Source organism: Shewanella sp. AS1 (assembly GCF_021412565.1).
Lineage (GTDB): Bacteria > Pseudomonadota > Gammaproteobacteria > Enterobacterales > Shewanellaceae > Shewanella.
Genome location: NZ_JAKCLJ010000002.1, coordinates 57,672 through 173,014, shown reverse-complemented (window position 1 = coordinate 173,014; position 115,343 = coordinate 57,672). Strand labels below are relative to the sequence as shown.

Annotated in this window: 99 protein-coding genes, 10 tRNA genes and 1 pseudogene (2 of these 110 cut by a window edge); 60 read left to right on the top strand and 50 right to left on the bottom strand. The window is 46.8% G+C overall.

The window, feature by feature from the left end; genetic code table 11:
- On the bottom strand, positions 1 to 247 hold the beginning of the coding sequence (gene queC, locus LZP69_RS04990) for a 7-cyano-7-deazaguanine synthase QueC (protein WP_234199088.1). Its footprint begins 440 nt before the window's first position; the window shows 247 of its 687 coding nt (coding positions 1-247); it begins with the start codon at positions 245 to 247; its stop codon lies off the left edge, out of view.
- 173 nt (positions 248 to 420) lie between these two features.
- Here queC and queE point away from each other — a divergent pair, with 173 nt between their 5' ends.
- Positions 421 to 1,089: a 7-carboxy-7-deazaguanine synthase QueE gene (gene queE / locus LZP69_RS04985; RefSeq protein ID WP_234199087.1), complete on the top strand. Its 669-nt coding sequence runs from the start codon at positions 421 to 423 to the stop codon at positions 1,087 to 1,089.
- 43 nt (positions 1,090 to 1,132) lie between these two features.
- Here the strand turns inward: queE and LZP69_RS04980 are convergent, their stop codons facing one another.
- The 4 genes from LZP69_RS04980 to LZP69_RS04965 all read right to left on the bottom strand — a co-directional run bounded on the left by LZP69_RS04980 (position 1,133) and on the right by LZP69_RS04965 (position 2,783).
- Positions 1,133 to 2,194, bottom strand: coding sequence for a PLP-dependent cysteine synthase family protein (locus LZP69_RS04980; RefSeq protein WP_234199086.1), 1,062 nt, complete (start codon positions 2,192 to 2,194; stop codon positions 1,133 to 1,135).
- Positions 2,195 to 2,450: 256 nt separating this feature from the next.
- Positions 2,451 to 2,535 (bottom strand) — tRNA-Tyr (locus tag LZP69_RS04975).
- A 40-nt stretch (positions 2,536 to 2,575) separates the two neighbouring features.
- Positions 2,576 to 2,660, bottom strand: a tRNA-Tyr gene (locus tag LZP69_RS04970).
- A gap of 38 nt (positions 2,661 to 2,698) precedes the next feature.
- Positions 2,699 to 2,783, bottom strand: a tRNA-Tyr gene (locus LZP69_RS04965).
- Positions 2,784 to 2,908: 125 nt separating this feature from the next.
- On the opposite strand from LZP69_RS04965, the gene LZP69_RS04960 reads away from it, so the two are divergent.
- From LZP69_RS04960 to LZP69_RS04950, 3 genes are all read left to right on the top strand, one after another.
- Entirely contained in the window at positions 2,909 to 3,421 is a 513-nt protein-coding gene (locus LZP69_RS04960) for a VC2046/SO_2500 family protein (RefSeq protein WP_234199085.1), read from the top strand.
- Between the two features lie 90 nt (positions 3,422 to 3,511).
- Positions 3,512 to 3,799 (top strand): DUF406 family protein, encoded by a 288-nt coding sequence (locus LZP69_RS04955; protein ID WP_234199263.1) that lies wholly within the window; start codon positions 3,512 to 3,514, stop codon positions 3,797 to 3,799.
- A gap of 160 nt (positions 3,800 to 3,959) precedes the next feature.
- Complete coding sequence (locus LZP69_RS04950) at positions 3,960 to 6,218, top strand: putative bifunctional diguanylate cyclase/phosphodiesterase (protein ID WP_234199084.1); 2,259 nt, start codon at positions 3,960 to 3,962, stop codon at positions 6,216 to 6,218.
- 57 nt (positions 6,219 to 6,275) lie between these two features.
- Here the strand turns inward: LZP69_RS04950 and LZP69_RS04945 are convergent, their stop codons facing one another.
- Together LZP69_RS04945 and LZP69_RS04940 are read right to left on the bottom strand one after the other, a co-directional pair.
- Positions 6,276 to 6,830, bottom strand: a complete 555-nt coding sequence (locus LZP69_RS04945) for a YchJ family protein (RefSeq protein WP_234199083.1) — start codon at positions 6,828 to 6,830, stop codon at positions 6,276 to 6,278.
- Between the two features lie 33 nt (positions 6,831 to 6,863).
- Positions 6,864 to 7,433, bottom strand: coding sequence for a YybH family protein (locus tag LZP69_RS04940; protein ID WP_234199082.1), 570 nt, complete (start codon positions 7,431 to 7,433; stop codon positions 6,864 to 6,866).
- 311 nt (positions 7,434 to 7,744) lie between these two features.
- Between LZP69_RS04940 and smrA the strand changes: the two genes are divergently transcribed.
- The 3 genes from smrA (at position 7,745) to LZP69_RS04925 (ending at position 11,430) form a co-directional block, all read left to right on the top strand.
- A complete protein-coding gene (smrA, locus tag LZP69_RS04935; protein WP_234199081.1) occupies positions 7,745 to 8,338 on the top strand; it encodes a DNA endonuclease SmrA in 594 nt (197 codons plus the stop codon).
- Positions 8,339 to 8,506: 168 nt separating this feature from the next.
- Complete coding sequence (locus LZP69_RS04930) at positions 8,507 to 9,145, top strand: TetR/AcrR family transcriptional regulator (protein WP_234199080.1); 639 nt, start codon at positions 8,507 to 8,509, stop codon at positions 9,143 to 9,145.
- A gap of 8 nt (positions 9,146 to 9,153) precedes the next feature.
- Positions 9,154 to 11,430: an acyl-CoA dehydrogenase gene (locus LZP69_RS04925; protein WP_234199079.1), complete on the top strand. Its 2,277-nt coding sequence runs from the start codon at positions 9,154 to 9,156 to the stop codon at positions 11,428 to 11,430.
- Between the two features lie 241 nt (positions 11,431 to 11,671).
- Here LZP69_RS04925 and pyk read toward each other — a convergent pair whose 3' ends face one another.
- Together pyk and LZP69_RS04915 are read right to left on the bottom strand one after the other, a co-directional pair.
- Positions 11,672 to 13,111 (bottom strand): pyruvate kinase, encoded by a 1,440-nt coding sequence (pyk, locus tag LZP69_RS04920; protein WP_234199078.1) that lies wholly within the window; start codon positions 13,109 to 13,111, stop codon positions 11,672 to 11,674.
- Between the two features lie 197 nt (positions 13,112 to 13,308).
- Positions 13,309 to 14,163 carry a MurR/RpiR family transcriptional regulator gene (locus LZP69_RS04915; protein WP_234199077.1) on the bottom strand — a complete coding sequence of 285 codons (855 nt, stop codon included), beginning with the start codon at positions 14,161 to 14,163 and terminating at the stop codon, positions 13,309 to 13,311.
- Positions 14,164 to 14,481: 318 nt separating this feature from the next.
- Here LZP69_RS04915 and zwf point away from each other — a divergent pair, with 318 nt between their 5' ends.
- The 4 genes from zwf to LZP69_RS04895 are packed head-to-tail and all read left to right on the top strand — an operon-like array spanning position 14,482 to position 19,162.
- Positions 14,482 to 15,954, top strand: coding sequence for a glucose-6-phosphate dehydrogenase (gene zwf / locus LZP69_RS04910; RefSeq protein ID WP_234199076.1), 1,473 nt, complete (start codon positions 14,482 to 14,484; stop codon positions 15,952 to 15,954).
- Between the two features lie 12 nt (positions 15,955 to 15,966).
- Entirely contained in the window at positions 15,967 to 16,665 is a 699-nt protein-coding gene (pgl, locus tag LZP69_RS04905) for a 6-phosphogluconolactonase (RefSeq protein ID WP_234199075.1), read from the top strand.
- 9 nt (positions 16,666 to 16,674) lie between these two features.
- Positions 16,675 to 18,501: a phosphogluconate dehydratase gene (edd, locus tag LZP69_RS04900; RefSeq protein WP_234199074.1), complete on the top strand. Its 1,827-nt coding sequence runs from the start codon at positions 16,675 to 16,677 to the stop codon at positions 18,499 to 18,501.
- 19 nt (positions 18,502 to 18,520) lie between these two features.
- Positions 18,521 to 19,162 (top strand): bifunctional 4-hydroxy-2-oxoglutarate aldolase/2-dehydro-3-deoxy-phosphogluconate aldolase, encoded by a 642-nt coding sequence (locus tag LZP69_RS04895; RefSeq protein WP_234199073.1) that lies wholly within the window; start codon positions 18,521 to 18,523, stop codon positions 19,160 to 19,162.
- A gap of 95 nt (positions 19,163 to 19,257) precedes the next feature.
- Here the strand turns inward: LZP69_RS04895 and eco are convergent, their stop codons facing one another.
- A complete protein-coding gene (eco, locus tag LZP69_RS04890) occupies positions 19,258 to 19,869 on the bottom strand; it encodes a serine protease inhibitor ecotin (RefSeq protein WP_234199072.1) in 612 nt (203 codons plus the stop codon).
- A 292-nt stretch (positions 19,870 to 20,161) separates the two neighbouring features.
- On the opposite strand from eco, the gene dmeF reads away from it, so the two are divergent.
- Together dmeF and LZP69_RS04880 are read left to right on the top strand one after the other, a co-directional pair.
- Positions 20,162 to 21,205, top strand: a complete 1,044-nt coding sequence (gene dmeF / locus LZP69_RS04885) for a CDF family Co(II)/Ni(II) efflux transporter DmeF (RefSeq protein ID WP_234199071.1) — start codon at positions 20,162 to 20,164, stop codon at positions 21,203 to 21,205.
- A 13-nt stretch (positions 21,206 to 21,218) separates the two neighbouring features.
- Positions 21,219 to 21,638, top strand: coding sequence for a MarR family winged helix-turn-helix transcriptional regulator (locus LZP69_RS04880; protein WP_234199070.1), 420 nt, complete (start codon positions 21,219 to 21,221; stop codon positions 21,636 to 21,638).
- A 51-nt stretch (positions 21,639 to 21,689) separates the two neighbouring features.
- Here the strand turns inward: LZP69_RS04880 and LZP69_RS04875 are convergent, their stop codons facing one another.
- Complete coding sequence (locus LZP69_RS04875) at positions 21,690 to 24,389, bottom strand: bifunctional acetate--CoA ligase family protein/GNAT family N-acetyltransferase (protein ID WP_234199069.1); 2,700 nt, start codon at positions 24,387 to 24,389, stop codon at positions 21,690 to 21,692.
- A gap of 352 nt (positions 24,390 to 24,741) precedes the next feature.
- Between LZP69_RS04875 and LZP69_RS04870 the strand changes: the two genes are divergently transcribed.
- The 5 genes from LZP69_RS04870 to LZP69_RS04850 all read left to right on the top strand — a co-directional run bounded on the left by LZP69_RS04870 (position 24,742) and on the right by LZP69_RS04850 (position 30,336).
- On the top strand, positions 24,742 to 26,427 hold the full coding sequence (locus LZP69_RS04870; RefSeq protein ID WP_234199068.1) for a ribulokinase: 1,686 nt from the start codon (positions 24,742 to 24,744) through the stop codon (positions 26,425 to 26,427).
- Positions 26,427 to 27,122, top strand: coding sequence for an L-ribulose-5-phosphate 4-epimerase (locus tag LZP69_RS04865; protein WP_234199067.1), 696 nt, complete (start codon positions 26,427 to 26,429; stop codon positions 27,120 to 27,122). Before LZP69_RS04870 ends, LZP69_RS04865 begins: the two co-directional genes overlap by 1 nt.
- A gap of 32 nt (positions 27,123 to 27,154) precedes the next feature.
- Positions 27,155 to 28,657: an L-arabinose isomerase gene (araA, locus tag LZP69_RS04860; RefSeq protein WP_234199066.1), complete on the top strand. Its 1,503-nt coding sequence runs from the start codon at positions 27,155 to 27,157 to the stop codon at positions 28,655 to 28,657.
- A 73-nt stretch (positions 28,658 to 28,730) separates the two neighbouring features.
- Positions 28,731 to 29,333 (top strand): beta-phosphoglucomutase family hydrolase, encoded by a 603-nt coding sequence (locus LZP69_RS04855; protein ID WP_234199065.1) that lies wholly within the window; start codon positions 28,731 to 28,733, stop codon positions 29,331 to 29,333.
- A 280-nt stretch (positions 29,334 to 29,613) separates the two neighbouring features.
- Positions 29,614 to 30,336, top strand: coding sequence for a FadR/GntR family transcriptional regulator (locus LZP69_RS04850; protein WP_234199064.1), 723 nt, complete (start codon positions 29,614 to 29,616; stop codon positions 30,334 to 30,336).
- 87 nt (positions 30,337 to 30,423) lie between these two features.
- Here the strand turns inward: LZP69_RS04850 and LZP69_RS04845 are convergent, their stop codons facing one another.
- Positions 30,424 to 31,359: a glycoside hydrolase family 43 protein gene (locus tag LZP69_RS04845; protein WP_234199063.1), complete on the bottom strand. Its 936-nt coding sequence runs from the start codon at positions 31,357 to 31,359 to the stop codon at positions 30,424 to 30,426.
- Between the two features lie 193 nt (positions 31,360 to 31,552).
- On the opposite strand from LZP69_RS04845, the gene LZP69_RS04840 reads away from it, so the two are divergent.
- The 8 genes from LZP69_RS04840 to LZP69_RS04805 all read left to right on the top strand — a co-directional run bounded on the left by LZP69_RS04840 (position 31,553) and on the right by LZP69_RS04805 (position 41,039).
- Entirely contained in the window at positions 31,553 to 33,289 is a 1,737-nt protein-coding gene (locus LZP69_RS04840) for an IlvD/Edd family dehydratase (RefSeq protein ID WP_234199062.1), read from the top strand.
- Between the two features lie 59 nt (positions 33,290 to 33,348).
- The gene (locus tag LZP69_RS04835) at positions 33,349 to 34,119 is read left to right on the top strand and encodes an SDR family NAD(P)-dependent oxidoreductase (protein ID WP_234199061.1); all 771 of its coding nucleotides are present in this window, start codon (positions 33,349 to 33,351) and stop codon (positions 34,117 to 34,119) included.
- A gap of 96 nt (positions 34,120 to 34,215) precedes the next feature.
- Positions 34,216 to 35,262, top strand: coding sequence for an aldose epimerase family protein (locus LZP69_RS04830; protein WP_234199060.1), 1,047 nt, complete (start codon positions 34,216 to 34,218; stop codon positions 35,260 to 35,262).
- Positions 35,263 to 35,339: 77 nt separating this feature from the next.
- Positions 35,340 to 36,281, top strand: a complete 942-nt coding sequence (locus LZP69_RS04825; RefSeq protein WP_234199059.1) for an ABC transporter substrate-binding protein — start codon at positions 35,340 to 35,342, stop codon at positions 36,279 to 36,281.
- Positions 36,282 to 36,318: 37 nt separating this feature from the next.
- Positions 36,319 to 37,824 carry a sugar ABC transporter ATP-binding protein gene (locus LZP69_RS04820; protein WP_234199058.1) on the top strand — a complete coding sequence of 502 codons (1,506 nt, stop codon included), beginning with the start codon at positions 36,319 to 36,321 and terminating at the stop codon, positions 37,822 to 37,824.
- A complete protein-coding gene (locus tag LZP69_RS04815; protein ID WP_234199057.1) occupies positions 37,821 to 38,918 on the top strand; it encodes an ABC transporter permease in 1,098 nt (365 codons plus the stop codon). The genes LZP69_RS04820 and LZP69_RS04815 overlap by 4 nt, the downstream gene beginning before the upstream one ends.
- Positions 38,918 to 39,880: a galactofuranose ABC transporter, permease protein YjfF gene (yjfF, locus tag LZP69_RS04810; RefSeq protein ID WP_234199056.1), complete on the top strand. Its 963-nt coding sequence runs from the start codon at positions 38,918 to 38,920 to the stop codon at positions 39,878 to 39,880. Before LZP69_RS04815 ends, yjfF begins: the two co-directional genes overlap by 1 nt.
- A complete protein-coding gene (locus tag LZP69_RS04805) occupies positions 39,873 to 41,039 on the top strand; it encodes a glycoside hydrolase family 43 protein (protein ID WP_234199055.1) in 1,167 nt (388 codons plus the stop codon). Before yjfF ends, LZP69_RS04805 begins: the two co-directional genes overlap by 8 nt.
- A 98-nt stretch (positions 41,040 to 41,137) precedes the next feature.
- On the opposite strand, the gene LZP69_RS04800 is transcribed toward LZP69_RS04805, so the two are convergent.
- From LZP69_RS04800 to LZP69_RS04790, 3 genes are all read right to left on the bottom strand, one after another.
- Positions 41,138 to 41,626, bottom strand: a complete 489-nt coding sequence (locus LZP69_RS04800; protein WP_234199054.1) for an Sbal_3080 family lipoprotein — start codon at positions 41,624 to 41,626, stop codon at positions 41,138 to 41,140.
- Positions 41,627 to 41,885: 259 nt separating this feature from the next.
- Entirely contained in the window at positions 41,886 to 44,261 is a 2,376-nt protein-coding gene (locus tag LZP69_RS04795; RefSeq protein ID WP_234199053.1) for a glycoside hydrolase family 127 protein, read from the bottom strand.
- 120 nt (positions 44,262 to 44,381) lie between these two features.
- Positions 44,382 to 45,779 (bottom strand): MFS transporter, encoded by a 1,398-nt coding sequence (locus LZP69_RS04790; protein WP_234199052.1) that lies wholly within the window; start codon positions 45,777 to 45,779, stop codon positions 44,382 to 44,384.
- Between the two features lie 203 nt (positions 45,780 to 45,982).
- On the opposite strand from LZP69_RS04790, the gene LZP69_RS04785 reads away from it, so the two are divergent.
- A complete protein-coding gene (locus LZP69_RS04785) occupies positions 45,983 to 47,032 on the top strand; it encodes an arabinan endo-1,5-alpha-L-arabinosidase (protein WP_234199051.1) in 1,050 nt (349 codons plus the stop codon).
- Between the two features lie 44 nt (positions 47,033 to 47,076).
- Positions 47,077 to 48,927 (top strand): family 43 glycosylhydrolase, encoded by a 1,851-nt coding sequence (locus LZP69_RS04780; RefSeq protein WP_234199050.1) that lies wholly within the window; start codon positions 47,077 to 47,079, stop codon positions 48,925 to 48,927.
- A gap of 276 nt (positions 48,928 to 49,203) precedes the next feature.
- Here LZP69_RS04780 and LZP69_RS04775 read toward each other — a convergent pair whose 3' ends face one another.
- Both LZP69_RS04775 and LZP69_RS04770 read right to left on the bottom strand, forming a co-directional pair.
- Entirely contained in the window at positions 49,204 to 51,159 is a 1,956-nt protein-coding gene (locus LZP69_RS04775; protein ID WP_234199049.1) for a glycoside hydrolase family 97 protein, read from the bottom strand.
- A gap of 98 nt (positions 51,160 to 51,257) precedes the next feature.
- Positions 51,258 to 53,993, bottom strand: a complete 2,736-nt coding sequence (locus LZP69_RS04770) for a TonB-dependent receptor (protein WP_234199262.1) — start codon at positions 53,991 to 53,993, stop codon at positions 51,258 to 51,260.
- 339 nt (positions 53,994 to 54,332) lie between these two features.
- On the opposite strand from LZP69_RS04770, the gene LZP69_RS04765 reads away from it, so the two are divergent.
- Positions 54,333 to 57,737, top strand: a complete 3,405-nt coding sequence (locus LZP69_RS04765; protein WP_234199048.1) for a LamG-like jellyroll fold domain-containing protein — start codon at positions 54,333 to 54,335, stop codon at positions 57,735 to 57,737.
- Positions 57,738 to 57,960: 223 nt separating this feature from the next.
- Positions 57,961 to 58,902 (top strand): SMP-30/gluconolactonase/LRE family protein, encoded by a 942-nt coding sequence (locus tag LZP69_RS04760; RefSeq protein WP_234199047.1) that lies wholly within the window; start codon positions 57,961 to 57,963, stop codon positions 58,900 to 58,902.
- Between the two features lie 90 nt (positions 58,903 to 58,992).
- Here LZP69_RS04760 and LZP69_RS04755 read toward each other — a convergent pair.
- Positions 58,993 to 59,069: transfer RNA gene (locus LZP69_RS04755), tRNA-Val, on the bottom strand.
- A gap of 32 nt (positions 59,070 to 59,101) precedes the next feature.
- Positions 59,102 to 59,178, bottom strand: a tRNA-Val gene (locus LZP69_RS04750).
- Positions 59,179 to 59,469: 291 nt separating this feature from the next.
- Here LZP69_RS04750 and LZP69_RS04745 point away from each other — a divergent pair.
- Together LZP69_RS04745 and LZP69_RS04740 are read left to right on the top strand one after the other, a co-directional pair.
- Positions 59,470 to 60,216, top strand: a complete 747-nt coding sequence (locus LZP69_RS04745; RefSeq protein ID WP_234199046.1) for a PepSY domain-containing protein — start codon at positions 59,470 to 59,472, stop codon at positions 60,214 to 60,216.
- Positions 60,213 to 62,060, top strand: a complete 1,848-nt coding sequence (locus LZP69_RS04740; protein WP_234199045.1) for a PepSY domain-containing protein — start codon at positions 60,213 to 60,215, stop codon at positions 62,058 to 62,060. Before LZP69_RS04745 ends, LZP69_RS04740 begins: the two co-directional genes overlap by 4 nt.
- A 43-nt stretch (positions 62,061 to 62,103) precedes the next feature.
- On the opposite strand, the gene LZP69_RS04735 is transcribed toward LZP69_RS04740, so the two are convergent.
- Complete coding sequence (locus LZP69_RS04735; protein WP_442800665.1) at positions 62,104 to 63,414, bottom strand: MATE family efflux transporter; 1,311 nt, start codon at positions 63,412 to 63,414, stop codon at positions 62,104 to 62,106.
- Between the two features lie 87 nt (positions 63,415 to 63,501).
- Here LZP69_RS04735 and LZP69_RS04730 point away from each other — a divergent pair, with 87 nt between their 5' ends.
- Positions 63,502 to 64,125 (top strand): riboflavin synthase subunit alpha, encoded by a 624-nt coding sequence (locus LZP69_RS04730; protein WP_234199043.1) that lies wholly within the window; start codon positions 63,502 to 63,504, stop codon positions 64,123 to 64,125.
- Positions 64,126 to 64,144: 19 nt separating this feature from the next.
- Here the strand turns inward: LZP69_RS04730 and LZP69_RS04725 are convergent, their stop codons facing one another.
- Together LZP69_RS04725 and LZP69_RS04720 are read right to left on the bottom strand one after the other, a co-directional pair.
- A complete protein-coding gene (locus LZP69_RS04725) occupies positions 64,145 to 64,345 on the bottom strand; it encodes a CPXCG motif-containing cysteine-rich protein (RefSeq protein WP_234199042.1) in 201 nt (66 codons plus the stop codon).
- 127 nt (positions 64,346 to 64,472) lie between these two features.
- Entirely contained in the window at positions 64,473 to 64,712 is a 240-nt protein-coding gene (locus tag LZP69_RS04720; protein WP_234199041.1) for a hypothetical protein, read from the bottom strand.
- 297 nt (positions 64,713 to 65,009) lie between these two features.
- Here LZP69_RS04720 and thrS point away from each other — a divergent pair, with 297 nt between their 5' ends.
- The 4 genes from thrS (at position 65,010) to rplT (ending at position 68,145) form a co-directional block, all read left to right on the top strand.
- Entirely contained in the window at positions 65,010 to 66,938 is a 1,929-nt protein-coding gene (gene thrS, locus LZP69_RS04715) for a threonine--tRNA ligase (protein ID WP_234199040.1), read from the top strand.
- A 3-nt stretch (positions 66,939 to 66,941) separates the two neighbouring features.
- On the top strand, positions 66,942 to 67,484 hold the full coding sequence (gene infC / locus LZP69_RS04710) for a translation initiation factor IF-3 (protein WP_326490249.1): 543 nt from the start codon (positions 66,942 to 66,944) through the stop codon (positions 67,482 to 67,484).
- An 88-nt stretch (positions 67,485 to 67,572) separates the two neighbouring features.
- On the top strand, positions 67,573 to 67,767 hold the full coding sequence (gene rpmI, locus LZP69_RS04705; RefSeq protein ID WP_011865828.1) for a 50S ribosomal protein L35: 195 nt from the start codon (positions 67,573 to 67,575) through the stop codon (positions 67,765 to 67,767).
- Between the two features lie 18 nt (positions 67,768 to 67,785).
- On the top strand, positions 67,786 to 68,145 hold the full coding sequence (gene rplT, locus LZP69_RS04700) for a 50S ribosomal protein L20 (protein ID WP_234199038.1): 360 nt from the start codon (positions 67,786 to 67,788) through the stop codon (positions 68,143 to 68,145).
- A 112-nt stretch (positions 68,146 to 68,257) separates the two neighbouring features.
- Here the strand turns inward: rplT and trxB are convergent, their stop codons facing one another.
- On the bottom strand, positions 68,258 to 69,211 hold the full coding sequence (gene trxB / locus LZP69_RS04695; RefSeq protein WP_234199037.1) for a thioredoxin-disulfide reductase: 954 nt from the start codon (positions 69,209 to 69,211) through the stop codon (positions 68,258 to 68,260).
- Between the two features lie 137 nt (positions 69,212 to 69,348).
- Positions 69,349 to 70,464, bottom strand: a complete 1,116-nt coding sequence (gene ald / locus LZP69_RS04690) for an alanine dehydrogenase (RefSeq protein ID WP_234199036.1) — start codon at positions 70,462 to 70,464, stop codon at positions 69,349 to 69,351.
- Positions 70,465 to 70,643: 179 nt separating this feature from the next.
- Between ald and lrp the strand changes: the two genes are divergently transcribed.
- The 6 genes from lrp to serS all read left to right on the top strand — a co-directional run bounded on the left by lrp (position 70,644) and on the right by serS (position 77,545).
- On the top strand, positions 70,644 to 71,147 hold the full coding sequence (gene lrp, locus LZP69_RS04685) for a leucine-responsive transcriptional regulator Lrp (RefSeq protein ID WP_234199035.1): 504 nt from the start codon (positions 70,644 to 70,646) through the stop codon (positions 71,145 to 71,147).
- A 180-nt stretch (positions 71,148 to 71,327) separates the two neighbouring features.
- Positions 71,328 to 73,877, top strand: a complete 2,550-nt coding sequence (locus LZP69_RS04680; protein WP_234199034.1) for a DNA translocase FtsK — start codon at positions 71,328 to 71,330, stop codon at positions 73,875 to 73,877.
- A gap of 29 nt (positions 73,878 to 73,906) precedes the next feature.
- Positions 73,907 to 74,533 (top strand): outer membrane lipoprotein chaperone LolA, encoded by a 627-nt coding sequence (gene lolA, locus LZP69_RS04675; protein WP_234199033.1) that lies wholly within the window; start codon positions 73,907 to 73,909, stop codon positions 74,531 to 74,533.
- Between the two features lie 8 nt (positions 74,534 to 74,541).
- Positions 74,542 to 75,873, top strand: a complete 1,332-nt coding sequence (locus LZP69_RS04670) for a replication-associated recombination protein A (protein ID WP_234199032.1) — start codon at positions 74,542 to 74,544, stop codon at positions 75,871 to 75,873.
- Positions 75,866 to 76,240 carry a fluoride efflux transporter CrcB gene (crcB, locus tag LZP69_RS04665; RefSeq protein ID WP_234199031.1) on the top strand — a complete coding sequence of 125 codons (375 nt, stop codon included), beginning with the start codon at positions 75,866 to 75,868 and terminating at the stop codon, positions 76,238 to 76,240. The genes LZP69_RS04670 and crcB overlap by 8 nt, the downstream gene beginning before the upstream one ends.
- 18 nt (positions 76,241 to 76,258) lie before the next feature.
- A complete protein-coding gene (serS, locus tag LZP69_RS04660; RefSeq protein WP_234199030.1) occupies positions 76,259 to 77,545 on the top strand; it encodes a serine--tRNA ligase in 1,287 nt (428 codons plus the stop codon).
- A gap of 116 nt (positions 77,546 to 77,661) precedes the next feature.
- On the opposite strand, the gene LZP69_RS04655 is transcribed toward serS, so the two are convergent.
- The 6 genes from LZP69_RS04655 to punR all read right to left on the bottom strand — a co-directional run bounded on the left by LZP69_RS04655 (position 77,662) and on the right by punR (position 80,907).
- Complete coding sequence (locus LZP69_RS04655; protein ID WP_442800661.1) at positions 77,662 to 77,997, bottom strand: TusE/DsrC/DsvC family sulfur relay protein; 336 nt, start codon at positions 77,995 to 77,997, stop codon at positions 77,662 to 77,664.
- Positions 77,994 to 78,275 carry a sulfurtransferase complex subunit TusB gene (gene tusB / locus LZP69_RS04650; RefSeq protein ID WP_234199029.1) on the bottom strand — a complete coding sequence of 94 codons (282 nt, stop codon included), beginning with the start codon at positions 78,273 to 78,275 and terminating at the stop codon, positions 77,994 to 77,996. Before tusB ends, LZP69_RS04655 begins: the two co-directional genes overlap by 4 nt.
- Positions 78,275 to 78,634 (bottom strand): sulfurtransferase complex subunit TusC, encoded by a 360-nt coding sequence (tusC, locus tag LZP69_RS04645; RefSeq protein WP_234199028.1) that lies wholly within the window; start codon positions 78,632 to 78,634, stop codon positions 78,275 to 78,277. Before tusC ends, tusB begins: the two co-directional genes overlap by 1 nt.
- Positions 78,635 to 78,646: 12 nt before the next feature.
- The gene (tusD, locus tag LZP69_RS04640) at positions 78,647 to 79,033 is read right to left on the bottom strand and encodes a sulfurtransferase complex subunit TusD (RefSeq protein WP_234199027.1); all 387 of its coding nucleotides are present in this window, start codon (positions 79,031 to 79,033) and stop codon (positions 78,647 to 78,649) included.
- Positions 79,034 to 79,168: 135 nt separating this feature from the next.
- Entirely contained in the window at positions 79,169 to 79,828 is a 660-nt protein-coding gene (locus tag LZP69_RS04635; RefSeq protein WP_234199026.1) for a Bax inhibitor-1/YccA family protein, read from the bottom strand.
- A 176-nt stretch (positions 79,829 to 80,004) separates the two neighbouring features.
- Positions 80,005 to 80,907 carry a DNA-binding transcriptional activator PunR gene (gene punR / locus LZP69_RS04630; protein ID WP_234199025.1) on the bottom strand — a complete coding sequence of 301 codons (903 nt, stop codon included), beginning with the start codon at positions 80,905 to 80,907 and terminating at the stop codon, positions 80,005 to 80,007.
- 118 nt (positions 80,908 to 81,025) lie between these two features.
- Between punR and punC the strand changes: the two genes are divergently transcribed.
- Together punC and LZP69_RS04620 are read left to right on the top strand one after the other, a co-directional pair.
- Positions 81,026 to 82,297 carry a purine nucleoside transporter PunC gene (punC, locus tag LZP69_RS04625; protein ID WP_234199024.1) on the top strand — a complete coding sequence of 424 codons (1,272 nt, stop codon included), beginning with the start codon at positions 81,026 to 81,028 and terminating at the stop codon, positions 82,295 to 82,297.
- An 89-nt stretch (positions 82,298 to 82,386) separates the two neighbouring features.
- Positions 82,387 to 82,477: transfer RNA gene (locus LZP69_RS04620), tRNA-Ser, on the top strand.
- Positions 82,478 to 82,710: 233 nt separating this feature from the next.
- Here LZP69_RS04620 and LZP69_RS04615 read toward each other — a convergent pair.
- The 3 genes from LZP69_RS04615 to LZP69_RS04605 form a co-directional block, all read right to left on the bottom strand.
- Entirely contained in the window at positions 82,711 to 85,881 is a 3,171-nt protein-coding gene (locus tag LZP69_RS04615) for an efflux RND transporter permease subunit (RefSeq protein WP_234199023.1), read from the bottom strand.
- A 6-nt stretch (positions 85,882 to 85,887) separates the two neighbouring features.
- Complete coding sequence (locus LZP69_RS04610) at positions 85,888 to 87,075, bottom strand: efflux RND transporter periplasmic adaptor subunit (RefSeq protein WP_234199022.1); 1,188 nt, start codon at positions 87,073 to 87,075, stop codon at positions 85,888 to 85,890.
- A gap of 324 nt (positions 87,076 to 87,399) precedes the next feature.
- The gene (locus tag LZP69_RS04605) at positions 87,400 to 88,209 is read right to left on the bottom strand and encodes an ecdysteroid 22-kinase family protein (protein ID WP_234199021.1); all 810 of its coding nucleotides are present in this window, start codon (positions 88,207 to 88,209) and stop codon (positions 87,400 to 87,402) included.
- Positions 88,210 to 88,706: 497 nt separating this feature from the next.
- Here LZP69_RS04605 and LZP69_RS04600 point away from each other — a divergent pair, with 497 nt between their 5' ends.
- The 4 genes from LZP69_RS04600 to LZP69_RS04585 all read left to right on the top strand — a co-directional run bounded on the left by LZP69_RS04600 (position 88,707) and on the right by LZP69_RS04585 (position 91,614).
- A complete protein-coding gene (locus LZP69_RS04600; protein WP_234199020.1) occupies positions 88,707 to 89,267 on the top strand; it encodes a GNAT family N-acetyltransferase in 561 nt (186 codons plus the stop codon).
- Positions 89,268 to 89,294: 27 nt separating this feature from the next.
- Positions 89,295 to 90,626, top strand: a complete 1,332-nt coding sequence (locus LZP69_RS04595) for an NAD(P)/FAD-dependent oxidoreductase (RefSeq protein WP_234199019.1) — start codon at positions 89,295 to 89,297, stop codon at positions 90,624 to 90,626.
- A 102-nt stretch (positions 90,627 to 90,728) separates the two neighbouring features.
- Positions 90,729 to 91,004, top strand: coding sequence for a hypothetical protein (locus LZP69_RS04590; RefSeq protein WP_234199018.1), 276 nt, complete (start codon positions 90,729 to 90,731; stop codon positions 91,002 to 91,004).
- A 292-nt stretch (positions 91,005 to 91,296) separates the two neighbouring features.
- Positions 91,297 to 91,614, top strand: coding sequence for a hypothetical protein (locus tag LZP69_RS04585; RefSeq protein ID WP_234199017.1), 318 nt, complete (start codon positions 91,297 to 91,299; stop codon positions 91,612 to 91,614).
- A 129-nt stretch (positions 91,615 to 91,743) separates the two neighbouring features.
- Here LZP69_RS04585 and gap read toward each other — a convergent pair whose 3' ends face one another.
- Both gap and LZP69_RS04575 read right to left on the bottom strand, forming a co-directional pair.
- Positions 91,744 to 92,754, bottom strand: a complete 1,011-nt coding sequence (gap, locus tag LZP69_RS04580) for a type I glyceraldehyde-3-phosphate dehydrogenase (RefSeq protein WP_234199016.1) — start codon at positions 92,752 to 92,754, stop codon at positions 91,744 to 91,746.
- Positions 92,755 to 92,971: 217 nt separating this feature from the next.
- Positions 92,972 to 93,734, bottom strand: a pseudogene (locus tag LZP69_RS04575) (DUF2989 domain-containing protein).
- Positions 93,735 to 93,979: 245 nt separating this feature from the next.
- Between LZP69_RS04575 and LZP69_RS04570 the strand changes: the two are divergent.
- The 6 genes from LZP69_RS04570 to LZP69_RS04545 all read left to right on the top strand — a co-directional run bounded on the left by LZP69_RS04570 (position 93,980) and on the right by LZP69_RS04545 (position 97,715).
- The gene (locus LZP69_RS04570; RefSeq protein ID WP_234199015.1) at positions 93,980 to 95,416 is read left to right on the top strand and encodes a glyceraldehyde-3-phosphate dehydrogenase; all 1,437 of its coding nucleotides are present in this window, start codon (positions 93,980 to 93,982) and stop codon (positions 95,414 to 95,416) included.
- A gap of 296 nt (positions 95,417 to 95,712) precedes the next feature.
- A tRNA-Gly gene (locus LZP69_RS04565) sits at positions 95,713 to 95,788 on the top strand.
- A gap of 15 nt (positions 95,789 to 95,803) precedes the next feature.
- A tRNA-Gly gene (locus tag LZP69_RS04560) sits at positions 95,804 to 95,903 on the top strand.
- 26 nt (positions 95,904 to 95,929) lie between these two features.
- Positions 95,930 to 96,003, top strand: a tRNA-Cys gene (locus LZP69_RS04555).
- A 47-nt stretch (positions 96,004 to 96,050) separates the two neighbouring features.
- Positions 96,051 to 96,136 (top strand) — tRNA-Leu (locus LZP69_RS04550).
- A 385-nt stretch (positions 96,137 to 96,521) separates the two neighbouring features.
- Positions 96,522 to 97,715 carry an amino acid aminotransferase gene (locus LZP69_RS04545; RefSeq protein WP_234199014.1) on the top strand — a complete coding sequence of 398 codons (1,194 nt, stop codon included), beginning with the start codon at positions 96,522 to 96,524 and terminating at the stop codon, positions 97,713 to 97,715.
- 185 nt (positions 97,716 to 97,900) lie between these two features.
- Here the strand turns inward: LZP69_RS04545 and yvcK are convergent, their stop codons facing one another.
- Complete coding sequence (gene yvcK / locus LZP69_RS04540; protein WP_234199013.1) at positions 97,901 to 98,797, bottom strand: uridine diphosphate-N-acetylglucosamine-binding protein YvcK; 897 nt, start codon at positions 98,795 to 98,797, stop codon at positions 97,901 to 97,903.
- 133 nt (positions 98,798 to 98,930) lie between these two features.
- Between yvcK and LZP69_RS04535 the strand changes: the two genes are divergently transcribed.
- A complete protein-coding gene (locus LZP69_RS04535; RefSeq protein ID WP_234199012.1) occupies positions 98,931 to 99,761 on the top strand; it encodes a glucosaminidase domain-containing protein in 831 nt (276 codons plus the stop codon).
- Positions 99,739 to 100,359, top strand: coding sequence for a DUF2987 domain-containing protein (locus LZP69_RS04530; RefSeq protein WP_234199011.1), 621 nt, complete (start codon positions 99,739 to 99,741; stop codon positions 100,357 to 100,359). Before LZP69_RS04535 ends, LZP69_RS04530 begins: the two co-directional genes overlap by 23 nt.
- A gap of 95 nt (positions 100,360 to 100,454) precedes the next feature.
- On the opposite strand, the gene ttcA is transcribed toward LZP69_RS04530, so the two are convergent.
- The 11 genes from ttcA to ccoN all read right to left on the bottom strand — a co-directional run bounded on the left by ttcA (position 100,455) and on the right by ccoN (position 110,449).
- Positions 100,455 to 101,405 carry a tRNA 2-thiocytidine(32) synthetase TtcA gene (gene ttcA / locus LZP69_RS04525; protein WP_234199010.1) on the bottom strand — a complete coding sequence of 317 codons (951 nt, stop codon included), beginning with the start codon at positions 101,403 to 101,405 and terminating at the stop codon, positions 100,455 to 100,457.
- 112 nt (positions 101,406 to 101,517) lie between these two features.
- Positions 101,518 to 102,450: a universal stress protein UspE gene (gene uspE / locus LZP69_RS04520; RefSeq protein WP_234199009.1), complete on the bottom strand. Its 933-nt coding sequence runs from the start codon at positions 102,448 to 102,450 to the stop codon at positions 101,518 to 101,520.
- A gap of 94 nt (positions 102,451 to 102,544) precedes the next feature.
- Positions 102,545 to 103,294, bottom strand: coding sequence for an electron transport transcriptional regulator EtrA (gene etrA, locus LZP69_RS04515; RefSeq protein WP_234199008.1), 750 nt, complete (start codon positions 103,292 to 103,294; stop codon positions 102,545 to 102,547).
- Positions 103,295 to 103,349: 55 nt separating this feature from the next.
- Positions 103,350 to 104,042: a sulfite exporter TauE/SafE family protein gene (locus LZP69_RS04510; RefSeq protein WP_234199007.1), complete on the bottom strand. Its 693-nt coding sequence runs from the start codon at positions 104,040 to 104,042 to the stop codon at positions 103,350 to 103,352.
- Positions 104,035 to 104,253: a cbb3-type cytochrome oxidase assembly protein CcoS gene (ccoS, locus tag LZP69_RS04505; RefSeq protein ID WP_234199006.1), complete on the bottom strand. Its 219-nt coding sequence runs from the start codon at positions 104,251 to 104,253 to the stop codon at positions 104,035 to 104,037. The genes LZP69_RS04510 and ccoS overlap by 8 nt, the downstream gene beginning before the upstream one ends.
- On the bottom strand, positions 104,250 to 106,649 hold the full coding sequence (locus tag LZP69_RS04500; RefSeq protein WP_234199005.1) for a heavy metal translocating P-type ATPase: 2,400 nt from the start codon (positions 106,647 to 106,649) through the stop codon (positions 104,250 to 104,252). The genes ccoS and LZP69_RS04500 overlap by 4 nt, the downstream gene beginning before the upstream one ends.
- Before the next feature lie 3 nt (positions 106,650 to 106,652).
- On the bottom strand, positions 106,653 to 107,144 hold the full coding sequence (locus LZP69_RS04495; RefSeq protein WP_234199004.1) for a FixH family protein: 492 nt from the start codon (positions 107,142 to 107,144) through the stop codon (positions 106,653 to 106,655).
- Between the two features lie 107 nt (positions 107,145 to 107,251).
- Entirely contained in the window at positions 107,252 to 108,220 is a 969-nt protein-coding gene (gene ccoP / locus LZP69_RS04490; protein ID WP_234199260.1) for a cytochrome-c oxidase, cbb3-type subunit III, read from the bottom strand.
- A gap of 2 nt (positions 108,221 to 108,222) precedes the next feature.
- Entirely contained in the window at positions 108,223 to 108,390 is a 168-nt protein-coding gene (locus LZP69_RS04485) for a cbb3-type cytochrome oxidase subunit 3 (protein WP_234199003.1), read from the bottom strand.
- A gap of 13 nt (positions 108,391 to 108,403) precedes the next feature.
- Entirely contained in the window at positions 108,404 to 109,009 is a 606-nt protein-coding gene (gene ccoO / locus LZP69_RS04480; RefSeq protein ID WP_234199002.1) for a cytochrome-c oxidase, cbb3-type subunit II, read from the bottom strand.
- Positions 109,010 to 109,021: 12 nt separating this feature from the next.
- Positions 109,022 to 110,449 carry a cytochrome-c oxidase, cbb3-type subunit I gene (gene ccoN / locus LZP69_RS04475; RefSeq protein WP_234199001.1) on the bottom strand — a complete coding sequence of 476 codons (1,428 nt, stop codon included), beginning with the start codon at positions 110,447 to 110,449 and terminating at the stop codon, positions 109,022 to 109,024.
- 262 nt (positions 110,450 to 110,711) lie between these two features.
- On the opposite strand from ccoN, the gene LZP69_RS04470 reads away from it, so the two are divergent.
- Complete coding sequence (locus tag LZP69_RS04470; protein ID WP_234199000.1) at positions 110,712 to 111,200, top strand: hypothetical protein; 489 nt, start codon at positions 110,712 to 110,714, stop codon at positions 111,198 to 111,200.
- Between the two features lie 199 nt (positions 111,201 to 111,399).
- The gene (locus LZP69_RS04465; RefSeq protein ID WP_234198999.1) at positions 111,400 to 112,497 is read left to right on the top strand and encodes a PQQ-dependent sugar dehydrogenase; all 1,098 of its coding nucleotides are present in this window, start codon (positions 111,400 to 111,402) and stop codon (positions 112,495 to 112,497) included.
- Between the two features lie 63 nt (positions 112,498 to 112,560).
- On the opposite strand, the gene LZP69_RS04460 is transcribed toward LZP69_RS04465, so the two are convergent.
- Both LZP69_RS04460 and rsgA read right to left on the bottom strand, forming a co-directional pair.
- Positions 112,561 to 112,953 (bottom strand): hypothetical protein, encoded by a 393-nt coding sequence (locus LZP69_RS04460; protein ID WP_234198998.1) that lies wholly within the window; start codon positions 112,951 to 112,953, stop codon positions 112,561 to 112,563.
- Positions 112,954 to 113,078: 125 nt separating this feature from the next.
- Positions 113,079 to 114,122, bottom strand: a complete 1,044-nt coding sequence (gene rsgA / locus LZP69_RS04455) for a ribosome small subunit-dependent GTPase A (protein WP_234198997.1) — start codon at positions 114,120 to 114,122, stop codon at positions 113,079 to 113,081.
- A 587-nt stretch (positions 114,123 to 114,709) separates the two neighbouring features.
- Between rsgA and LZP69_RS04450 the strand changes: the two genes are divergently transcribed.
- A complete protein-coding gene (locus tag LZP69_RS04450) occupies positions 114,710 to 115,168 on the top strand; it encodes a universal stress protein (protein WP_234198996.1) in 459 nt (152 codons plus the stop codon).
- A 9-nt stretch (positions 115,169 to 115,177) separates the two neighbouring features.
- Here the strand turns inward: LZP69_RS04450 and LZP69_RS04445 are convergent, their stop codons facing one another.
- A protein-coding gene (locus LZP69_RS04445; protein ID WP_234198995.1) for a DUF1428 domain-containing protein crosses the window boundary here: on the bottom strand, positions 115,178 to 115,343 show its 3' end. 191 nt of this gene lie beyond the right edge of the window; 166 of the gene's 357 nt are visible here — the last part of the coding sequence; its start codon lies off the right edge, out of view; the stop codon is at positions 115,178 to 115,180.

Here is a 115,343-nt window from a genome sequence, read left to right as displayed (position 1 = left end):
AGACCGGAATCGCGTCACGGGTTAACGCCGAGATCGCTAGTTCATTGAGCACAGTCACATCCAGCACTTTATGGCTGGCGACGCCCAATTTTTGGCCTAACTCTTTGGCTATCTCAATCTCCTGACGGTGGCGTTGGCCATAATCGAAGGTGATGGCGTGAACTTCATCGAATTGGTTAATGGCTTGAATCAGGCAAGTGGTGGAGTCTTGCCCTCCACTAAAAACGACAACGGCGATATTGGGCATAATGATCTATGATAGTCTGAATTTTCGATAGTTTAACTGACAGCGGCCAGCTTGCCAATTTCTTCGCTTTTGAGGTGCGATCCTACTAATACTTGATCTATAAGGTGATTGAAAAACTTGCTTGGCCGAGAAAAATCCTCTATAAAAGCCGACCCACTAGGATGAGGTAGATAATGAAGTATCCCGTAAATGAAGTATTTGAAACCATACAAGGCGAAGGCGTCTTCACTGGCGCCCCCGCTATTTTTGTGAGGTTACAAGGCTGCCCTGTGGGTTGTCCTTGGTGTGATACTCGCCATACCTGGGAGAAACTCATTGAAAACCGAGTCGAGCCGCAGCAGGTCATTCAGGTGGATGGTGAAGTAGGGCGCTGGGCAGAGCTGAGTGCTGAGCAGCTGTTAGATGAGCTCAAACGTAAAGGCTTTACAGCTAAGCATATAGTGATCACCGGTGGCGAACCTTGTCTGTACGATCTCACCGCCTTAACGCAACTGTTCACCGCGCAGGGATACCAGTGTCAGATTGAAACCAGTGGCACATTCGAGGTGCATTGTGATGAGCAAACTTGGGTAACAGTGTCACCGAAAGTCAATATGAAAGGCGGCTATGCCGTGCTTACCCAGGCTCTGGAGCGAGCCAATGAGATTAAACATCCGGTTGCGATACAAAAACATATCGATGAGTTAGATGACTTGCTTAAGCCGCTGGAGCTGAGCAATAAAACCATCTGTTTGCAGCCTATCAGTCAAAAGCCGCGTGCAACTGAGCTGGCGATGAAAACCTGTATCGAGCGTAATTGGCGCTTATCGATACAGACGCATAAATATTTGAATATCGATTAGAAAAGGGCTGCAACTGCAGCCCTTTTTGATCTCAATATTCACTTCAGCCAAGCTGACCTGTTTTATTAAAGGCTTCTAACTCTGCCTGATAGTGACCGATATCGCCGATATTGCAGTTCACCCACTGCTCGTTATAGTAAGTGTCCAGATAACGTTCACCACCATCACATAGCAGGGTGACGATAGAGCCTTTCTCACCTCTTGCTTTCATCTGAGTGGCCAGCTTTAAAGCACCGTAGAGATTGGTGCCAGTGGAGGGACCGGCTTTTCTGCCGATAAGCCTCTCCAGCCAGTAGATAGTGGCGATTGATGCAGCATCTTTCACTTTGATCATCTCATCCACCACACCCGGAATAAAGGAGGGTTCGACCCTTGGGCGCCCAATGCCCTCGATTTTGCTGCCCTGAGTGCAAGTGAGGCTGCTGTCGCCTTGATGGTAATAGTCAAAAAACACCGAATGCTCAGGATCGACCACTAACAGCTTAGTCGTTTCACGTTGATAGCGGATATAACGGCCTATAGTGGCCGAGGTGCCCCCTGTGCCTGGGCTCATGACAATCCAGCTCGGCACCGGGTGAGGTTCTCTTTGCATCTGCTCAAAAATAGAGTTGGCGATATTGTTATTACCCCGCCAGTCTGTGGCTCGTTCTGCGTAGGTAAACTGATCCATATAGTGGCCCGAAAGTTCATCGGCCAGGCGCTGGGATTCGGCGTAAATCTCGCTGGAATGATTCACAAAATGGCATTTTGCACCGTAAAATTCGATCTGCTGGATCTTCCTCTTGGCGGTACTTTTGGGCATCACAGCAATAAAAGGCAGTCCCAGCAACCGGGCAAAATAGGCTTCGGAAACCGCAGTACTGCCACTGGATGACTCGATAATCGGGGTATCTTTTTTTATCCAGCCGTTACATAAACCATATAGAAAAAGTGAGCGGGCCAGTCTGTGTTTCAGGCTGCCAGTGGGGTGGGTACTTTCATCTTTCAAGTAGATATCGATATCGGTTAGACAGGGGATATCGAGTTTAATTAAGTGGGTATCAGCACTTCGCTGATAGTCGGCTTCAATTTTTTCAATGGCCTGATTAACCCAGAGCTGATCCATTACCTCTTCCTTATGTTGCCGTTTCTTGTTGTTATTCGTATTGATCTTGGTGTTGTTATTATGTGTGCCACGGCAATATAGCATCTGGTTATGGATTATAACCATAAATCTAGTTCGGTAATAGGGGGCAGATTGAACTGTTTTATTGAGGCGAGATACCAATGAGAAAGTGGATCATACAGATAAGCTTGCTTGATCAGAAAAGCTGAGAAACGGTTAAAATATGTTGGAAGTGACGCGAGGAAAAAGAGAGAAATGGTGGAGGGAGAAGGATTCGAACCTTCGAAGGCGGAGCCGTCAGATTTACAGTCTGATCCCTTTGGCCACTCGGGAACCCCTCCACAGATAGTGATTTCTAACCCAGTGTTAAGCAAGATAAAGTGGTGGAGGGAGAAGGATTCGAACCTTCGAAGGCGGAGCCGTCAGATTTACAGTCTGATCCCTTTGGCCACTCGGGAACCCCTCCAACATATCTTTATCAATATCTTAGCACTTTGGCGCAAATGGTGGAGGGAGAAGGATTCGAACCTTCGAAGGCGGAGCCGTCAGATTTACAGTCTGATCCCTTTGGCCACTCGGGAACCCCTCCTTAATTGCGGCGGCCATAGTAGACAGAAACGGTGCGAGTGTAAAGGCCGAAATTCAAAATATTCCTAAAGAAATGCGTTAAATGGTCGATTAAGTGACAACAGACATTTTTATTGTTGTTTTTTTATGCAAAGCAATCAGTTATTGATCAATGAAGTCAATCTGGGAACCAGACTTAACCAGGCTGTGGGTATGGCCCGTCGAGGCGAGTTTGCCCTTTTGTTGGCTATGCTTTCAAATGATGTCTGCGATATGGCGCAGTTTCATCTGCAAGAGTGTGATAACAAACTGCAGGCACTAAGGCAAAAATTTCAGTTGCCACCGCCTCAACCTTATGTTGCCGATCTCAGTCTGAATGCTGTGGTAGACAATAGCGCCTGTTTTCATCACTCTCTTGAAGAGCAGAGTCATACATCCAATTTGACGGGTTTTCATCTTCAGCACTATTTAACTCCCGAAGCCTTGGTTGTCCGTGGCCGTGATTCACTCGACATGCATCAAGTCTTGACCAATTGCGATCCTGTGACACAGGCTCGCCATAAAGGGGAGGTGAACGCCGCTACCTATTTTGACCAAGATCAACATTTTTCAGAACAGTTAGTTGCCCAGCGGACGATGGCCAAAGCAATTTGTGTATAAGTTGAAGAAAGTCTCGCACTCAGTCTCGTTTTAGTTGCGCAGGCCCTCTATAATTATTCATAAATTTGCTTAAACACATTGGTGTAAATGATGAACAATATTGAGAAAGCACAGTCAGATCTGATTAATGACACCTGCAACGACTGTGGCAGTTATGCCGATATCGGCGCCGTCATCGATGAGCATGATACCTTGCTCACTATAGAAAGAGTGGGTTCTGATAGTCAGCAAGCCATTGCTGAGTTTGCCAAAGCTGCTCAGGCTAAGTTTGACGGTGTTAAAGTGGAAGTCGTTGATATTGAAGGTGGCCAACGGCTGATGCTCACTTTTGCTTTTAGCGCCGAAAAAATGATCTTTCAATTACAGCAGGGGCTGTAAAAACCGATAATTATTATTTGATGGCTAGCCAAGGGCATAGCTATAGAGTAAATTGCAATAGAGTAAGTTGTAATAATAATAAATATAAACAAGCAGTTATACTGTAATATAAAAATACTATTTTGGCGGTGATTTTTATTCTGCCAGCGATTAGGGATATATGGTTAAGCGCAAATATCAATATTTGCTTGAATCGATCATCAATTCGGTTGAGAAGCAAGAAGGCCAATTTAGCGAAACAGCCTTATTGAGTACCCGGCTACTGAACGAGCAATTGATGCTCACCTATGCAGGTGTTTGTGTCTTTTCCATCGAAAACAATCTTATCGACCAAATCGCTCATCAAGGTGGCAGCGTTGATGTTATCCGTCCAAGGCCAAGTGACTGCAGTGAGTATCTCGATGAGTTAAAGCTGCGCAGGGTGATTGACGCCCTTGATGTGGCAACCGACGCCAGACTCAATTGCCTTTATGACAACTACTTTTCCCAAAAGCAGATCAAGAGCGCCCTGGATGTGGCGATTCGCATCAATGGCCACCTCGAAGGCGTACTATTTCTTGAGAGTAGTGATCCCCGGGGCTGGAGCGAAAGCGAAATCCACATTGCAGCACAAGTAGCCGATCAGTTAGCCCTGACACTGGCAACCCAAAGGGCCTACGAGACTGATGAACGTTTGACGTTATTTCATCAGGCGATCGAGCATTCAGAACAAGTGAGCATGGTGTTAAACCTCAATACCGATATTGTCGAGTATGTGAATGGGGCATATCACACTATTTCCGGCATTTCAGAGCAAAAGGTCTTAGGCAGGCCAGTCACTGAACTTGATTTTTTCAAGCAGTCGCCGCAAGAGGCTTATAGCGCATTATCCCTTATCAAGTCTCATCAAGCGGTTAAGCGTGAAGCCCAGATGACACGCCCAGACGGCTCACAGTACTGGGTTCGATATAATGCGCGGCCATTCACCACAAAGCGCGGCAATGATTATGCGTTGATCACGGTAGAAGATTGCTCCGATGAGCGTAAGAATCAGGATGAGCTTGAGCGTTTGGCTTGGCGTTGCGCTTTAACTGGGTTATACAACCGAAGTTACTTTAATCAGGCGTTGGAGCATCAAGATTCCGGTCATCTTATTTTGATTGACCTTAAAGGTTTCAAGCGCTTTAACGACAGTTATGGTCATGGGAAGGGTGATCAGCTTCTCGTTGAAATCGCCAGGCGCTTAAAACATTTCGCTAGTGTAAACCATACCGATCTACTCGCCCGTGTTGGGAGTGATGAGTTTGCCTTGGTGATTCATGGCGCCGGGGATCTTGATGAGAAACAGCTATACGAGCGATTTATTCAACGTCTCTATCAGCAGTTGAGTCTTCCTGTGCTGATTGGCAGAGAAGGATTTGATGTCAAACCTGTGCTTGCCATAGTCTCATTAGCATCTTTAGAGCAACAGTTCTCCCCACTGACTTGCACCGATATTGCGCTGCAGTATGCTAAACAGAAACAGGGTGAGTTGATTCAGGTTTTTAATTATGCCTTGCTCAAATCATTCAAAGAGAGCGCCCAGATAGAGAGGGAACTTCAGTCAGCCCTTAAAGGGCGGGAGTTTGAACTTTATTATCAGCCGCTCAAAGATCTACAGTCAAAGCAGTATATCGGTGCCGAAGCATTAATACGTTGGCATCATCCTAAGAGAGGGATCTTATATCCCGGCGCGTTTATTGAAATTGCCGAGCAATCGGGGATTATAAATAGCATCGGTGAATGGGTGCTGGAGTCGGCCTGCAAACAGCTGAATCTGTGGCAGCGCCATGATCTGAATATCTCCATGCATGTGAATGTGTCAGCTCAGCAATTTTTCAGCACTAACCTCTATGATCAGGTATGGAAGCTCATCACGCGTTATCGCATTAAACCCAGAACCCTGATCTTAGAGATCACAGAAACTGAGCTGATGGAAGATATCATCTATGCGACTAACCTTTGCAAGGAGTTAGCCGAATTAGGTGTGGGCTTAGCCATCGATGACTTTGGCACGGGTTACAGCTCTATGCGTTATCTAAAGCAGTTCCCTATCTCTAAATTGAAAATTGATCGCTCGTTTATTTCCGATCTCAGTATCAGCCCGGAGAGCCGTGAAATTGTCAGCGCCATTATTGCAATGGCCTCGGCGTTAAATATCTCATTGACGGCCGAAGGGGTTGAAACCATAGAGCAGGAGCAGTTTCTCTCTAAGCTGCATTGCCATCATGCCCAGGGTTTTTTGTATAGCCCTGCGTTAAGAGAAGCGGATTTTAGTCAGTTTTTGGTGGCTCAGTCTGTTGCTAATGCTAGAGCTGGCGTCAGCCCTGATTCCAGAACTAACTCCAGAACTAACTCCAGAACTATCACCAGAGCTGTGCCCAAAAGTATCCCCGGTTAGTTTAACGTCTGGCTAGTAATAGTCACAAGCACTCATATTTATAGGCGCCCATACTCATCAAGCTTTGCGCGACAGGCAGCACTGCTTAAACTTTTTGCCGCTTTTACAGGGACAGGGCAAGTTGCGTGACGGCATCTCAGGCGGGCGTTGCTCTCCTGTGGTGTATAACCAACGCCCATTTCGCTTATGAAACTGCGATATTTCATGAATAGCCGTTAGGCCATCATCAAGGTACCAGGCATGGAATTCAACAACGGCTGTGTCACCAGTTTCCTGAAAATCGTTCACATCCAGTCCTATCCAATGGGTGTGGTTGTCACTATCGAGTAACCCTTTGGTTAATCCATTTAGATAGTCAGAGTCGTGTGTGCTGATCAGGTAGTCATGTTCTCTTAAGACAAATGCGCTGTAGCGACTTCGCATTAAGGTTTCAGCATCGGGAGCCGCTTGCCCCCTGTGATAGGGCTGACAGCACTGCTGATAAGCTAACGCGCCCTGTGATGTCTGTTTTCCGCATGGGCATAGCTCTTCTGGGCATAGCTCTGGACTTTGCTCTGGAGATAGCTCAGGGCTTAGCTCTGGACTGAGTTCTGAATTTTGGGTTATGGGCATGATCTATTCACTCAGGATGCAGTGATAGCGCTGCTAATTATGCTTAGTTTTAGAAAAATGGAGCCCAAAATAAAGATTGGGTGTGGGCTTTGCCTGATAGTAGAAATCGGGTTCGGCGCGGTTGTTGGTATCGACAGTGAGATACCATTTTCCATCGTTTTTCTTTTTCGACACATTTACAAACTTACCAGCAAACTCACTCACAGGTTCTTCGGTTTCTTTGGGGGGATGATAGCGGATCATGTAATAGCCGATATCGGTCGCACTGTTTTGGCTGATTTGACGTTCAATGACACGAAAGTCCACTTCGATATGGGCATTCTTATTCTTTATTTTACTGAAAAAGGCATTGTATAGGGCGATGATCTTGTCGCGGCCTATAGTGATATCTTTGCTTTGTTGCTCGGGTATGTAGCAGGCATTTTCAGCATAAATCGTTTTGATTATCTCCACATCCAGGCGCTCGAACGCCACAGTGAACTGGGCATAAAACTGATTCAATGCATCATCGTCACTGGTTTTGGCTTGAGCCATCATGGGCAAAAATAGCGAACTGACTAAGCCCGCAATTATGGCGATAACCATTAACTTGGTTAATTTCATTGACAAGGCGTCTCTAATGGAATTTGACACCACTATAATCCAAGGCCATTTGATCGGAAAGTTTTAGTTATTAACAAATTGTGTATCAGTGAGCAGCATAAGTTGGCCAATCGGCTTTATGGTGAAAAACTCGGCTATTGGACACTTGCTGCTTTTGTGTGCTTGTATTTGGGCTGCTTGCTGGTAATAATTTTGGTTCTTCGCAGATTAGGGTGAGCGCTTTTTATGAGCTTCTATCATACCTTTATATTGTGAGCTGCTATTGCAAACTTTCTATCGCAAACTTTCTACCGTAAAGCAGGGAGAGAATAATGGCCGAAGATGAATTGAATCTATTTCTCGATGCCATGGCTGATGTGGTACCTCTAGATGCAACCTCGAAAGTGAATCTTGTAACGGCGACAATTGATCAGCAGCAGGCTCAGCGCTATGCGGCCACGAAAAAGAGAGAGGCGTTGGCTAGATTGTCTCTGGAGCTAAGTGAGATCCCTCTGCGTGCACCCGATGAGATAATCTGTTATCGCAGTGAAGGGATCCAGTCTGGTGTGTTTAAACTGTTCCGCCAAGGGAAATACCAAAGCCAAGGTATGCTGGATATAAAAAACTCTGGGCTTTCCCGTGCTAGAGAGCAGCTCTATGATTTTATTGAGTCCAGTCAGCGCCAGGGACTGCGTAATGTGCTTATTATTCATGGTACAGGAGTCAACAATAAGCCTTTTCCCGCGCAGCTAAAGTCAGCTGTGGCAGCTTGGTTACCTCAGTTATCTGGGGTGATAGCATTTCACAGTGCGATTAAAGCGCAGGGGGGCGAGGGTGCGTTAATGGTCATGCTGATAAAGAGTGAGACGGCGCGGCTCAATACCCGTGAGCTAACCGCCAAAGGCGGGCATCTGCGGTTTATTTAACAGCGCGTTTTCATTTATCTTATGTGTTAATTTACGGCCATTTCAATCCACTGTTTTTCGTTTTATCCTTTCATGTTGCGTGACTTAAATTAGGTTAACATTGCTGGTTGACTTTGGGCGTACATCTGTTTAATTTAAACGCACGTTTAAATTAAACAGGGTTACACAATGGCAAACCGATCCGACACGAAAAGCAGAATATTGGATGCCGCAGAAAAATTATTTGCCGAGCGTGGATTTTCAGATACATCACTGCGCTTGATCACAAGTAAAGCCGAGGTGAACCTTGCATCGGTCAATTACCATTTTGGTTCGAAAAAAGAGCTTATCAGAGCCGTATTAGCACGCTATTTAGATCGTTTCATGCCCGATGCGGCCAATGAGATTGAGCAACTTAAACAAGCGGGCGAACCGTCATTACATGCTATTTTCTCTTCCCTGGTTAAACCTTTGCTTGAGCTTAATAAGTTCAAGGCCGAGGGCACTGGTACCTTCCTGCAGCTCTTGGGGCGGGGATATATCGAGAGTCAGGGGCACCTGCGCTGGTTTATCACAACCCACTATGGTGAACATCTGAGAAAGTTTGTTAAAGCTGTCACCGAAAGTACTCCCCACATTCCGCCTGCGGAGATGTTTTGGCGTCTACACTTTACCTTAGGTACGGTCGTTTTCACTATGGCATCGGCTGATGCACTCACCGAAATTGCTGCGGCGGACTTCAATGAACATAACGATATTGAGGCTGTTATTCGTAAAGTGATCCCATATCTTGCTGCGGGTGTTGCAGTTCCTGTGTCTACCCAATAGGGGGCGTTATGACGGTTTTTATTCTTATACTATTAGCAGTAATAGTGCTTTTGGGCGTGAAAAGTATTCGTCAGCAATTGATCACACGGCCCATTTTCTTCTTCTTTAAGAAAGTGTTACCCCAACTCTCCAGCACTGAGAAAGAGGCGATGGAAGCGGGAGATGTCTGGTGGGAAGCTGAGCTGTTCAGAGGAAAGCCCAATTGGGATACTCTGCATAGCTACGGTAAGCCAAGGCTGACCGAAGAGGAGAGATCTTTTATCGATAATCAAGTGGTGACAGCGCTCACCATGATAGATGATCACGATATCGTCAATAATCGCAAAGATTTACCCCCTGAGCTTTGGGACTATTTCAAGAAAGAGGGGTTCTTTGCCCTAATCATTCCAAAGCAATATGGCGGCAAAGCCTTCTCTGCTTACGCCAACTCAACCATAGTCAGCAAACTTGCCAGTCGCAGCGTGAGTGCAGCTGTCAGTGTCATGGTGCCTAACTCGTTAGGACCGGGCGAACTATTGACCCATTATGGCACCAAAGAACAGCGTGAACATTGGCTGCCTTTGCTCTCGAAAGGGGATGCGATCCCCTGTTTTGCATTAACTGGGCTGGAAGCGGGTTCTGACGCTGGAGCTATCCCAGATGAGGGCATAGTCTGTCGTCGCAAGTTCAATGGCGAAGAGGTGCTTGGTTTAAGTCTGACCTGGGATAAGCGCTATATCACCTTGGCACCCGTAGCAACTGTGCTGGGTCTTGCGTTTCAGATGAGAGACCCTGAGGGGTTGCTGGGTGATGAGCAGGAGATAGGTATCACCTGTGCACTCATTCCGACGGATCACCCAGGCGTCAAGATAGGCTCGCGTCATAATCCACTGCAACTGGCATTTATGAATGGCACCACTCAAGGTGAGGATGTGTTTATTCCTCTAGATTGGATCATAGGTGGTCCTCAATATGCTGGCAGGGGCTGGCGTATGCTGGTCGAATGTCTGTCTGCGGGCCGCGGGATCTCGCTTCCCGCATTGGCGACCGCCACTGGACATGTGGCCACTAAGACGAGCACGGCCTACAGCGCCATCAGGCATCAGTTTGGCATGGCTATCGGTCATTTCGAGGGGGTGCAGGAAGCCCTTGCACGCATTATCGGCAACACCTATCAGCTGGAGGCGGCTCGCTGTTTAACCACCACAGGGATAGATTTAAAAGTCAAACCTTCGGTTGTGACCGCCATTGCCAAATACCATATGACAGAGATGGGGCGCAGCGTTATTAATGATGCTATGGATATCCAAGCGGGTAAGGGGATACAACTTGGCCCCAAGAATTATCTTGGCCATAACTATATGGCGACACCCATTTCGATAACGGTTGAAGGTGCCAATATTCTTACCCGTAGCCTGATGATCTTCGGCCAGGGAGCCACTCGCTGTCATCCTTATGTGTTGGCAGAGATGGAAACTGTGGCGATGGAAGATCAGAGTGCCGCGCTGCAAAGGTTCGATAACCTCTTGTTATCTCACATGAGTTATGCAGCAAGAAACGCCTTCAGTGCCTTTTTTAGTGCTTTGACGGGAAGCCGGTTTAACAGTGCGCCCGTGAGTGGCTCGACCAAAAAATATTACAAATCTATGACCCGTTTGTCTGCGGCATTGGCCTTTATGACAGATTTTGCCATGTTGATCATGGGCGGCGATCTTAAGCGGAAAGAGATGCTGTCGGCGCGGCTTGGAGATGTTTTAAGCGAGCTTTATCTTGGTTCGGCAACGTTAAAACTGTTTGAGGATAATGGGCGTCAGCAGGATGATCTGCCCATAGTGCACTATGTGATGCAAACACGTTTGTACAATGCCGCTCAAGCCTTGCAAGGAGCGCTTAAAAACTTCCCTAATCGTCCGGTTGCTTGGTTGATGAGGGCGTTGATCTTCCCGCTGGGGAATCACTTTAATCAGCCTGAGGATAATCTCTCCGTAGAGCTGTGTAAGGGCTTGCTAAAGCCAGGCCCTGCAAGGGAGAGAATGACCTTCTTATGCCCTAATATCAAAGGTGATAAGGGCGGCATAGCCGAGGTTGAGCAGGCGTTTCTCGCTCAGGTGGCTTGTCAGCCCTTACATGTGAAGCTGAAATCGGCCCAGAAGTCAGGCAAGCTGTCGAAAAAACAGGCGGCTTTGTCTTTATATCAGGAGGCACTCGATAATGGCACTATTACAGAAAGTGAACATAAGCGTCTGGTAGAAGCAGACAGTTTGCGTAAAGTTGCTATCGCAGTGGATGATTTCAGTCAGTTGTAGTTATTAGCCTACAGTAAGTTTGTAATAGATCTAAAAATACTATTCAGAAATATAGAGACTTTAGAAATAGAAAAGGTACCTTTGAGGTACCTTTTTCATATCTTCACCATGGCTGTTGCAAGACCCTGATGGCTGTTAGCAAGACAATGTGGCTAATTACAAGTCACCAGACTGCTAGATGCCAGGACTTAATAGAGCCTTGTTTTATTCAACAGAGGCTCTCGTTTGGCACTCAAGAACCTTAAGCAACGACCAATACTTTACAAGTGTTGGTGCCACCGATAGTTTCCATCGCATCACCCTTGGTCATTAATACCAGGTCGCCACTTTTAAGGTAACCAGCCGCTGTGAGGGCTTCCAATGCTCTTTGAGCCAGGAGATCGGCACTGTGAACCGTAGAGTCAAAGTAGAAAGGCTGCACACCACGGTATAAAGCCATTTTAGCCAGAGTGACTTCATGGCGCGACAGGGCAAAAATTGGCAGCGCCGAGCTGATCCGTGACATCAGCTGTGGAGTCGCCCCCGATTCTGTCAGGGCAACGATAGCCTTAACACCTTCAAGGTGGTTAGCAGCGTACATGGTCGAAAGGGCAATCGTCTCTTCAACCGAGCTAAAACGCTCATCGAGACGGTGCTTAGACACCTGTACACTTGGGTGTGATTCGGCGCCAAGACAGACATTGGCCATAGCCAATACGGTTTCTTCTGGAAAATCACCGGCGGCAGTTTCTGCCGATAACATCACAGCGTCCGTACCATCAAGCACTGCGTTAGCTACGTCCATCACTTCGGCGCGGGTAGGCATTGGGCTGCTGATCATAGACTCCATCATCTGGGTCGCAGTGATCACGCTCTTGTTTAGTTGACGTGAACGGCTGATCAGTTTCTTCTGCACTGCCACCAGTGCCGCATCGCCAATCTCAACACCAAGATCGCCACGGGCAACCATCACAGCGTCAGACGCTAAAATCACATCATCCATCGCTTCATCGGAGGCAACGGCTTCTGCACGCTCAACTTTAGAGACGATTAAGGCGTTGCTACCTGCCTGACGGGCCAGTTCGCGAGCATAGTTTAGATCGGCGCCTGAGCGAGGGAAAGAGACGGCTAGGTAATCTACCTGAATATTGGCAGCAGTAATAATGTCCTGCTTATCTTTTTCAGTCAGCGCAGCAGCAGAGAGTCCACCGCCTTTCTTGTTGATCCCTTTGTTATTTGATAACGGGCCAGCAACAGTCACAGTCGTGAAGACTTTATTGCCTTCTACTTTTTCGACTTTTAACTGCACGCGACCATCATCGAGCATCAGAATATCGCCTAGGCTAACGTCCTGCGGCAGTTCCTTATAATCGATACCTACTTGATTTTCATCGCCTTGGCCTTTCTCAAGGTCGGCGTCTAAGATAAAGCTCTTACCTAAATCAAGCTGTACCTTCTTATTGTCCTTAAAGGTTGATACACGGATCTTTGGACCTTGCAGATCGCCTAATATCGCAACATGTACGCCAAGTTCTTTGGCGATGTTTCGCACGTCTGTAGCACGCTTAAGGTGATCTTCTGGTGAGCCGTGTGAGAAGTTGAGTCGAACAACGTTTGCACCCGCTTTGATAATACGACGTAGATTGTCGTCGCGATCGGTAGCTGGGCCGAGAGTGGTAACGATTTTGGTTCTTCGGAACATGTGATACTCCGTTTAATTTAAAATAACATCTGGCTTCATTTTAACAGACAGTCGTAAAAATTGTAGGAAAATTACAAACAAAATGACCTAGCTCAAGTTATTATTTTTGTGAGATACAACTCAATTAGAGCAATAATAGACCAAAAAAAAAGCGACCAGATAATTATGGTCGCTTTTTTATCGTTATAAAATGAGATTTAGAGGATCGGATCTTTATCGATACGTGATTCTTTTAATACCTCTTTAACCCGCTTGAGACTTTCTCTAAAACGTGGGCCGCGGCGTAGAGTAAAGCCGGTCGCGAGTACATCCACAATAACCAGCTGTGCCAGGCGAGAAGCCATGGGCAGATACATGTCTGTATCTTCAGGCACTTCCATGGTTACAGGCAGAGTACACTCGTTAGAGAGAGGCGAATTACGCGAGGTAATAGCGATAACAGCGGCTCCATTTTCTCTTGCAAGACGTGCTATATCAATCAAAGACTTAGTACGGCCTGTGTGAGAGATAAGTACCACAACATCGCCTTCACTGCTGTTAATGCAGCTCATGCGCTGCATCAACACATCGTCAAAACAGATCACTGGAACATTAAAGCGGAAGAACTTGTTTTGTGCATCGTGGGCAACAGAGGAGGAGGCGCCTAAACCAAAGAAGGAAATTTTCTTCGCCTGAGTCAGGATATCTACGGCTTTATTGATTGCAGCGGTATCCATGCTCTGTCTGGCAGTATCGAGTGCTGCCATTGATGATTCGAAAATCTTAGTTGTATAAGAGTCTGGGCTATCATCCTCTTCAACATGGCGGCTGACATAAGGGGTGCCGTTAGCCAGGCTCTGTGCCAGATGCAGTTTAAAGTCAGGGAACCCTTTGGTGTCTAAGCGACGACAGAAACGGTTTACCGTTGGCTCACTCACATCGGCCATCTTAGCTAAAGTCGCAATACTGGAGTGAATGGCTGTCTGTGGAGAAGCCAAGATCACCTCAGCGACTTTGCGCTCAGATTTACTGAATTGTGTTAGGCTTTTTTGTACCTTTTCTAGGGTATTCATATGCGTACATCCACTGGATAGTAATGTAATTATATTTATTCTTTTATGTCACTCAACAAACAAATAAAAGCTGCTAAAGTTTGCTATAGACAAGGAACCATGGTCGAACTGCGAAGCAAACTAACTACTATTTATAGTTAGTTAATATGAAAAATCATATCAGACTTTAGTGTCTTGTTACTAGTTTACTGATAGTACATTATTTACAAAATAATGGTGCAATAAATAAGTTATGTTGTTATATTACAACAATTATGCGAGACGATTCGGTTTTTCATCAAAATGATGAGGGATCGTGACTTAGGAGATTTGACCGCTATGGGCATGACATCAGCAGAAGCTAGGGCTTGTGATTTTGTACTGTTTGGAACCAAAGGCGATTTAGCTCGCCGTAAGTTGTTACCTTCTCTCTATCAGCTTGATAAGGCTGGTTTGCTTCATAAAGAAACTCAAGTGCTTGGCGTGGCAAAAGATGCCTTTAGCCAGGATGAGTTTCAAGAGTTAGTCGTAAAATCACTCAATAGCTTTGTCAAAGAGCCCTTATGTTCAGAAACGCTGGCTCGTTTTATTGAGCGTTGCTCCTATATAGGTACTAATTTTACCGAAGCCGAAGGATATAAAGCCTTCCATGAGGTGGTCGACCCGAGCAAACGAGTCATGGTCAACTACTTTGCCACGCCCCCGGCTATTTTCGGCGATATCTGTCGCTGTCTGCATGAACAAAATCTTATTACCCCAGAGACGCGCGTCGTCCTCGAAAAGCCAATCGGTTCGGATCTTGAATCCTCTAAAGTGATCAACGATCAGGTCAGTGCCTATTTCAACGAGAATCAGGTTTACCGTATCGACCATTATCTAGGTAAAGAAACGGTTCAGAATCTTATCGCTTTGCGTTTTGCCAACTCATTATTTGCCTCTAAGTGGGATAACCGGACTATCGATCATGTGCAGATCACGGTTGCCGAAGAGGTGGGTATCGAAGGCCGCTGGGGCTATTTCGATAAAGCCGGTCAGATGCGGGACATGATCCAAAATCATCTACTGCAGGTGTTAACCTTAGTTGCGATGGATCCGCCCGTGAATCTCGATGCCGACAGCATTCGCGATGAAAAAGTAAAAGTGCTCAAATCCCTGCGTAAGATAGATGCCGATAACATCTATGAAAATACCGTTCGCGGCCAATATTCATCAGGTTTCCTAAAAGGCAGTCCCGTACCTGGTTATTTGGAAGAGGAAGGCGCTAATACTCAATCTTATGCGGAAACCTTTGTTGCGCTGCGTGTCGACATAGATAACTGGCGTTGGGCTGGCGTACCATTTTATCTGCGAAGCGGAAAACGTATGCCAACCAAGAGTTCAGAGATTGTTGTTTATTTCAAGAATCCGCCCCATAACCTCTATCGTTCAAGTTATCGTAACCTGCCACCCAATAAGCTCACTATCCGTTTACAGCCCCATGAAGGTGTTGAAATTCAGATGATGAATAAGGTGCCGGGACTTGAGCAAAAACAGCGACTGCAAACCACTAAGTTGGATTTAAGTTTCTCCGATACTTTTAAAAATGATCGTATCGCCGATGCCTACGAGCGTCTGCTGCTTGAGGCCATGCTGGGTAATCAGGCCTTGTTCGTACGCCGTGATGAGGTGGAGCAAGCCTGGAAATGGGTCGATGGCATTATTCAGGCTTGGCTCCAGAGTAATGAGAAGCCTAAACCCTATCCTGCAGGTAGTTGGGGGCCAGTTGCATCAGTTGCTTTGATAGCCAAAGATGGCCGCTCCTGGGACGAGTAGGGGGGAATTCTGATGATTAAAGAATCTGTATTCAAATTATTTGATGATAAAAAAATGCTGGAATCGCAGCTGGCAGACCGCATCGCTGGGCAATTACAAGCGGCGATAGATGCCAGAGGCAAAGCCAGCCTGGTGGTTTCCGGTGGCTCGACCCCGCTAGCCCTGTTTGAGCTGCTCAGTCATAAGTCGATCGAGTGGGGCAGTGTTTATATCACTCTGGCCGATGAGCGCTGGGTCGATACACAGTCCGATGATTCCAACGAGAAACTGGTGCTTGAGCATTTATTACAAAATCGTGCAGCAAGCGCCAAGTTTCGTGGTCTAAAGAATATGTTCTCATCCCCAGAAACGGGGTGTGATATGACGATAGAACAGTTAGCTAACTTGCCGAAACCCTTCGACGTTGTAGTGGTGGGGATGGGGAATGACGGCCATACTTGCTCATGGTTCCCTTGTTCGGCGGAGATAGAGCAGGCGTTATCGACGAACGCTTTATGCTTGGCGGTCAACCCAACCACGGCACCCCATGCCAGGATCACCATTTCTAAGAAAGGCATACTCGCCAGCCGCCAAATTTATTTACACATAGTTGGTGAACAAAAGCTAGCCGTTTACCGCAAGGCGCTCGAAAGTGATGATGCGTTGACCATGCCGATCCGTGCAGTACTCGCGCAACGTCATACACCCGTTGATGTTTATTGGAGCGCTTAAGGAGTTTTTATGCACACAGTAGTACAGACAGTAACCGATAGAATCATTGAGCGTAGTAAACATACCCGTGCTCAGTATCTCAAAGCACTTGATGAGGCCAAGTTTAATGGTGTTCATCGCAGCAGTTTAAGCTGTGGTAATTTAGCCCATGGTTTTGCGGCCTGCAGTCCTGCTGACAAGAGTGCAATTAAGGCCTTAACCAAGGCCAACATAGGCATAGTCACCGCATTCAATGACATGCTTTCTGCGCACCAACCTTACGAAACTTATCCTCAATTATTGAAAGATGCCTGTCATGAAGTAGGCAGTGTCGCCCAAGTCGCTGCGGGTGTGCCAGCCATGTGTGATGGTGTGACTCAGGGGCAGCCTGGCATGGAGCTCAGTTTGCTTAGCCGCGAAGTGATCGCCATGTCTACGGCTGTGGGCTTATCCCATAATATGTTTGATGGGGCATTGTTACTTGGGATCTGTGACAAGATTGTCCCAGGCTTACTGATTGGAGCCCTCAGTTTTGGTCATCTGCCTATGCTGTTTGTACCAGCAGGGCCGATGCGTTCGGGGATTCCCAATAAAGAAAAGGCGAGAGTTAGACAGCAGTTTGCTCAAGGCTTAGCGGATCGCGCTGCATTGCTCGATGCCGAGTCTAAGTCATATCACAGTGCGGGAACTTGTACTTTCTACGGTACGGCAAACAGTAATCAGTTAATGCTTGAAGTGATGGGACTGCAACTGCCGGGTTCCTCTTTTGTTAATCCTGACGATCCACTGCGCGAAGCCTTAAACAAAATGGCGGCAAAACAGGTGTGTCGCCTGACAGAGATGGGCACTCAGTATACGCCTATCGGTGAAGTGGTTAATGAAAAATCGATTGTCAATGGCATAGTTGCACTCTTGGCAACCGGTGGTTCAACCAATTTGACAATGCATATAGTCGCTGCAGCAAGAGCAGCTGGCATTATTGTAAACTGGGATGATTTTTCCGAGCTTTCCGATGCCGTGCCGCTGTTAGCAAGGGTTTATCCCAATGGCCATGCCGATATCAACCATTTCCATGCTGCTGGCGGTATGGCGCTGCTGATAAAAGAGCTGCTTGATGCCAATTTATTGCATGAAGATGTGAATACTGTGGCTGGCTTTGGTCTGCGCCGTTATACCCAGGAGCCTCGTCTACTCGACAATGAGCTGGTTTGGGTCGAAGGGCCGAGCGAGTCACTGGATAAAGAGGTCTTGACCTCAGTATCTCAGCCTTTCCAGAACAATGGTGGTTTAAAACTGCTTAAGGGTAACCTCGGCCGAGCGGTGATAAAGGTTTCTGCAGTTGCTGAGCAGCACCGTGTTGTCGAAGCGCCTGCGCTGGTGATCGACGATCAAAACAAACTGGAGCAACTCTTTAAAGCTGGTGAGCTTGATAAAGATTGCGTGGTGGTGGTGAAAGGTCAGGGCCCTAAAGCCATAGGTATGCCAGAGCTGCACAAACTCACCCCCATTTTAGGCTCCCAGCAGGATAAAGGCTTTAAGGTCGCACTATTGACTGATGGCCGTATGTCCGGCGCATCGGGCAAGGTGCCGGCGGCGATCCATTTAACACCAGAAGCGTTAGAGGGTGGCCTTATTGCCAAAATACACGATGGCGATCTGATCCGCGTCGATGCGAATACGGGTGAAGTCAGCCTCTTGGTTGACCAGGCTGTACTCGATGCCAGGGAAGCCGAGCGCGTTAATCTGCGTCCTTCTAGTTACGGCATGGGGCGTGAGCTGTTCGCCGCCTTGCGTTCAAATTTCAGTAGTCCTGAGACCGGTGCTCGCAGCACAACGGCCATAGACGAAAATTATTAATCCTTGAGGAAGAGAAAGCATGGCTAAGAATAATTGGTCAATTCAACCAGAAGATATTTTTAAACGCAGCCCAATCGTTCCTGTGATGGTGATTAATAAGATTGAAGATGCGGTTCCCTTAGCCCGAGCCCTAGTCGCCGGTGGGATAAGCGTACTTGAAGTGACATTAAGAACTCCTTGCGCGCTGGAGGCCATCACTAAGATTGCCCAGGAAGTACCTGAGGCGATAGTAGGCGCCGGGACTATCTTAAATGAATTACAGCTAGCTCAAGCAGTAGAGGCGGGAGCCCAGTTTGTTATCACCCCGGGTGCTACCACTGAATTGCTTAAGGCGGCTATGTCTGGCTCTGTGCCTTTGATCCCTGGGGTTGCGAGCATCTCTGAGGTGATGGCGGGTATGGCTTTGGGTTACACCAACTTTAAGTTTTTCCCTGCAGAAGCCTCTGGTGGCGTTAATGCGCTGAAGGCTTTCGCTGGCCCGCTAAAGGGGATCCGTTTCTGTCCAACAGGCGGGATCAGCCCAAGTAATTACAAAGATTATCTGGCGCTCAGCAATGTTGATTGCATTGGCGGCAGCTGGATTGCACCAACAGATGCGATGGAGCAGGGCGATTGGCAGCGAATTACTCAGTTGTGTAAAGATGCGATTTCGGGTATTTAGGTCTTATTGCTGATTAAAAACCTCTGCTAACTTAGATTTAGCAGAGGTTTTTTACATTTTACATCTGTATGACAAAAGCTAAGTTGGCTATGCCGTTAATGGGTCGGCGCGACTCCAACTTGGGGTCTCATATTGGGTGAATAGTGATAATCTTCTTTGCTCTGCCAGATCTTGTATCTTAATACTGAGCCCTCTGGCAGATAAAACAGCTTAGGTAAGCGACTGTCGTAAGCTAAAGTGATGGCGTCAGGTAGAGCTATAAATTGGCTTTTTGTCATCTGCTGCAGGCAGGCCATTCTAGTACTTGCACCTAGCTTTAGGCTATTAAGGCGATAGTAGGGATAACCCCATCCAGGCAGACTCTGCTCTGTTATGTTGCCAATCAATCTGTGTTTATTGCAGTCAAGCTGCGCCGTGATGCCTATCTCAATTTCAATCTTATAGCGAGTTTCGTCAGCTAGCTTCTCTAAGGTAAGCAGATGTAGCTCCATGCCAGTATCGGGTATGGGGAACATCTTGATAGTATCTGGCAGCGCCTTAGTATCATGCGCGAAAACGTCGATTGTGATTGGGTTTGAAGGGTTTTGCTCTGGTTTAGGTAGTGTCCTGGCAAATGTCGAAGTGCTAAGGCAAATGAGTGCGGCGCTTAGACAAAACAGCGTGCTGGCTAAGGCAAGTTGTTTAAGTGAGATAAAGTAAGCTTTCATACTGACTCCTGTAGTGAACTGGGTTCTCTGTTTGTAACTGATTTTATATTCGCTTTTCAGCGTTACTTCTGACGAAGTACTTCTAATAAAATGCTTTTCAATTAAAGCGTTTCTCTTGAAGAGTTGGAGCTATAAACGCAGGAGTGAGTAAAAAGGGTTAAAGGTGAGTGTATATTTTTACTTTGATAGTCAAAGTAATTCATTTATGATTGTTTGACTTTCAAAGTAAGTGCGTCAAAGTAAGTACAGCAAAACAAGCGTATAAGTCGCATTCAATCTACAAGGATGGCATATGGCCCTTCAAAAACATGGTATCGAATCCTGGCAACACTCACATCAATTTGCCAAGATCAACAGTAGTGGTGAACGTAATACCCGATATGTGCTCTATTTGACTCTAGTCACTATGGTGGCTGAAATTGTCGCCGGAACGCTCTATGGTTCGATGGCGCTCTTGGCCGATGGATGGCACATGGGAACTCATGCTGCGGCGTTTCTGATCACCTTATTCGCTTATTACTATGCAAGAAAATATGCCGATGATCCCAAGTATGCTTTTGGCACGGGAAAGGTGAGCGTGTTGGGTGGATTTACCAGTGCGATAGCATTAGGCCTAGTGGCACTTTTGATGGTTGTTGAGTCGGTTAGCCGCTTATTAAACCCTGAAAACATTCATTTTAATGAGGCCATTTTGGTCGCCTTTATCGGCCTGACTGTCAATGTGGTATCTGTGTTTCTGTTGAAAGATCATCACAGTCATGATTATCATCACCATCATCACCATCATCACTCTCATGGACACCATCACCATGCTCACGCTCATAATGATGAGCATGAGCATGAGCATGAGCATGAGCATGAACACGGACATCATCACGGACATGACCATAATCTGAGAGCGGCCTATTTCCATGTGCTTGCGGATGCCTTGACGTCCTTACTTGCCATTGGCGCCTTACTCTTTGGTAAGTATCTGGGCTTAACTTGGCTTGACCCTGTGATGGGCATTGTCGGCGCCGTCATCATTACTAGTTGGGCATGGGGCTTAGTCAAGCAGACGGGCCCAATTTTGCTCGATGCCAGTATCGATCCAAAGTATGTTGAGAAAATTGTCCAATGTGTCGAAGATGAGAGGGATCATCAGGTGAGCGACATTCATGTGTGGCCTGTGAGTGCCGATCACCATGCTGCCGTGATCTCGATTGTGAGTCATGAGCCTAAATCGGCCGAGTATTTTAAAGCGAAACTCAGTCGCTTCAATCGTATCCATCATCTGACCGTTGAGGTCTTTACCTGCGATTGCTCGTCTCAATCGGCCGTTTCCAGTGTTAAATGATGGTGGAGGCGAGATGAAACAGGCACAAGATAGATTAAGCCATGAAATTGTAGAGTTTTATGAAAAGCTCTCCTCCTGGGAGGCTTCGGTGGTCAAAGACACAGGTTACTCGCTGCCCCAGATCCACGCCGTTGAGATCTTAGGGGCTAACGGCGCCATGCGGATGAAAGAGTTGGCTGAGAAGATGGGGATCACCACAGGCACCCTGACGGTACAGATAGACAAGATGGAGCAGGCGGGCTTGGTCATTCGCAAGGCCCATCAAGCCGATCGCCGCGCGATTCTTGTGGATTTAACTGACGTCGGTTTAGGGATCTATAAAGAGCATGACCAGTTGCATCATGGGCTGACTAATCAGATCACGGCCAAATTCAGTGATCAAGAGCTGCAGCTGTTATTGCAGTTCTTTGAACAGATGAATCGGGAGTTCTGAGTTTTACGCCACTTTCGTTTATTCTCCTTAGCTTATCGCTGAAATCTGTGCTTATTGGGCAGATTTTAGCGGCATATCCATCTTGATCAGCTGCTCTTCCATATCGAAGGTCACGGTAAAGCCAAGGCTCTTAGCCAGATTGGCCATATTGCGATTCTCGAACATAGTGAAACCCGTCAGCAGCTCTGTATCATTGGTCTTATAGTAGCTGATCAACTTTTCCAGTAATAGTTTTCCTATGCCAAGCCCTTGATGATCGCTGCGAACCGCCATGGCAAATTCGGCTTCGGTATTGTCAGGGTCTATCGATGCACGCACAGCGCCCAAGGTAATGTCATCCCCATCTTCACCTTTTGTGGTGGCAATAAAGGCCATCTCTCTGGCGTAATCTATCTGAGTTAATACTGCCATCTCCTCATGGGTCATCTTAGAACGCACACCAAAATAGCGTTTATATCTGTCCTCATCGGAGAGAGAATTATCGAACGCCAGGTGTTTGGGCTCATCCTCGGGCAAAATCGGGCGCAGCATGATCTCGAGCCCATTCTTTAAGGTGGCATACTGCTCCAGCTCTTTGGGATAGGGGCTAATAGCCAGGCGGTTAGTATTATCTGACGGGCAGGTTTGCAGCTGAATATTCACATCCAATAGGGTGATCTGCTCACCGGCGCACAGCACAGGATTAAGATCCAGCGCGGCAATTTCAGGGCAATCTATGATGAGGTGAGAGATCTGGGTCAGCATGACACACAGGGCATGCATGTTCAGTCCGAGCGGCAGGTGCCTGTCTTTTAGCTTATGACTTTTTAGTGCCTGGATCACCATATAACGTGCCAGCGCCATATTCAGTGGCGGCAGGGCAACGGCCGCGTCTGTGGTAGGTTGCCATTCAGAGCCTCCTTCACCGAGGAAGATGGCCGGGCCAAATACGGGATCGCTAAGAACCGCAACGCGGATCTCTTGTGCGCCTGCGGTCAGCGCCATTTTCTGTACGATAAGTCCCTCTATTGTGGCGCTCTGATCTAGGCTGTGGACCCGATTTATCATGGCATTCGCCGCCTGTTTGACCTCATCGGCACTGGTGAGATTTAGCATCACCCCTTGAACATCAGACTTATAATGGATATCCGGTGACTGCACCTTAAGGGCGACAGGGTAACCAATCTGCTCGGCAATGCTGACGGCATGCTCAGCATCCTTACTGAAATGGGTCTCTATGGTATTAAGGCCATAGGCGGCCAAGATTCGGCTCGACTCATGGGTCTCAAGTACCCGTTTATTCTTATCCAAGGCCTCATTGAGCAGTTGTCTGGCCAGGGTTGCATCTGTGGGAATGTTATCGGGAATAGATTGTGGTACTTCCTGAAGCAGCTTCTGATTGCGCCGAAATTCCACCATATGCATAAATGCCCCGACCGCACCTCCGGGTGTGCGGTAGGTGGGAATGCTCGCCTTATTAAACAGTTTGCGGGCTCGATAGGCAGAGTCTTCGCCACTCCAGTTAGTTAAGATATTGACCCTGTTACGGTTAGGATGGCTCGCTATCACATTAACAATCCCCTCCGCTATCTCCATGCTGTCTCCCAGTGCCGACGGCGAGTGGAGTATTAAGATGGCATCGGCTATGTTGGCATCCATTAGAATTTTAAGACTGTCGCAGTAACGTTTGGCATCGGCATCACCGCCGATATCGATAGGATTTTGCCCTGACCAAGTATTAGGCAATAAGTTGTCGAGCGCCTCAATGGTATCTTTCTCCAACAGGGCCGCTTTGCCTCCAGCCAGCATCAACTGATCGAGAGCCAGCACGGCAGGGCCACCGCCATTGGTTAAAATGGCGAGTCGCTCGCCCTGCAGCGGCGATGAGTGTGCAATCGTCTCCAAGGCGGCAAATAGCTCAACTAAATCATTGACCCTAAGCATCCCTGCGCGGCGAAATGCCGCTTCATAAACGGCGTCATTACCGCCAATTCCCCCCGTATGCAGCTTGGCGGCGGTTGTCCCCTCCATGCTGCGGCCAGATTTGATCACTAAGATGGGCTTGTTTCTGGCAGCAGCTCTCGCGGCAGAGAGGAAATGACGTTTCTCATTGATTGAGTCGATATAGAGCATGATGGCACTGGTGCGGCCATCGCGGCCAAGAAAATCCAGTAACTCGTCGAAATCTATGTCTGTGGCATCGCCCAATGAGATGAAAGAGGAGAAGCCTATGCCCTTATTATTGGCCCAATCGAGCACGGTTGTGCAGATGGCCGATGATTGAGACACGAAGGCGATTTTACCGGGCAGGGCACTGGTATGAGCCAGGCTGGCATTGAGCCCGATATTGGGTAGCATCATGCCAAGACTATTGGGGCCGAGTAAACGCATGCCGTAGCGTTTGGCATGGGCTCGGGTCAACTCGAGTAAATTATTACCCTCTTCATCCGATTGCAGTGCCATTGCTGAGGCAAGGATGATGGCGACCTTACAACCAAACTGAGCCAGTCGCTCTACTATGGCCGGCACTTTCGTTGCCGCTGTGCAGATAATGGCCAGATCGGGCTTCATCGGCAGGGCTTCGATGCTGGGGTAGGCAAGTACCCCTTGCACAGCTTCATATTTTGGGGTCACGGGCATGATGGGACCTGAAAAGCCACCGGAGAGCAAGTTACGCATCACAACATTGCCAGCACGATTTTTGCCATTGGATGCGCCAATAATGGCGACCGATCTCGGTTTAAATAAAGAGGGTAGGGTCCGTTGACTCATTTTTATCTCCCGTGACATCGCTTTGTAGAGACTAAGCGCCGCAAATGAGTGTAACTCAGTTAAACAATTTTCTGTAGAAATTTAACGGGATAACTAATTTTTTACTGAATGTACTTCTAAAACTAGTTCTGAATTTAGTGTAGGTAAATGTTGAAAGTCATTAGCTGGTTTGTTGGTTCGTTTCACGCACTAAGTTGACGTCATTAGCCCATGTCACAAGGGGCGAGTGCGTTTCACAAGGTCACAGATAATTCAAATGTTATAGGGTCGATTAAGAATAGTTAAAAATAGTATTTCAACCTAAATAAAATTATCGTAGTATTGTAGTACAATTATAGTTTGTTATTGTCATATGCATAATGTTATGGGGATAAAGATGTCTTATGCTTTAGGGTTAGATTTTGGTTCAGACTCAGTTCGGGCCTTGTTAGTCGATACAACAAATGGGGCAGAGCTTGCTACCCATGTTGTTTACTACCCACGCTGGAGTAAAGGATTGTATTGCGATCCTGTGTCTAGCCAATTCCGTCAACACCCCCTAGATTACACTGAATCTTTGATTGAGGCGGTTAATGGTTTGTGGTCCCAACTACCAGCTGGCGCCGCTGAAAAAGTGTGTGGTTTATGTTTCGATACCACAGGCTCGACGCCTATCGCGATTGATGAGCAAGGCGTAGCCTTAGCCCTAAAGCCTGAGTTTGCTGAAAACCCTAATGCCATGTTTGTGCTGTGGAAAGATCACTGCGCCATTAAAGAAGCTCAGGAGATCACTGCCGCTGCCAATGCCAACGACATTAACTATCTCAAGTATGAAGGCGGCATTTACTCTTCTGAATGGTTCTGGGCCAAGGCGCTTTATGTGCTGCGTCAGGACAAGAGAGTGCGCGATGCAGCTTATGCTTGGGTTGAACACTGTGACTGGATGACGGCGCTGTTAACCGGCACAAATCATCCTGACAAGTTAATTGCTGGGCGTTGCGCCGCGGGTCACAAAGTAATGTGGCACGAAAGCTGGGGCGGTTATCCACCTAATGATTTCTTTGTCGGCATCGATCCACTGCTCGATGGTCTGCGTGACCGTTTACCCAAAGAGACCCGAACTGCCGACACTGTCTGTGGCAAATTGACCGACGAGTGGGCGGAAAAACTGGGGCTGTCAACCGATGTAGTGGTCTCTTTCAGTGCCTTTGACTGTCACGCTGGCGCGATTGGTGCCAATGTTAAACCCGGCGTACTCACCAAAGTGATGGGAACTTCTACCTGTGATATCACCATCGCCTCTTATGAGGATATTGGCGATCGTTGTATCAAGGGGATCTGTGGTCAGGTCGATGGCTCTGTCATGCCTGGCATGATTGGACTCGAAGCAGGGCAGAGCGCCTTTGGCGATCTCTACGCCTGGTTCAAGAATGTCCTGTGTTGGCCACTGAAAAATGTGGCCACATCCACCATTGTCGATGAAGCGACAAAGGCTAAACTGGTAGAAGAGATCGAAGGGCAAATTTTACGTCAGCTTGGCGATGCGGCCAGTCAACTGCCTATTAGTGTTAACGACATTGTGGCCCTAGATTGGGTCAATGGTCGCCGTACACCGGATGCGGATCAATCGGTTGCTATGGCGATAAGTGGGCTGAACATGGGCAGTCAGGCGCCGCAGATTTTTAAAGCGCTAGTTGAAGCTACCGCCTTTGGCGCCAAAGCCATTATTGACCGTTTTGTCGAGGAAGGGGTGGCCATTAATCAGGTGGTAACCATAGGCGGGATCTCCAAGAAATCGGATTTCGTCATGCAAACCTGCGCCGATGTCTGGAACTGTCCAATCGATGTGCTTGAGAGTGAGCAGAGCTGCGCTTTAGGTGCGGCCATCTATGCCGCCACAGCCGCCGGTGTTTTCCCAAGTGTGCATGTCGCACAAGAGGTGATGGCATCGAAAGTGGTGAAAACCTATCAGCCTAATGCCGAAAACGCCGAGATTTATCAATCCCTTTATCAGGGTTATATCAAGCTAGGTCAATTTGTCGATGGGGGAGAAGCTTAATGTATTATCGTGAGTTAAGACAGCAAGTGTATGAAGCCAACATGGAACTCGAGAAGCGTAAGTTGGTGACTTACACCTTTGGTAACGTATCTCAGGTAGACCGTCAACATGGGGTGATCGCCATTAAACCCAGTGGCATACCCTATGAAGATTTAAAGGTTGAAGATATCGTTATCGTCGATCTGGAAAATAATGTGGTCGATGGTCACTTAAATCCCTCATCGGATACTAAGACACATACTTATCTGTATCGTCAGTGGGATAGCATAGGCGGTGTGACCCATACCCATTCGACCTATGCCACCGCTTGGGCACAGGCTCAGCTGCCTATCCCTTGTTATGGTACGACCCATGCCGATTATGTTTATGGTGAGATCCCTTGTACGGCTGTGATGCGTGACGATCAGATCGCTCGGGACTATGAAGAGGAAACAGGCGTACAGATTTTAGAATGTTTTGCCGATCGCACACCTAAAGAATCGCCTATGGTAATAGTGGCAGGACATGCGCCTTTTACCTGGGGAGACAGTGCCGCTAAATCAGTTTATCACGCCGTCTTGCTCGAAGAGATCGCGAGAATGGCATATTTAACCAAGACCTTAGCCCCAAGTGTGGGTGCATTAAAGCAAGGGATCCTGGATAAACACTATTTGCGTAAACACGGTAAGAACGCCTACTACGGGCAGTCAAAATAAGCCGTTGACCAGTTTAATTGGAGTAAAAGATCATGAATCCTATGTCTAAAAAGCAAGTCTGGTTTATCACAGGTTCTCAAGACCTGTATGGGCCAAAAGTATTGGAACAAGTGGCTAAAAATAGCCAGGAGATCGTTGCCGGTTTTAATCAATCAAGTCTGATCGGTACCGAGGTAGTTTATCAGCCAACGGTTAAGTCACCACGTGAGATCTATGCGGTCTGTCAGGCGGCAAACAGCGATGCAAACTGTATCGGTGTGATTTTGTGGATGCACACCTTCTCACCCGCCAAGATGTGGATCGCCGGTCTTAATGAGCTGAGCAAGCCATTTATGCACTTGCATACTCAGTTCCATGCTGAGCTGCCTTGGTCTGAAATCAACATGAACTACATGAATACTCACCAGAGTGCTCATGGCTGTCGTGAATTTGGTTTCATCGGCACCCGCATGCGCAAAGAGCGTAAAGTGGTTGTGGGTCACTGGAACACAAACGCTGTACAGACTGAAGTGGACGACTGGTGCCGCGCCGCAGCAGGTTGGCATGAGAGCCGTAACCTCAAAGTTGCACGCTTTGGTGACAACATGCGTCAAGTGGCTGTGACTGAAGGTGACAAGGTAGCAGCCCAGATCCAGTTTGGTTATGAAGTTAACGCCCACAGCTTAGGCGAACTGAACGAAGCTATTGAAGCCGTTGTTGAGGCTGATATCAACGCGTTAATCGAGAATTATCGCCAGGATTATCAGATCAATGAGTCTGTGTTCACCGATGATTTCCAGCTAGATAAATTACGCAAAGAAGCGCGTATCGAAGTGGGAATGAAAAACTTCCTAGTTGCTGGTCAGTATGGCGCTTTCACCAACTGTTTTGAAAACTTAACCGGTATGACAGGCCTGCCAGGACTGGCGACTCAACGCCTGATGTCTCAAGGTTTTGGTTACGGCGGTGAGGGTGACTGGAAAACGGCTGCCATGGTTCGCATCATGAAAGTAATGGGTGAAGGCCGTAATGGCGGCACCTCATTCATGGAAGACTACACCTATAACTTTGGCGCGACCGATCAAGTATTAGGTGCGCACATGTTAGAAGTGTGTCCATCGATTGCTGCAGCAAAACCTCGTCTTGAGGTGCATCTGCACACTATTGGTCTGCGCTGCGATGTACCGCGTCTGTTGTTTACCGGTAAAGCGGGTCCTGCTATTAACGTATCGACAATCGATATGGGTAACCGTTTCCGTATTATCCTTAACGAGTTAGATACTGTCACACCACCAGAAGATACACCACATCTGCCAGTGGCTTCTGCGCTGTGGGAGCCTAAGCCGAATCTATCAGTTGCCGCAGCAGCTTGGATCCATGCTGGTGGCGCTCACCACTCAGCCTACAGTCAGTCGGTTAGCACAGACAACATAGTTGATTTCGCTGAGATAGCCGGTGCTGAGCTGGTGATCATCGATGAAAATACCAATATTCGTCAGCTTAAGAATGAACTGAGACACAATTCAGTTTATTATGGTCTGGCACGAGGTCTGTAAGCTCGGATCTTGATCCAAATAGCCGCCTTTATGGCGGCTATTTATTTTGTACCAGTTTATTTTTTGGGGTTTTATGTATAACGAATTTGATGCAATTATCTTTGATATGGACGGTACGCTAGTCGACAGCGGCCAGCTCCATGAAGTGGCCTGGAGAGAAACCCTGTCTCATTTTCAGATCCCAATAGATGCGCCGCTTATGCGCTCTCTAGCCGGTGTCCCTACTGTGGAGACCATAGAGATCCTCAAGAAGCATTTTAATGTCACCACAAGTGAAAGCAATCAGGCGATCAACGACTTTAAAGAGGCGATTGTACGCAAGATCATGCACCAGCATGTCAACCCCACGTGTTTGATTGACTTTGCCAAACAGAATCACGGGGTCAGACCTATGGCGGTCGGCACTGGGGCGTACACTCAGGAGGCGGTTGAGATCTTAACTCTGTGCGGCCTTATCGATCTTGTGGATCACATAGTGGGTGCCGATCAAGTCAATGCACCTAAGCCTGCGCCTGATACCTTCTTGCGCTGCGCCGAGTTAATGGGCGTTAAACCTGAAAACTGTGTGGTATTTGAAGATGCCAAGCTAGGGATAGAGGCAGCGCAGCGCGCCGGTATGGCTGTGGTGGATGTGTTGGCGGAGCTTGGGATAGAGAACGACTATTTTCGCCAATAACACAATTTATCATATATGATGATTTATCTGAGCCAAGTATCTATAGCTCTTGGGTTTTATGCTTAAATCCTGTTATTAATTCATTGTAATAAAAGAAGTATCCCATTAAGATTGGCGTTGAAAAACAAATGAGGATTAAAGGCTCTTGCACAGGCGCATTCGTGATTAATCCCTAAGCGATAATTTAAAATCATCATATTAATCAACACTTAGCTGAGCCTGTTTGTACTTTGTTCCTATGTAAGTTTTCGGGTGTTCAGGATGAAAATGAGAGGGCGTGATGGCGAATCATGTAAGTAATAGACCACAAAATATTCACACTTGGGTAGCGAGTGAGCTAGGTTCACGTATCGTCAGTGGTTATTACGCGCCAGGTGAGTACATCCCTAACGAAATCACCATTTGTGAGGAGCTTGAAGTCTCCCGTACATCCTTGCGTGAGGCATTTAAGGTGCTTACGGCGAAAGGTTTGATCGAGTCGCGGCCTAAACTGGGAACCCGTATTCGAGAGCGCCGTTATTGGAACATGTTCGACCCTGTTATCTTAGGCTGGTTCTCAGAGTCCAAGCCTTCACCAGAGTTCTACACATCGCTTTATGAAATACGTGCCGTGTTTGAACCTGCCGCCGCAGAGCTAGCCGCGAAAAAATGCACGCCAGAGCAGTTAGAGCAGATCAAAGAGTGTTACTACAAGATGGAGAATGCCGAGCTGGGTACAGATGAGATCTATACCACGGACATCGACTTTCACATGGCTATTCTCGATGGTACCAACAATGAGTTTATGGTTTCCCTTGGGGGATCGATTCAGTCGGCTTTGCTGCAAGTGTTTAGAGTCAGTAGTAACTTTGCCGATGATTTTACCGAGTCTCTGCCGGGGCATAAGGCGATTTATACTGCGATAGAAGCCGGTGACAGCGAAGGCGCCAAAGCGGCGATGACGAGTCTGCTATCGACCTCTCAAGAGACAGTAAACAAGAACGTTGATAGCCGTAAAAATTAGCCGCTCAGATAAAGGGTCAAGTATCACACAAAAAAATGCCTAACTTATGTTAGGCATTTTTTTATGACTCAGTCAGATAGGCTGACATTATTGGGCTTGTGTGATCCCTTTCGTTGTCATATGGATAAGCTTAATAGTGCCATCTTCATTGTAATAAAGCGGATCGATAGCAACAGCACGTCTAAATTCACCGCCACCATCTTGAGAAGCCCCAGTGTGGTAGATGAAATAATCTTTGCCCTTAAACTCAATAATTGCCTGATGGTTGGTCGGTGAGTTACCGGCAACTTCATTTAATAAGCCCTGATACTTCCAGGGACCATGAATACTGTCGCTAGTGGCATAGGCAATTTTTTCAGGGAAACCTGAAGCATACGAAAGATAATAGGTTTTACCTTTTTTATGCACCCAGAGCGCCTCGGTGAAATCTGGAATGTCGATAGCATGGATAGGGCCATCGAGTTCTATCATATTGTCTTTAAGCTTGGCATATCTGGGTTTAGTGTTGCCCCAGAAAATATACGCCTGACCATCATCATCGATAAAGGCAGCCGGATCGATATCATCCCAGTCAATCTCAGTATCTGTAGTCATATCGTTAGTAATTAACGCCGTGCCTCTGGCATCCTTAAAGGGGCCTAAAGGTGAATCAGCAACGGCAACACCGATAGCAAATCCATTAATGGTGGCGTGACGAGCAGTCACATACCAGTAGAATTTATTATCTTTTTCAATCACGTGAGCAGCCCAAGCATCTCCTTTTGCCCAGCTGAAATCTTTAGTCGCAAGCTTGGGACCATGGGCTTCCCAGTTGACCATATCTTTAGAGCTGAATACTAGCCAGTCATGCATCTCAAAGAAAACACGGTTGTCTTTGGCTTCATCATGGCCAGTGTAAAGGTAGACTGTATCGTCATGGACGATCGCTGCGGGATCGGCGGTAAAAACATCGTTAAATAACGGGTTTGCGGCAAATACACTGGTGCTAAAAGTTAAGCACAGTCCCAAAATGCATTTTTTCATAAATCCTCTATTGTAATCCTGCTTTTTAGTATTATAGTAATACCAATAGTTTTGCACATACGCAACGACCCTTAAAGTAAAACTTCACAAAAAATGTCGTTAGCGTGATTTCACTCTGTTTAACGCCCGAACATTAGCGATGGTCATGACCTGTATCTATCGCCGAGTCGGACAATAAGGGGTAAGTAGATAGATGGACGATAAGAAAAATAAAAAGCCATTACGATCTGCAAGTTGGTTTGGCAGCAACGATAAAAACGGTTTTATGTATCGTAGTTGGATGAAAAACCAAGGGATACCCGATCACCATTTTCAGAACAAACCCGTTATCGGGATCTGCAACACCTGGTCTGAACTGACTCCTTGTAATGGGCACTTCAGAGAGCTGGCCCAAAGAGTCAAGAACGGTATTCGTGAAGCCGGTGGGATTCCCGTCGAGTTTCCTGTGTTCTCCAACGGCGAGTCTAACCTACGTCCTAGCGCCATGCTTACCCGTAATCTGGCCTCAATGGACGTGGAAGAAGCCATCCGAGGCAATCCCATCGATGGTGTCGTCTTGATGACAGGATGTGATAAAACCACCCCTGCATTGCTAATGGGCGCCGCAAGCTGTGACATTCCCACCATAGTGGTGACAGGCGGCCCTATGCTTAATGGTAAGCATAAAGGTAAAGATGTGGGTTCCGGCACCTTAGTCTGGCAGATGCACGAGCAGCTGCAGGCGGGGGAGATCACCCTAGAGCAGTTTATGAACGCCGAAGGGGATATGTCACGCTCTACCGGCACTTGCAATACCATGGGCACGGCATCGACTTTGGCCTGTATGGCTGAGGTGCTGGGCACCAGCTTACCCCATAATGCCGCCATCCCCGCAGTGGATTCCCGGCGTAATGTGCTTGCGCACATGTCTGGCATGCGCATCGTCGAGATGGTGGATGAAGATCTCGTCTTATCAAAAATTCTCACGCGAAATTCCTTTATTAATGCGATTAAGACCAATGCAGCCATAGGCGGCTCGACCAATGCCGTGATCCACCTTAAAGCGATTGCAGGACGAATAGGGGTCGAACTCAGCCTGGATGATTGGCATCACGGCTATGATGTCCCCACACTCGTTAACCTGGCACCATCGGGACAGTATCTAATGGAAGATTTCTATTATGCTGGTGGTCTTCCTGCGGTTTTACGCCGATTAGGTGATAAAAATATCATTGATAAAGATGTGCTTACGGCTAATGGTAAGACGCTGTGGCAAAACGTGAGTTCGGCTCCTTGCTACAATGATGATGTAATTAAGCCTATGGAAAACCCCTTGGTTGATCAGGGTGGCATTCGTGTACTTAGAGGCAATCTTGCCCCCCGTGGCGCCGTGATTAAAACCTCTGCTGCCACCCCTGAGCTGATGCGCCATCGAGGACGGGCCGTTGTATTCAAAAGTTTTGATGATTATAAAGCGCGGATCAATGATGACGCGCTTGATATCGACGAATCCTGCGTCATGGTGCTGCAAAACTGCGGTCCTAAAGGGTATCCAGGTATGGCCGAGGTCGGGAACATGGGCTTGCCTCCCAAGCTGTTAAAGCAGGGGGTAAAAGATATGGTACGGATCTCAGATGCGCGTATGAGCGGCACGGCATTTGGCACTGTGGTGTTACATGTGGCGCCCGAAGCCAAGGCTTTAGGGCCGCTGGCTGCAGTGCGTGATGGCGATATGATCTCACTCGATAGCTTTGCCGGCACCTTGGAATTGGAGATCAGCGAAGAGGAACTCAAGCAACGCTTAGATCAGTTAGCCAAGATGCCAGCAGACACAATAGAGACGGGTTACCTGTCACTGTTTAAACAGCATGTGCTGCAGGCAGATGAAGGCTGTGATTTCGATTTTCTGCTGGGATGTCGCGGGGCAAAGATTCCCGCACATTCTCATTAAAGAAGATAGGTTTTTCTTTTATAATGCAACCAACTAAAGAACAAAACTAAGGTTACGTTATGAAGCTTGGTAATAAGTATCCAAGTTTATTGGGTAAAACGGTGTTTATCACTGGCGGCGGCACCAGCATAGGGGCTTGTTTCGTAGAGGCTTTCTTGCAGCAAGGGGCTAAAGTTGCCTTTGTCGATATTCTCGAGCAGGAGTCACAGTTGCTGGTTGAGCAACTGTCCGAGCAATATCCCCAGGCGCAGGTGAAATACTATCATTGCGATCTGCTCAATATCAAAGCGTTGCAAGCGGTCATAGAGCAGGCCGGAAATGAGCTCGGGGCCATTAGCGTACTGATTAACAATGCTGCCTGTGATCAGCGCCATAAGATTGAAGATGTGACCCCTGACTTTTGGGATCATTGTTTGGACACCAATCTTAAGCACTATTTTTTCGCCTCCCAAGCGGTGAGGCTTCAGATGCAGAAGATTGGTGGTGGTTCCATTATCAATCTGGGCTCAATGAGCTGGCACAACAATCAGGGCGGAATGGCTGGTTATACTGCGGCCAAAGCCGGTGTGATGGGCTTAACCCGAGGGTTAGCGGCGGATCTTGGTAAGGATAAGATCCGCATCAATACCTTGACGCCGGGTTGGGTGATGACCAAAAGACAGCTAACCCATTGGGTTGATCAAAATACAGCAAAGTATATTGAAGATAATCAATGTATTAAAGATTATGTGATGCCAGAAGATATCGCCGCTATGGCGCTGTTCCTTGCATCAGACGACAGCAAACTCTGTACGTCACAAAACTTTATTGTGGATGGTGGCTGGATTTAACCACTGCAGCACCATTTACAAACATGGTTCGAGCCCTGCCTGACTATTTGGCATGTGGCGAGGATCCACTATTTGTTTAAAGGTGTGTAGTTAACGATGCAAGCTTCGATTTCGAAAAACATTAAGCATGACCCCGCATTCCCTGGCGAGTTTGAGGTGATTACCTTAACGAACAGCAAGGGCCTGTCAGTAACCTTATCTAGCTTTGGTGCCAGTGTCTGGGCCGTTGAGTATGAGAAAGAGGGCGTTAAAATACCGCTTACTCTTGGCTATCAGGAGCAAGCCGACTGGGCCACTAACCCTTATTACTTTGGTGTTACAGTGGGCCGAGTGGCAAATCGCATCGGCAAAGCTCAGTTTGCCATTGGTGATAAACACTATCCTCTGGTCAAAAACGAAGGCAACAACCAGCTGCATGGCGGCCCGGGTGGATTTAGCCACCGCATCTGGCACAGCGAAACACAAACAAATGACAAGAGTGTCAGCGTTATCTTCCATATCGAGAGTCAGGATGGCGATCAGGGTTTTCCTGGTGATCTTACCGCCAAGGTTGAGTATCAACTGACTGAAGATAATGAACTTATCATCAACTACCACGCACTTTGTGACCAAACCACCCCTATCTGTCTGACGAATCACACCTACTGGAATTTAAGTTCGGACGCGCTCAGCGGCATTCTTTACCATCAACTCCAGCTCGATGCCGATCGTATCTTGGCGCTCGATGAAGAGCAGATCCCCAATGGCGAGCTGATCGCCGTTGAAGGCAGCGCCCATGACTTCCGTTCGCCCAAGCTGGTTGGTGCCGATATCTCTGAGCTTGAGAACGGTTACGATCATTACTATGTGGCGAGCAATCATCAGAGCGGACAGCTTAACTTTATCGCCAGACTGACGGACCCAGCCTCGGGGCGCGAGATGGAGATCCTATCCACTGAAGTGGGAGTGCAGTTCTACAGCGGTAATTTCCTCGATGGTTCGCGTAAGCGCGAAAATGGCGAGCTGATCAACAAACATCAGGGTCTGTGCCTTGAAACCCATGGTTTTCCTAATGGGGTTAATCACGGGCATTTCCCAAGCATGCTAGTGACAAAGGGTACACCTTACACCCAAACCACAGTGCATAGATTCAAGCATCTCTAACTGAGAAATTAATAAAAACAATAGGCTTTTTTGTAAAAAGCCGGGGACTTTTGTACCTGAAGATAAAGGAAATAATTATGAAAATTAAAAAGTTTATTCCAGCGATCGCCTTATGGGCTATGGGTAGCAGTCTTGCATGTGCGACCACAGTGGGCTTTTCGCAAGTGGGATCTGAAAGTGGCTGGCGTACCAGTTTTAGTGAAGCGGTTAAAGATGAAGCCAAAGCCCGTAATATCGATCTTAAGTTTTCTGATGCACAGCAAAAGCAGGAAAACCAGATCAAAGCGGTACGCAGTTTTATCGCCCAGGGCGTCGATGCCATCATCATAGCCCCTGTGGTTGAAACCGGTTGGGCACCGGTATTAAGAGAAGCAAAACGTGCCCGGATTCCTGTGGTGATTGTGGATCGCAATGTGAAGGTGAATGACGATCTCTATGTCACTCGTATCGCTTCAGACTTTAAAGAGGAAGGGGTGAAAATCGCCAACTGGCTGATGAATGAAACCCAAGGCAATTGCCGTATTGCAGAGATCCAAGGCACTGTGGGCGCCACCGCGTCGATTGACCGCGCTGCAGGCTTTAATGAAGTGATAGCTAAATATCCCAACGCCAAGATTGTCCGTAGCCAAACCGGTGAGTTTACCCGTGCTAAGGGTAAAGAGGTGATGGAGAGCTTCCTCAAGGCACAATCTGCCAACGAACCTTTCTGCGCCATCTGGGCACACAATGATGAGATGGCCCTAGGTGCGATTCAAGCGGTAAAAGAAGCTGGTATCAAACCCGGTAAAGATATCTTAATCGTCTCGGTTGACGGTGTACCCGATTACTTTAAAGCCATGGCTGAAGGTGATGCAAATGCGACCGTTGAACTGAGTCCATACCTGGGCGCACCTGCATTTGATGTGATCGATAAGTATCTTGGTGGCGACAAAAATATCCCCAAACTTATCAGCACAACAGGGGATGTCTATACCCAGGAAACCGCCGCTGACGAATATCAAAAGCGGTCAAGCAAATAAGCATTATCAGCATTAAAGCTGTTTTGGGGACAAGCTAATGAATAGTGTCTTAGCATTAAATGCGATATGCAAACAGTATCCAGGGGTGAAAGCATTACAGGATGTAAGCTTGAACCTTTACCCTGGTGAAGTGCATGCTCTCTTGGGTGAAAATGGTGCCGGTAAATCGACTCTGGTCAAGATAATGACCGGCGCCGAGACGAAGAACAGTGGCAGTATTCTTTTCGATGGCAAGGAGTATGAGTTCTGCTCGCCCATCGAGGCGCAGCGAGTGGGCATAGTCAGTGTCTATCAGGAAGTGAACTTGCTACCTAACCTGACTGTTGCGCAAAACCTGTTTCTGGGTCACGAGCCCAGAAAGTTGGGTTTGATTAACCATAGTGAGATGGCCAAACAGGCCAAAGCCGTACTGGCGCAATTTAAACTCGATATCGATGTGAATGCGCCCCTAGCGCAATACTCGGTTGCCGTGCAGCAGTTGGTTGCCATCGCCCGTGGTGTCGCCATGTCGGCCAAAGTCTTGGTGCTTGATGAGCCTACAGCGAGTCTAGATGCCGATGAGGTGAAAACCCTATTTTCCATTCTCGAGCAGTTAAAGGCGCGCGGTGTTGCCATCGTCTTTATTACCCACTTTCTCGATCAAGTCTATGCAGTGAGCGATCGCATCACTGTGCTGCGTAATGGCCAGTTTGTCGGTGAGTATGAGACCAAGCAGTTGCCACAGGCCAAGTTGGTTGAAGCCATGCTGGGTCGTGCGCTTGAGGATCATCTACAGATGGACGGCGTTGAGCGTACTGCAGATGAGGACAGCGCTCAGGCTGTGTTACTTAGCCTGCAAGGGGTATCGGTCAAAGACTCTATTCAGTCTCTTAGTTTGACACTGGCAGAAGGTAAAGCCGTTGGACTTGCGGGTCTGTTAGGCTCGGGTCGTAGCGAAGTGTGTAATGCGGTATTTGGACTGGATCAACTTAACAGTGGTCAAATTCAGCTTAAGGGCAAGCCCTTAAAACTGACGAATCCTGCCGATGCGATTCAAGAGGGGATCGCCCTTTGCCCAGAGGATCGTAAGGTCGATGGCATTATTGGTCCGCTTTCTATTCGGGAAAACATTATTCTTGCGCTTCAGGCCAGACTCGGATGGTGGCGCGGCTTGTCCCGTGCAAAACAGGATGAATTGGCACAGTTTTTTATCGATAAACTGCAAATTGCTACACCGGATGCGGATAAGCCCATTGAGCAGTTAAGTGGCGGTAATCAGCAGAAGGTGATCCTAGCGCGTTGGTTAGCCATCGAACCTATCCTGCTAATTCTCGATGAGCCCACTCGTGGCATCGATATCGGCGCCCACGCCGAGATCATCAAGCTGATAAGAAGTCTTTGTGATGATGGCATGTCGCTGCTGGTTGCATCCTCTGAACTGGATGAACTGGTAGCGTTTTCCAATAAGGTAGTCGTGATGCGAGATCGCAGCGCGGTCAAAGAGCTCACTGGTAATGAGCTCACTTCACAGCATGTGATGCAAGCGATAGCGGAGGGCGCATGAGCAGTTCAAGCGACGTATTAACTAACGGATCTGCTGTTGTATCTGCAACAAGCGGGCAAGTAATCGATAAGCAACAAGCGCGCTATCAAGCCGGTGCCGATAAAGCCTGGTTAAGGTACCTTTGGCCTGTGTTGGCCTTGGTTCTATTGCTCGTGGTGAACTTGTTTATCGACAGCAGTTTTTTCCATTTAACTTATCAAGATGATCGCCTTTTTGGTTCTTTGATCGATATTTTAAACCGCGCAGCGCCTGTGGCACTGCTGGCGATTGGCATGAGTCTGGTGATTGCCACTGGCGGTATCGATCTGTCTGTGGGCGCTGTGATGGCCATTGCAGGGGCTGTGTGCGCTAATTTACTGTTAAGCCCAGATCTCAGCGTGTTTACCGTGGTTATTATTGGCATTTTGGTGGGGATCTTTGCTGGCTGCCTTAATGGCGGTTTGGTCGCTTACCTGGGTATTCAACCCATAGTCGCGACCTTGCTACTCATGGTAGCGGGTCGTGGCGTAGCGCAGTTGATTAACCAGGGACAAATCGTCACTTTTCAAAGCCCGGCGTTTGCGGCTATTGGTACAGGCCAGTGGTTAGGCTTGCCTATGCCAATCTGGATAGTGATTGCCATGCTGCTGGCAACCCAGCTTTTGCTGCGTAAAACGGCATTGGGTTTGTTTATCGAGGCCGTTGGCTGTAATGCGAAAGCCAGCCGTTATATGGGGATCAACGATAAGTCGATCAAACTGTTTGTCTACGCAGTTGCCGGCCTTTGCGCCGCACTTGCAGGGATGATCAGTGCCGCCGACATCCAAGGCTCAGATGCTAACAATGCCGGCCTCTGGCTTGAGCTAGATGCCATTTTGGCTGTGGTAATTGGCGGCGCTGCGCTCACAGGTGGACGTTTCTCACTGATCCTTTCTATCGTGGGGGCGCTGATCATTCAGACGCTGGCGACAACCATCATTGTCAGTGGCTTACCTGCCAAATTCAATCTGCTGATTAAAGCGGTAGTGATCCTCTTAGTCTTATTGCTGCAATCTGAGCGTTTCAGAAATCAGCTCAAAGGTTTGTTCAGTTTTGGCAAGAAAGGGGCAGCATAATGTTTTCTCGTCGTTTTTTACCTCTATGGATCACAGCGTCTCTCGTGCTGGTCATGTTTATTTTTGGCGCGAGTCAATTTGAAGGATTTGCCAGCGTACGTGTGGTGTCTAATCTGTTTCGTGACAATGCATTTTTGCTGATCACAGCCCTAGGGATGACCTTAGTGATCATCTCTGGTGGGATCGATCTCTCTGTGGGGGCTGTCATTGCATTAAGCGGTGTGGTGACGGGTCTGCTAATCACAGATTATGGCTGGCATCCGTTAGCAGCATTTGCTTTAGTGATGCCACTAGGCACCTTGTTTGGCGCCGCCATGGGCAGCATCATACATTACTACAAGTTGCAGCCTTTTATTGTGACTTTGGCAGGCATGTTCTTAGCCCGCGGTTTGGCGACAACCTTAAGTGAAGAGTCGATTGCCATCGAACATCCATTCTATGATGCGGTGGCCGATTTTGGTTTCTCGCTTCCTGGTAATGGCTGGCTGGATGTTAGCTCAATCATCTTCTTCCTGGCATTTGTCGTGCTGCTTATCGTGATGCACTTTACTCGCTTTGGCACCAACATTTATGCCTTGGGTGGCAATGAGCAGTCGGCTAAGTTGATGGGCGTCAATGTTGCTCGCACGACCATCTCGATTTATGCCACAAGTAGCGCATTAGCAACCTTAGCGGGCATAGTCTTCTCTTTCTATACCTTCTCTGGTTATGCGCTAGGAACCATAGGTACAGAATTAGATGCGATTGCGGCGGTTGTTATCGGTGGGACTTTGTTAACCGGTGGAAGCGGTTATATCGTGGGTACTGTGCTCGGTGTAATTTTGATGGGAGTCATTCAAACCTACATCACTTTCGAAGGCACACTGAGCAGTTGGTGGACCAAGATTGTCATTGGCTTACTCTTGTTCTTCTTCATTGTGCTGCAAAAGCTCCTCAATGTGCGTAAGGGGTCCCATGCATAAACTCAAGACCAGTTCTGTCAAGACAAGCTCTGTCAAAATAAGTTCTGTATTGGCCCAAACCCTGCTCGGTGCAACTGCTACAGTTTCAGCCTTGTTTGCAGCGACTGTGACGGCACTTCCGCTGATCGTTGAGCAAGGCAGCATTCAGCAAGTGGCACATGAGCAGAGTGGTTCTCATGCAAATACCCAGGTGCAAAAGGGGTACAATTTTATTGAGCGCCGCGCCGATCCCTGGGTGATTAAAGCGCCTGATGGCGGCTATTTTTTTACCGCCTCTGTGCCTGAGTTCGATCTGATTGAGATCCGTTACGCGAAAACCCTGGCAGGTTTAGCCACGGCTAAGACCAGAGCCGTATGGCATAAGCATGCAACAGGGCCTATGAGTATCGATATCTGGGCGCCTGAAATGCATTTTATTGATGGCAAATGGTATATCTATTATGCCGCCAGTGACATCAATACACGCTTTCACAACCGCATGTATGTGCTGGGGCTGGAAGGGGACGACCCTATGACTGGCGAGTGGAAAGAGTTAGGGCGCATGCAGACAGAGCGTTCGGCGTTCTCCCTCGATGAAACCAGCTTCAGCATAGGCGATCGGCACTATGCGATTTGGGCGCAGCAGGATAGGGCAAAGACCTATAACACAGGTTTAGTTATCGCAAAAATGGTTTCCCCAACGGCTACCGCTTTGCCAGAAACCATCATCAGCGAACCCCTGCTTGAGTGGGAACGCTTGGGCTTTAAGGTGAACGAAGGTGCGGCCGTGATTAAGCATGGGGGTAAAGTCTTCGTTAGCTATTCGGCCAGTGCCACAGATCATAGATACAGTATGGGACTTATTTGGGCCGATGAAGATGCGGATCTGCTCGATGCTGACAGCTGGCATAAGCTACCCGAGCCCGTGTTTACCTCAGCACCTGAGTTCAAACGCTATGGCCCTGGGCATAACAGTTTTGTTGTGGCAGAAGACGGTAAAACCCTGTTGATGTTCTACCATGCGCGGGATTATCTAGAGCTTCAAGGAACGCCCTTAACAGACGGAAATCGTCATACCCGGGTGCGGGCAATCACCTTCGATGATAAAGGTTTCCCTGAGTTTCATAACCAGCTTTCTGATCAGCAAACCTTGGATATGGTTGGTTATTCGCTCTACTAATCCAGTCTGTTTTGCTTAATCTATCTGAAAAAGTGCCTACTTGAGTAGGCGCTTTTAGGTTTAGACAGGTGTGAGACCTTTAGTTAATAAGCTAATGCCTATTTAATTGGTTTTCGGCCAAGACAAATAAGTTCATTAGCCTCTTCTTTGCTCAAATCACTTAATAACAATTCTAAAGAGATTTCGGTGCGCTCTTGAGCAGAACCAAATTTATCGTAACCACCGCACTTTACAGTATCTATTTTTACGAGGGCGATGGTTTTATCCTGATCTTTAATTTCGATATTCAAATATCGCATGTAACTTGCGACATCCCACCACCAGTTAGCTGAGTAGGTCAGTTTAGGGTTATCAGTGTCTTTAGCATTCGCCACGGAAATATCAACGACTTGATATTGAAATCCATAATCGTTAAGTTTGCTGGTAATGACATATTTGATTGAGTTTTTAGTTCGGCCATCATCAATGATTTCTATGGTTTTGTTTTTAAGAGAATTCGAATCTGCCTTTTGAAGCTCAACAATGGCATTGTTCGCACAACCAGTGAGTAACAGCGCTGTTAATATTAGAGAGATTTTTCTGAACATAATCCATGTTTCCGATAAGTATTAGACTGACAACTAGGTTACTATTTTTTATTAAAATCATCTAGTAAAGTAAAGTGAAGTGAATCGCCACCACTACATTGTGTAAATAAAAGTGCCTTTGAACAGAGTGAATGCATGGGAGAAGATGTGATTTTTTCAGTCGCTCACAGAAAGAAAGTTTCAGGCTAAAATTTGCGGTAAAAATGAAAAAGCGAGCAGGGTAACTGCTCGCTTTTTTGTTTTATCGTTTTTTATTCGTTTATTTACGTTCAGGTTTCATTAGGCGAACTTCATATAAACCACCGGCGATAGAACCAGGCTTAGCCTTAAATTTAACTCTGAGTGGCTGGCTAGCGTCTTTGAGCAACTTAGCTGGAATAGGGAAGGACTGAGTAAAGTAATCGGGCCCTTTATCACCACTGAGCTTAACCGTCGCGAGATACTGCTCGTCAATTAAAATATCAAACTCCCTGTGATTATCTAAGCCAAAGAAAGTCAGACGTAGGACTGGCTGAGTTTCGCCTTTGGCATTTAATTGATAGCTGAACCAGTCATGGGCATGGCGCCAGTGACGGGTGCCATTGAGCCCTGCTTCACTTTTTGATGCCTCAAAGAAGTGATCTGACTCAGGCTGCTGCTCACCAGGCTGAACTAAGTCCAAGGTGCTGGCGGCCAATGCGGCTGCTAGTTTTGACTGCTGGGCTAATCTGGTTTGTAGGCTTTGCCAGTTATCGGCACTGCTTTGCCCAAAGTAGACGCTATAGCGGCTGTCGTGCAGCCTGAAGAAGGGGATAAGCTCCAGCTTTTCTCCGAGATTTAGCTTGGCATCGCCCGTGGTGAAAGCAAGCGTGCTGCTTGGCATTTTCTTAATCTCCTTGAGGAACTGGGTGCCATCGCTGATAAAGACAGGGGCATTTTCTGGTTCACAAGTTGGGCCTTTGGCTATGTGACCCATACGGCTCGCATCGGCGATAAAATCAAGTTGCTCGTTAGGGAACGGGTTGGTTTTCGCCGCCAAAACGATTGGGCCATAAAGCACAGAGTAGTAGGCCGATTTGTCTGGCATCTGCTCCAGGCTGATCTTCATCGGCAGAGTAATAGTGACTTTATCGCCCGCTTGCCATTGACGCTCAAGCTGCACATATTCGCCCGGCTTTGCTGTGATAATCCAAGCTTTGCCATTAACAGTGACTTTGAGTTCTCCTGCATTGACCCAGGTAGGATAGCGCAGGTTCAAACCAAATTTAGCACTGCTAGCGGGGATGGAGAGGATCTCAATCTCACTGGTATCGGCATCGGGGAACAAAGTGGTTTGTTTCAGCTTCACCCGTTTGGCTTGCCAATTTAGCTTAGAGTCGATAAAGAGGTTCACAAACAGCTGATCATCATCTTCGGCATAGATCATCTCACCGTATTTGGCATGGTTTTCTATCCCTGAACCGACACAGCACCACATACTTTTCTGCGGATCTGAATAGACGCGATATTGATTCGGTCGCATGGCGGTGAAGTAGACTAAGCCACCTGTCTCAGGGTTTTGGGATGACAAGATATGGTTGTAGAGGGCGCGCTCATAGTAATCGATATAGTTAAGATCGCCATTGCCCTCATAAAGGAGCCTGGACAGTTTTAACATATTGTAAGTATTACAGGTTTCAGGCCCTTCAACAGATTCGAGCATGCTGGAGAAATCATCGCTTGGATGAAAATGCTCGCGCACACTGTTACCGCCGATAGACACGGTTCTGTGATTGACTATGGTTTGCCAGAAAAAATCGGCACTGTCATGCCAGGCCTTATTGTTTTCTAGCTGAGCAATACGTGCTACACCGACGATTTTAGGGATCTGGGTATTGGCATGTAGGCCGGTCAGGGCGTCTTTCTGTTCTAATAAAGGATTCAATAAAGACAGATCGGTATAGCGCTTAGCCAGGGTCAGATAAGCCTGGTTGCCTGTGATGTCATAGACATCGGCTAAGGTTTCATTGAGTCCTCCATACTCGGTTCTCAGCATTAGCTGTAACTGCTGATCACTTAAGTTTTTGCTCAGTTCAAGCATCCAGTCACTGAACAGTACCATCATCTTCTTGGCCTGTTGATTGCCTGTGTAGATGTAGGCATCTTTTAAGCCGGCAAACACCTTGTGCACGTTATACCAAGGCACCCAGGCATCGTTTAGGGTAAAGAGATCGGCGCGGATATCCCCTTGGGCTAACGATTGCCACAATTTTGCACCATTAGGTACACCGCCAAGGTAACCATTGCCATGGGCTTGCTGACATTTACTCAGCTCTTCAATCATGTAATTAAGGCGCTCAAGTACCTGCTTATCACCGGTTGAAGCATACATAAGTGCAAGGGCACTCAAATAATGGCCACCGATATGGCCATCAAGTCCAGTATCTTCCCAGTTAGGATAGTTTTCGGCAGTGTTAGGTAACCCCGCCTCTTTACGATAAGGGGCCAGTAGGCGCTCAGGATCCATCACCATCAAATAGTGCAGGTCGGTTTGCTGGGCGTGTAAAAATGGCCCATGGGTAATACGCACATCTTGCAAGGGCACAGGGCTAGGCTGCAGTGCCAGGGCAACAGAGCTATTTAACATGAGCACGGCGGCGGTGAGGATTTTTTTCATATTATTTCACCTAAAAAAAGCTCCTAATGAAAGGAGCTTTATAGTTGAGTTAATGAGGGCGTGAAAGCCTTGACCACTATTAGTAAAAAACTAGGCAGTAAAACACCTGGCAGTAAAACATTAGGCAGTAACAGGATTCGCCTTTTTGTCAGCAGCATCAGTGTCTATTACTTGGTGTAATGGCATCTCTTCAAGTTTGGCCTTGATCGCTTCATAGCGGCTGTCGCTGATGTGATACTTAAACATCAAGCTGCCCATCAAGGTGTGGAAGAAGCCAGGAATAATGGTCAGCATCAATGCGATACCTGTGAGAGCAAATTCAGTTTGCACCGCATTGGCTTCATAGCCGAAGTAGGTCAGTAGCATACCGACAACGAATCCCGCTAGGCCCATACCCGCTTTCTGTGCAAATGAGATCCCGCCAAATGCGAGCCCAGATACACGCTGACCATTTTTTACCGTGCCGTAATCCACGGCTTCAGAGATAATGGACCAGAAGACAGGGGCGTGAAGATCGACCACAAAGGAGATCAGGAAGTAGAGCACAAAGGCCAGCATCACATCGCCAGGTTCGACAGCGAAGAACATAATAACGCTTAATACGCCGACCAAGATCTGAGAGTATCTAAACAGTTTGAGTTTACAAAAACGCTTGGTGATCCAAGTGGAGGCCACCATGGCCAGAATCGCCGCGCCCACACCCGTCGATAAGAAAGCCGATAACATCTTAGCATCGCCACCCAGGTAATAGGTGGCATAATAGGCGGCCACAGAACCGCGAATGACATAACCTATGGTACCAATGACACAGATAGCGACTAAGATACGCCACTGATCATTTTGCAGCAACAGTTTAAATTGGGTAGAAACTGGCTTGGTTTCAACCTTATAGGCAACACGTTCACGTACAGTAAAGAAGCAGAACAGGAACAGCAGGGTGGCCATCAAGCCCATTAGCCCCATCGCCGCCTGATAACCTGAAGCCAAATTATCTCCTCCCCACTCTTTTGCTAGGATAGGCACAATAATGGTGACTAAAAATGCAGCCACTTTAGCAAAGAATAGACGGTAACCGTTGGCTGACAGTCGCTCTTTGGGATCGTCTGTCATCACGCCTATCACTGAAATATAAGGTATGGTGACAGTGGTAAAGATGATGGTGACCAGAATATAAGTGGAGTAAGCCCAGATAAGCTTGCTGTTGTAATCCCAGTCAGGTGTACTGAATGTTAAGAATACTGAGATCCCGAATGGCACTGCCATCAGAAGGAAGTAAGGGCGATACCGACCCCAACGTGTGTTCACTTTATCGTTAATGATCCCCATCAGTGGGTCGGTCACCGCATCGATAAGCCTGACCACTAAAAACAAGATGCCCAGATCGGCCGGTTTTAAACCGAAAATATCGGTATAAAAGTAGGTAATGATCAGCATCATAGAGGAGATCACAACATTGACGGCCATATCGCCAGAGCCGTAGCCCACTTTTTCAAGTACTGAAAGTTTATTCGTACTCATCCAGGTTCCCTTCATTTTAGTTTTATACGCTAAGTTAACACCCACAAGCTTATGTGTTGCCACTAACGTGAACCACATCGACAAATTCAGTGTTAAATTTGTTAGATGGGATTGTTAATTGTGAAATTGATAGTAAGATATAATCATTCATCATACAATAGCATTAATGCTAAAATAGCCTACACGGATCACAGGGAGAAACGATGCCAGCAATCACTACCATCACGAGTAACCTAAGTCGTCAGATAAAGTCACTGACCTTAGTTGGGCTTATGGGTTTTAGCACGCATGCCCTAGCGACTCAAGTGAGTATTCATGATCCTGTGATGGCCAAAGAGGGTGACAGTTACTATCTGTTCAGCACAGGCCCTGGCATTACCATTTACTCGTCGAAAGATAAGGTCCATTGGCAAGGCTCTGGCCGCGTATTTGCCACCGAACCCACCTGGGCCAGAGATGTCGCTCCGGGATTTAATGGTCATCTGTGGGCCCCAGATGTGTTTGAGCACAATGGCACCTTCTACCTTTATTACTCGGTTTCAGCCTTTGGCAAAAACACCTCAGCCATTGGCGTTGCGGTCAATAAGACCTTAGATCCCCATTCCAGCGATTATCAGTGGCAGGATAAAGGCATTATCCTGCAGTCTGTGCCTTATCGTGACGACTGGAATGCCATCGATCCTAACATCATTATCGATGAGAAAGGCACGCCTTGGATGAGCTTTGGCTCTTTCTGGGGCGGCATGAAACTGGTGAAGATGAATGAGGATCTGATCTCGATAGCCGAGCCGCAAGAGTGGCATACGCTTGCCAAACTCGATAGACCCGCATTTGAAGATGACGCCGAACCCGGTCCGGCCCAAATCGAAGCCCCTTTCATCTTTAAGAAAGGGGACTACTACTATTTAACCGTTTCTTACGGTCTCTGTTGTCGTGGTGATGACAGTACATATCGGATGGCCATCGGCCGTTCAACCTCTGTGACAGGTCCTTATCTGGATAAGACAGGTAAAGATATGGCCAAGGGGGGAGGCAGCGAGTTGCTTAACGGCACCAAAGCCTGGCCAGGACTGGGTCACAACAGCATGTATGAATTTGATGGAACAGATTATCTGGTATTTCATGCTTATGAATCTGCCGATAACGGCCTGCAGAAGCTAAAAATGATCCCAATGACTTGGGACAAGGATGGCTGGCCGGTTGTGGATCCTACAACATTAGATACATACCAAAGCGTGTTAATTGAGAAGTAGGTATAAAAACAATGACTCATAGATTGAAAAAATCGATAACCGCGATGGCACTCGCTGCAGCCTTCGCTACTCCGCTTGCACAGGCAGCAACCCCTGCGCAAGTAACAGCAGAAAAATTGCAGGTCGCTGGTGATACTTTTTCTAACCCATTGTTTCGTAATGGTGCCGATCCCTGGATGCACTATTTCAATGGTAACTATTATCTGACCACCACCACTTGGACATCTGAGTTGGTGATGCGTAAATCTCCCACTATCGAAGGTTTGGCCGACGCACCAGCGCATAATATCTGGTCAGGTGCCGATAAATCTCGTTGCTGTAACTTCTGGGCCTTTGAGTTTCATCCACTGCAAACCGAGAAAGGGTTACGTTGGTATGTCATATACACCTCGGGCATTGAAGAGAATTTCGATGGACAACGCAACCATATCCTAGAGAGTGAAGGTTCAAATCCTATGGGTCCCTATATTTATAAAGGGACGCCTATGCCAGATCATTGGAATATCGACGGTAGCTATTTTGAGCATGAAGGTCAGCTCTATTTCCTTTGGTCTGAGTGGCATGGCGACGATCAGGTGAACCTGATCGCTAAAATGTCCAACCCTTGGACTGTGGTAGGAGAGCACAAGGTGATCACTAAGCCTGATTACGAATGGGAAAAATCGGGCCTGAATGTGAACGAAGGACCAGAGATCATAGTCCACAATGACAGAACCTTCCTGGTTCACTCTTCAAGCTTTTGTAACACAGAAGATTACAAGTTGGCGGTAGTAGAACTCACAGGCAAAGATCCTATGGATCCTGCCTCTTGGACCAAGTTCGATGAGCCATTCTTCAGCAAAGGTAACGGTGTGTTCGGCCCGGGTCACCACGGTTTCTTTAAGTCACCCGATGGCACTCAAGACTGGTTAATTTATCACGGTAACTCGTCACCAACCGATGGTTGTAGCGGTACCCGTGCAGCGCGTGCTCAGCCAATTAATTGGGATAAGAGTGGCCTGCCTGTGTTCGGTGAGCCAATGGCTGACAAGAAACAACTGCCTGTCCCCAGTGGTGAACAAGGCCCGCTAACGGCCAAGGTTGAAGGGGTTAAATACCGTATCGTTAACCATGACAGCAATCAGTGCATGGTGACTGACGCTAAAGGAAAGATTACGGTTGCAGATTGTGATGCCAAAGGCAGCAGCTGGGTAATCGATCCCACGAATGAAGGTCTTTACCGCTTAGCCAGTGCCCAATACGGTACTTTCCTGACTCAAGAGCTGTGTCAAGATGAAGCTGCCACAGGCTTAAGTGCAGGCCCATGGGTGTCGTCACGTTGTCAGCGTTGGTCTGTGGATGCGACTCAGGATGCTTGGTTCCGTTTTGCTAACGAAGTGTCAATCAAGAATATTCAAGCTAAGAGTTGCAGCAGCAAATCAGGTACTGAAGTGGTTGCTGGCGAGAATCGCCGCGGTGATTGCACAGACTGGCGTATCGAACCTGTCTCTGACTTTGCTATCGTTAACGCTCATAGCGGTCGTGTCGTGAGTGCCGAGAACTGCGCTGTAGATGCTAATGCTAACGTGGCGCAGCATGAATACACCGCCAGCGCCTGCCAGCAGTGGAAAGCATTGCCAACATCGGAAGGTTATTACCGTCTGCAATCATTGAACAGCGCAAAACAGTGTCTCGTCAGTGATAAGGGCAATTTGAAGCTTGGCAGCTGTGCGAGCGATGATGGCGAATGGCGCGCCGAGTATATGCCTAATGGTTCTCTACGTGTGGTTTCCCGTAAAGGCGGCTCTTCGATGAAGGTGTCAGGCGAGTCTTATGCCAATGGCGATAACATAGTCGAGGATGTGTGGAAGAGCACTATCTCTCAGCAGTTCTACTTCAGAGAGGTCAATAAGTAAATTTGTCAGACAAGCTAATGGAGCATATCTGCATTAGCTTGAATTAAACGCTTTTCGTGTTTGTTTGCCAACATAAGTTTAGGTCGCTTTATTGGCAAATTTTGTTGAGCAGCTTTTTCGCTCAACCTTTTATATGCAGTTGCCGCAGGATGCGGTAACTGCTTTTTTTTACCTAATTCACAATAGAAACGGAAAAAAAAGCGATGCTAGGCATCGCTTTGTCTGTATGTTGACTGAATTTATGTTGATTGAATTTAAGTTGACTGAATTTTAAGCCTAATTTAGGCGGATAACGAAACCATCGTTACCTTGCAGTGTTATCCGTGTTTTAGATGAAGGGATAATGTGCGTCTGCTTAAAACCCAGAAAGTCATCGCTGCTGATCATTTGCGCCTGCTGCTGGGGTAAAAAGCTTAAATCCAGGTTGAGTTCTTTGACCTGGTTTTCCCCATTGATCCCAGCAAGATACCAGGTATCGCCACGATGTCGTGCAAAAACCGCGAGTTTGCCCGGTGTGCCAGCCACATAGCGTGACTCATCCCACTGTGTTGGCAACTCTTGTAAGAAGGCTTTGACAAAATCGGGCACATTTTTCATGCCTTGCGGTGTTTCCACTATGTGTTGTACACCACTGATAAAGAGTACCGGCAGAGCCAACTGGAATGCATTAGTGGTTTTTCGCTCAATATTAGGAATGGCGTTAAAAGTGGTGGGCGTAAAATCCATGGGATCGAACAGGTTGCGGGTAAAGGGCAGCATGGTACTGTGGCTGGCTTCTTTATCGGCTGAGTCTTGGAAGAAGGTGATCATCTCAAACCCTTTGACCGCCTCAGAGGTGAGCAGATTAGGGTAAGTGCGCTGCAGACCCCGAGGCAGAGTAGTGCCATGGAAATTGACCAGCAATTGATGCTCGGCTGCATCCTTTAATATCTCATGATAATAGGCCATCATGGATTGGCCATCGCCGGCGAAAAAGTCAATTTTAACGCCTTTAACGCCCATCTTTTGGAGTTTGGAAAAGGCTTGTTGACGTGCTGTTTTCGTCAGTAACTTGCTCTTGGGGCTATACTCAGTGGTGTTCCAATCCCCAGACGAGTTATACCAAACAAAAACGCCAACTTGTTTGCTGCTGGCATATTCAACCAACTGAGCCAATTTTTCATCGCCAATATTTCTGTCCCAATTGACATCCACTAAGGCATATTGCCAGCGCATATCGGCAGCATGATCGATAAATTGTTTCTGCACCGGGTAAGTGATGGATTCATCCTTTAATAGTCCCCAGCTCCAAGTGGCTAAACCGGGTTTGATAAAGTCGGTGGCAAAGGCTTTAGTTGGTTCAGCCAGATCGGTTCCTAGGGTCGAATTGGCAACTTGTTCCAATGAACCTAGCGCCAACACCCGCCAAGGTGTATCGAGGGGTAATTTTCCCTTAGTCAATAATCCTTGATGGGTGAACACTTCAGGCGCCTGGGGTTCGCCAATCTGGTAATTGCCATCGGGTGATTGTGCTTCGAGTCGTGAGGCGTGGTGATAACCTTTTATGCCTGCTTCTGTGATGGCCAGCCAAACTTGCTGCTGCTCATCTGTTGTTGGTTTTGAAGTATTAAATAGTGCGGGGAACACCCAGCCAGCAGGAGAGGGAGAAGCGTTACCAACATCGATACCCATGAGGTAGTGTTCTTCATAGGAAGGGTTGGTGTTTGCCCATCCTGTTTGTGCTTCGGCAATAGGTTGTAACCAGGCTTTGCTGTGGCTAGGTAGCTGGAAGCTAGTATGCTCCGCTTTGATGGTTTTTGGTTCGTTCTCGGTTTTTTGATCATTTAAGGCTGTGTAGTGGAAAGCCACACCATCATCTGAAACGCGAAAGGTAATATCCAGTTTTTGCGCTTTGTCATTTACTAAGTGAAATTGGCGCTCATTGGCTTGATAGTTAACCTGGGTTTGCTTGCCGGTAAACAGCTGGTAGTCTTCTGAAATTTTAGTGACGTTAGATGCACTTAGCTGGCTGAAATTTTGATAGAAAGTGCGGTCAGATAAACTGAGTCCCAGTGTAGAATGCGCTAAAACTATGCTGTTGTTTTTATCGATTCGATAGCTAAGTTTGTTGTCGTTTAAGCTAACAGTGACAGCGATTTGCTGATCAGGGCTGTGAACTTGATAATCGATGGCATAAGCGGCATTGCAAGATAAACAGAGTAAAGTCATGCTCATTGGCATTATCGGCTTCATATTGGTTCCTTATGGCCTGAAAATTGTCTGCAGATGCTAGAAAAAATAAAAGCTAATCAGATGATTAGCTTTTATTAGAGTGACTTCTATCTAATTGCTTAGAAAGCGTAGCGTGTACCTAATGCGAAGGTACGGCTGATGATGGTTGAACCACTGTTGTACAGATTAAAGTCTGTATAGGCGCTGTGGTACTCTTCACCCGTTAAGTTAGTCGCATCGAAGGTCAATACCCAATCAGGTGTCACGTTCCAGCTAAATTGGAAGTCCATGTTGGCTTCTGAATCGCTGTATGTACCCGTTGGCATAGAACAACAGAAGTTGTAGCCGGTTAAGAACTCATCACGGTATACATAAGAAAGACGCGCTGAGTAGTCCTCTTTCTCATAGGCCAGTACGACACTGTATGAGTTTTCGGAGACACCGATTAATGGATTAGTTTCATAGCCAACTAAAGGACCCGCGCTACCATCTGGCAATTCTGAGTAGATTGGATCTTTGGTATCACCATCGATATAGGTGTAGCTGGTTTGTAGACCAATACCTTGCAACCACTCTGGTAAATCATCAGGGAACCAAGTAAAGCCAAGCTCTAAACCTTGAAGCGTACCTTTACCAGCATTAAGTGGCTGAGTCAGTACATATTTAGCATTGTAATCAGGGTTTGGATTGTTAGTGATTTCGATATTGCGGTTTGCTGAGTAAACAAAGCCGTCGACATCACGTCTAAATAACACACCATATAGGCTGCTACTTTCTGCAAAGTACCACTCTAAAGACAAGTCGAAGTTTTGTGATTCAACCGGTTTTAGATTTGGGTTACCACTGGACGCATAACCAAAGTCTTGGTTTGTACCTGGGTTAGGTGGCGTCAGGCTCATGGTTGGGTTCAAATCGCCAAAGTTTGGCAGACTGATGGTTTTACCATAAGCGAATCGCAGCAGAAGATCGTCAGTCAGATAGTAACGAGCCATAAAGCTAGGTAGCACATTGGTATCTTCTGTGGTTTGCTCAACGCGACTAGCTGCTAGTTCGTTAAACGATAGATCTGTCTTGCTGTTCACCACACGTACACCAATTTGGCCATCTAAGGTTAAACCAAACAGCTCAGTGGCATAGTTGGTTTGCAGATAAGCAGCTATGGTTTGCTCTGTGATGTCAAATGTGCGTTCATCTAAGTAATCGCCACCATTAAGATCTAAGCCATAAAGTCCACGTAGGTATTTGATGTTATTGATCATCCAGTTGCCGTCAGTGGATAACCAGTTGTTAGGCACATAGGCGTTGTTATCGTAGAAACCGGACTCTGTCGTGTAGGCTAGACCATCGATATCGGCTAGCACACAAGCAGCGCCATTATTTGAGCAGGCACCACTTGATTGATCTTTTGATTGAGATTTCGCTGTACGTTTGTTGTAACGTACCCCAAAATCCACAGTCTCAAACATGCCAGCGTATAAAGCGTAGTCACCGTCCAAGGTCCAAGTGATCGCATCGCCTGTATCTTTACCGCTGTTGTCGAACATAGTGCCCATGGTATAGGCATTAACATCAGTCAGACTGCCTTCATCGTAAGGGGTGCTAGGATCGTCAAGATAGGAGAAAGCAGGGTTGCCTGAGCCATTGTGGTTGAAATCTACCGCCAATCTGTCACGGGACGATGTGGTTTGTATTGCAACAAATGAACGCTCATAAGTACTGGTTTGATAGACCACTTCAGAATTAAGGATTAAGTCGTCACCAATTTCCCACTTACCACCTAAGGCGTAGACGAAGCTGTCTGTCTTGCCTGTGCCGCCATCACCACTGGTGAATAGGGCTGCATCATTGATGTAAGTCTTCTTGATAACATTGGTGCCTTCATAAAACTCTGGTGCTCTGAAATGGTTGTTACCATTTACAAAGCTAAATAGCAGCGAGTTGAAGTTTTGGTCACGGTAGCCATTGTAGAAGGCTTCAAACAGATACTCAGAATTATCAGTCGGTGCCCACTGAAGTGATAGGTTCATCGCAGGACGTTCGCGCTCACCGGTAAAGTCGGTAAAGCCCATCGCATCGCGTAGCATCACATATTCAGTATCGACACCATTTACATTAATTGTCGAACCAGGCTTGGTAGAGAGTTCTTCACCTGGGGTCACAGCTGAAGCAGGGATACGGGTGAAATCATCTGCGCGATAAGGATCAGATGAGCCTATCCAGATGTTTTGGTCGCGGTAATTACTTTTCGCATAGGAAGCGTTGAATAGGGCACCGAAGTCACCTAAACCGGTTTCCCAGCGATTACTGGCTAGAATACTGACGTTAGGATCGACCTTGTCGCTGGAATCCATGTAGATACCACGGGCAGCAACAACCACTTTATCGCCTTGGAAATTGAAAGGGCGGTTGGTTTTAATGTCGATTTGACCGGCAATACCACCCTCAATGAGGTTGGCTGAACGTGTCTTATAAACATCGACACTGTTAAGCAGAGAAGCAGGAATGTCTGCTAGTGCTACAGAACGACCGATAGAGGTAAAGATTTGTCTACCATTAACAGTCGTAGAAACATCTCCAAGACCACGAATGGTAACACCGCTCACTTCACCGCCGCCGCGGCCAGTGGTTTGAACGCCAGAAACACGCTGTAGTGCTTCGACTACGTTATTATCTGGGAATTTGCCGATATCCTCAGCAATGATGGAATCCACGATCTGCACATTTTCTTTTTTTAATGAAATTGCTTGTGTAAGACTGCCACGGATCCCGCTAACTTGTATTACTTCAATGTCGTCAGTTTTTTCTTCTTCAGCGTAAGCTTGGTGTGCAATCAAAAATGATGATGCAACCGCCATGCTGATTATCGTACGTTTAAACATGAATTAAAGCCCCCAAAGTGCAATTACTTCATTGTGGTTTATAGAACATCCCGGTAAAAATTTTGTTGCTATAATTTTAATGATGCTATTGTATGACTAATAAGCTGTCAACAAAATACTTGCTCATGTATCGAGAAATGAGGTCTAGGTAGCTTATTTAAATAACACTTTGCTGTTTTGTTAAATACTATTGTATGATGATTTTAACTGACGCTGTTCACCTGTTACATAATTTAACCATTGTGTGAGTCAGTTTGAGACATTTACACCAAACAAAAATGCTGATGTCTATTTTAATTGGGGAAAAACATTCTAATGAAAATTAATAAGTTAATGTTAGCGATGGCGAGTGCAGGTGTGTTATCACTTGCTGGCTGCGGTGGAGATGGTGAGTCGGGAGGACTGCCATCAGATTTCATTCCTGAAATTGCACAATCTCCAGATCCTACTATTCAGGCAGATGTTATCGATTTTAACGATCTGGCCGTTCACGACCCTTCAGTGATCAAATCCGGTGATACCTACTATGTATTTGGTTCGCACCTTGCTGCGGCTAAATCCACTGACTTGATGAACTGGAGCTACCTGACTCGCTCCGAGGATGATGGCAATGGTGGCACAATTGAACGTGTTGCAAATGATGCAACCGATCTAAACCCACTATTTGATACCATGTCGACTCAGATGGCCGAAGGCTTCCAGTGGACTGGGCCATACTTTAAAGGCTCTTGGGCTTCTGATGTTGTTCAGCTAAAAGATGACAAATATTATTTCTATTACAACTGGTGTAATAATGCGGATAATGATCAAGAGCCAGTTTGTCATCATCGTTCATTTATTGGGGTAGCGGTCGCCGATAATGTCGAAGGACCTTACACAGATAAAGGTGTCTTCCTGCGTTCTGGCATGACAGATGCTGAAATTGCTGCTGGCATGGGCCCTGAAGGGGTGACCAGTTATGACCCTGCTACCATGCCTAACGCTATCGATCCAGATGTGTTTTATGATAAAGACGGCCAGTTATGGATGACCTATGGTTCATACTCTGGCGGCATATTTATTCTTAAGATGGATGATGCCACAGCCATGCCTGTTCCAGGACAAGGTTATGGTACCCGTCTAACCGGTGGCAACTTCCACGCCAACGAAGGTTCATACATTCTCTATAGTCCAGATAGCGATTATTATTACCTGTTTACCTCTATCGGCGGTTTCGATGCTAATGGCGGTTATAACATCCGTGTTTCTCGCTCTGTGAATCCAGATGGCCCATATTATGATGCCGCTGGTAATGATATGAGCACAGTTTATGACTCGCCAGAAGGCTATGGTAATAAGCTGATGGGCGGCTTTGATTTTGTTGCTAAAACAGGTGATGATGCCGGCAGTTATGGTTACTTATCTCCTGGTCACAACTCGGCTTATTACGATAAAGAAACTGGCAAGTATTTCTTAATCACCCATACACGCTTCCCAGATCGCGGCCCAGAGCATGCTGTACGCGTTCACGAGATGTTTGTTAACGCCGATGGTTGGTTAGTGGCATCACCCCAGCGTTATACTCCAATCGATGGTGAAAACATTGTCGATGGTGTTGATTTAGCAGGTGATTACCGTTTCATTAACTTAGGTCATGATACCAATACCGAGGCCAAGCAGTCGGTATACCTCACCTTGACTGAAAACCGTACGGTTAAAGGTCAGGTGACAGGGACTTACCGCATCTATGAGAACGAGCCTAACCGCATCACCCTTAAACTTAATGACATGGGCACGTTTGAAGGCGTTCTTGCCTGGCAATGGGATAATAGGCTGCAAAAGTTGGTACCCACCTTTACTGCGCTCTCCAATGAAGGGGTGTCAGTATGGGGCTCGCAGCTGACCAAGCAGACACCTCAGGAAGTGGCAGACAAGATTGCCTCTGTGATTGTTATTCCTGCCGAGGTAAAAGAGGACAGTATCTCACTGCCTAGTGATGCAACTCGCGGCGCAACCATAGTGTGGACATCGAGCAATCCGGATCTTATCCGTACCGACGGTACTGTTGTGCGTCCAAATGCGGGCGAAGGCGATCAGCTAGTGACCCTAACCGCGACCATCACCATCAATGGCGTGACTGTGGTGAAAACCTATGAAGTGACGGTATTGGCAAGACAGCCTTATAACCGCATTGCAACTTACAGCTTCGATGACAATCTGTCTGACTCACTGGGTTTATTCGCCGATGGTGAGTACACAGGCGATCGTATCTTTACCCCAAGCACAGATAGCGTTACTTACGCTATGGGTATGGAAGGTAACGCCTTAGCACTCGATGGTGCTCATGGTGTGAAACTGCCTAACGGCTTGATCTCAAACTATGAATATACAGTGTCGTTCTGGGCTAACCCCACTGTCATTACTGGTTTCACTACAGCCTTCTTTGGCGGCGTTGAAGTAGGTGATGATCTGGGTAATGTCTTTGCCAATAATTGGATTAGTCTTGTGCCTCAGAGCTGGGATGTGAATACCATGCTTTGGAGCCGCAGTGAAGCCGATGATGGTACTGTGTTCTGGTTTGATGGTAGTGCCGGTGAACGTATTGCTGAAAATGCCTGGTCACATGTCGCCTTCTCAGTTAAGAAAGGTGTCGCCAGTGTTTATATCGATGGCGTTGAGAAATTCAGCTCAGGTAACCTGCGCGATATCTTCAGTGGTCAAGATGGCGTATTTTCCTTAGGTGTAAACTACTGGGATCTACCATTTAATGGTCTAATCGACGAGCTTAAAGTCTATGAGGCTGGACTCAGTGCAGAAGAGGTGAAGGCGCTGGATATCGATAAGTTATCCGACACTGACCTTCTGGCTTCGGCAACTAACCTGTTAGATCTTGGCGATTTAACCGCGGTTCGTGAAGATCTAGATTTACCCGTTACAGGCCCTTATGCGTCGGCCATTACTTGGACCTCATCTGATGTGACTGTAATTGATGAGAAGGGCGGCGTAACACAGCCTGGTCGTGATGACACAGATAAACAGGTGACCCTAACAGCAAGCTTGAAACTGGGCACAGAGACCAGCACTAAGGTATTTACTGCGACAGTTAAATCCCTTGCGCCGCCAACACCAGTTGCCGTGTTTAGCTTCGAAGATAACCTAACTGATACCACAGCCAACTTTGGTGCCGGTACAGTAGTAGGTAACTTCATCGGTGTTCCTGGGGGTAACTTGAGCTATGAAGCGGGTGCTGTTGGTCAAGCGGCTGTGCTTGATGGTGCATCAGGTATTGAGTTGCCAAGCAACTTAATTAAAGATCACACTTACTCAGTGGCCATGTGGCTCAACCCCACTCAACTAAGTGCTTACACTACTGCTCTGTTTGGTTATGCAACTGACGCTAAGTGGACAAGTGTACTACCAGGTGGTTTTGACGGTGTGCATTCAATCTTGTGGTCGGGTACCGCTTGGTATGATGGTGTAACTGACTATGCGCTACCTGTAGGTGAATGGTCTCACTTTGCCTACACTGTGAATGGTGGTGAAGTGAAGGTGTTTATCAACGGTGAGCTTAAGTTCTCTGGTTTTGGTTTCCCTGATGTATTCAGTGGCGCAACCACTAACTTCGCGATTGGTGTGAACTTCTGGGATACACCTTATGCCGGTGCTATCGATGAGCTTAAGTTCTATGATGAAGTGATCACAGCGCAAGATGTGATGGATCTCGTTAACGAAACCAATTAAGTTTGAATTTGCACGGTTAAGTCGTGCATCTGAAAAAAAGCTAGCGCAAGTCGCTAGCTTTTTTATTGCCTGTTTTTTAGATCCACAATCTGGTTAACGCTAAAATTGAGTAAATTGGTTTTATTCTGCCAGCTTGTTATATTATGCTGCGTTTTCAATTAGCTAACTAATTTACGCAATTTAATTACCACAATCGAATCAAATTCACAAATTCAGGTTAATTATGGGCTCAGTATCAGTCGGCAAACTCATTCATACGCTTAATGTCAGCAACAGCTTAGGTGAGGGGGTGATCTGGGACTGTGAAAGTCAGTGTATCTGGTGGACGGATATTCAGGCATCCATGCTTTTTCAGTTCTCTGTCGAGTCTAACTCACTTAATCAATATGCGATGCCGATGCGGGTCGGTTGTTTTGCATTGATTGAAAATGATCCCAGATTGATTGTCGCATTTGAAAAAGGAATCGCGCTGTACCATCTTCAAAGTCAAGCATTGCAGTGGTTAGCCACGCCTGAAATAGATAAGTCTCATCATAGATTCAATGATGGCAGGGTGGACAGACAAGGCCGATTTTGGGCTGGGACTATGGTTGAGAGTCCGGTTGAAAATAGGGGTGAGGATCCGCAAGGTATAAATTCAGTTGAGCTAGGTGCACTCTACTGCATAGATCATCAGCTTAGTTGCCATAAGATATTGAGCGGTATTGAGATCGCCAATAGCCTTTGCTGGAGTCCAGAGGGTGATTATGTTTACCATGCTGACTCGGTGAAACAGCAGATCCAGCGTTTTGAGTTTAATCAAACGCCACTTTCATTTAAACGTCCAGAAACACTGGCATATACCGCTAATGGTGCTTTACCCGATGGTGCGGATGTTGACAGTGATGGCTATATCTGGAGCGCCCATTGGAACGGCGGCAAAGTAGTTCGATACGACCCTGAGGGTCACATCGATTTAGAACTCTTACTGCCAGTTAGCAATCCCACCAGCGTGACTATAGGGGGCAAAGATCTTAATTGGCTTATCATCACAAGCGCAAAAGAGGGATTAAGTGAGCAGCAGTTGGCCGATCAGCCTATGGCGGGCTCGCTGTTTATTTATGAGCTTCATGGAGTAAAAGGCTTGGGCAGTAACCGCTTCCTCTTGGGTGAAGCGGTTCGGTAAATGTCAGGCACAAAAAAACCAGCTTTCGCTGGCCTTGTTCTTTACAGCACTTTCTTTAAAGCAGTCTGCTAAAAGTGTTGCTGAAAAGCGTGGTACAACCGAGTGGATTCGAACCACCGACCCCCACCATGTCAAGGTGGTGCTCTAACCAACTGAGCTACGGTTGTATTGTCATTGCAAGATAAAAACAGTCAATAAATGGTACAACCGAGTGGATTCGAACCACCGACCCCCACCATGTCAAGGTGGTGCTCTAACCAACTGAGCTACGGTTGTATTGTTTTATCGTTCGTTAACGCTTGTTATCGAACGAGCGCTATATTAAGTGGGTTGGGTCTATTGTTGCAAGTAAAAATTCGCAAAATGCTGTTTAAGCGGTGATTTGCTGTGCAACTGGCGTGTTTGGCCACCTCTTCCAAGGTTAATAGCCTATATATCTGTGGTCTTAGCCCTGCATGACCTATAGGATAAGACCCTTGATGAGTGTTAGACACTCTTAAAAGCAAGCTCAATAACCACTAACAACTAACCAATAACAATAACTAAAATAGGTTAAATCAATTTTCTATGGGTCTTTTGAAAACCAGCAGGAAACTTCATAAATGGTTGATGGCCTTTATTGGCCTTCAATTTATTATCTGGTCGATCAGCGGTGCTTACATGGTGTTTTTGAATATCGATTACATCCATGGTGATACATTAGTGAATAATGTTCAGGATAAAATCGATCCACAACAGATACACTATCCTCTGCAATCCTTATTCAAGCAGTACCCCCAAGCGACAAACGTCATTCTTGACCGTTATCTGGATAAAACGGTTTATCGTTTTTCCTTAGATAAGCAAAAAATGGCTATAGATGCCAATAGTGGCCAGCCTATTGAGCCTTTAGATCGGACACAGGCTGAAAAGGCCGCGCGCTTTTATTATTCAGGCGTAGGAGAAATCAAAACTAGTGAGCTTATCCTTGAAAACCCGCCCTTTGAGTTGAGTGCTAGAGTCTTACCTGCCTGGCGAGTCAATTTCGCCGAACTGGGGGCTCCTGCGATTTATATCTCAGCCGAAACTGGGCAATTGGTTGGCAAGCGCCATGATTTCTGGCGGCTATTTGACTGGATGTTTCGCTTTCATGTGATGGACTATGACGACGGCGAAGATCTCGATAATAACTTATTGCTCTGGTTTTCCGCGTTAGGGATTTTATCCTCAGTGCTGGGCATGGTGCTTGTCTATTTTCGTGTGTTTCGTCAAAAGGACTCCGAATCAAGAGCTTCCGAAACAGAGCAATTAGGTGCAGTTGGAGTGGCGCGATGAGCATAGTCAGAAAAACCCATAAATGGGCATCAATTTTCGTTGGGCTTCAGTTTCTTATCTGGCTTGGCACAGGGCTTTATTTCAATTTGATGGATCACACCAAGGCCGCAGGCCATAGCTATAGAGCCCATTTACACCCATCGCTCGATTGGAGCAGCCTCCAACTTCAAGAACCCTCTGCAGTGCTAAAAGATAGTGCTCCCAGTACCAGGCTTAAATTAATCGAATTGGCACAAAAGCCCTACTATCTGCTTAATCATGAGCGCGGATTATACGCCCATTTTGTCAATAGCTACTCCTTGGTGGACGCAGTGACAGGGAAAGCGGTAAGCATAGATACTGATTTTGCCCGCACTTTGGCACGTGATTCCTATAATGGGCCCGGTGAGATTATCTCTGTTAACTTAATGGAGCCGCCGATCGCCGATTTTCTTAAACAAAAGAATGCAGCATGGCAGGTGAACTTTAATGATGAGGTTAACACGAGTGTTTATGTCGAGGCAGACTCTGGGCGCATAGTGGGGCACAGCGATGATGACAAACGCCTCGCAGACTTTTTCCTTAAATTGCATTTTATGGATTACGCCAATCAAGGGAGTTTCAATAATCTCTTTATGATGCTGTTTGCCTTTGTGGCGCTTTTTCTCAGTGGCACAGGCCTGTATTGGACTGTCGATTTGCTCAAGCGTGGGCAATATAAAATCCCTCTGTTTGCCGGTAAAAACAGGGTCAACTTGTTCGATAGCAACCAGAAAAATTTAGGTGAGAGAGCTTTTTCCAGCCATAAAAATTTATTGGATGGACTGGTCGATCACAACATCATCTTACCTTCTACCTGTGGTGGGGGGGGAACCTGTGGTCGATGCCGTATTAGGTTGGACCAAAGTGTGAGTGCGACCACTGCCGACCGTGAGCATTTCAGTGCCAGCGAACTCGCGCAGGGCTATTGTCTGGCTTGCCAGCATTTCAGTGATAATGTTGAAAAGATAACCTTGCTGGAGACGACAGCAGCCAAAAAATATCAATTAGCCTTAGTCAGTAGCACCTTTATAAGTCCATTTATTAAGGAGCTGCGTTTCAAGGCACTGACAAAAGAACCCATTGAGTATAAAGCAGGCGCCTTTATGCGATTTATGATCCCTAAGGGGAGTGGTCATTCTGTGCCAACGTCAGTTCCAGGTGAACTGCAAGCACATTGGCAAGAGATTGTCCGTAAGGATTATGAACATGGAGCCTGCAGCCGAAGTTACTCTCTGGCCAGTATTGATGCACTGACTCAGGAACTGGTGTTTGTGATTAAATTGCAAAGTGCTAAGGAGCCTAGTCAGCTGCCGGGTATAGGCTCGAACTACCTAGGAAATCTCAGCGTTGGCGATCGCGTTGAAGTATTAGGACCCTTTGAAGAGTTTTATGCTAAGCATAACAGTGATAAAAGCATGGTATTAGTCGGGGCAGGTTCGGGTATGGCGCCGCTCAAAGCCTTGATAGAAGAACAGCTGACTCGTTATCGGGATCATCAGGCAGGAAATCCGCCACGTCAGCTGCATTTTTTCTATGGTGCTCGCAGCGAACATGATTTGATTTATCTCGACTATTTTTATCAGTTAGCGAAACTGTATCCGCAGTTTCATTATTACCCGATTTTATCTCGGCCTGACGATGCCTGGTTAGGCGCGACTGGCTATGCTCAGGATGTGGTGGCACTCAATTGGCAACAGCTGCTGGAAAATGGCCCACCTGAGTTTTACCTCTGCGGGCCTAAAGGGCTCATGGCTGACACCATAGGTTTATTAGGAGATAAAGGGGTTCCACAAAGTCATATCGCTTTCGATGACTTCTCCTGATCTTTCTGCTCATTAACCCTGTTACAGATGATGCTTGCTGTGTTTACCTCATTGATGAGATAGATGCAGCAAGCTGACGTCGCTGTATCTGATGCAGCCTCAGCGCAAACAGCACGGCAGCACTGGTTAATCCAGCAATTAACCCTATCCAGAAGCCATGAGCCCCCATGGGGGCTACGATAAGGTTGGTGCTAGATAAGGTGTAACCCAGCACCATGCCGATCGCCCAGTAGGAAAAAAGCGTAATGTAAAACGCGCTGCGAGTATCTTTATAGCCACGCAGCGCGCCTGCTGCTACTACTTGAACCGAATCTGACAGCTGATAAAGTGCCGCTAAAAACATCAAACTGCCGGCGAGGGCGATAACCTCAGGATTCTGGTTATAGAGCAGGGCGATTTGAGTTCGAAAAAGCACAGTGATAATGGCGGTAAACAGCGCCAGGCCAAAGGCGATACCCAATCCGACTTTAGTGACCAGTTTGGCCACCTCAGCATTTTGCTGCCCCAGATAGTAGCCAACACGGATAGATACGGCGATACCTATGGAGAGGGGGAGCATAAAGACGATGGAGGAGAAGTTCAGCGCGATTTGATGGCCCGCGACAACGGTTGCTCCTAACGGTGCTAATAGCAGCGCGATAATGGCAAACAGGCTGACTTCAAAAAACAGCGCCAGCGCGATCGGCATACCGTGTTTTGTCATGCGCCACATAGTCGGCCAGTGCGGCAGATGAAAAGCACTGAAAGGAGCCATGGCAGCAAAGCGTTTGTGATACTGCATATAGAGGGTCATGGCAATGAACATGGCCCAGAACACCAGCGCCGTTGCAATGCCGCAACCTGCGCCGCCCATTGCCGGCATACCAAAATGACCATAGATGAAGATATAGTTTGCCGGGATGTTGACGGCTAAACCGACAAAGCCAATGATCATGGTCGGCAACGTGTAGGAGATCCCCTCACTGCAACCTCTTTGCACCTGATAGAGTACGAAAGCGGGGACTCCCCAGGCGAAACCATGAAGATACTGCACGCTTAATTTGGCGAGCTCGGCTTCGATAGCCATGGTTTTGAAAATTAAGGGAGCAAAATAGAGAAAGGCGATCACTAAAATGCTGCCGATTATGGCAATATAGGCGGCTTGAAATGCCATAGGCTGAATCGCCTTGGCTTCATCGGCGCCGTGGTGATGAGCAAAAACAGGGGTAAAGGCCATTAATAGCCCTTGCACAAACAGCAGCGCAGGTAACCATAAGCTGCTGCCTATGGCAACGGCCGCCATGTCCATGGCACTGACGCGACCCGCCATTGCGGTATCGATAAAGCCCATCATGGTCTGGGTCACTTGAGCGATGAGGACGGGCAGCGCTAATTGGATGAGTTTTTTGGCCTGAAAGCTCAATTGATTCATGAAAAAAAGCCTTAATACAGCGAGTTAATTATGTTTACAGGTATCGTACAGGCCACATGTGATGTGGTGGCAATCACTAAAAAAACGGGACTTAATACAATTGAGGTGGCTTTACCCTCACTCCTTGTCGATAAGTTAGCCACAGGGGCGAGTGTCGCCAATAATGGCGTCTGCTTGACTGTTACTAAGATTGCAGATGATAGGGTGTTTTTTGATGTAATGGAAGAGACGCTGAAGGTTACAAACTTAGGCGAACTGCAAGTGGGTTCTCAGGTGAATGTTGAGCGTTCTTTGACCTTTGGCAGCGAGATAGGTGGCCACATTCTCTCGGGGCATGTGCATACTCAGGCAAAGATCTTAGTGGTGAGCGATACAGACAAGCACTTCGATTTGACCCTGGAGGTCGAGCCTAAGTGGATGAATTATATTTTCTATAAGGGATTTGTCGGTGTTAACGGCTGCAGTTTAACCGTCGGTGCCGTTGAAGATAATCGCTTTAAACTGCATTTAATCCCAGAAACCTTATCACTCACCAATCTGAGTGAATGCCGGGTGGGGGATTGGTTAAACATTGAGATCGACAGCCAAACCCAGGCGATTGTCGATACAGTCGAGCGGGTGTTAGCGCAGCGCTTAAATCAAACGACAAGTTGAGCAGCGAGTTAGGGCAAACTCAGTAGATCTGCTCATCGTCGGCATCGATATAAAGCTCGACTTTATGGTGCTGCTCATCAATATGGGCGCGAATGTGGATAGGGTTACAGCAGGCACTGCAATCATCGTAATACTCTTGGTCGCCATTGGAGAGATCGATATTGATGTGCTGATCATGCCCACAGTGGGGGCAACTTAATATCTTATCAATAATATTCATAGCTAACTCCTTAGTCAGCCGTATGTTAACTTGTCCTTCTTTGATTATAGTTCAGCATTTCTCTGTTCAGCCTGCCATAGAAATCCATTCTCAGAGCGCGCCTAGATGAGTGGGTTTCAACCTAAGTTCACTGTTGTACCCACAAACTCGCGCCATTGATATCATCGTCTAACCCTTGCTGTAATTGCCTGAGTTCCTGATTGAGCGCCTGCTGTATCTCTTGCTCCAAGGCCTGCTTGTCTATCAAGAGCGGGTCGCTGTGGTTTATAGCAATCTTGTTGATATAAAGCGCAAGAGTATCCTGCTCAGTGGTCTGTATCTCTTGCGGCAGGGTCAATGCTGCAGTTAATAAGATTAGGTTTAACATGTTTTAACCTCCTTAATTAAATTGCCATTAGTTTAGGAGGCCTTCATGAATGCAAGGTGACAGCAAGATGGATTATTGATGACATCCTTAATCATATTTTCCATGCCACATTTTTCGTCTAAAACCTATGCTTAGGCCGCATTTGCCTTGCGATTTAATGACGTGAGACCTAGAATGTCCCACTTGCCTGTAAGGAATGCTAAAACTCCGGTAATGTTTTGCTCTTTATTGGCTATTTTCTTTTTATTTATGACCAAGTGGCCCTACGTAGGGGTCACCACTGGATAAGGATTTTACATGCCTGTAATTACACTTCCCGATGGCAGCAAGCGCGAGTTTGCCCATGCCGTTTCTACTCTCGATGTCGCCGCCGATATTGGTCCTGGTTTAGCTAAAGCTTGTATCGCTGGTCGCGTGAATGGCGAGCTGAAAGATGCCTGCGATCTGATTGAATCCGATGCTGAGCTATCGATTATCACAGCGAAAGATGATGAAGGCGTTGAGATCCTGCGTCACTCTTGTGCCCACCTTTTAGGACATGCCATCAAGCAAATGTGGCCTGAAACCAAGATGGCCATCGGCCCGGTTATCGATAATGGTTTCTACTATGATGTCGACCTTGATCATAAGCTGACCGACGATGATATCGCCGAGCTTGAGAAGCGCATGCTAGCCTTGGCCAAGACAGATTACGCCGTGGTGAAGAAAGTCGTTAGCTGGCAAGAAGCCCGCGATACCTTCGAGTCTCGCGGTGAAGTGTATAAGATGGCGATTTTAGATGAGAACATCAGCAAAGATGATTCTCCCGCCCTGTATCATCACGAAGAATACACAGACATGTGCCGTGGTCCTCACGTGCCGAATATGAAATTCTGTCATCATTTCAAATTGATGAGCGTTGCCGGTGCCTACTGGCGTGGTAACTCAGACAACAAGATGCTGCAGCGCATCTATGGCACAGCCTGGGCCGACAAGAAAGCATTAAAGAGCCACCTGACTCGTCTAGAGGAAGCGGCCAAGCGTGACCATCGTAAGATTGGTAAGCAGCTGGATCTGTATCACATGCAAGAGGAAGCACCGGGTATGGTGTTCTGGCACAACGATGGTTGGAGCCTGTTCCTTGAGCTTGAAAAGTTCATCCGTCAAAAGCTGGGGCAATACACTTATCAAGAGGTGAAAGGTCCCTTGATGATGGACAGAGTGTTGTGGGAACGCAGTGGTCACTGGGATAAATATTCAGAAGCCATGTTCACCACTCAGTCTGAGAATCGTGAGTATGCGGTTAAGCCGATGAACTGTCCGGGCCATGTGCAGATCTTCAACCAAGGCTTGAAGTCTTATCGCGATCTGCCACTGCGTATGGCGGAGTTTGGTTGTTGTCACCGCAATGAACCATCGGGTTCGCTTCATGGCCTGATGCGCGTCCGCGGCTTTACTCAGGATGATGCCCATATTTTCTGTACCGAAGATCAAGTACAGCAGGAAGTAAGCGGTTGTATCAAGATGGTTTACGATACTTACGCCACCTTCGGCTTTACCGATATTGTGGTTAAGCTTTCTACCCGTCCTGAAAAACGCATCGGTGACGATGCCATGTGGGACAGGGCAGAGCAGGCCTTGATGGATGCCTTAAAAGCCAATGAGATCGAATATGAGATCCTGCCGGGCGAAGGTGCATTCTATGGGCCAAAGATTGAATTTACCCTACATGACTGTCTCGACCGTGCTTGGCAGTGCGGTACAGTTCAGCTCGATTACGCCTTACCTGGCCGCCTTGGTGCAACCTATGTTGCCGAAGACAACAGCCGTCAGACGCCTGTGATGATCCACCGTGCCATCTTAGGTTCGCTGGAGCGCTTCCTCGGTATCCTTATCGAAGAATATGCCGGTAAATTCCCAACCTGGTTGGCACCAGCTCAAGCGGTTGTGATGAATATCACAGACAAACAGTCAGACTATGTTGACGAAGTGGTCAAATTATTTAAAGATCAGGGAATTCGTGCCTCGAAAGACTTGAGGAATGAAAAGATAGGCTTTAAAATACGCGAACACACACTAAGGCGTGTCCCTTATCTATTGGTCGTAGGTGATCAAGAGATGGAGAATAGGGAAGTTGCGGTGCGAACCAGAGATGGTGTTGACCTTGGCAAGATGAAAATCGACGATTTTGCAGCCAGTGTCAAACAACAGATTTCGCTCCGTAGTCTAAATTTGTTGGAGGAATAGGTCATAAAGATCAAGAAAACAGACGTGCGTAAAGCAGCGGCGAATAGAATTAACGAACTCATTGTTGGCGTATCGGAAGTACGTTTAAATGGGTTAGACGGTGAAACTATCGGTATTGTAAGTTTGCGTGAAGCACAAGAGCTTGCAGATGAAGCGGGTGTCGATCTAGTAGAGATTAGCCCAAATGCCGAGCCGCCTGTATGTCGCATTATGGACTACGGAAAGTATCTTTTTGATAAAGCTAAGGCTCAAAAAGAACAAAAGAAGAAGCAGAAACAGATACAGGTGAAGGAAATTAAATTCCGTCCCGGTACTGACGAGAACGACTATCAGGTAAAACTACGCAACCTGAAGCGTTTTCTAGAAGACGGCGACAAAGCGAAAGTAACGCTGCGTTTCCGTGGTCGTGAGATGGCTCACCAAAATCTTGGTATGAATCTTTTGAATCGTATTAAAGATGACTTGGCTGAGTTAGCAGTGGTAGAGGCATTCCCGAAAATGGAAGGCCGTCAAGCTATCATGGTGCTCGCGCCGAAAAAGAAATAGTAAGGCAAATTTAAAAGTAGCGGAGCCTTTTTATTAAGGTCTTCGCTCGCCTTGCGTTTTATTAATGTCCCAATGCGGAGTTTTAGCAATGCCTAAAATGAAAACAGACAAGGGTGTACAAAAGCGTTTTAAGAAAACCGCTAATGGTTTCAAGCGCAAGCAAGCCCATTTACGTCATATTTTGACCAAGAAGAGCACTAAGCGTAAACGTCACTTACGTGCTAAATGTTTAGTAGCTAAGTCTGATGTGCCAGCAATTGCACGTCAACTACCATACGCTTAATTAGAGGAGTAGAGAACAATGCCTAGAGTTAAGCGTGGTGTAACCGCTCGTGCTAGTCACAAGAAAGTTTTAAAACTTGCCAAAGGTTATTATGGTGCTCGCTCACGTACTTTCCGTGTAGCTAAGCAAGCAGTAATCAAAGCTGGTCAATATGCTTACCGTGACCGTCGCCAGAAGAAACGTCAATTCCGTCAACTGTGGATTGCACGTATCAATGCGGCTTCTCGTCAAAATGGTCTGTCTTACAGCCGTTTCATCAACGGTCTGAAGAAAGCGTCTATCGAAATCGATCGTAAGATTTTGGCTGACATCGCTGTATTCGACAAAGTTGTATTCTCAACTTTAGTTGAAAAAGCAAAAGAAGCATTAGCTAAGTAATTAGATTTATTGCTTAAAAGGGGACCTTAGGTCCCCTTTTTTTATGCAGATTTTAGCTACAGAGCATAAAAAAGCAGACACAAGGTCTGCTTTTTCATTGAGCGGAATAAGCCTATTTTTGCGCGTCTAGGTAACGCTCCGCATCCAGCGCGGCCATACAGCCAGTACCTGCAGAGGTAATTGCTTGACGGTAGTGTTGATCCATCACATCACCGGCAGCATAAACACCTTCGATGCTGGTTTGAGTCGCATTGCCTGCTAGGCCGCTTTGGACCTTAATATAGCCGTTGTTCATCTCAAGCTGGCCTTCGAAGATCTGGGTATTGGGTTTGTGACCAATAGCGACAAACACACCCATCACATCGATCTCTTTGATTGAGCCATCTTTGGTGCTCTTCATCTTAAGACCCGTAACACCCATCTGATCGCCGACTACTTCATCTAAGGTATTATCTAGGTGCAGTATGATGTTGCCGTTCTCAACCTTGTCCATTAGACGTTTGGTGAGAATTTTCTCTGAGCGGAAGCTGTCTCTACGGTGGATAAGATGCACTTCAGAGGCGATATTGCTCAAGTAAAGGGCTTCTTCAACAGCAGTATTTCCGCCACCGATCACGGCCACTTTTTGATTACGATAGAAGAAACCATCACAGGTCGCACAGGCAGAAACCCCTTTACCTTTAAAGGCTTCTTCTGATTCAAGACCCAGATACATGGCTGATGCACCGGTAGAGATGATCAGGGCATCACAAGTGTATTCACCGCTGTCGCCTTTCAGTTGGAAAGGGCGCACCTGTAGGTTGACTTCGTTGATATGATCAAAAACAATTTCAGTCTCAAACTTTTCGGCATGTTTTTGCATTCTTTCCATCAATGCAGGGCCGGTTAAGTCATCAGCATCACCAGGCCAGTTTTCAACCTCAGTGGTAGTGGTAAGCTGACCACCTTGCTGCATGCCTGTGATCATCACAGGCTTTAAATTGGCTCTAGCTGCATAGACAGCGGCTGTGTAGCCCGCAGGGCCAGAACCCAAAATTAATAAGTTACAGTGTTTAGCTTGGCTCATTTTATTCTCCATGCCTTTAGCAAATTGCAGCGATTGTAGGTAATTTGAATGCTAGGGTAAAGCCTATCTTTTAGATTAAGCTAATCGAAAAAGGGAGCCACAAGGCTCCCTTTTATCTGTCATCACTGGTCAGATGATTAACCTAACAGGATTGCTGGATCAACGTATTCGAGGTTAAGTGCTTCTGAAACCTCTTTACAGGTGATCTTACCGTGCATCACGTTCAGACCCTTCAGCAGGTGTTTGTCTTGCAGTAAGGCCTCACGGTAACCCAGATCGGCTAGCTTGATGATATAAGGCAGAGTCGCGTTATTCAGTGCAAATGTTGAAGTACGGGCAACGGCACCCGGCATGTTAGCAACACAGTAGTGCACAACATCATCGACGATATAAGTTGGGTCTTGGTGAGTTGTTGCATGAGAGGTCTCAACACAACCACCTTGGTCGATAGCTACGTCAACAATCGCACTGCCAGGCTTCATCGCCTTGATGTGCTCTTTGGTAACCAGTTTAGGCGCGGCAGCACCAGGGACCAGTACACCACCAATCACTAAATCGGCTTCAAGCACATGCTTTTCGATAGCGGCAGCCGTTGAGTAAATAGCCTTAACTTTGTTATCGAACTGGGCATTTAGACGACGCAGTGCATCAATGCTGCGATCTAGGATAACAACATCAGCACCCAGACCAACCGCCATTTGTGCTGCGTTGGTACCTACCATGCCGCCACCTATGATAACGACCTTAGCTGGTTCCACACCGGGGACGCCGCCAAGCAACATACCACTGCCACCTTTAGATTTTTCAAGGGCCATAGCGCCGGCTTGAATTGACATGCGGCCAGCAACTTCTGACATAGGTGCAAGTAGAGGAAGTCCACCGCGTGCATCTGTTACTGTTTCATAAGCGATACAGACGGCACCACTTTTAACGAGATCTTCAGTTTGTGGCAGATCTGGCGCAAGGTGCAGATAAGTAAATAGCAGTTGATCTTCGCGAAGCATAGCGCGTTCAACGGCCTGAGGCTCTTTCACTTTAACTATCATCTCTGCTTTAGCGAAAATTTCTGCCGCCGTATTTAAGATAGACGCACCAACATCGATATAATCTTGATCGTTAAAGCCAATTCCCGCACCAGCATTGGTCTCGACGTAAACCTCGTGACCTTTGTTTGTCAACTCTAAGACACTTGACGGAACCATACCAACACGATATTCGTGGTTTTTGATCTCTTTAGGTACACCAATAATCATCTTCAAGCCTCAATACAAATAAAACCCTAATTTTGTGGGTTATGTAGTTATTTTATTTACCCTTAAACGTGATTGTTCAAGGGAAATCTAGTATAGTATCACTTCGGCAGTTGATGCTGCTGAAGTTTGGACATACGCAGTAATAAATATTGTTTTAGTGATAAAGCAAGGTTAAAAATATGGTCAATAATAAAAAGAGTCCTATAAAAGACTTAGATCGGATCGATCGCAATATACTTAACGAGTTACAAATCGATGGTCGCATTTCAAATGTTGAACTATCAAAGCGCGTCGGGCTTAGCCCAACACCTTGCTTAGAGAGAGTTAAAAGGCTTGAAAAGCATGGTTATATCAACGGATATACAGCATTAGTGAACCCGCATTATCTTGGGGCATCATTGTTAGTGTTTGTTGAAATAACGCTTAACCGCGATACCGCTGAGGTATTTGATAAATTTAATCGAGCTGTTCAGTTGTTAGATGATATTCAAGAGTGTCATCTGGTTTCTGGTGATTTCGACTATTTATTAAAAACTCGCGTTTCTGATATGTCTGCTTATCGCCGTTTGTTAGGAGAAACTTTACTGAAGTTGCCAGCAGTTTCTGATACACGTACCTACGTTGTAATGGAAGAAGTGAAGCAAACCAATAGAGTGGCTATTAACGTAAGCCTTGAGTCATAAATCGACTTTAACTGTAAAAAAAGGGGCTTTTTTAGCTCCTTTTTTTATTCGCTGTCCATAATTTCATCGTCAAATCAATATTCCTTCGCTATTAGGCTGTAATGTCAGGTAAAACACTGCATCTGACAAATTATTCTGGTATCTTATTTTTACCTGTTTTTCTTCTAAGTGGGTTCTCGATTGTCTAAAGGTAATGGTGTTAAAACATTAAGCGGACTGCAGCGTCTGCTTGAGGGTGGGCTGATCTTATGCTGTATGGCGGCCACCTATATTTTATTGGCGCTCACCAGTTTCAACTCTTCCGATCCCGGCTGGAGTCAGTCCCATTTCGAGGGGGAGATAAAAAACCTGACCGGCGCTGTGGGTGCCTGGTTGGCCGATGTGCTGTTTTATTTCTTTGGTTACACCGCCTATATCATTCCATTAGTCGTCGCCTTAACCGGCTGGTTGCTGTTTAAACGTATCCATAAACTGCTGGAGATCGACTACTTTTCCGTGGGGCTGAGGTTGATAGGTTTCTTACTTATCATACTGAGTCTTGCAGCTCTTGCGAGCATGAATGCCAATGACATCTATGAATTCTCTGCCGGCGGTGTCTCGGGCGATGTGATAGCCGCAGCCATGTTGCCCTATTTCAATCAGCTTGGAACCACCTTATTGCTGCTTTGCTTTGTTGGCGCTGGCTTTACTTTACTGACTGGGATCAGCTGGTTAACCGTTATCGAACTGGTTGGTTTAGCCACTATCTGGTGTTTTAAGCAGCTCAAAACCATACCCGAAAAATTCTCCAGCGCACCAGAAACCGATGATACCAAAGGCTTTATGTCTGTGTTCGATCGTTTCAAATCACAGCGCAGCGCCAAAGAGGATGAGTATGATGACATTTTCGAGGATGAGCCAGAATTTGATGAGATGCCAGTAGGAGAAGCACCGGATTCAGACAAGAAAAAATCCCGCTTCTCACTGCCAAAATTTGGTCGTAGTAAAGATGATGAGTCTGCTAGACCGGCAGAGAAACAGGAGCCTGTCCTCGATCTCAATCAGCATCAACAGGGTGCTGACGAGATGCCACTTGAGTCGATAAACTTCGATGAAACTCAATCAAGCGGCGCTCTAGTTCAGCCAAAGAAAATACAAGAGAAAGTGCAAGAGAAAGCACAGGAGAAAGCCAAGATTGTCGATGGCATAGTAGTGTTACCTGGTGGCGAAAAGGCGCAGCCGACTAAACCTATGGCGCCGCTGCCGGATATTTCTTTGCTAGATGTGCCAAACAGAAAAGCCAACCCCATCACCCAGGAAGAATTGGATCAGGTCGCCAGATTGGTCGAGGTGAAACTCGCCGACTTTAATATTGTGGCCAATGTGGTGGGTGTTTTCCCTGGCCCAGTCGTCACCCGTTTCGAACTCGAACTGGCACCTGGGGTCAAGGCATCGAAAATTACCAACCTGTCTAAAGATCTGGCTCGCTCACTCCTGGCTGAAAGTGTGCGCGTGGTCGAGGTGATCCCAGGTAAAGCCTATGTAGGGCTTGAGATTCCTAATAAATTCCGCGAAACCGTGTTTATGCGTGATGTGCTCGGCAGCGATGCCTTTGCTAAGAGCCAATCTCACCTGAGCATGGTGCTCGGTCAAGATATTGCCGGTGAGCCTGTTGTGGTGGACTTAGGCAAGATGCCCCATCTGCTGGTTGCTGGTACCACAGGTTCGGGTAAGTCGGTTGGGGTGAATGTGATGATCACCAGTCTGCTCTATAAGTCCGGGCCGGAAGATGTGCGCTTTATCATGATCGACCCTAAGATGCTCGAACTCTCTGTGTATGAAGGCATTCCGCACCTCTTGTGTGAAGTGGTGACGGACATGAAAGAGGCGGCCAATGCACTGCGTTGGTGTGTAGGCGAGATGGAGCGGCGTTATAAGCTGATGTCGGCGCTTGGGGTGCGTAATCTCAAAGGTTACAACGCTAAGATTAAAGAAGCCAAAGAAAGAGGCGAGGTGATAACCGATCCCCTATGGCGCTCACAAGACAGCATGGAAGAGCAGGCACCAGAACTTGATAAGTTGCCGTCAATTGTCGTGATTGTCGATGAATTTGCCGACATGATGATGATAGTGGGTAAGAAGGTCGAAGAACTGATCGCGCGTATCGCGCAGAAAGCCCGCGCCGCGGGTATTCATCTTATTCTGGCGACTCAGCGTCCCTCGGTTGATGTGATAACAGGTTTGATTAAGGCCAACATCCCGACCCGTATGGCATTCCAAGTTTCATCGCGTATCGACTCTCGCACCATTTTAGATCAGCAGGGCGCAGAGACGCTGCTCGGCATGGGGGATATGCTTTATCTGCCGCCGGGGACCAGTGTACCTAACCGGGTGCATGGCGCCTTTATTGACGATCATGAAGTACATGCCGTGGTGGCCGACTGGTGCAGCCGTGGAACACCTCAATATATCGACGAGATCCTCCAAGGTTCAACCGAAGGGGAGCAAGTGCTCTTGCCCGGTGAGGTCGGCGAAGGCGATGAAGAGATGGATGCTCTCTATGATGAGGCCGTCGCCTTTGTGACTGAAACCCGCCGCGGCTCCATCTCCAGCGTACAGCGTAAGTTTAAAATTGGTTATAACCGCGCCGCTCGGATTATTGAGCAGATGGAGGCTCAGGGCGTAGTCAGTTCTCAAGGCCATAACGGTAACCGCGAAGTGTTGGCGCCACCGCCACCTAAAGCCTATTAAGGCTCAAAGAGTTAATGAAAGGAATAAGCATGTTAAAAGGTATCGCGTTAGCGAGTCTGTCAATTCTGGTAAGTGCCAGTGTGAGTGTCTGGGCAGATGATGGCGCCTCGCTTAAGCAGAAACTTGCACAGCTGGATAATTTAAAAGCCAATTTCAGCCAGACGGTGACAGATATCAATGGCAAGACGATTCAACAGGGGGGCGGCACCTTTGCTCTGGCCGTACCCAACCAGTTTTACTGGCACTTAACTCAGCCCGATGAGTCGCTTATCGTGGCCGATGGCAGCGATGTATGGATCTATAATCCCTTTGCCGAAGAGGTGTCGGTAATGGATTTTAATCAGGCGATAGAGGCGTCACCCATCGCATTATTAGTGCACAGGGATGAACAGACCTGGGATCGCTATCAGGTGAGTGCAAAGGGCGATTGTTATCAAATTCTCCCTAAGGCAGACGATACGGGCGTGACTCAGGTTGAGGTCTGTTTTAAGGGGCAGACACTGACCAAGATGCAGCTCGATGATCAGCAGGGCAACACCAGTCAGTTTATTCTGAGTGGTCAGCAGTCCCTGACATCAAAAGATAAGCAGTTGTTTCAGTTCATCGTACCCGAAGGCGTCGATATCGATGATCAACGCTTAAATGCGCTGAATTAGAGGCTGACGTGTCGAGTCTCAGTTTCGATTTCTCACCGGATTTCAGGCCGTTGGCTGCAAGAATGCGGCCGGAAACGCTGAACCAGTATATAGGCCAGAAACACCTGCTAGGTGAAGGTAAGCCGCTGCGTAATACCTTAGAGGCTGGGCGCGCGCACTCCATGATGCTGTGGGGGCCACCTGGCACGGGTAAGACGACTCTGGCCGAACTGATAGCCAATTATACCAATGCGCATGTGGAGCGGATTTCTGCGGTCACTTCTGGGGTAAAAGAGATCCGCGCGGCCATTGAGCACGCTAAAAATGTTGCCCAGTCCCGCGGGCAACGCACCTTACTGTTTGTCGATGAGGTACACAGGTTTAATAAGAGTCAGCAAGATGCCTTTCTGCCTTTTATTGAAGATGGCACAGTAATTTTTATCGGTGCGACCACGGAAAACCCCTCATTTGAGATCAATAACGCCTTGCTTTCCAGGGCGCGTGTCTATCTGATTAAACGACTCGAAAACAGCGAAATAGTCGAGATAGTGCGGCAGGCAATAGAGGATGAGGAGCGGGGACTCGGGGCGCGTAAACTCACCATTAGCGATGAAGTCGCCGATAAACTTGCCAATATCTGTGAGGGGGATGCTCGCAAGGCGCTTAACCTGCTGGAGCTGATGAGTGACATGCTAGCCGAAGGAGAGGCATTTACTGAGGCGCAGTTAATCGAAGTCGCTGGCCAGCAACTGGCAGGTTTCGATAAGAACGGCGATCAGTATTATGATCTGATCTCGGCGGTACATAAATCAATTCGCGGCTCGGCGCCCGATGCGGCGCTCTACTGGTTTTGCCGTATGCTCGAAGGGGGTTGCGATCCCCTCTATATCGCCAGACGTTTGCTGGCAATTGCCTCGGAAGATATAGGTAATGCCGATCCTGTCGCCATGACGGTTGCCCTCAATGCCTGGGATTGTTTTCACCGAGTCGGTCCTGCCGAAGGGGAGCGTGCTATCGCTCAGGCGATTGTGTACCTTGCCAGTGCCCCTAAGAGCAATGCCGTGTACACGGCCTTTAAAGCGGCGCGCAACCTGGCCAGAGAGACTGGGCAGATCCCTGTGCCGAACCATCTGAGAAATGCCCCGACTAAGCTGATGGCTGAGATGGGAATGGGTGAAGGGTATCGTTATGCCCATGATGAGCCTCAGTCCTATGCAAGCGGCGAGTGTTATTTCCCCGAGGAGTTAGCACAGCAGCGTTTTTACTATCCAACAGAGCATGGATTTGAGAAACGAATTAAGACTAAACTCGAATTATTGGCTGAGCTGGACAGAGACAGTGAGATAAAACGTTATGAGTAATCTATTATTTGTCGCACTGGGTGGCTCGATAGGCGCAGTTTTTCGTTACCTTATCTCAATAATGATGATTCAGTTGTTTGGCTCGGCATTTCCTTTTGGTACACTTGTGGCCAATATTATCGGCTCATTTGCGATGGGGATAATTTACGCTTTAGGTCAAGTGAGTGATTTAAGCCCTGAACTAAAAGCGTTAGTGGGGGTCGGCCTCTTAGGTGCCTTGACCACCTTTTCAACCTTTTCCAATGAAACCTTGCTCTTGATGCAGCAAGGCGCATGGTTGAAAGCTGTATTGAATATTACACTGAACCTGGGGTTATGCCTGTTTATGGTATATCTGGGGCAGCAGTGGGTTTTTTCTCGCGTTTAACTAAAAAGAAACTAGAACATGTTAGATCCTAAATTTTTACGTACAGAGTTAGAAGTGACAGCCGAGCGTTTGGCGACCCGTGGTTACATTTTAGATGTGGGCCGTTTAAGTCAGCTGGAAGAGAAACGTAAATCGCTTCAGGTAGCGACCGAAGAGCTACAAGCGTCGAGAAACGCGATTTCAAAATCCATTGGTCAGGCAAAAGCCAAGGGCGAAGACGTTGCCCCTATCATGGCCCAGGTGGGGGATCTGGGCGAGCAGTTGGATGCCAAGAAAGTTGAGCTGGCAAAGCTGCTCGAAGAGCTGAATGCCATCGCTATGAGCATTCCTAACCTGCCCGATGAATCAGTCCCTGTCGGCGCCGATGAAAATGAGAACGTGGAGATCCGCCGCTGGGGCGAGCCTAGAAAGTTCGATTTTGAAGTGAAAGATCATGTGGATCTTGGCGAATTCCACGCCGGCTTAGATTTTAAGAACGCAGTAAAAATCACAGGTTCACGCTTTATCGTGATGAAAGGGCAGATCGCGCGCCTGCACCGCGCCTTAACCCAGTTTATGCTGGATCTGCACACTAACGAGCACGGTTATACCGAAGCCTATGTGCCACTCTTGGTGAATGAAGACAGCTTGTTAGGTACAGGTCAACTGCCAAAGTTTGGTGAAGATCTGTTCCACACTAAACCTGCTACCGAAGAGGGGCAAGGCCTGAGCCTGATCCCGACCGCTGAGGTGCCACTGACCAACCTGGCCCGTGACAGCATTCTCGATGAAGATGAACTGCCGGTTAAATTAACTGCCCATACCGCCTGTTTCCGTAGTGAAGCTGGCTCTTATGGCCGTGATACCCGAGGACTTATCCGTCAGCATCAGTTTGATAAAGTCGAGATGGTGCAGTTAGTGAAGCCTGAAGATTCAATGGCGGCGCTGGAAAGCCTTACCCTGAACGCCGAAGCTGTGCTACAAAAACTGGGTCTGCCTTATCGCACAGTGATCCTCTGTACCGGTGACATGGGCTTTGGCGCGGCTAAGACCTATGATATCGAAGTCTGGTTACCTGCGCAGAACACCTACCGTGAGATCTCTTCTTGCAGTAACATGCAGGATTTCCAGGCGCGTCGTATGCAAGCGCGTTATAAGGAGAAAGCGGCCAAGAAGCCAGCCTTGCTGCATACGCTAAATGGTTCAGGGCTTGCCGTGGGTCGTACCTTAGTTGCGGTACTGGAAAACTACCAGAACGCCGATGGTTCTATCACCATCCCTGAGGTGCTGCGTCCCTATATGGGCGGCCTGAGCCAGATTGGTTAATCCCAATCGCAGCAATAGATAGTAGAAATCATTAGCAGAATCGCTAATACGAAAAAAGCCCGGCAATGCCGGGCTTTTTCTTAAGCTTATTTAGTTAAAGGCTTTTATGTTTACCTTTACAGGCATTTTGCCGGTTTAGGTAAGCCTGCGATTTTTGTCGCTTGTTTGGCAGGGCCAACAGGAAACAGGGTGTGCAGATATTTAGAATTGCCTTTCTCCGGCCCTAAAGCTTGCCCGAGTGCCTTAACTAACACACGAATGGCCGGACTGGTGTTGAACTCTAAGTAAAAGTTACGTACAAAATAGATCACTTCCCAATGAGCGTCAGTCAGCTCGATCTGCTCTTTTTCGGCGATGATCTTTGCAATTTCTATGTTCCAGTCCGACACCTGTTTCAGATAACCCTGGGGATCTGTTTCAATCTGAGTTGTTTGATATTGAATGTAATTCACCAGCTAATCACCTTTGAATGTAGCAGTGTTTGCTCAACAAATTCAGCAGATGTGATCTGCTTGTATGAGTGTAAATAGTCTGTCAGTCCTCGGGCCTTAACCGCATCCTTTAGCAGCAATACCTGAGTTTGTGCTAATTGATTTTGCCAGTGTGTCTGCAGCAGCAGATTGATTGCATCACCATAGAGCAGCAATGTATCTTGCGGGGCGATATAGCGAAGACAGCAACGAAGCGCGGCTTCATAATCGGCGTTTTCTTGTAGGGTATGTAAAATCATCAGTAAACAAGAACCTCGTCGGCTTGGCTTAACAGTGCCTTGATGGCATTTGTGTCGAGCAGATCTACAGCAAGTGAAGCAGGAAGCTGATTAAGGCCTCGCTTGGCCAGAGAGTCTTGACAGGCGTAGACCTCATCAATCTCATACAGAGGTAGCGCCTTAAGGGTCTTGATAAAATCGCGCCCGCCGATGAGCTCAGGTAACTGGGCATCAAGCAGATTAAGTACGCCCTCATCGACAAACAGCAGGCTGATCTGCTGCTCGAAACTGGCACTTAACAGGGCAAAGTCGAGGGCCTCTCGGCAGGCTGCGCTGCCATGAGGTGCGTGTCGAAAGATTAAGGTTATTTTCTTGCTCATCTGCTGCTCAAATTAGAAATTGATCACCCGATCGGCTTTTTCTATGCCTGTCACTAACTCACCCAAACCGCCCATAATGAAAGGTGGATTAAGATTCCAATGGCTCTGGAGGTTTTCTTTAGCCTCAACACTGGAGAGAACCCCGCGGCGAAGGGCGGCGGATACACAGTTGATCAAAGGGACTTGATTGGTTTCAGCAAAATCCCGCCACGCAGCCATAAGATCGAACTCATCAGACGCGGGCGAGGTTAAGTCATTGGTGGATAACACGCCATCTTGGTAAAAAAAGACGCTGATGATCTCATGCCCAGCAGCGAGGGCAGCTTTCGCAAAACTCAGTGCCTGGAAACTGGTACTCTGTCCATAAGCTGGGCGGTTAACTTGAATGAGAAATTTCATCGGGATCGCTTTATCTGTGTCTCTTTAAGATCTGTATCGGGGAAAAAAATAGCTCCCAAGAATGGGAGCTATTCTATCTCAGTTTATCCTATTACCTCAAACGCCAATCGACCTAAGCCGAAATCCTGGTCTGGATTAATCGTCGCCACCAACACCCATAAGGTGCAGGATGGAGATAAACAGGTTTAAGAAGTCCAAGTAGAGGGAGATAGTCGCGCGTATATAGTTAGTTTCTCCTCCATTGACGATACGACTGGTGTCATAGAGGATAAAACCTGTCATCAACAATGCGATACCGGTGTTGAGTGCCATAAAGACAGTGCCACTACCGATAAAGATATTGGCGATACCCGCAACAATGGCGATGATAAGGCCTGCAAGCAGGAAGCCACGCATAAAAGAGAAGTCTTTTTTGGTGGTTAACGCATAACCCGATAGGGTGATAAAGACCACCGCGGTTAAACCTAGCGCCTGCATAATCAACTGTGGGCCGTTGGCCATACCTGCATAGTGATTGAGCATATAGCCGAGGGATGCGCCTTCCATGCCGGTAAAGGCGAAGATCCAGAAGAGTCCTGCGGCGGATTCTGCTTTACGTAAGGTGACAAATAAGAGTACTAAGCCACCAAGAGAAAGGCCGATGGATAGCATAGGGCCTATCTGCATTGCCATCGCCAAGCCGGCACAAAGGGCAGAGAAGGCCAGGGTCATCGACAGTAGCATATAAGTGTTTTTCAGTAGTTTGTTGACTTCTTGAGTCCCAACCTGTGAGCTATAAAGCGTTTGTTGTGTCATCTTAGTCTCCATTGACCAGAAAGAGCGTTATCTTTTTGAGTATAAAACAGTTCATCAGTTCCATCAGATGAAGCGAGTTTAATCTTATTAAAATCCTATTTTAACAGGGTTAGTTTATTTGAAAGTTAAAAGGGCAATATTGCCGCTCTGTTTGTAACTAGTTTGGCGAATAAATATCAATTAAACCAGTCTCTTTGCAATTTGTCACTGTCGCCTAAGTAGTCGAGCACCCAGGCCATTGCCGCAGACTGATTGGCATCGTTCCAGGCTAAACAGCAGGGACTGGGGGCTTTAGGCAAAACAAGCTGCTTTTCAACCAAGGCACCCGAAGCAATGAAGGGCGTGGCAAAATGTTTAGGCATATAGCCAATTCCCAGACCTTCACGGTAACAGTTGATGGCGCGGATCCAGTCGGGAACCACAAGACGGCGCTGATTTTCCAGTAACCAGGTAACGCGCTTAGGGATCTCCCTTGAGGTGTCTTCTAGGCAGATGGCTGGATAGATAGCCAGTTCCTCATCGGTTAACGGATGATCAACCGCCGCTAGAGGGTGGTGTTTTGCCACTAAGAAACTCCACTCTATGTCACCCATATCCCTAAAGCGGTAATCACCGCCAACAGGGATGGCTGTGGTTGCGCCAATGGCAATATCACTGCGCCCGGTAGAGATAGCCTCCCAAACACCGTTAAAGACTTCGATGCGGATGATGAGTTCAACATTGTCAAAATGGCGATAAAAATCGGCGATTAAATTGCTCAGCTTGTCGGCTCTGACTATGTTGTCCAGCGCGATAGAAAGGGTGGGCTGCCAGCCATTGGCCACACGTTTAGTGTCATCTTTGAGTTCAGCCAAATTGGTCAGAACCAGTCTGAGCTGCTTGACAAAATGTTCTCCAGCAGGGGTCAGACTAACACTGCGATGGTGGCGCTCAAACAAAATCACACCTAACTCTTCTTCAACCTGTTTGACCGCATAACTCACCGCAGAAGGTACCTTATGGAGTTGGTTTGCTGCTGCGGTAAAGCTACCCACTCTTGCAACCATATCGATAAGTTGCATGGATTGTTCAGAAAGCATAGGAACCTCTGCTGTGAGATTTTTTGATGGCTGTAAGCAAAATTAACCGTTTCACAAGCTTTTGGCAAGTATCTAGACTTGGCGTCTTTCAAATTTCAATTTAATGGAGAATAAAATAATGAATAAAAGCGGAAGTTTACTCTTTGTTGCCTACTTATCCCTATTAAGTATGTTAGGTTTTATCGCGACTGATATCTATTTGCCTGCTTTCAAAGCAATTGAAATATCTTTTAATACAAGCCCTGAAAATGTGGCCAGTACCCTCTCTTGTTTTTTGGCGGGACTCGCCATAGGCCAATTACTCTATGGGCCTTTGGTACAGCGTTTTGGCAAACGCAACAGCTTGATAATGGGGTTAGCCCTGTTTGGTTTCGCAAGTTTGATGGTAGCCCTGAGTCACGACATAGTGGCTTTTAATGTTGGGCGCTTCTTTCAGGCGATAGGTGCTTGTAGTGCATCTGTTATCTGGCAGGCGATTGTGATTGAGCAAAATGATGAAAAATCCGCGCAAAGAATATTTAGCAATATCATGCCTCTGGTTGCTTTATCGCCAGCACTTGCGCCCCTTGTCGGGGCTTACCTGCTAACACTTGGCGATTGGCGAACCATTTTTTGGGTTTTGAGTCTCTTGTCCGCCCTGTTGATTGTGGCCACTTTTCTTTGGGTAGAGCATAATTCTGTAGCACGAACTACGGTATCCGCGGAATCTTCTGTAGGTCATCATGGTTATCTCTCTATGCTGAATCATCCGCGATTTCTAGGCAATGTCATCATTTTCGGCGCTTGCTCTGGGGCATTTTTCTCCTATCTGACCCTGTGGCCGATTGTGATGCAGCAGCAGGGTTATCAAGCGACTGAGATTGGCCTGAGCTTTATTCCTCAGACTCTGATGTTTATCCTTGGCGGGATCTTGAGTAAAAGCCTTATTAAGAAGCTGGGCAGGGAGCTGAGTTTACACTTGGTGTTAGGTCTATTTGGTTTGTGCATACTTGGTATCGCCCTGAGCACGCTTGTGTTCAAGTTTGATGGGATATGGCCCATGCTTTTCATTTTTGCTGTGATGGCGGCGGCGAATGGCGCTTGCTATCCGATAGTGGTGAATGACGCCTTGCAGCAATTTAAGCAGGATTCGGCAAAGGCCGCCGGGTTACAAAATTTTATTCAAATTTCCATGGGGTTTGGTGCTTCCTCCTTGGTTGCCTTGTGGGCGCAACAGGGTAAAGTTGCCATTACAATAGCCATACTTGTTTGTGCTGCGATAGTTATCGTGGCGAGCAAAATGAGAAAACTGCAACACTGGCAAGATCTTGAACAACATTTTCAATTGCCAGATCCCGCCAACATCCGCTTTAATCGACACGGCGGTAATAAAGGCAATCGGGATGTTTGACAGGATTGTCGATAACTTACTCGAATAAACGCCTTATACCATTTTTTACTTTACATGGATTCATACTGGCTATATTATTCGCGGCGTTCGGAGAGATGGCAGAGTGGTCGAATGCACCGGTCTTGAAAACCGGCACGGGTTTATAGCCCGTCTAGGGTTCAAATCCCTATCTCTCCGCCATATAAGAAAAGCCCGCTTTGATAGCGGGCTTTTTGCTTTTTGAAATGTATTTCTTAAATCTTATCTTTCACGCTTATCTGTCGTAACAGAGCAGTTAACTGCAATCTCTTTCTGGTGATTTATCTTTAAGCCTGATATTGCGCCACCAGCAAGCCGGTGGTGCAATGCTCAAAACCTATAATCAGTTGTAATTAGAGCCAGTTGTAACTAGAGCCTGTTGTAACTAGAGCCAGCTAAACAGACTCAAGCGGCTTTGCTTGCGGCTCAGTGTATTTTTTACGGCTGAAGAGAGCTTTTATGTCTTCAATAACCACATAGAGACAAGGGATCAAACCGAGTGTCACAATGGTTGCAAACAACACCCCAAATGCCAATGAAACCGCCATTGGAATGACCATCTGTGCCTGCATGCTGGTTTCAGTCATGATGGGCACCAGACCAATAAATGTGGTCAGCGAGGTTAAGAGTATCGCCCTAAATCGACGACATCCCGCGTTGACCACCGCCTCTTTCATCGGCGTGCCATTGGCTCTTGCGGTATTGATATAGTCGACCATGACTAGGGAGTCGTTTACCACAACACCGGCCGCAGCAATGATGCCAAACAGGGAGAGGGCACTTAGGTCTATCCCCAAGATCAGGTGGCCCATGACAGACCCTATGATCCCAAAGGGGATCACCGACATGATCATCATAGGTTGAACATAGGATTTTAATGGCACCGCAAGCAGGCTATAGATCACCAGCAAAGAGATAACAAAATCCCTGAGCTGAGTATTGGCACTGTCCAGCTGCTCCTGAATGTTACCCGAAACTTCGCTCTTCACTCTGGGGTATTTCTTTAATAACTCAGGGATAAAGTTATCGCGGATCTCCTTAGCCAGCTTAAAAGGCTCTACCTGATCGGCATCAACCGATGCCCAAACATTGATAGTGCGGTTCCCGTTTTCGCGGCGAATGCCATTCACCCCTTGGGTGATCTCAATTTCGGCGACTTCAGATAGGGGGATCTCACCACCGGCAGGTGTAAGCAGCATGACCTGATTGACCTGATTAATTGAGTTACGCTGGGATTCAGGGTAGCGCAGCATTACCTTAATCTCTTCGCCGTTACGCAAGATACGCTGTGCTTCCATACCATAAAAACTGGCACTGACCTGGCCGGCGATGTTGGCGAGGCTCAGACCAACACTGTTGGCTAATGGCTTGAGTTTAAACTGCACCTCTTTGGCGCTCGACTGGCGGCTGTCATTGACATCGCCCACGCCCTGCAAACTATTGAGTTTATCTTTGAGTTCTTTTGAGGCCGCGATTAGTTGCCGCTCATCTTTGCCTTCGAGTCTGAAGCTGATATCGCCATCATCGCGTCCGCTACCAAACAGATTGTCCTGAATGGTAAAGGATTTGACGCCTGGGATAGTCGGCATGGCTTGTCGCCATAATTCGGCTAAGGCAAAGGTATCCATAGGCCTGAGCGACGGGTCAACCAGTTTGGTCATGATATTGGCACGGGTGCGGCCTTCAAGATCGACCTGCATATCCGAGATCATCGACTGACCATAATCTTGCTCTATCTGTTTATCGACATCGTAGAGGGCTTTTTGAATCGCAAGCGCCGCAGATAAGGTGGCATTTTCTGACGCGTCGATATTCATTTCAACTTTGACACGCGGAAAATCGTGAGGGATCTTCGGTTGGCCGATAAATCGGATTATCCCGCCATTGTAGAGTCCGGCGCAGACCAGAATAAAGCTGATAAACACCATGATCACCGCATATCGGTATTTAACCGCAAGCTTCAAGCTCGGGTAGTAGAGGTCGTTAATTAGGTATTGCAGCCCCCTGTCTACCTTGCCTTGCAGATAGTTAATCCCAAGTCGCAAGATATCGAGCGGTTTCTTGGAACCCGGCTTTACTTCTGTTCTGGCTTTCATATGGGCTAAATGCGCCGGCAAGATGAGCTTGGATTCTACCAGTGAAAACAGCAGACAGAGGATCACCACAAAGCCAATGGATTGACCAAATGCAGAGGAGGGTCCTTCATCCATGGTAATAGGTAAAAATGCTGCGATAGTGGTTAATACACCAAAGGTGGCTGGTATCGCTACCTTCTTGACCCCACGGATGACGTTATCGATAGTCTGGCCTTTCTCCTCACACTCGCTGTGGGCACTTTCACCCATAACGATAGCGTCATCGACGACAATACCCAGCACAAGAATAAAAGCGAACAGACTGATGACATTGATGGTGACATCGATCATGGCCATTGGCATAAATAATAGTGTGCCAAGGAAACAAACCGGCAGACCCATCATCACCCAAAACGCCAGGCGCACCCGCAAAAACAGCGCCAGCATTAAGAAGACCAACACAGCGCCACTCTTCATGCTGTCGAGCATCAGTTGTAGACGGCCTTCAAGGTAGTAGGTCATATCCACCCAGGTACTGAGCTTTATCCCTTGAGGCAGACTGGCCTGCTTATCTTCGACATATTGGTTCACTACTTTGGCCACATCTGTGATGCTTTGATCGTTTGATGCGCCCACAAAGAAGGTGACTGAATTCTTGCCATTAAACTTGGAATACTGGATGCCATCCTCAAAACCATCGATGACGGTTGCGACGTCACCCAGTTTAAGGTTAGTGCCATCTTCCAAGGTGATCAGCGGCAGGTTTTCAAATTCGTAGCCAACATACGCCTGGTTTTGTACGCGTAGGTTGATATAACCGTTCTGTGCTTTAATTTGGCCTGCAGACATATTGCGCGAATAACCGCGAACCGCGCTGGCGATATCATTAAAGGTGAGGTTATATTCTCTGAGTTTATCTTTACTGACTTCGATGGCAATCTCGTAGCCTAAGCCACCGTAAAACTCTGTGATATTGACCAAGGGAAGCTGCATCAGCTCATCATGGATCTTTTCCCCCAACTCCTTAAGCTGTTTGGGCGCCATATCGCCGTAAAGGCTGATATAAAAGACCTCTTGTTTTTCTTTTATTCTTTCGACTTTGGGTCTTTCCATGCCATCGGGGAAACTGGAAACAGAATCGATGGCGGATTTAACCTCGTCGAGTACCATCTGTGGATCATAGGAGTCTTCAATTCTGAAATAACCGGACGCAGAGTTACGGTTGGAATAGGTGATCACCCGTTTAAGCCCCTCAACACTCTCAAGTGCTTCTTCTATCTTAATTGTGATCCCTTCTTCAACTTCTTGAGGTGCGGCTCCTGGGTAGAAAGCACTGAACTCTATCCAATTGATTTCATCTTGAGGGAAAAACTGTTTGCGTATGGTATTTGCCGTCAGCAGGCCGCCTAAGATAATAATGATCATCAACAGGTTGGCTGCGACACTATTGCGTGCAAACCAGGCAATAATGCCTTTATTTGTATCTTCCACGGCCAATTACTCCTTGATAGATTGGGTGTGGCCCGCAGCATTTTCAGCCGTTTCCACCGATTTGACCGTTTGTGCCGGCAGCGCGAGTTTCATTCCTTCTATCGGGTAATCCAGTGCCGAGGTGATAACACGCATGCCGTCTTCCAACCCATCGCTAACCACCACTTGTGTTCCTTGTTCACGGATCACTTTGACGTTCTGAAATTTAAGTTTGTTGTCCTTGTCGAGAATCGCGACTCTGTCCTCAATAATGAGATGACGGGGCAGAGTGGTCACAGATGGAGTTTGTTTCCCCTTGATATCGGCTGTGACGTAACTGCCATAACGCAGAGGCGGCCTATCGGTTGCTAATCCGTAAGGATCGAGAATTTCAGCAACCAGGTAGGTCATGCGGCTTTTTTCATCCACAACCCCTTCGCTGCGAACAATTTTTCCCTGCCAATGGTAAGGCTTGCCGGCATAATCCCCCTTGATGGTGACGTCTGCATTGAGGCCATGTTGATTAAGGTAACGGCCATCTTTATCGGCTAAGGGAAGGCGGATCTCAGCTTGTTCTGTACTCAAGAGGTGACCCAGCTTGGTACCTGCGGTGACATAAGAGCCCAAGCCTATGGTTCTGTTATCAATCAGCGCATCATAGGGGGCTCTGATAATAGTACGCTCAAGATCGCGCTTGGCGCGTTTAACGCCGGCTTCACTGGAGTCCAATTTGGCCTTTTCCTGTGCCAGCTGAGGCTTACGTAGGCTGAGCTCGGTCGGAACACTGTTATCGATGCGCTTCCATTCCTCTTCGGCCACTTTGCCGTAGGCTTTCTCTTGTACCAAGGCAGCCTTGGCTGAGGCTAAATTTGCGTTGGCGTCGATTAATGCGGCTTCATAATCGCTGGGGTCAATTTTCGCGAGGATCTGACCTTGTTTTATAAAGCCACCTTTTACAAAGGCCTCGGAGAGATAGATAATCTCGCCTCTGACCTGAGCAACCAGTTCTGTTTCATATTTGGCTGTGACTATCCCGTAGGAGTTAACATTGAAGGTCATCGGGGTTTTACTCACCACATCGACGGCAACCACGGGCGTATTGTCGACGACGGGTTTTTCCTGGGGTGGTTTTTTCATCGAGGCAAAGGCTGCATAACCACCAATTCCCGCAACAAGAATGGCTATAGGTAATACGATCTGTTTTTTGGTAGCCACAAAGAAATCCTCTATTTGAAGCTAAGCTGCTGAAAAAAGTAAGGCCAAAAATAGTTATGCCTATTCTAGGTCACGAATGTTAACTGAAATGAGTCATCGTTAAAAAGTAATTATGTAAATAGGTGTGTAATTTCGGCATAAAGTGGCAGTGTCGAGGAGAATATTACTAAGAAAGAAGAAAGAAGAAAGAAGAGAGCAGTGATGCCGCATTGTGAACATACTAGACGTTCTTGGGTACGCACCCGGTTGCGTTTATCTACTACTCTCTTCATTCAAGTTTAGCCTGTAATAGTCGCCAAGGTAGAAAATATCGGTTGGCGATTGTCAGTCATTGAGCAGGTTTAATGCCTGATGAGTCATGGCTTGGCTAAAGCGGTTACGCTTGTGATGTTCAGGTGCCCAGCCCAGCAGAAATCGTTCGAAATCAGCCCAGGCAAAAATCAGCAATTGTCGCCACTCATTATCCAGTGCCTGTCTATCTTCTGTGGTGAATTTACCTGCCGTGCATTGCCCGAGTTGCTCAAAATAATAGTCTACTAGGCTGTCATAATCTTGTTCGCATTCATTAGGCGTTAAACAACTGCCGAGGAAATAAACGAGATCTTTTACACCCACTCCCGCTCCCACATATTGGAAGTCTACTGCCGCAACGCCATTGTTTACTGGATAATCGGCAAAGTGCTGAGCAAAGTCCTGGGCAAAACAAAAGTTCGCGACCTTAGCATCGCCGTGGATTAGGGTTGTAAACTGGCTTTGATTTAATTGGCTATCTATTTGTGCGGCATGTTGTTTAAGGGAGCCTGGCGGCATAGCTGCAAACTCATCGGGTCTTGTTGACAGGTGCCAATAGGACCCGATGGGCCAGAGTCCTTCGCACCAGTTCTCGGCCGGTTCTTTAGTCATAAACTGACTATGAAATCGCGCTAACCAGGTGATCACCGCCTTGCATTCATCAATGGTTAACTGGCTACGGCGTTGATTATAGCCTTGGGCATCCAGATCGCTTAACACTAATATCGACTGACCCGTGGTTTTATCTTCATAGTCAGCAATGAAATCAGGTAAAGGGCAAATGTCATGACAGAGTTGGGCCCAATGTCGATACCAGTTTGCTTCCACTCGATAGGAGTGCATTTTCCGCTGATGAGCGAAGCCGTTTTGCCATTGGTAGGGGTGAGATGCCACTGAAGGTGGGTCAATATTTTTGACAACAAGCTTAAGGGTTTGGCCGTTTTTGCTGCATTGATAGCGGGAGATCTCCCCGTAACCGCTCCATAAAGGCTGAATTGTCGCAACTTTTTTGACATTGCCTACATCAAGTTTGTTAATCAAAAAATTTGAAATATTCACGGTGATACCTGATTGTTATGAGTTTGGCTATTGTGACAATAACGCCAATCTAAGTGAAGCCTGCAGGCCTTTCTTAAGATGCTTTACTGATCTGGAACAGCCTATCCTTAACATTTTTACCGGGTAGGGCTATCGGCTTTTAAATGCCAGTAGTGGGTCTAACTAATAAGTACTGAGCAAATCAAGGAGAAGTCACTCATGGCTTGCAGGCATGCAAATCGAGATAAATTCATGTTACATTAGTGTTTGATTTTGGTGAATGAAACAGATGTTAGCTCCTTATGTCTTTAGAAATAAAACCCTTGAATGATGTCCATTTTGAGCAAGTGATCTTACTGGGTAACCAGGTCCATGGTGACGGTTATCTTGATGAGATTATGCTTAACGAGATAGTCATAAAGGGTAAGAAGAATGGCATTAATGCAAATTTTGTGGCCTTAGATAAAGATAAGCTTGTGGGATTTAGGCTGACCTACGCGCCGGGTCAGTGGCTGTCTGACAAATGGTGCTCCCCGCAATTATGGCCTGTTGCCCAGCAGCAACTTTGTTATTTTAAATGCAACACGGTTGCTAAAGATTATCGCGGCAAAGGGGTAGGTAAAGCCTTGCTGCAAGCATCAATCGAGGCGACTCAGCGTCAGGGAGCGCTTGGCGGAATAAGCCACCTATGGAAACAAAGTCCGGGCAATGCGGCAGTTGGATATTTTAGTCGTGCCGGTGGGCGGCTAATAAAGATCCATGAAAATCGATGGAATAATAATCCCGAGCATCCTGACTATATCTGCATTATCTGTGGTAAAACCTGTCGGTGCACAGCCTGGGAAATGCTGCTCCTCTTTTAGTTTTTTACTGCACTTAGGCACAGATAAATGACTTACGATCCGCTTTACTCTCTCAATCCAGCTAACCAGGGCTGGCCTGATTCTTACTGGGCGAGCACAGTAAAACCGTCAACGGATATGCGGGTGCTTGGCAGGGATCGCCGTGTCGATGTCGCCATTATCGGTGGCGGTTATACCGGACTCTTGACCGCATATTATCTTGTCAGTCTGTATGGCATCGATTGCTGTGTGTTAGAGGCCAATCAAATCGGGTTTGGTGCCAGCGGGCGCAATGCAGGTTTTGTGCTTAAAGGCTCTGGCCGTTTGAGTTACCCCCAGATGCACAAGAAGTGGGGCATGGAAGTGACTAAGGGGATCTACCTGGAGTTTACTGATGCCGTGACTCGGGTCGAGCAGCTGATCCATGAGCAGCATATCGATTGTGAAAAACAGGCGAGTGGGTATCTGAAGATAGCCCATAATCCTAAGGCGTTCGAAAAGCTGCGGCGCAGCAGTGCTTTTATAACAGCGCATCTTGGCGAGGATGCTACTTTGCTCAGTAATGATGAGTTAAAAGCTGCCTATATGGATAACAGGCAGGCTTGTGGCGCTTTGCGTTTAGCCGATGGATTTGGCGTAAACCCCTTAAAACTTTTACTGGGGTATCGTAGTATGCTGGACAGGCTTGGCGTTGATGTTTATGAGTCCAGCTGCGTTCTGCAGTGGAAAAAGGGGATGCAGGGACATCATCTTATTACAGAGAACGGCAGCGTATTGGCCAAACAGGTGATTTCGGCAGGAAATGCTTATACGCCTAAAGTGTTTCAGCCTGAGATAGATGAGCGCTTCTTACCCATTCTCAGCAATATTATTGTCACTGAGCCATTGTCGGCCGAGCAGCTTAAAGAAACTGGGCTGATGACACATCAGGTGATCATGGACACCCGCCTGCTTAAATACTATTACCGCTTACTGCCCGATAACCGTTTGCTCTTTGGCGGGCGCGGCGCGGTTAGCGGCAAAGCGGCAGATCAGCCTATTTACGGCCAGCATTTGAAGCGGGCTATGTCAGATTGTTTCCCTTGCCTTGCAGATTGCGCTATTGAATATAATTGGACTGGATGGATTGCCGCTGCCTTAGATGATATGCCCCATGTGTTTCAGCGTGATGGAATGGGGTACAGTTTAGGTTACTGCGGCGCTGGGGTTGCGTTTTCTGCTCAGGCGGCGTTTAGGCTGGCTCAAAGCCTTGCTGGAGAGACTTTGCCGGCTCTACCTCTGTATCAGCAGCCCTTATCGCGTTTTCCCTACGCCCGTTTCAGGCGTTTAGGCCAGAGAGGTTACTATCATTATGCCTGGCTTAAAGATCGCTACTTTTGAGTATTTGGGCTGCTTTTTTCACGTTAAGCAAAATTCTTCTCATTGTTCTATAATGGGGCTTTCTCATTTTCAGGGGCTGTGATTCCGCGCTAAGGTTTTTTCATGAAACATGCAGTAGACAAGATGCTCGATAAACATTGCAAACTGGTTCATTCGGAAGGAGTGAAAATTCTCTCCCATACCCAAAGAGAGACGGATGAATGGGTACAGCACACTGTGATGATAGAGGGGTGTGATGCACCATTTAAATTTAAACGCACAAAGAAATATCGCAGCCTTCAAGGTCATAAAGTCAACATTACCTATTATCCAGAAACAGAAACGGTTGCGGGCTTTGATTTTGAAGTGATGAAAGTCGTGCGGATAAAACGTTACTGATCACAATTGCTTATCTTTTATCGTTATTTTAAATGTTAATGGCTAAGCAGAAGGACTCCCTTCTTTCACGTTCAAAAGTTGCATGTTAATAAGCTGCACGTTTACAAGCAGAACCTTCACAAATTTTCCCCTAGTGAGACTCCATTCTCGTTTTCACTCAACGCTTATTCATGATTTGCTTATATTAAGCCTGAGTTCAGTCTTGAGCGACAAAATGCCAGCCTATTTTCAATAGAAAAATTAAACAGAAAGCTATTTAGAACTAGACCCATCAACATAGACGAGAGCGGTGATGCAACAGCAAGATTTTCAGCTATTGCCAGAGTGGTGTATCAAACAACAGAACTTATTATCAATCCTTAATCAAGATCAGGAAAAAACCATTCAGCTGGCATTAATATCCAATGGTCTGAGATTAAAAAGGTTAGTGGATGCAAAGCGCCAGCGTGCAGAGACAATCTCTTATAAAAGATTACTGGGTTTTAAAAGCACTAATCTGGAGCTGCTGCGTCAGATAGTCACAGCTGAGTTTTCTCAGAGTAAGAAACAAAGCTTACTCAGTTGTGTTAACTCAAATCTTGACGATCTCGAAGAGCTACTCAGCCGGTAGAGCTGCCATTGCAGACTTTTATTCGCTTTACAGGCAATAAAATCAGGCGGAGAGATAAATGAGAGAGGCAAAAGAGAAAGAAAAAAGGAGCGTAAATCGCTCCTTTTTGGTTTTATATTGTGCCAAGAATTATTTGGCTGACATTAAGGCCACAGCATTATCTAACATGCGGTTACTAAAGCCCCACTCGTTATCGTACCAGGCCATGACTTTCACTAAACGACCGTTGACACGGGTCTGCGTGGCATCGAAGTTTGAAGAGAAAGCATTGTGGTTGAAGTCGATTGACACAAGTGGCTCATTATTAACAGCCAGCACTTGATTCATAGGGAACTGACTTGCTGCTTTTTCAATGATGGCGTTGATCTCTTCTACTGTCGTATCTCGTGAAGCAATAAAAGAGAGATCCACAAGCGATACGTTAACAGTCGGTACACGCACTGCCATACCATCGAACTTACCCGCTAATTCAGGGACCACAAGTCCTACGGCTGCTGCCGCACCTGTTTTAGTTGGGATCATTGACATGGCCGCAGCTCGGGCGCGGCGCAGATCTGTGTGATACACATCAGAGAGACGCTGATCGTTGGTGTAGGCGTGGATTGTCGTCATTAAACCTGACTCAATGCCAATCTCATCATTAAGCGGCTTAGCGAATGGAGCCAGACAGTTTGTGGTACAAGATGCGTTAGAGATAACAGTCATATCAGAAGTGATGATGTCGTTATTCACGCCATACACTACTGTGGCATCCACATTCTTACCAGGTGCAGAGATGATTACTTTCTTAGCGCCTGCATTTAGATGAGGTTGTACCGCTTCTTTGGATGTGAAGATACCTGTACATTCAAAAACCACGTCGATCTTAAGCTCTGCCCAAGGTAATTTAGATGGGTCGCGCTCAGAGAAGGTGAGGATTTTGTCTTCATTAACATAAATCGCTTCAGCATCGTGATCGACTTTGGCATTGAAGCGGCCGTGAACAGAATCATACTTGGTTAAATGCGCATTGATTGATGCATCGCCTAAATCATTTAATGCAACGATCTGGATTGGATAGTCCTTCTCGCTCTCATACAGTGCGCGAAGTACGTTTCTACCGATACGGCCATAACCGTTAATTGCAACGCGGATAGTCATCTCATATCCCTCAGGTAATTATTTAGAAGTAAACTGGTAGTAAAATTACCAAATTGACAGCTACCGTCAAGTAATATCCGTTAATATCGGTGGGTTAGGCGATAAATATCCCATTTTCTCGATAAAAAGCGTATTTAAGTAACTGCTGTGCAAATTTTTGTAAAAAAAATACTACCAGCAAACACCACTAATTCACCGAATAAGCGTAGCAGAGAAACTAAGGAAGGGGCTGTAACTGATGGCGAATTTCACTCGATGCATAATCTCCTTGGCTAAGTTGGTCGGCTAAACTGGTCGCTTGTTTCGTTAAAAATGCTTCGAGCTGTTTATTTCCATGGATGAGGGCGCTCAATTTTTCCTCGGATTCAGTATTGTCGTTCATCAAAAGGTTGGCTTTGGGATAGATATAGACTTTTTCAAAATCGTTCCGCTGCTGATAAATGGTGACCGATCCCAAGAGCCTGTCAGGCTCAAATTGTTCGGGCGAACTCTTGTCTAGCAGTGAGAGGTACATCTTCTTCGACTGATTGAGGTCGAACTTCTGATAATAGGACGCTAATTGTGCCAATATGACGGGATCGTTAATCGAGCCTGAGTCGTATGCATGAATGACGACTTTTTGTGCCTCTTTATCACCCAAACGTATCCAGCGGTAGGAGGCAAGGTAAGTATTCTTGCTACCTTCAGTTGTCTCCCTTAGTTCTTCAAGATTCTGGGCGCTCATGCCATAGGCGCGAGTGCGATCGTTTGTGCGTTGGGGATGGAGTATATGTTCGATGTTGGCCGAGTAGCAGCTGGTAGATCTGCTTAGATGACGGTGATAGGGTAGTTTTTAATCCATAACGTTGCAGGATCACATCATTTTTTTCTTTTAAACACCAACTATCGCGGTGTAAATCGCCACATAGCTCAGGATTATTTTTACATATTGTGCTGGTATTAGCGGCATTTTCACAGCCATTGAGTGTCCAAATCGCCAAAATAGATAATAATGGTGTAATGATTACAAAATTATGCCTCTATTCAAGCTCCTTCTTACGATTTTGTCTAATAAAATTACATGTTTAGCGAAAATATCTTACTAGATTGTACCATCACTTTTCATTACAATACCGCCGACCAATAAGCAAACGAACCGTGATTAAAACTCGATTATTGGTCTTTTCTTGTTGTTACTCAAACATTTCTACAAATATTGTCGTGAAAGTGAGATAAAGGAACTGAAATGACCACTGATAAACACCTACAAAGCTGGCAAGAGCGTTTTGAAATGGCTGAAGCTATGCAGCCTTTACTTGGAAAACTATACAGAAACCAGGGTGTTGAAGTTGTTGTCTATGGCAAGCCACTTCTAAATGCATCAACAATTGAAATCATCAAATCGCACCGTTTGGTTCGTCGTCATGTAGGCGAAAAATTAAGACTACGTGAAAGCTTTCCCTTTGTTGTTGCGCTAAGCAAACTTGCAGTAAAGCAATGTAAGGTTGATATCGGTAAGCTAGCCGTTAACTATTGGAAAAACCATAGTGATGCCAGCGAGGTTGAACAATACATGGCAGAGCAGCTGGCTTCAGCTATCGACCATGAAGATACCCAGCAAGCACGCGATGTTGTGCTTTACGGTTTTGGCCGCATCGGACGCCTGCTTGCACGCTTGTTGATTGAGCGCACCGGTGTGAGTAATAAACTACGCCTACGTGCAATTGTGTTACGTGGTGGCCGCAAGGGCGATCTTGAAAAACGCGCCAGCTTATTACGCCGAGATTCAGTCCATGGACCTTTTAATGGGTCTGTTGTTGTCGATGAAGAGAATAATGCCATTATTGCCAACGGTACTTATATCCAAGTGATTTATGCTAATTCTCCTGACGAAGTCGATTACACTCAACATGGCATCAACGATGCGTTGGTTGTCGACAATACCGGCATCTGGAAGGATGAAGCGGGCCTTGGTTTGCATCTTAAGTCAAAAGGCGCTGCTAAAGTATTGTTAACTGCACCGGCGAAAGGCGCAATCAAGAATATCGTGTATGGTGTTAATGAAGCCGATATTTTAGATGAAGACACTATCGTTTCAGCAGCAAGCTGCACAACCAACGCAATCACGCCAGTATTGAAAGCGGTCAATGACAAGTACGGCATTGTGAACGGTCATGTGGAAACCATTCACTCATACACTAACGATCAAAACCTGATCGATAATTATCATAAAGCTGACCGTCGTGGCCGCAGTGCACCGCTGAACATGGTGATCACCGAGACGGGGGCCGCGAAAGCCGTGGCGAAAGCGCTGCCAGTACTTGCGGGTAAATTAACGGGTAACGCTATTCGTGTACCGACGCCTAACGTATCAATGGCGATTATCAGCCTTAACCTTAATGGCGAAACCAACAAAGAAGATATGAATGAATATCTTCGCAATGTGGCACTATCTTCTGAGCTACAGAACCAGGTTGATTTTACTGAGTCAACAGAGATCGTATCATCGGATCTGGTTGGTTCTCGTTACGCGGGTGTAGTTGACTCACAGGCGACTATCGCCGAAGGAAATCGTACTATTCTGTATGTTTGGTATGACAACGAGTTTGGCTATAGCTGCCAGGTTATTGGTGTAATGCAGAAGATGCTAGGGCTTAACTATCAATCCCTTCCAGCTGTTTAAGCCGTTATAAATAAAAGCGCCTTAGCTAGCACTAAGGCGTTTTTTTTATGCGTAGTGAATAACAAAAAAGCATAAAGATGATTATTGCAGCAAACAGTTAATTAAGCTCGATAATTACGGAAAATAGCGTTGACTCTTTTTAGTAAATCGGTAGAATGCCAATCCGCAGTCAGGGGAAACAATTTCCTTGTTTGCAATATATGATGTAAATACGATGCGACATTAGCTCAGTTGACAAAGGTGAAAAGACGATACCTTTGTTAATGTTAACAGCTAAAGTTGACGTAATAAGTGATGCGACATTAGCTCAGTTGGTAGAGCGATACCTTGCCAAGGTATAGGTCATCGGTTCGAACCCGATATGTCGCTCCAATATTTAAAAGTGATGCGACATTAGCTCAGTTGACTCTTTGTAGAGAATGGGCGATACCTTGCCAAGGTATAGATTATGGGTTTTTTATTGGTTCGAACCCGATATGTCGCTCCAATATAAAGCATTGGAAATCATCATTTGGCGCGATGGCAGAATGGCTATGCTGCGGATTGCAAATCCGTCGATCTCGGTTCGACTCCGGGTCGCGCCTCCACATTAAGTTTTATCGTTAATAGAATAGTAACGCTAAAACACACTTTTGCCCGAGTGGTGGAATCGGTAGACACAAGGGATTTAAAATCCCTCGCTGAATAAGCGTGCCAGTTCAAGTCTGGCCTCGGGTACCATCATAAAAATGACAAAAAAGCCTCAATGAAAATTGAGGCTTTTTTGTTTTTTAATTAGCCGTAATTTAAACTAAGTCAACAAAACAGTTCAGTCATGACGAATACACAGGTGGGTTAGGGGAGAAGTTGAGAACCTAGGTGAACTCTGGCTTTGAGGCTGTTTTTGCTTTTTCGTCCGACGGCTGATCCCAATTTAACTAAATTGAATAAAATCAAAAAACTTGTCAGCATATTTATATTTCTGCAAAATTTTCTCAGAATATTGAAGATAATCTTATCTTTATTGAAAAAAGTTTCAGATGAACAAAATCCACTATGAAGGCGTCTGTGACAGTGGTATAACAGGCGGAACACTTCTCTACCGATCTACTATTAGGACACCATCATGATATTTAATCAGGTTGAACTGGCACCTGCTGACCCTATTCTTGGACTCACCGATGCATTTAAAGCCGATCCTCGCCCAAATAAAGTCAACCTGGGTGTTGGTATCTATAAGGATGAGTCGGGTAAGACGCCAATCCTAAAATCGGTGAAATTGGCAGAACAAAAACTGCTGGACAGTGAAACTAGCAAAAGCTACCTGGGGATCGATGGTGTTCAGCCCTATAATGCTGCGGTGCAAGCTCTTCTTTTTGGTCAAGATCACATCATAGTGAAAGCGCAGCGGGCAGTAACAGCTCAGGCACCAGGTGGCACGGGTTCATTGCGTGTTGCCGCCGAGTTTGTGGTCAATAATACCAAGTCCAAGACCGTCTGGGTGAGTAACCCTACCTGGGCCAATCACAATAATATTTTTAAGTCTGCTGGTTTAGAAGTGAAACCGTACACTTATTATGATGCAGCAAACCACAATATGGATTTTGCCGCTATGCTAAGCGACCTTGAGCAAGCCAGCGAAGGCGATCTGTTGCTGCTTCACGGTTGCTGTCACAACCCAACAGGGATCGATTTAGATCTAAAGCAGTGGAACACTATAGCCAATTTCTGTTTAGAAAAAGGGCTAGTGCCGCTGTTTGACTTTGCCTATCAAGGATTTGGTTCCGGGGTTGAAGAGGATGCGGCAGGGCTACGCATTGTGGCAGCAAAGGTGCCAGAGCTTATCATCGCGAACTCATTTTCCAAGAACTTTGGTCTTTATAATGAGCGAATCGGCGCCGTTACTGTGGTTGCCAAAGATACTGCCACAGCTGAGAAGGCGTTTAGTCAGGTGAAAAGCACCATACGTGCTAACTATTCTAATCCACCGGCTCATGGCGCTTTGATCGTCGCGACAATTCTCAATGATGCTGAGCTTGCATCATTATGGGAGAGTGAACTCCAAGAGATGCGTGATCGCATCGCCCAGATGCGAGTGCTGTTTGTAGAGAGCCTGAAGTTACAAGGGGTGAGTCAAGACTTTAGCTTTATTTCACGTCAGAATGGCATGTTTAGCTTTTCAGGTTTGAACAAAGCTCAGGTAGAACGTCTGCGGGATGAGTTTGCTATCTATATTGTCGGTTCTGGTCGCATCAGCGTTGCAGGCATGACACAAGATAATATGCAGACTATCTGCAAGGCGATTGCCCAGGTTATTTAATCTAGGTGATTTAATCCAGATCCCAGAGCTTGCTGCAAGTGATGCATTTTCCTTACAGCAAGTTCTGACATATTGCTTTAGTCCTGTTTATCTTCTAGTTCTCATTCTGTGCATTTTGTTTGTACTTTTACTTTTATTTGTACCTATCTTGCTGTTCATCACTGCGAATTCTTGTGAGGTAAAATTTACTTATGGCGGTTTACTATTTGCGCTAAGGCTTCGGCAAGAGCACGGCGATCGTGCAGCGCGATATGATGGCTGCTTCGCAGGGGATAATAGGTAATATTGTCTTTTTCATAGTGAGTTTCAGCGTCACACAAGACGTGATTGACCTTTTTATTCCCTAGTACCTGCTTAAACCATTCCAGACGTTTTTTCAATTCGAAGTTGGCCGCAGCAGAGGGCTCTTGCGTGAGATTCTCAATGAGGATGATTTTCGCTTTTGACTGGGATATTGCCTGACTCAATGAGGGCAGTAAGAGGGGGGGCATAATACTGGTTAAGAAGCTGCCTGGACCGAGTATGATAAGGTCGGCCTGTTTAACTGCCTCAACAGCCTCCTGAGTGACTTCAACCATAGGTTCAAGGGATAGTGCAACCGGGTGCTCTTTCATCTCATCCACTTGGACTTCCCCAAGAATACGATTGCCGCTGGCTGCAATGGCGACTAGATGGGTCGGCTGCTCCGACATAGGGATCAATTGTGTTTCGATATTGAGCATTTTGCGGATCAGGTTAACGGCTTCCAAGGGACGGACGCAGAGCTCATCTAATGCAAGGAGCATCAGATTACCTAGATTATGCTGATTAAGTTCGCTATGACCGTTAAATCGATACTCAAATAACATAGAGCCGACAGAAGGGCGGGTGGCTAGCTGAGAGAGACAGTTGCGCAGATCGCCCCATGCGATACAATCCTGCTCTTTTCTTAAGCGGCCGGTTGAACCGCCGTTATCGGTTGTTGCGACAATGCCCGTCAAATGAGCACCTAGAAATGATAAAGATGAGAGTACGCGACCGAGTCCATGGCCGCCACCAATAGCAACAACGTTTGGATATTGTTGAAATGCATTCTTTTGCATTCGGGTTTTCCTTCCTGAAGCCCCAAAAAAACTGTGATATTATATCCTATATCTCACTTTTGCGTAGTTATTTTGTCAAAGCGAACTCGGTCAGTATAATCTACCGTTTGCAGTTAAATGAGAGTGTATTAAGTTGAAAACGGGTAAGATAAACAGTGTAATTGTGTCGTTAACTCTTGTTGCGGCAGCGTTATTGGTTGTGACGCTTTTTGTCGTAATGCAGGGGGGCGATCACGGTGATAGGGCTAATGGTAAATTAGTTAAGAACAAAGCAAGCAGCAGTATTGTGCCTGACTTTGCTGCGATTCCTGACGTGTCTGAAAAGAAAAAAGCCTTTTTTGACTATCTGAGACCTGCTATTTCACATCATAATCAGATCATCGCCGACGAGCGTAAATTCCTCTTGTTATCGCAACAGCATCTCAATGACGGTCAAGCCCTTTCTGAAGCGGAAAAGTTTCGTATCTTAAAACTGGCGAGCAAGTATCAATATGAGATGCGCGATGTCTCTTTGGATGCATTGGAGAATTTGCTTGTGCGTGTCGATATCGTGCCTGAAAATTTGGTGCTTATCCAAGCTGCGAATGAAACTGGCTGGGGTAGCAGCCGTTTTGCAAGAGAAGGATTAAATTTCTTCGGTCAGTGGTGTTTTAAGCAAGGTTGTGGTCTAGTGCCTCAGTCTCGTAATACTGGGGCTATACATGAAGTGGCCGTCTTTGATAGTGTTGATGCTTCAGTTGGCTCTTACATGAAAAACCTCAATTCAAATGAAGCTTACTCGGTTCTTCGAGCTATTCGAGCGGATCTGCGTGCGGAAAACAAGCCTATTATTGCCAGTAAGCTGGTTTACGGTTTGATGAATTATTCCGAGCGTCAGGGCGCCTATGTCGAAGAGTTACTAGAGATGCTCAGACATAATAAAAAATATCTGGTGGTAAAAAATGAACAAAGGACTGCTGTTTAGTTGCCTGTTAGGCGTAAGCTGTATTTCCCAAGCTGCGCCAATCACTCTTGAATATCAAGGGTTTTATCAAAGGTTAAAGCAGTTAAATTCCGGACATTATCCCCTGATTGATCTTGCCTTTTCTGTGCCTAAACAGGGAGATTGCATTATCAAAGAGGGGAGTATCCGCACCGAAAAGGAAGTGTTTCCATTGGTTGTGAACCAGGCACAGCGGATTTTTATTCCCTATGACGATAGATTGAAATCCGACAGAGCCTTGATCCAGCTGGAGATGGTAAATGATGCAAGCCAGTGTGGTATTGGCATGCAGATCAGAGCAAAACAGACCCAACACAGATATCGCCAGGCTGAACTTATCGAACTTAAGCAGCAGATGAATGACTTATATAAGTCGATGCAGGGTTTTCCGTTGCGCTACTTTTCCAGCGATATCGATGGGCTGACATTTGAGTTTGACGACAGAAGTAGCGTGATTTTCGATGGTGAGCAGCAATCGATAGAAGCCCGGTTTACCTTGTCAGCTTCTCAAATCGACAGCATGGATGAGTTAGCATTCGATGCTAAGCCCACCATAATCAGCCCCTGGTTTAAGCAATAACTTTTCACCATACATTCTCGCGAAAAAGCCCTCATGATGAGGGCTTTTTAATGCTTAACAGTTCCGTCCATAAATACGTTGACGTAAAAAAAGAGTTAAGGCGTATAGGTGCTGACCACGTCAATTTGCTGAGCCGTGCTGCGCTTTGCCGCATCGAGATCGATATGGCCACTGTTAGAGATATCGAGGAAATCAAAGGCGGGCAGATCCGCTTCGGCCACATCACCCTTCATAGGTGCATCGGGATCCCGTTTAAGGGAGACGAAATCGAATTGCTCCCTGTCAACGCCTTGAGACGGGCTGGTATTTTGCATAGCGGTAAAAATGGTTTCGATACGTCCCGGAAATTGTTTATCCCAGCTTTTGAGCATCTCTTTTACCGCAGCACGTTTCAGGTTTTCCTGAGATCCACAAAGGTTACAGGGAATAATTGGGAAGGCCTTTAACGTGGCATATTCACTGATATCTTTTTCTCGGCAATAAGCCAGTGGACGAATAACCACATTGGCACCATCATCGGAAAGCAGTTTTGGCGGCATCGCCTTTTGTTTACCCGCGTAAAACATATTGAGGAAAAGTGTCTCAATGATGTCATCCCTGTGGTGGCCAAGGGCAATCTTAGTGGCGCCTATCTTTTGCGCGAAGCCATAGAGAGTTCCTCTGCGTAAACGACTGCAGAGCGAGCAGGTGGTTTTACCTTCAGGAATTTTATCTTTAACAATCGAGTAGGTGTCTTTTTCTAGGATGTGGTAGGGCACATTTAAACTGTCCAGATAAGCGGGCAGAATATCCTCAGGAAAACCGGGTTGCTTTTGATCTAAGTTGACTGCCACCAGATTAAAGGAGACAGGGGCACGCTGCTGCAGATTAAGCAGAATATCTAACATGGCATAACTGTCTTTACCGCCAGAAAGGCAGCACATCACAGTATCACCTTCTTCGATCATGTTGTAATCAGCAATCGCTGAGCCGACTTCGCGTCTCAGTTTTTTCTGTAACTTGTTTAATCGAGTGATCTGCTTTTTTGAAAGGGTTTCGTCAGACATAATAAAAACGCGCCTACTGCTTAAAATATTGAAAGTCGTATCGTAATTTACGGGCGGCGTAGTATAGCTTAAAAAGGCGGCCTTAAGAAGCCGCCTTATCATTTGCTAGGGGTCAATTTACATCGAGTGGCGAATGGTAACCGTCGGGTTTGATGGCGAGAAGATCGCAATCAATACTGTCAATGACATGTTCGGCCGTGTTACCGATAAGGGCTGCAGAGAATCCAGTGCGGCCAACAGTGCCTAAAATCACCAGTTCAGCATCAAGCTGCTCGGCCAACTCTGGGATCACATCTTCCGGCAGTCCCTCTTTAACATGGCAAAAATCACTGCCAATGCCATAACTGTTTGCAAGCGAACAGACCCGCTGCTCATGCTGCAGACGAACTGTTTCACTATAGGTATGGGCATCGAAATCGGGGAGTTCTATGGCCAGATTCACTGGGGTACCAGGGTAGCCATTGACTAAGTGAACCTGCGCATCAAACTTTTTCGCGAGATCCATGGCGTGTTCGATTATTTTACCGTTGAGGGATTGATGGTCATTATCTTCTGATGTGACATTGACGGCACATAAAATTTTGCCCGCTACGGGCCAGTCATGCTCTTTCACCAAGAGAACAGGAATAGGGGACTTGCGCATTAAGTGCCAGTCGGTTGGTGTGAAAATAACCGACTTTAATTTATCGTGCTGGTGGGTACCTTTGACAATGAGATCAAACTCGCCTTCGATTGCTTGCAGAATAATGCTCTCAAAAGGGCGATTATGCCAAACGACTTCGGCGCTTATTTTAACACTGGGATGTGGATGGTGCTCTAATACCTCTTCCAACCAGGCTTTACGCTGAGCAATCACGCCCTGGCGCATCGCTTCACGTTCATTTCCCGATAAGATGGAGGTCATCTCATAGGAAAAATCGAATATCGACAGGAAGACTGTGATACTGGCCTGATTCTTAGAGGCCAGATCGATTGCCCTTGCAAGGGCGGGTTGAGTATCTTTTGTTGGATCCACTACAACAAGGATTTTATGATAGTCCTTCATAGATGTTTCCTTTTTTAGATGTGATGATTAAATAATGATCGATATCAGGCAAATTGCCTTGTCTTAGATCAAATTCATCCTCAGTATCGAGCGTTTAGCGACCGATTTTATTGTTTCCCGCCAACTTGTTTAATGATTCAAAATCAACAATAGTGATATATTTTCCTTTAACCTCAATCATTTCAGACTTCTGGAAACGACCTAAAAGACGGCTGATGGTTTCAACGGTCAGACCAAGGTAATTACCAATATCACCACGGGTCATGGTCAGGCGGAACTCTTTTGGAGAGAAACCGCGGTTACCAAATCGATTAGCTAAATTACTGATAAATGCGGCTAAACGCTCTTCTGCGTTTTTCTTGCTGAGCAGCAGGATCATCTCTTGATCGCTTTGGATCTCATTGCTCATTAAGCGCATGATTTGCTGACGCAATTTAGGCATGCTGCCAGATAAAGTATCGAGTGTATCGAAGGGGATCTCACACACCATGGAGGTTTCCAGTGCCTGAGCAAAACTTTGATGGATTTGAGAATGAATGCCATCAAAACCAATCACGTCACCGGCTAAATGAAAGCCTGTGATCTGCTCATCACCTTGCTCGGTAATGGTGTAGCTTTTGATGGTGCCAGAACGGATAGCATAGAGAGATTTGAGAGTATCACCAGATTTGAAAATCTGCTCACCTTTTTGAATCGGCTTCTTGCGTTCGATGATCTCATCAAGCTGATCGAGTTCATTGTTATTTAACGTAAAAGGGATACAAAGAGTTCCCATGCTACAGTCATGACAATGAATGGCGCATCCAGGCATTGCCGAACGGCGACTGTTGATGTTATCTGTCATAATCACTCTCGAATTTTACAATTGGCCCTATGGTAAACCAATTTACCAAACTGGGCTAGCTTAGCTGAGCAAATGCGATGTACAGTGTGTGTAACCCAAAGCTTACTAAAATCATACCACTGAACAGTCGAACCGGTTTTTGGGTCAGCCATTGTGTCAGGTATTGGGCAGCCATGCCTGCACTGAGTAGCGCAGGTAGCGTTCCTAATCCAAAGGCCGCCATGATCAGCGCGCCTTGCTGGGCGTTATTGGCTGCAACGGCCCAGGTCAGCGTACTATAAACCAGGCCGCAGGGAAGCCATCCCCATAAAATACCGGCAACAAAGGCTTGTCTTAAGTTGGCAATGGGCAGCAGGCGATTGGCTATGGGGCCAATGGCACGCCATAACAGCTTGCCAAGTTTCTCTATTTGCACAACACCGGCCCAGATCTGCGCAATATAAAGGCCGGTCACTAGCATCATTATCCCGGCAAATACGCGCATTACTATCAGGTAGCTGTCTAAGCTAAAAAGTGTACTGAGCAGGCTGGCTGAGCCGCCAATTAAGGCGCCTGCAAGGGTATAGCTGACGATGCGCCCCAGGTTATAACTCAAAGCAAACTGTAATTGGGACAATAAGAGGGTTTGTCCGGGGCTGAAAACCCGCTGTTGTGAGAGGGCGCCCACTAAACCGCCGCACATACCGATACAGTGGCCAGCACCCATCAGGCCAACGATAAAGGCACCTGTCACTGAATACTCAATCAAGGTGTTTGGACTCTAGTGTGGAATTTTGGCTGCCGGGGGCATCTAAGTCGGGTTCTTTCTTTTGGGCAGGCAGATCGTCGTCAAATAGAATAGACACACTCTGTCTGTCCAGATCGTCGAATTGATCTGAGCGCACAGCCCAGAAAAAAATTCCCACGGCAACCAGAACAAACAACATGGCTATCGGGATCAACACATAAAGAATACTCATACACGCACCTTAAGAAGTCGTAAGCTATTCAGCACCACGATTAGAGAGCTTGCTGACATGCCAATCGCCGCGATATAGGGCAGGACATGGCCTGTCACAGCAAGTGGGATAATAAACAGATTGTACCCCAGTGCCCAGTAGAGGTTTTGTTTAATGATCTTACCTGAGAGCTTAGCAATCTTGATTGCATCGCTGAAACGAGACAGCTGATCCCCAAGAAGGATCATGTCGGCACTGTTTTTGGTGATTGCAGCGCCGCTCCCCATGGCGATGGATAAATTGGCGCCGGCTAAAACGGGGGCATCGTTGATGCCATCTCCAAACATAGCAAGCTTGCCTTGTTGTTGCAGTGACTCAATAAGCGATAATTTCCCTTGGGGTGACAAGCCCTTATAAACGGTTTCGATCCCTACGGCTTTAGCGACCTGATTGACATGCTCTGAGCTATCACCGCTGGCGATTGCAAGTTTACATCCGAGCTGTTTGAGTGCAGATACGGCCGATTTTGCTTCATCACGGATCACATCAGATAATTCAAAGCGGGCAATCAGCTTATGGGCGTCAGCAAGATAGATGGTCTGCTCGCTAGAGGAGAGAGGTTTACAGCCTATGTGTCTTGAGATGTAATCGCCACTGCCGATGACGTATTTCTGCCCTCGAATGACACCACTTATTCCTGCGCCTGCGCTATTTTGGCTCTCAGTGGCAAGCAAGTTAGGCTGGCGGTAAATTTCAAAGGCTCTGGCGATGGGATGTAGCGAGTGCGCCTCTAAAGCCGCAGCGATAGCGAGCACCTGAGTCTCATTCATCTCATTGTAGATTTGCGTACTGGCCACACTCATGCTGCCGCAGGTGAGTGTGCCTGTCTTATCGAACACCACGTGATTGATGAGGGGCAACTTCTCGAAAACGCCTGTTTTTTTTATTACTACGCCGATGCGGGTAAATAACCCTGTAGCACAGGTAACTGCGGTGGGCGTTGCCAATGCCAACGCACAGGGGCAGGTGGCGACTAACACTGAGAGGGTGACCCAGAAGGCGTCTTCTGGCCAATAGGTTTTCCAAACTAAATAGGTGATGGCGGCGATCACCAGTATGGTCCAGGTAAAATAGTTAGAAATGGTATCAACATAAAGGGCCACCTTAGGTTTGTTATTGGAGGCGGCTTCCTGCAAACGCATGATCTCGGCAATGAGCTGATCTTGCCCTATGGCGGTGATCCTTACTTCGATGGGGTGATCCACATTGATGGTGCCAGCGAACACCTGACTGCCTGCAATTTTGGTTATCGGCATCTGCTCGCCAGTTAGCATGGCTTCATTAACGGCGCTTTCGCCACTGATAATTTCGCCATCGGCCGCGATTACATCCCCAGGTTTAACTAAGATGCGATCGCCAATGCGCAAGCGTTTGGCAGGAACTTCACTGCATTGCCCTGTGTCATCTAACAGATGTGCAGTCAGCGGGATCAGCTTGTGCAGGTTATTGGCACTGATAGAGGCTTTCTGCCGGGCATTTTGTTCAAAATAGCGCCCCAGCAGCAAAAAGAAGGTAAACATACTGACAGACTCGAAATAGACTTCTCCCTGGCCCGTTACCGTGGCGATGCAGCTGGCGATATAAGCGCCACAAATGGCAAGGGAGACAGAGACATCCATATTGAGTCTGCCTGATAACATGGCGCGCACGGCACTGAAATAGAAGGGCTGCGCCGAGTAGAAAACAACAGGAGAGGCAAAGATCATACTGACCCAGCGAAAATAATCGCGAAATTCAGCATCGAGATAAGTAAAGTGATCTGAATAGAGCGCCAGTGCAAACATCATAACCTGCATGGTGGCAAAGCCCGCCAGCCCTAGCCTGAGCAGGAATTTTCGGCTGTTGCGTTTACTGCTCTGCTCCTGCTCATCAACCTGATAAGGTGAAGCCTGGTAACCTATTCTGCTGATTAAGGTTAAGATCTCACTAAGCTTAATCTTATCTGGATACCAGCTCAGCTGGGCTCGCTCAGTGGTAGTGTTCACTTTAATGCTCGCAATACCGTCAACAGACTTAAGCTTGTGCTCAATCAGCCAGGCACAGGCCGCGCAGGTGATGCCCTCTATAGTTAATGAGGTGCTGTTAATATCCGCGTTTTGATGAACAAAGTCCTGCTGTACCTCTTGTAAGTCATAGGCACTAAAGGCGCTGAGGGCTTCTGGAACTAAGGCCGTTTGCCTGCTGCCAGGTTCGGTACGGTATTTGTAATAGTTAGTCAAACCGGCATCGATAATGGCTGCCGACACCGCAGCGCAGCCCGGGCAGCACATGGATTTAGGCTGATTATCTATTAGGGTAACAAACTGATCCCCGGTGAGAACAGGCTCGCTGCAATGAAAACAGGTGACTTGCTGCATGAATTAGTTTAGCCAGTAGTGTTGATTACTCTGTAATTCAAGACGTTTCTCGATACGCCAGCTCGTATCAAAGCTTTCTAGTCTCACTTCCCAAGTGCCATTTAATGGCTCAGCCAGATTGATGCGGTAACGTTTATCACCATCTGCGGTTGCAACTTGGCTGAAATCGCGCTCGGCTAAGGTTGGATGGAAAAAGTTGACGGTTAGGGCGGCAAGGTAAGGTGTGCCACCATGTTGAACCAGAGTAAGTTCATTATCTTTTAGGGTTAATTCAAACTGCAGACCAAGTTGCTTTGCTTGACGCACTTTGGCCAGGTCCATATTAATGGCTTTTCCCTCTTTGTAGTAATCCTGGGAGACAAGAGAGTCTTTATGCTCGATAGAAAGAAAAAGCATATAGAGACTGGCAACGACAGCACATAATGGCAGTATAATCAGAAACCAGGGCCAGAATTGTTTATACCACACTTGCGGTTGAGACTGCGGTTGGGACATAGATACGACCTATTGATTTTGTTGTCGGCATTTTACCGTTTTTTGGCTTAAACCGCACTTAAAAAAAGGCCTCGAACAAGCGAGGCCTTTATCTTTGCTAGCAATTTTTACTGGTTAGACAAGCTGTAAACATAGGCAGCAATCACGTGAACTTTCTCTTCTCCTAGAACATCTTTCCAGGCTGGCATCACGCCGGTACGACCGTTCTTGATGCTTTCCATGATCACGCCGCGGCTACCGCCGTATAACCAAGCCTCATCGGTCAGGTTAGGGGCACCCATGAACTTGTTGCCTGTGCCGTCCATACCGTGACAGGCGAAACAGCCTTTCATGAATGAGCCTTGGCCTTGTGCGGCAAGAGCCTCATCGTGTTCACGACCAGACAGTTTAACCACATATTCGGCTAGACCTTGCAGCTCGCTGTCCTCAATCGGCAAACCGCCTTTTGGAGGCATCATACCGTGACGACCATTCATGATGGTGGTCTTGATGGTAGCTAAATCGCCGCCATATAACCAGGCAGTATCGGCTAGGCTAGGGAAGCCTTTCGAGCCACGGGCATCACTGCCGTGACACTGAGAACAGTTTTGTAAGAACAAGCGTCCACCCACTTTAAGGGCATCTTCATCCTTAACTAACTCTTCTAATGGTGTTGCCAGATAGGCTGCAAAGATAGGGCTGTATTTAGCGTTTGCTTTCTCTACTTCCTTATCATATTGCACCCAGCGTCCCTCTTTTTCAGCTAATGCAACAGCCGCTTCAGAGTCTGCCTTAATGCCGTGTTCGGTACCTATACTCTGGTTCGCACTGGACCAGCCAAGCAAACCTTTGAAGTTGCCAAGACCCGGATAGAGCGCCAGATAGATCACACCAAAAACGATAGTGAGATAGAACATATAACTCCACCATTTAGGCAGTGGGTTATTGATCTCCTCGATACCATCGAAACTGTGACCCATAGATTCGCCTTCATCAACACCTGTAGTGTTTTTTGATGTCAGGCGTAGAAGGATAAAACATCCTGCGATTACCACAAGTGTGAGTACGGTAATCCAAATACTCCAGAAGCTACTCATCATCACTTTTGTTCTCCTGAGTCCTTGTGTTTCTCTTCATCTGAAAACACAAGGTTAGCGGCCTCATCAAATTGTGCTTTGCGACGACCACTATAAGCCCATGCAAAAATACCGACAAACGTAACCATAACGACAATGGTGATAATCCCTTGTACTGTTCCGTAATCCATATTTTGCCTCCAATTATTTCAGTGCATGACCTAGTGATTGTAGGTAAGCAATCAATGCTTGCATCTCAGTCTTACCTTCAACAGCCTTCTGGGCCTTATCGATATCATCCTGAGTGTAAGGCACACCGAAACCACGGAATATCTCCATCTTCTCTGCAGTCAGTTTACCGTCCAGTACATTGTCTGATAACCAAGGGAAGCCAGGCATATTCGACTGAGGTACCACGGCACGTGGATCGATCAAGTGCACTTCATGCCACTTATCGCTGTAACGACCGCCAACGCGAGCCAGATCAGGACCGGTACGCTTCGAGCCCCACTGGAAGGGGTGATCCCAAACAGATTCACCGGCAACAGAATAGTGACCATAACGTTCAGTTTCAGCACGCAGTGGACGGATCATCTGGCTGTGGCAGTTATAACAACCTTCGCGTATGTAGATGTCACGACCTTCTAGCTCAAGTGCTGTATAAGGGCGCAGACCATCGACAGGCTCAGTCGTGTCTTTCTGGAACAGCAGGGGAGTGATCTGCACCAGACCACCAATACTGATGACGATAACAGTGAAGATACCGAGCAGACCGATGTTTTTTTCAACTATTTCATGATTAAATTTCATCACATCTACTCCTTATGCTTCTGCCAGTGCTGGCAAAGATTCTTTCGGGGCTTTTACTGTCTTAAATACGTTGTATGCCATTAACAGCATACCGGTAACGAAGAAACAGCCACCTAAGAAACGGACAAAGTAGAAGGGATAAGAAGCTTCTAAGCTCTCAACGAAACTGTAAGTTAAGGTGCCGTCAGAGTTAACTGCACGCCACATCAGACCTTGCATCACACCCGAGATCCACATAGAAACGATATAAAGTACAGTACCGATAGTCGCTAACCAGAAATGGATGTTGACCAGGTTAGTGCTGTACATACGGCCGTGACCATAGATTGTGGGGATCAAGTGATACAGAGAACCAATTGAGACCATAGCCACCCAGCCCAGTGCGCCAGAGTGTACGTGACCGACAGTCCAGTCTGTGTAGTGAGACAGCGCGTTTACCGTCTTGATTGCCATCATTGGGCCTTCGAAGGTAGACATACCGTAGAAAGACAATGAAACAACCAGGAAACGTAACACAGGGTCGGTTCTCAGCTTATGCCAGGCACCAGATAGGGTCATGATACCGTTGATCATACCGCCCCAAGATGGCGCAAACAGGATAAGTGACATCACCATACCTAAAGACTGCGTCCAGTCAGGCAGGGCGGTGTAATGTAAGTGGTGCGGACCTGCCCAAATGTACAAGGCGATCAAAGCCCAGAAGTGAACGATTGACAGACGATATGAATAAACAGGGCGACCGGCTTGCTTAGGTACGAAGTAGTACATCATACCTAGGAAACCAGCTGTAAGCAGGAAACCTACCGCATTATGACCATACCACCATTGTACCATGGCATCGACAGCCCCAGCATACAGTGAATAAGACTTCCATAGGCTGACGGGTACAGCCATAGAGTTAACTATGTGCAACACGGCAACGGTAATAATAAAGGCACCGAAGAACCAGTTAGCCACATAAATATGCGACGTGGTTCGTTTAGCGATAGTACCGAAAAATACCGCGGCATAGGAGACCCATACAATAGCGATAGCGATATCGATAGGCCATTCCAGTTCGGCATACTCTTTACCACTGGTTATTCCCAGTGGCAGAGTCACAACGGCGGCGAGAATAATGGCTTGCCAACCCCAGAAGGTAAATGCGGCTAACTTAGGTGCAAATAACCGGGTTTGACAGGTACGTTGAACGACATAGTAAGAGGTTGCGAAGAGGGCTGATGTACCGAATGCGAAAATCACGGCATTGGTATGCAGCGGTCTGAGACGGCTGTACGTTAACCATGGAGTTTCGAAGTTCAGTTGAGGCCAGATTAACTGGGCCGCGATCAATACACCGACACACATACCAACAATACCCCACAACACGGTCGTTAAGGCAAATTGGCGGACAACGGTGTAATTGTAATCAGCGCCTTGAGGCTGGGAATGGTTCATCATATTGCTTCCACTGCTTATTACTTATACTTATTGTGTGAGTAAAGTGATACTTTACCCGTTAAAGGACATTGCAAGTTCGCTTCCCTACGAAACAAACTCGAATGTGTCAATACATTAACTCACAATTAAGTCGAATTAATGTGAGTGACGCAATGATACTTGAGCAACCTCAAAAAAGATAGGAATTATGCGGAACAGAACGTTGATCTAGATCAAAATAGACGGATAGAATGTAACTAATTTGATAACGAGGTTAAAATTTGTGCTACTAAAAATAAACATAAGCAGACTTTATAAAGTATTGACTCTCATTGGGTTAATTTTGCTCACTGGCTGTAGCGATCAAAAAGAAGCGCAAAAGTCAGAAGCAGTGCAGCAAACATCTTTAGCCTTTCAAACTGATGACAGCTTATGTAAATTTTCTCAGGGTGCATGTGCTCAACAGCTGAATAACTTACAGATTGAATTGACAATTTTTCCCGAAACCGCCCCGAGCGAAAAGCCGTTGCAGGTCAACTTTACTTTTTCCCAGCCAGTAGAAAACCTTAAAGTTAGGGTAGAGGGGCGAGATATGTTTATGGGCATTATCCCGCTTAATCTGACCCAAACGGATAAAAACCACTATCAGAGCACGCTTATCTATGGTTCATGTAGTAGTAACTACATGGTTTGGAGAATGTTTGTTAGTTTTACTCTGGATGGGAAATCGCAAACTGCTTTGTTTGATTTTCTCGCCGACAACGAAAATTAATGGGGTTGATAGTCAGCAATTAATTACTAAATATCGATAATACAAACAGATAAAATCATAGCAACCAAATAGTTATCCTGGTCATCAAAATTAAGTTAACAGTTTGCCGAGTATAGAATCTAAGCAATGAAGGACAGGGGGACTGCCCAAACAAGTTGCTGCAGGATCAAGGTCTTAAACAATTATAGGGATAATAACAATGAATAAACTTATCTGTTCACTGCTGGTACTGGGGGCGGTTAGCACTCAGGCGCAGGCAAAAGATATTCTCGATAAACTCACAGTAGCAGAAGGCTTTAAGGTCAGTCTGTTTAGTGATGATGTTGAAAATGCCCGTGAAATAGCAGTGTCTGATAAGGGAATGGTTTACGTAGGCTCGATGAGGGCGGGTAATCTCTATGCGCTTATCGATAATAACAAAGATGGCGTCAGTGATGAGAAAATCCTGTTAGCAACCGGATTAAACTTGCCTACTGGGGTTGCCTATAAAGATGGCGATCTCTATGTCTCCGAGGTGAGCAGAATCATTCGCTTTAAAGATATTGACAATAACCTTGAATCTCCCAAGTTTGAGGTGGTATTCGACCAGTTTCCCAGCGACACCCATCATGGCTGGAAAGTACTCGGGTTTTCGCCGACGGGCGAGTTAGTTATCCCTGTGGGTGTGCCTTGTAATGTGTGTGCCGAAGATGATCGTTATGGCCGCATTTTCTCACTTAACCTTGTCACAAAAAAATTAACCACTATCGCGCAAGGGGTGCGTAACTCAGTAGGATTCGATTTTCAGCCAGGAACAGATACTTTTTGGTTCAGCGATAACGGCCGCGACATGATGGGGGATGATATTCCCCCTTGCGAGATCAATAAGGTCAACTATCAAGGCGAGCATTTCGGTTTTCCTTATGTGCATGCTGGCAGCATTCTCGATCCCGAATTTGGTCAAGGCAAGAAGGTAAGTGATTATACGCCGCCGGCGCTTTCTTTAGGTGCCCATGTCGCGCCACTAGGGATCCATTTCTATCGCGCCGATCAGTTCCCCAAAGCCTATCGCCAGCAGCTGTTTGTCGCAGAGCATGGCTCCTGGAATCGCAGTAAGAAAGCAGGCTATAAAGTTGCCCTAGCTACCATAGATCAGGGCAAAGTGGTGGATTACACGCCATTTCTGACTGGCTTTATGCAAAACGAGGAGACCTTTGGTCGCCCGGTTGCCTTTGCCGAATTGCAAGATGGCAGCCTGTTGATCTCCGACGATTATGCAGGGGCGATATATCGAGTGACTTACGATCAGGCTAGATAGGTTTGGTAATCGTAAATAGGCTGTTGGTTAGTCTTGATTGTGATTAGCTCAACAGCCTCTTTGCTAAAGCATGGCGCCTAAAATAACACCACCCAGCACTAGTGACCCCAGTCCCAGAATCGGCAGTTGCCGAGTGAAGAGCGGCACTGCTTTTTGAGCAAATGCCCTGTGCCAACGCCAGGGTAATAGGATTAACGCAATACTGGTCCAGATCAGTATCCAGGCAAACAGAGTAAAGCCTGCCGAGAAGCGCATCTGTGGCGCATAACCCAGTAATGCGGCTCCGACAATCAGACGCAATCCGATTTCGATCAGATGTAGTTTTAAGCTACTCGCAAAGGCGAGTAAGAAACGGCTGATTTGTTTGGGATGGATAAAGGCAGCTAGGCCTAGCCCAATCAAATAGCTAGCCGCCACTAAGACGATGAAATAAGCGACTTGCTCGACTGAGGGCATAGCGATCCTTATACTTTATAAATAGAAGAATAAGTGAATGAGTGAAAGCCAGTCACCTGCAGCGACTGGCGTGGTTTTTATTAAGAGTTCTTGTGCTTACTCTTTGTTACTTAATCTTTTTTATTTTACTCGCCACGTTTTAACTGACGCGAAAAACTGCCAACATTTTTGACCATCTTACCAAATTGCTTATCCTTGGCTCGCGCCTCGTGCAGGGCGATGGCATTGCGTTCCTGCTCGGCTTGAAGCTTAAGATAGTTATTCAAACGCCTCTCATCTAGCTGGGCCGATGCTATGCGCTCTCTTACGACGCAGCCTGGCTCATTCTCATGTTTGCAGTCACTAAATTTACACTGGCTGGCTAACTGTTCAATATCGCTAAAGGTTTGACTCACGCCTGTTTCACAGTCAGCAAGTTGCAGTTCACGCATACCGGGCGTATCGATTAAGACGCTGCCCGATGCAAGAAAATGCATACTTCGTGCCGTGGTGGTATGGCGACCTTTGCTGTCATCTTGGCGAATGCCCGCGGTTTTCTGTTGCTGCTCCCCAAGCAGGCTATTGACCAGACTTGATTTGCCAACACCAGAAGAACCAAGTAGCGAAATTGTCTGCCCCGGTCGGCACCAAGGTTTTAATATTTCAACGCTGACAGGGTCTAAGGCATTGATGGCGACAACATCGAGTAGCGGCGTTAATTGCTGAGCGGCAATAATCTTGCTTTCACTGTCGCGGCATAGATCTGCCTTGGTCAAAACGACCACAGGCGTGACTTCAGCCTCATGGGCAAGGGCCAGATAGCGCTCGATACGGCTCAGATTAAAATCATCATTTAATGAGCAGACAATAAAAACCGTATCGACATTGGCGGCAATAAGCTGCGCAGAGATCCCACTGCCGGGCGCCTTACGGCTGAACAGGGATTTACGGTCTAGTCGCCGCACAAACTGCGCTGTTGAATCTAGTAGCACCCAGTCGCCTAAGGTCAGGCCTAATGTGGCTGAGCTGACGACAAGGGATAAAGTCTGCTGCTCGCTACGCAGCACATATTCATTTCTGTGATGTGCGCTAACCCGTGCCAGGGTTTGTTGTTCAAGCTCCTCTAACGAGATTTGCTGCTGAAAAAAAGGTTGCCAACCAAGTTGTTGTAAAGATATCGGTGAATTCATCATTTCCTACCAAATGCCCTGCAGATACAGGGATATAGGATTGCATCAAAAAACATCACACTATCGCACTAAAAAGAACATAGGAGGGTATAGGCGAAGTAGATGAGTTTTCCATTTGAGACCACCGGGCACAGAAATAAGGAGGCTTAGACAATCCTCAGCTTCTGCTCAACCGGGTGGGTAATAGGTACAATCATTAATCTCTCCTTTAATTTTGATTATTGAGTTAAGCCTAAGTTTATCAACCTTTCTATTAAGGAAGCATTAAGTTGTCAGCAGAAGTCGTGTTTTGGTCAATTATCATTGATCAGGGTGACCGTCTTGTGATCTAAGTCGTGCTTTTCCACTCGATAAGAATGCAGCTGAAATTACCACACTCGGCTAGCTCGTTATGTTCGTGCCAGCGTGGATGTAGTGTAGCTGTGATGATAAGGGCTATTTTATGGACCCAAAACAGTGAGTCGAGACGGTCAATTTTTCTTATGGACACCTGTCTTGAAGCATTGCTGCCAAGCGCCTCAGAGCTATACTTAATACTGTATTCTTAATAGTGTCTTGTCTTCTAGAAAACATCTTAAGGAGGGCATATGAAACCCGGCTATATCCTCTGTCCTAGCGACTTCTCTGAAGAGTCGTTTAACGCCCTTAGTTATGCACTGGAAATGGCTGAACGTTACCGGCTTAAACTGAGGTTACTGCACGTGATAAGTAGACCCTATGGCGATGACATCACGACTGAAATTCATCACGAAGATAACTTCGGGATAGTTGCTGCCAATTCAGCTGAGCAAGAACAGCACCTTCAGGCTTATGCCCATGTAAAAATCCGTGAACTGCTTGAAAAGGTGCATCCCTCGCAGGAGATCGATATTCATATCGACAAAGGTAATACCGCCAGTCAAATTTTACTTGAATCCTCTTTTGAGGATGTCAGCATGATAGTGATGGGCAGTCATCATCATGCCCCACTGACACATTGGTTGCACCCGAACGTGACGGCTCAGGTGCTAAATAAGGCGCGTTGTCCTGTGTTAGTGGTGAAGTAAGACGTTAATTTAAGCGTCGAGGAGGGTAGTGAATCCACCAAATATCATGCGTTTACCATCGAAAGGCATCGCTTTAGGATCCCAGTTTTGCATTCTGGGATCTTCCATGGCCGCTTTATTTCCGCTATCACGGGCCTCTCTGGATGGCCAGACAATCCAGGAAAACACCACCACC

Excerpts from the sequence above, each read along its gene's own strand:
- LZP69_RS04825 (WP_234199059.1), top strand. The coding sequence starts at position 35,340 with ATGAAAATTAAAAAGTTTATTCCAGCGATCGCCTTATGGGCTATGGGT.
- tusD (WP_234199027.1), bottom strand. The coding sequence starts at position 79,033 with ATGAAATTTCTCATTCAAGTTAACCGCCCAGCTTATGGACAGAGTACC.
- LZP69_RS04570 (WP_234199015.1), top strand. The coding sequence starts at position 93,980 with ATGACCACTGATAAACACCTACAAAGCTGGCAAGAGCGTTTTGAAATG.
- uspE (WP_234199009.1), bottom strand. The coding sequence starts at position 102,450 with ATGAAGGACTATCATAAAATCCTTGTTGTAGTGGATCCAACAAAAGAT.
- trxB (WP_234199037.1), bottom strand. The coding sequence starts at position 69,211 with ATGAGCCAAGCTAAACACTGTAACTTATTAATTTTGGGTTCTGGCCCT.
- LZP69_RS04940 (WP_234199082.1), bottom strand. The coding sequence starts at position 7,433 with ATGAAATTAACCAAGTTAATGGTTATCGCCATAATTGCGGGCTTAGTC.
- LZP69_RS04530 (WP_234199011.1), top strand. The coding sequence starts at position 99,739 with ATGAACAAAGGACTGCTGTTTAGTTGCCTGTTAGGCGTAAGCTGTATT.
- LZP69_RS04880 (WP_234199070.1), top strand. The coding sequence starts at position 21,219 with ATGAAACAGGCACAAGATAGATTAAGCCATGAAATTGTAGAGTTTTAT.
- ccoS (WP_234199006.1), bottom strand. The coding sequence starts at position 104,253 with ATGAGTATTCTTTATGTGTTGATCCCGATAGCCATGTTGTTTGTTCTG.
- rpmI (WP_011865828.1), top strand. The coding sequence starts at position 67,573 with ATGCCTAAAATGAAAACAGACAAGGGTGTACAAAAGCGTTTTAAGAAA.
- LZP69_RS04725 (WP_234199042.1), bottom strand. The coding sequence starts at position 64,345 with ATGAATATTATTGATAAGATATTAAGTTGCCCCCACTGTGGGCATGAT.
- LZP69_RS04760 (WP_234199047.1), top strand. The coding sequence starts at position 57,961 with ATGGGCTCAGTATCAGTCGGCAAACTCATTCATACGCTTAATGTCAGC.
- serS (WP_234199030.1), top strand. The coding sequence starts at position 76,259 with ATGTTAGATCCTAAATTTTTACGTACAGAGTTAGAAGTGACAGCCGAG.
- LZP69_RS04780 (WP_234199050.1), top strand. The coding sequence starts at position 47,077 with ATGGCACTCGCTGCAGCCTTCGCTACTCCGCTTGCACAGGCAGCAACC.
- LZP69_RS04500 (WP_234199005.1), bottom strand. The coding sequence starts at position 106,649 with ATGCAGCAAGTCACCTGTTTTCATTGCAGCGAGCCTGTTCTCACCGGG.
- LZP69_RS04790 (WP_234199052.1), bottom strand. The coding sequence starts at position 45,779 with ATGAGTACGAATAAACTTTCAGTACTTGAAAAAGTGGGCTACGGCTCT.
- LZP69_RS04955 (WP_234199263.1), top strand. The coding sequence starts at position 3,512 with ATGAACAATATTGAGAAAGCACAGTCAGATCTGATTAATGACACCTGC.
- LZP69_RS04730 (WP_234199043.1), top strand. The coding sequence starts at position 63,502 with ATGTTTACAGGTATCGTACAGGCCACATGTGATGTGGTGGCAATCACT.
- LZP69_RS04915 (WP_234199077.1), bottom strand. The coding sequence starts at position 14,163 with ATGAATACCCTAGAAAAGGTACAAAAAAGCCTAACACAATTCAGTAAA.
- LZP69_RS04590 (WP_234199018.1), top strand. The coding sequence starts at position 90,729 with ATGAAACATGCAGTAGACAAGATGCTCGATAAACATTGCAAACTGGTT.
- LZP69_RS04925 (WP_234199079.1), top strand. The coding sequence starts at position 9,154 with ATGACGGTTTTTATTCTTATACTATTAGCAGTAATAGTGCTTTTGGGC.
- pyk (WP_234199078.1), bottom strand. The coding sequence starts at position 13,111 with ATGTTCCGAAGAACCAAAATCGTTACCACTCTCGGCCCAGCTACCGAT.
- araA (WP_234199066.1), top strand. The coding sequence starts at position 27,155 with ATGAATCCTATGTCTAAAAAGCAAGTCTGGTTTATCACAGGTTCTCAA.
- dmeF (WP_234199071.1), top strand. The coding sequence starts at position 20,162 with ATGGCCCTTCAAAAACATGGTATCGAATCCTGGCAACACTCACATCAA.
- LZP69_RS04485 (WP_234199003.1), bottom strand. The coding sequence starts at position 108,390 with ATGGATTACGGAACAGTACAAGGGATTATCACCATTGTCGTTATGGTT.
- lrp (WP_234199035.1), top strand. The coding sequence starts at position 70,644 with ATGGTCAATAATAAAAAGAGTCCTATAAAAGACTTAGATCGGATCGAT.
- LZP69_RS04820 (WP_234199058.1), top strand. The coding sequence starts at position 36,319 with ATGAATAGTGTCTTAGCATTAAATGCGATATGCAAACAGTATCCAGGG.
- smrA (WP_234199081.1), top strand. The coding sequence starts at position 7,745 with ATGGCCGAAGATGAATTGAATCTATTTCTCGATGCCATGGCTGATGTG.
- LZP69_RS04980 (WP_234199086.1), bottom strand. The coding sequence starts at position 2,194 with ATGGATCAGCTCTGGGTTAATCAGGCCATTGAAAAAATTGAAGCCGAC.
- eco (WP_234199072.1), bottom strand. The coding sequence starts at position 19,869 with ATGAAAGCTTACTTTATCTCACTTAAACAACTTGCCTTAGCCAGCACG.
- LZP69_RS04740 (WP_234199045.1), top strand. The coding sequence starts at position 60,213 with ATGAGCATAGTCAGAAAAACCCATAAATGGGCATCAATTTTCGTTGGG.
- ccoO (WP_234199002.1), bottom strand. The coding sequence starts at position 109,009 with ATGAAATTTAATCATGAAATAGTTGAAAAAAACATCGGTCTGCTCGGT.
- LZP69_RS04865 (WP_234199067.1), top strand. The coding sequence starts at position 26,427 with ATGTATTATCGTGAGTTAAGACAGCAAGTGTATGAAGCCAACATGGAA.
- LZP69_RS04545 (WP_234199014.1), top strand. The coding sequence starts at position 96,522 with ATGATATTTAATCAGGTTGAACTGGCACCTGCTGACCCTATTCTTGGA.
- LZP69_RS04840 (WP_234199062.1), top strand. The coding sequence starts at position 31,553 with ATGGACGATAAGAAAAATAAAAAGCCATTACGATCTGCAAGTTGGTTT.
- LZP69_RS04830 (WP_234199060.1), top strand. The coding sequence starts at position 34,216 with ATGCAAGCTTCGATTTCGAAAAACATTAAGCATGACCCCGCATTCCCT.
- queE (WP_234199087.1), top strand. The coding sequence starts at position 421 with ATGAAGTATCCCGTAAATGAAGTATTTGAAACCATACAAGGCGAAGGC.
- LZP69_RS04855 (WP_234199065.1), top strand. The coding sequence starts at position 28,731 with ATGTATAACGAATTTGATGCAATTATCTTTGATATGGACGGTACGCTA.
- LZP69_RS04605 (WP_234199021.1), bottom strand. The coding sequence starts at position 88,209 with ATGCACTCCTATCGAGTGGAAGCAAACTGGTATCGACATTGGGCCCAA.
- LZP69_RS04720 (WP_234199041.1), bottom strand. The coding sequence starts at position 64,712 with ATGTTAAACCTAATCTTATTAACTGCAGCATTGACCCTGCCGCAAGAG.
- pgl (WP_234199075.1), top strand. The coding sequence starts at position 15,967 with ATGATTAAAGAATCTGTATTCAAATTATTTGATGATAAAAAAATGCTG.
- rsgA (WP_234198997.1), bottom strand. The coding sequence starts at position 114,122 with ATGAATTCACCGATATCTTTACAACAACTTGGTTGGCAACCTTTTTTT.
- LZP69_RS04785 (WP_234199051.1), top strand. The coding sequence starts at position 45,983 with ATGCCAGCAATCACTACCATCACGAGTAACCTAAGTCGTCAGATAAAG.
- ald (WP_234199036.1), bottom strand. The coding sequence starts at position 70,464 with ATGATTATTGGTGTACCTAAAGAGATCAAAAACCACGAATATCGTGTT.
- tusC (WP_234199028.1), bottom strand. The coding sequence starts at position 78,634 with ATGAGCAAGAAAATAACCTTAATCTTTCGACACGCACCTCATGGCAGC.
- zwf (WP_234199076.1), top strand. The coding sequence starts at position 14,482 with ATGGGCATGACATCAGCAGAAGCTAGGGCTTGTGATTTTGTACTGTTT.
- LZP69_RS04765 (WP_234199048.1), top strand. The coding sequence starts at position 54,333 with ATGAAAATTAATAAGTTAATGTTAGCGATGGCGAGTGCAGGTGTGTTA.
- LZP69_RS04460 (WP_234198998.1), bottom strand. The coding sequence starts at position 112,953 with ATGCCCTCAGTCGAGCAAGTCGCTTATTTCATCGTCTTAGTGGCGGCT.
- LZP69_RS04775 (WP_234199049.1), bottom strand. The coding sequence starts at position 51,159 with ATGAAGCCGATAATGCCAATGAGCATGACTTTACTCTGTTTATCTTGC.
- LZP69_RS04635 (WP_234199026.1), bottom strand. The coding sequence starts at position 79,828 with ATGACACAACAAACGCTTTATAGCTCACAGGTTGGGACTCAAGAAGTC.
- lolA (WP_234199033.1), top strand. The coding sequence starts at position 73,907 with ATGTTAAAAGGTATCGCGTTAGCGAGTCTGTCAATTCTGGTAAGTGCC.
- gap (WP_234199016.1), bottom strand. The coding sequence starts at position 92,754 with ATGACTATCCGCGTTGCAATTAACGGTTATGGCCGTATCGGTAGAAAC.
- edd (WP_234199074.1), top strand. The coding sequence starts at position 16,675 with ATGCACACAGTAGTACAGACAGTAACCGATAGAATCATTGAGCGTAGT.
- LZP69_RS04850 (WP_234199064.1), top strand. The coding sequence starts at position 29,614 with ATGGCGAATCATGTAAGTAATAGACCACAAAATATTCACACTTGGGTA.
- LZP69_RS04800 (WP_234199054.1), bottom strand. The coding sequence starts at position 41,626 with ATGTTCAGAAAAATCTCTCTAATATTAACAGCGCTGTTACTCACTGGT.
- punC (WP_234199024.1), top strand. The coding sequence starts at position 81,026 with ATGAATAAAAGCGGAAGTTTACTCTTTGTTGCCTACTTATCCCTATTA.
- ccoP (WP_234199260.1), bottom strand. The coding sequence starts at position 108,220 with ATGAGTAGCTTCTGGAGTATTTGGATTACCGTACTCACACTTGTGGTA.
- LZP69_RS04895 (WP_234199073.1), top strand. The coding sequence starts at position 18,521 with ATGGCTAAGAATAATTGGTCAATTCAACCAGAAGATATTTTTAAACGC.
- LZP69_RS04835 (WP_234199061.1), top strand. The coding sequence starts at position 33,349 with ATGAAGCTTGGTAATAAGTATCCAAGTTTATTGGGTAAAACGGTGTTT.
- LZP69_RS04845 (WP_234199063.1), bottom strand. The coding sequence starts at position 31,359 with ATGAAAAAATGCATTTTGGGACTGTGCTTAACTTTTAGCACCAGTGTA.
- LZP69_RS04795 (WP_234199053.1), bottom strand. The coding sequence starts at position 44,261 with ATGAAAAAAATCCTCACCGCCGCCGTGCTCATGTTAAATAGCTCTGTT.
- ccoN (WP_234199001.1), bottom strand. The coding sequence starts at position 110,449 with ATGATGAACCATTCCCAGCCTCAAGGCGCTGATTACAATTACACCGTT.
- LZP69_RS04950 (WP_234199084.1), top strand. The coding sequence starts at position 3,960 with ATGGTTAAGCGCAAATATCAATATTTGCTTGAATCGATCATCAATTCG.
- LZP69_RS04465 (WP_234198999.1), top strand. The coding sequence starts at position 111,400 with ATGAATAAACTTATCTGTTCACTGCTGGTACTGGGGGCGGTTAGCACT.
- LZP69_RS04960 (WP_234199085.1), top strand. The coding sequence starts at position 2,909 with ATGCAAAGCAATCAGTTATTGATCAATGAAGTCAATCTGGGAACCAGA.
- ttcA (WP_234199010.1), bottom strand. The coding sequence starts at position 101,405 with ATGTCTGACGAAACCCTTTCAAAAAAGCAGATCACTCGATTAAACAAG.
- LZP69_RS04875 (WP_234199069.1), bottom strand. The coding sequence starts at position 24,389 with ATGAGTCAACGGACCCTACCCTCTTTATTTAAACCGAGATCGGTCGCC.
- yvcK (WP_234199013.1), bottom strand. The coding sequence starts at position 98,797 with ATGCAAAAGAATGCATTTCAACAATATCCAAACGTTGTTGCTATTGGT.
- rplT (WP_234199038.1), top strand. The coding sequence starts at position 67,786 with ATGCCTAGAGTTAAGCGTGGTGTAACCGCTCGTGCTAGTCACAAGAAA.
- LZP69_RS04815 (WP_234199057.1), top strand. The coding sequence starts at position 37,821 with ATGAGCAGTTCAAGCGACGTATTAACTAACGGATCTGCTGTTGTATCT.
- LZP69_RS04495 (WP_234199004.1), bottom strand. The coding sequence starts at position 107,144 with ATGTCCCAACCGCAGTCTCAACCGCAAGTGTGGTATAAACAATTCTGG.
- LZP69_RS04600 (WP_234199020.1), top strand. The coding sequence starts at position 88,707 with ATGTCTTTAGAAATAAAACCCTTGAATGATGTCCATTTTGAGCAAGTG.
- LZP69_RS04930 (WP_234199080.1), top strand. The coding sequence starts at position 8,507 with ATGGCAAACCGATCCGACACGAAAAGCAGAATATTGGATGCCGCAGAA.
- LZP69_RS04805 (WP_234199055.1), top strand. The coding sequence starts at position 39,873 with ATGCATAAACTCAAGACCAGTTCTGTCAAGACAAGCTCTGTCAAAATA.
- etrA (WP_234199008.1), bottom strand. The coding sequence starts at position 103,294 with ATGACAGATAACATCAACAGTCGCCGTTCGGCAATGCCTGGATGCGCC.
- LZP69_RS04870 (WP_234199068.1), top strand. The coding sequence starts at position 24,742 with ATGCATAATGTTATGGGGATAAAGATGTCTTATGCTTTAGGGTTAGAT.
- yjfF (WP_234199056.1), top strand. The coding sequence starts at position 38,918 with ATGTTTTCTCGTCGTTTTTTACCTCTATGGATCACAGCGTCTCTCGTG.
- LZP69_RS04945 (WP_234199083.1), bottom strand. The coding sequence starts at position 6,830 with ATGCCCATAACCCAAAATTCAGAACTCAGTCCAGAGCTAAGCCCTGAG.
- crcB (WP_234199031.1), top strand. The coding sequence starts at position 75,866 with ATGAGTAATCTATTATTTGTCGCACTGGGTGGCTCGATAGGCGCAGTT.
- thrS (WP_234199040.1), top strand. The coding sequence starts at position 65,010 with ATGCCTGTAATTACACTTCCCGATGGCAGCAAGCGCGAGTTTGCCCAT.
- LZP69_RS04450 (WP_234198996.1), top strand. The coding sequence starts at position 114,710 with ATGAAACCCGGCTATATCCTCTGTCCTAGCGACTTCTCTGAAGAGTCG.
- LZP69_RS04745 (WP_234199046.1), top strand. The coding sequence starts at position 59,470 with ATGGGTCTTTTGAAAACCAGCAGGAAACTTCATAAATGGTTGATGGCC.
- LZP69_RS04585 (WP_234199017.1), top strand. The coding sequence starts at position 91,297 with ATGCAACAGCAAGATTTTCAGCTATTGCCAGAGTGGTGTATCAAACAA.
- punR (WP_234199025.1), bottom strand. The coding sequence starts at position 80,907 with ATGCTTTCTGAACAATCCATGCAACTTATCGATATGGTTGCAAGAGTG.
- tusB (WP_234199029.1), bottom strand. The coding sequence starts at position 78,275 with ATGATTTTACATACCCTACAAGAAAACGCCGATTATGAAGCCGCGCTT.
- LZP69_RS04770 (WP_234199262.1), bottom strand. The coding sequence starts at position 53,993 with ATGGCGGTTGCATCATCATTTTTGATTGCACACCAAGCTTACGCTGAA.
- LZP69_RS04595 (WP_234199019.1), top strand. The coding sequence starts at position 89,295 with ATGACTTACGATCCGCTTTACTCTCTCAATCCAGCTAACCAGGGCTGG.